Here is a 112464-nt window from a genome sequence, read left to right on the forward strand (position 1 = left end):
GAATGCGGGCGTCGGTATCGGTCATTGGCGTCTCATTCGGCAATCGACAAGCAGCCTACTATAACTCGATGCCTGTCGCACGGGTGAAACGTCTGATTCCGGTGATCATCGTCCGGTCATGATTCGACCATCGTCGTCCCGGCGGACAGGACATCCACTGCTCGTGGTCGACCGTTTCGCCGATGCTGGCTCAGTGAAACGTTTTTCGTCCGCCTCGATCAGGACCTTGAGCCAGGTCTCCGTCGTGGCAGCGGATGCTCGTACTGGTCCGAGTAGGCGCACGTCGGGTTGGACGCCTTGTTAACTCGAGAATCCAGTTTCCGTCGTCCGTCCAGTCGTCGTCCTCGAGAGTGAGGTAGCGGCCGGCCACGGCGCCAACGGGAACGCTGAGAGTGATCGGTCTGCGGTAGTGCAGTTGTCGTCGTCCAAAGCGTGATTTTCCTATGTACGAGACTATTTCCGGCACGATAGGTGCCAACTATTCACAAGGTGCCCCGGACCACTCGGCCTATGGTAGAACAGGAGATACCGCTGTCACGGCGTGGGTTTCTGGAAGGTGTCGGGGCCGGGAGTGCCATTGCGGGGTTGCTCGCCCTGACGAGTGCACAGGCGGCCGCCGAGTCATCGGTCACGGAAAACCCGCCGGTTGAAGAGGTCACCGTCCAGTCGGACGTAATGGTCGAGATGCGCGACGGGACGGCACTCGCGACGGACATCTATCTCCCCGCCGGGGCTGGCCCCAGTGATACTGCACGAGGCCCGTATCCGACGCTCGTCTGTCGGACGCCGTACAACAAGGCGTACTTCGGCGCCCAGGCGAAGGCCTTTGCCCGCCACGAGTACGCCGTCATCGTCCAGGACGTCCGCGGGCGGTTCGCTTCGAACGGCGAGTTCACGCCCCATCGCAACGAGATCGAAGACGGGTATGACACGGTCGAGTGGGCGGCCACCCAGGCGTGGTCGAACGGGAAAGTCGGGACATACGGCGTCTCGTACATGGGGAGTACACAGTGGGGTCTCGCCCATAACGAAACGCTCCCGCCGCATCTGGAGACGATGGCGCCAGGGTTCGCCCATGCGAACTACTACGCCGATAGCGCGTTCGTGGGTGGTGCGTTCCTCCTTTCACACACGCTGGCGTACAACCACGGGCTCGCCCTCGATCTTGAGGGCCTCGCTGATGAGACCCGGACAGCCCTCGAACGGGCCCACGAAACGCTCCAGCAGTTGTACTGGGACCTGCCCGTGGATCCCTACGAGCCGCTCCAGGAGGCGGACATCCCGTGGCTCCAAGAACGGTTCGCGAACGAAGCTTACAGTCGAGAGTACTGGGGGCCGCTCGATCACACCCACCGATACGACGCGGTGGACGTGCCCGTCCTGAACTACGGCGGCTGGTACGACATTTACACGCAAGGGACCGTCCAGAACTATCAGGGCCTTCGGGACGCAGGCGGGGCAGACGCCGACACGATGCTCGTCATGGGTCCGTACACGCACGCCGCCGAAGCGACCCAGGCCCAGGGGATGGTGACCGGGTCGGTGTACGAGTTCCCAGCGAATTCCACCCTAGACGAGATGGCGCTCCAACTGGCCTGGTTCAACCGCACCCTCAAAGGGAAACGTGACACGGTCGGGAACCCGCCCGTGCGGGTGTACGTCCCCGGGCTCGACGAGTGGATCGGGGCCGACGACTATCCACCAACAGCGAGTGAGCCGACGAAATACTATCTTCACAGTGCAGGCGATGCGAACATCGATACCATCGGCGGCGGCAGCTACGAGTACGGCGGCACCTTGTCGACCGAGCCGCCGGGAGAAGAGCCGCCGGATAAGTATACGTACGATCCGAGCGACCCTGTCGAATCCGTTGGGGGCTACAACCTCTATTGGCGCGCCGGCATTGCCGACCGGGCGACGGCGTACGGCAACCGGGACGACATTCTCGTCTATCAGACCGACATCCTCGAGGAGGATATCGCCGTTGTCGGGCCGATCACGGCCACCCTGTACGCATCCACGTCGGCGGTCGACACGGATTTCGTCGTTACACTCTCAGACGTCGAGCCGACGGAGACCGCGGGTGGCCTTCTCGTCGCCGAAGGCGCCCGCCGTGGCCGGATCGGCGATGTGAGCGCTGATCCGCGTGACGCGGCGACATATACGGAGGTGACCGAACTCGAGCCGGGCGAGGTCTACGAATGGCAGATCGGCATCTGGCCGACCGCCCGCGTCTTCGAGGCCGGCCATCGCATTCGTATTGATATCACCAGCAGTGACTTCCCCCGATACAGCCGGAACCTGAACACGGGCGAGGGACTGGCTGGGACGGAAGGCGTCACGGCCGATCAGACGATCTTCCACGACTCCGAGCGCCCCTCACACGTCGAACTGCCGGTCGTGCCAATGGCCGAACTCGAAGCAATGACCATTCCAGGTCCGGTGCCGAAACGCGACGGGAACGGGATCTCCCACTAGGTGAGCGCCCACAGCCAGACGTGGGGCCGTCCGTGCTGGTGTTACTGTGTGCGATGCGAGAGTGTGGGGAGCCAGTCACGATGATGATGGTGGTCCAGTGACCGGGGAAGGACCAGGGACAACCCCATCCAGACACGGCTCGACACCGATCTGACGTCTACAGGCCACATCGAGCACCCACCGCGGCCCTGTGTGACAACGATGTTATGGATCCGGGGAACCCGTTGCAGCGTGGGGGTCGGCTAAGGCGTGTACATGCCTCGTCGATCGCTCCGAGCGTGGCGCAGAGCTACGACGGAGGACCTAAGATGGCCGGCTGTTTACCGGGGTGCGAACCAAGGCGAACGCAACCGAACTGGCGGCCACCCTCGGACTCGCTCCGTTCCCGATCCCGACGGAGACCAGCGTTACGGACACGATCTCTGTAGGTTCGCACCTGTGATCGCCATCCACGACGCCAGCCGTGGCCGCCCTAGTACTCCAACCAACTCTCATAGCCCGAGATGCACCTGAATCGATACTACGATATCTGTTGACAGGACACATGGTCGGCGTGACGGCCCGGCTCCGGGAGGATCAAGATATCAGACTACACCTCCCGGATTTGCGGACACCGGCAGCCAGCCACACGGTCACTGGCCAACAGGGCATGGATTTATGTGTGTTTATTCACCTGTCCGAACTGATGCCTACCTGTGCCGAGTGTGACGCATACGTAACGCGTGACTTCGTTCGCGTCTTCGGAATCGACGGAGCAGTCCACGGCTGTCCCCGCTGTACGACCTACCGGGAACTCCAAGACGGCGCGGGGATCGATCCCAACGGGGACGTCACCGCCGACGAGGGGTGAGGCCCACCCACGGGCACACGCTGGCCCAGCCGCGGAACCCATCACGCCGTGCGCGATCGGTAGCTCGTGTAAGCAGTGTAACTTGATGTGATAGTCGCTAACCCGGCTGTCGAGTCGCCTCGCTCATCGCCGGTCTCCACAGTGACGAAGACGCCTATCTGAGACCGCACCTGTCCCCTGGGAGCCAGGGGTGTCTGTCGCGGTGGCTTACACTGCCGCCGATGCGCTGTAAGGGGGCGCCGCGGGGCTGCGATCGACTCACGCTGTCATCCGCCGGTGTCCATTCCTGCCACGTTGAGCCTGTAACCGCCATCGTGCCAGTCATCCGATGGCTGCTATCTGGCCCTAGTACTAGGACCATCGAGGGGTACCACAGCCTAGTGCGAAGAGAGCCCCACTCCGTGACCGCGACTGCACCGCGAGCGACGTCGATCGGTCGAACAGCGCCACGACTGGTGAGATGCTGACGCAATCATAAATTATAACTGATAAAAGCTACGGGTACCCGTCTGGGGAATAGATACTTTCGCCAACCCACCCGCCCTGCGACGGCCACTACGACCGGCAGCAATGAGCGACAGCCCAGCACGCGAGACGCTACGGAGGCTATCAGTGGTACGACTGGCAACCCGACTCTGTTGTGTACCGCTATCAATCGATCGTATACTCGACGATCTCGGCGCCCCCACACTGCGGACATCGGTCGGCCGGCGCCGTCACTCCGGTCCCACACTGCCGGCACTCCCGAATGACGGTCGCCGTCGGTTTCCCAAAGAGCAGTGATTTGGCGAGTTCTTTCATTGGCGCTTGTAACAGATCGTAACGTCAGACACACATAAACACTCTAATCACTTTCTCAGGATCGGACAATTCCACCTCGAGGCCACCAGACGGCGACTGGCGGGCCACGGAATGCGGGTGATCGACACCTCACACGCCCAGCTACCGGGCTCATCACGCTATTCGACGGTGACGCTTTTCGCCAGGTTGCGCGGTTTGTCAATCGACCGCCCGAGTCGGTTGGCCACCCAGTACGCAACGAGTTGCAACTGGACGTTTGCGAGGACCGGCGTCAGCCGCGGCCCCGCTGAGGGGACCTCGAGCACGTGATCCGCATACTGCCCGACGACGGCGGGCGAATCGGTCACGGCGACCACAGGCGCGTCGCGTGCTTCGACTTCTTTTATGTTCCCCAGCGTCTTCGACGCGCTCGCATCGCCGGTCACCATCGCGAACACCGGTGTCTGTTCACCGACCAGCGCGAGCGGACCGTGTTTGAGCTCGCCAGCCGCAAATCCCTCGGCGTGTTTGTACGTAATCTCCTTCATCTTCAGTGCCCCCTCGAGCGCGACCGGCGCGTTGTACCCCCGGCCGATGAAGAAGTAGGCGTCGCTCGCCTCGTAGGCCTCCGCGACCGCGCGCGCGTTAGACATATCCAACACCTGCTGGACCTGATCGGGCAGGGCGCGCAGGCGTTCGCACAACGCCGTGGGCGTCTCACCCGCCAATGTCGCCGCAAGCATTGCCAGCGCGACCTGCTGACTCGCGAACGTCTTCGTCGCGGCGACGCTGATCTCCGGCCCGGCCCGGATATACATGACGTGATCGCACTCCCGGGCGGCCGAGCTGCCGACCGTGTTGGTCAGCGCCAGCGTCGTCGCCCCGACGCGGTTGGCGGCCCGGAGCGCGCTCATCGTATCCGCCGTCTCCCCGCTTTGTGTCACGCCGACGACGAGCGTCTCCTCGCCGACCGGGAGCTGGTCAACGGTGTACTCGCTGGCGAGAAAACACTGCGCGGGCACTCCCTGGGCGCGCAGGAATCGCGCGCCGTAGAGCGCGGCGTGATACGATGTCCCGCAGGCCACGAACTGCACCGGACCCGTCGGCTCGAGCGCCGCCAACTCGTCGATCGTCACCGTCCCGTCAAGTTCGGAGACGCGCTCGCGCAGACACTGCCGGAGCGCCTGGGGCTGTTCGTTGATCTCTTTGAGCATGTAGTGGTCGTACCCGGCTTTCCCCGCATCCTCGGGGTCCCACGCGATCTGCTCGACGGCCGTCTCGACGACGGCCCCCTGGGCGTCGGTGACAACGATTCCAGAGGGGTTCACCCGTGCGAACTGACCGTCCTCGAGATACACGACGCGATCGGTATACTCGATGAACGCGGGCACGTCGCTCGCCAGATAGTGGCCGTCGTCGCCGATCCCAAGCACGAGCGGCGACTCGTGGCGGGCGGCGTACACCGTCTCGCTGCCGGGGAACACCGCCGCGACGGCGTAGCTCCCCTCGAGCTGGCTGACCGCCTCTCGGAACGCGGCCTCGGGGCTGGCCCCCGTCGCGAGCGCGGTCTCGATCAGGTGGGGGATCACCTCCGTATCCGTCTCGCTGGTGAACTCGTGGCCGCCGGCCTCGAGATCGGCGCGCAGTGTCTGGTAGTTCTCGATGATCCCGTTGTGGACGACGGCGACCGACTCGGCACAGTCCGTATGCGGGTGGGCGTTCGCGTCGGTCGGCGGCCCGTGCGTGCTCCACCGCGTATGCCCGATGCCGGCGGTGCCGCCAAGGCCGGTGTCGGGGAGGGCCGCTTCCAGGGCGGCCACCTCGCCTTCGCGTTTGTGGACCGCCAGCGACTCGTCCGCGATCGCCACGCCGGCGGAGTCATACCCACGGTACTCGAGGCCCTCGAGCCCGGTCAACAATACATCACCGACAGCGCCGTCGGTGCCGGTGTAGCCGATGATTCCACACATTAGGACCGCACCTCCGTGCCCGCGTCGAGCGTCCCGCGGACGGTCGCCCCGGCCTCGACGACGGCATCCGGCCCGACGATCGCCCCCGGAACGTACGTGCTACCGCCCTGATCCACGACCCGATCGGCCAACAGTGCGCCGAGCTGTTCGTCCTCGAAGACGCGATCGCCGACGCGGACGTCGCCCGGCCCGCCGGGGATCGTCGTCCCGTTGCCGATCGTCACGCCGATGCCGGTGACGCAGTCAGTGACGGTCGCACCAGCGCCGACACGGGTATCCGCGTCAATGATGCTCTGTTCGACAACCGCGTTCGAGCCGACCGTCGCGTTGTCGCCCAGACAGACGTACGGGCCGACGACGGCCCCGGCGCCGATCTCACAATCGGGGGCGACGACGACCGGCTCGCGGACGACCGCCGACTCGTGGACCGTCGCCGACGGGGCAATGGCCGCCGCGTGGTCGTCGGCAACGAGACCGGCCTCGAACAGCTCGAACGAGACGTCGAGCAGGTCCCACGGATAGGTTGCGTCGACCCAGAGCCCCTCCGAGACGACGCCCCGCACCGTGGCGGACGACGCACAGAGCTCGCGAATGCCGTCGATCAGCGACTGCTCGCCGGGCTGTGTGTCGGTTTCGCGGAGTGCCTCGAAAATGCGGGGCTCGAACGCATAGACGCCGGCGTTGAGCTGATAGCCGCGGTCGTCGGTGGGCTGTTCGACCAGCTCTGTGACGGTCCCCTCCTCACAGAGCACCCCGCCGTACTCACTGACCTCGGCACGATTGAGCAGCCCCAGCGTCGCGGTGGCCTCGGTTGCCGCGTGAGCTTTCCGGACGTCACTGATAATCTGACTGTCGACCAGCTGATCCCCGTTGACGACGAGGAACGAGCCATCGATAGCGGTCTCGGCAGCGCACAGCGCGTGGCCGCTCCCCAACTGGCGCTCCTGGGTCACATACGTCAACGGGACGTTCTCGTAGGTCGGCCCGAAGTGGGCCTGCACACGGGTGCGGCCGTAGCCGACGACGACGGTGATTTCGGTCACCCCGGCCGCGAGGAGTTGGTCGAAGACATGTTCGAGAATCGGTGTCGTCGCGGCTGGGAGCATCGGCTTGGGCCGATGCTGGGTCAGCGGCCGCAGCCGCGTCCCCTCTCCCCCTGCGAGGACGACAGCGGAGGTCGAATTCATTGCAAAGTCGATACGTGAGGGGCGCCTTATTCCTATCGGCCTACGTGAATAGTCATGGGCTGGGACTTACATGGGTACTAGGACGCAGTCCGCGGGACGTGCCTGGGTACTAGGACCCAGCCCGAGAGAGGATCGATGCGGTGGCCCGCGGTCGGCCACGTGCGCGAGCACGGTCACAATCTCAAGGCACGGTCCAGCAAGACGGCCGCTACCCCGTCTGCCGGCCCCGCTGCTGTCTCTGGCCGTGCTTCGGTGTGCTACCGGGCTCGGTCTGACAGCTTCTGTCTTGGTGCAGCGAGACATTCCTTGCGTTGGGGCAAGCATCGGGGACCAGCCGCTTTCCGCCTGTCACCACACTCCCGCCGAACGGTGTACCGAAATATGTCTGAATCGCTGTCCTTCCGGAGCCACGAAGTATATACCACGCCTGTGAGACGGCCTAGGAAGGAATGCAATCGATCGATTCTAGTATGGAGCACGAGCTCCGCGAGCACCTGGCGGGCCAGCCGTGTGCGTTTTGTGACGATGGGCGGCTCACGGCGGGGACGTACAAGGGGAACACGGCGATGCTCTGTACGAACTGCGGGACGCCTACCGTGCAGCTCTGGTAGCTGCGTGTGGACCGGCGACGACGGTGACGACGCGAGCGAGACGTCGGGACAGCGATCGACGCCTCGCACACAGATGACAGACTCTGCAGCCCAATCGAAGTCAGACTGGCTGCCGGTGTTGCCAGGGGACACAACCAGGCACCACCCGAACTGCTAACGGGTGGCGAACGTGGTAGCTGACAGGGAACGTCACCAGCAGGCGGCATACCGAGGGTCGAGATCGGCACGAGGTGGCTATTGACGTCACGGCGGGCCGATCTCGGGGCGGCGGGGGCCGGTGTCTCGGGTTGGTCGGATGTTGGGTTTCCAACAGAGCCTCCCCCACCACCTACTCATCGGATTCGTGTCGACAAAACATTGCTGGCCAAGTGAAAGTCACGGAAATATATATAGTCGGCCATCGGTCTCCTGCTCGGGCGACAGTGCGTCGGGCAAGGGGGGACGGCCGCGCCCGACGCGACGGGCAGGCTCCGACGGTGAACGGGATGCCGGGCACCGCAACTGGTGCGTCAGGCGGCCCACCCCTTCTGAGCGGTGGATAGTACAGTGGGTCGCAGAGACAAGGCACGCCATCGGCGGTGGCTGACCGGAATGGGACGGCCACCGACCTGTTCTGCTCAGTGATAATTAGCTGCTTGGGGCCCAGACGGCAGCCGGAATCGCCCGGCGCAAGCGGACCACCGAGGCGAGAGATGAGACGGGCGTCGGCCCCGAAGCAGCCGGAATCGTGTGCCCGCTATCGGGGGCGACCACGGCCGCATCTTGTAGCAGGCGTCGTGGGACGAGGGCCGAACCGCTGGCCAGTAGCTTTAGATAGCAGTTTTTAGTACTACCAAGTGGGCAGGATATGGGGGCTCACCCAATCACGCACAGTCCGACGCCGATCTGACGATCACCTGCGTCGGGATCCTGTCCACGCCTTCATTCGATTAGTACCCTGTACTGCAGCTTGCACGGAGAGCCCACAGAGCGACGGTCAACGGGAGGTACACGAGTGGCCAGAACGCATAAGAAGCACGGGATGGGGACGACCGGACACCGATGGGGAGCTCCTCGCGTGACACCGACGCCGACACCGAGTGTGAGCGATGCCCGGCGGCCGCGGTGCGCCGCGTCGTCAGTGCAGCCGGGCCCGCACACGCGACGTCAGGGGCGACTCGAAGCACGGCGGCGATCGATCTCGAGACCGAGTCCAGCAAGCTCTGTCACGCCTGTAGCGAGCGCAAGCGGTTCGCCGGCTTGATCTGCGACGCCTATCGCCAGCGCCATGGCGTATAAAAAGCTAGTGTAGCCATACAGCCGTTCCGCCAACAGTGGTGAGGTCTCCGCCATTGGCCCTGTCTTTCGCCGATCTGAGATACCTCAGCGGTGCTTCTGATTACTATTCGACGGGGTTCAGGGGGCTGCCGGCTGTCTCTCCGACGGTCCGGTTGGCGAGAGGACAACCTATGTGCCTCTGGCCGACACCACACAGGAGCGCAGACTGATCTTGGGTGAGCGCGCCGCCAACGTCTGCGGACTATATTGAGGTCGAAACCGCCAAGGCCCGGTTGCCCAAGTCCGCTATCTACCGACGAGGGTAAGATGGCGATCGTGGTGAGACTATCCGAACTCGCTACACCAGTAGCAAGTTAGGAACTAGCACGAGCAGGCGCGTATCGCGGGGCCAAGCCCGTGTTCCCGCCCGATGACTCGGAGACGTTCACCCAGAGATGGACGGAGTACTCCGTATCCGCCATGGAGGGCTCGGTGGGCACGTTGCTGCCGGGGAACAGCAAGAAGACGATACGCTGGTTTTGCCCAACCATCGTCGGCGTGAGGGTGTAGTCGTGGTGCCAGCTCTCGTTGGCCGCGACCGTCGTCTGCAGCCGGTCGAGTTCCCGCTGGTCGCGGACGATCGTCTCGGTGACCGTCGTGTTGCCACTCGACGCCGTCTCGTTTCGCACCACCTCGACGTCTTGTTCGAGGACCACCACTGTGTACGCGGTCCGTTCGCCCTCGTGATTGTCGATGCCGACGATCACGTCCTTGGACTCACCCCGGACGAACTCGGCGGGATAGCCGTCGGCCACGAGCTCGCCGTCGTCGTCTTCGGTCAGCAGGTAGATCGCCGAGAACTGTTCGCCATCGGGCGGAACCATCACTGCATAGCCGACGCTCCCGACCGCAAGCACGACCGACAACGCGAGCACCACGTTGAGCGCGGCGTCGGCTCGAGTATCTGGCTCGAGCATCTCTGCCCGACCGGCAGCGATCCACGCCCGGTACGGCACCCGAAACCGCTCGTCAGGTGGCAACGCCCGCCGTCGCTCAGCCGCGACGGTAGTCGCGATGAGCGTAAAGGCGCTGACCGCGAGCAGAATCGGTACCAATCGGATCCCCCACGGCGTGAAATTCAACACGAGCCCGATCAGGGGGACGATGGCGATACTCAGCCCGAAGGAGAGCGCGACCCGCTCGAGGCCGTCGATCCCGTCCCGGGCGGTGAGGGATGTCCCCCAGCCGGTCTCCGGCTCATCACTGCTTGCCTCCCCATCAACCGCCGGCGACGCACCAGCTTCGGGAAACAGCGCCGCGATGAACGCGTAGCCGGGAACGAACAGCACGAACGCGAGCCCGAGCGGCACCCGAAGCGGCGTCTCTCGGAGCACGGGAGCCAATGCGGCGACGTTCGTGGCGACGACCAACACAAGTACGGCAGCGAGATCGGCCGGCAGCCGTCTGACCGGCCGCGGGAGGAGCAGCCACAGCGAACGGAACGCGACCATTCACTCACTCCTCTCGGCGGCGGTATGAAAAACGATCCGATTGGGCTCTCCGCACCGATCGCGAGCCACGAGTACCGGCAGCGGCTCGCGGCCACCGCGACCCGTCGAGGCCACTCGCCCGCACTAGTCCGCGCTCGAGGGCTCTGTGTCCGACGTCTCGACTGGTCGACTCACTGCGGCATTGTCCGCGGCAAGGATGCCGTCTACGAGTTCGATCTCCTCGTCGGTCGAGATATCGTCGGCCCGGAAACAAGCCCGAAGCACCTTGTGAGCGAGCGCGGGATCGACCGTATGGTCGCGGCCGCGGCCACCCTGCTCTTCGAGCGTCTCGAGGCGGGCCGTGAGCTCGGCGACGCGGTCGGTGAGCGCCGCGACTGAGGTGGCACGTGCTGCTTCCGTCGGAGCGGTGCTGGCGTGGTTGGGGCCCCGGTCGTGGTTGTCCGCGTGTGCGTTGGGTGTTGCCGCTCGTTCCGCAGACGGCGTTCTATCCGACTCCTCCCGCGGCGTTGCGTCCCGGTCGGCAGGCTCGGCGGAGACGTCCCCGCCGTCGCTACGCACCGCCGAGCCGCTGGCTCGGCCAACGGCATCGCATGCCTTAGCCGTCTTATCAGTCGTGTCCGTCTCGGTCGCCTCGGCGGCAGCGTCGTCGGCCGCCGCGTCGCCTTCGTCTGCCCCGGATGACGTGGCCGCAGCCTGCTCGTCGACCGTTGCTGCCTCGGAGGATCGGATTCCGTCTTGGGCGAAGAATCGCTCGACGAACGCCCGTCGCGTCGCCCAGTCGAAGCCGTCGATCCCGTTGACGCGCTGGCTGATCGTCGCGCTGGCCACACCGAGTTGGTCGGCGAGCGCCGCCTGCGTCGCGGTCGGCCGCTCGCGGATCGCGCGCAGCGTCTCGAGCTGTTTCTCGGTGACCGTGTCCGGCTCGGGAAGCGGCGCAACTTCGGTCGACTCGTCCGTCCTACTCCAGTGGTCACCCACCGCTGATTCGTCCGGCGATCCATGACTCTCATCTGGCTCGGACGCCTGGCCGCTCGTGGCTGCCTCGTCGGTCATCGATTCGGCGTCTACCGCTTCATCGGCCGGTGTCGCCTCGCCGGTAGCAGTCGTCGATACGGTGTCTTCGGCGTCGTCACCCGGATCGCCGTACTCCTCGAGGACCTGGTCGACCAGCATGGGTGTCGCCGCGCTGACTTCTGCAGCGATTTCGTCCATCGATGCCTCGGGTTGTGCCTCCGCGACCTCGAGGATGCGCTTGTGGATGATCGCTCGTGGATACGTCGAATCGCGCTCAGTACCCTGTGCTTGCTCGGTTGCTCCACTCTTACTCATGTTCCCCCGTTCGTTCTCCGAAACCACATTACGTGAAACCGATTAGTCTGAATAGTTATACCGTTTCGCCGTGACTGATACAGCCATTTATGTCGCTGTCTGATACTGGATCGCGCGACCACCACTGATCGGCCGCATAGCGTTTCGGTTGACGAAACTCACGCTCCGACAGCGATGGCCCTCGCCCAGCCGGTCAGGGCATCAGTCGTCGGCGATGCCATCGGCCGCTGGCTCCTCGAGGTCACAGAGGTGGCGGGCGCGCTCGAGAACGTGTGCCGCCTCGTCGGCGGAGACGCCGTCGCGGTCGAAGGCGGCGCGCTCATACGCCTCGGTAACGTCGCGGAGCAGGGCCGCATCGTCTGCCGTGTCGGACCGATACGTCCGGTAGAACTCCCAGTGGGTCAGCGCGGAACGGGCGTCAACATGCGACGCCAGCGCCCGCCGCACGGCGGCGTAGCCGGTCCGGGCCGCGCCGTTCGGCCGGCCGGCCGCGAGCTGGTCGCGCGCTTGGTCAAGCAGCGACGCGACGGCCTCTCCATCGGCCAACCGTGCCGCAGCCGCCGGTTCGCCCGCCGGATTGTCCGTCTCAGGCGAATCAGTCGGGGTCGGTTCGTTTCCACCAGAGCGGCGGGCCAACCAGACACCGATGCTGACCGCGATCAGGGCGATGAACCCGGCCCCAAGCCAGACCGTATTCGACGGGCCGGGTTGGGCCTCACCTATCGCCACGACTGCGTGGGCCGTCGCCCCCTTGAGATTAGAACGACTCGCTTCATAGGCCGCTGTCACGGTCACCTCACCACCCTGGACGGAGTCCGGAAGGGTGACGGTCTCCTCGAACGTCCCGTTCGCGCCGGTCGTGGCAGTCGCGACGGTCGAGCCGTCGACTCGCAACATGACGGATTCGCCGCGAACGCCATCGCCCGCAACCGTCTCGAGCGTGCCGTCGACCGTCAGTGACCGATCGCCGGCCGGCACTGCATCGATCGAGAGGGTGGTTTTCGTCTGACGGACGGCCACCGTCGTCGTGGTGGCCGCCGCGGCGAGAGCTCGGTCTTCGAACGGCAGCCGAACGGTCAGGTTCCGCCGACCGTCGTCGACGGATGCCGGCAGCGAGACAGCGGTTTGGAACGTCCCGTTTCGAGCCGTCGCCGTGCCGACGCGCTGGCCGTCGACGGTCACTGGCAGAGCGACGTTGTCGACGGCGACCCCGTCGACGCGAAGCTCACCCGTGACGGCACCGCCCTCACCATACGAGAGTTCGCTCGGCGTCTCGGTCAGCGACACGGTCGGCTCGACCTGCTCGATCGAGACGCTGACGTTCGCATCAGCCCCCAGATACACCGACTGCGGGTCGGGGACGTACTCGATCGTGAGGTTGGCGGTCGACAGCGACTCCTCTCTCGGCCGATACTCGAGGGTGAACGCGCCCGTCGCATCCGTCGTGACGCGCTCGGTTCGGGCGCCGATAGTGAGCCGGATCTCTTCGTTCGCGATCGGGGCACCGTCCGCGGTCCGCAGTTCGCCCGTCGCGACCAGTGGCTCGAGGAACGAGATCCCTTCACGGTCGGCGGTCAGCGTCAGTTCCGTCTCCACGAATTCCTGTGCGCGAACGACCGCCTGTTCGGACCGGATGTCGGTCGTCACGTTCTCGACCGCGGCGTCGGACTCGGAAAGATTGCCACCTGTTGCCGATTCGATCTCGTTGTAGTGCTCGCGAACTTCCCCGCCGAGAGACTCGATCTCGGTTGCGAGGGACTCGAGTTTCCGCGCGAGTTCGCGCGCCCGGTCTTCGTTGCCGTTTTCGCGGGCAGTCTCGTACTGTGCTTTCGTCTGCCGGTATTCCTGGACGGCTTCTGACAGCCGTGCCTGTTTCTCGCCGGCTCGCTCGAACTCATCCGCGAGACCCTCGCCCTCGGTCTCGCCCGCCACATCGACGTACTGGCCCAGTCGCTCGCGGTACTCCTCGCCGACGTACTCGCTCGCGAGGTCGTACTCGCCTTCGCTCAGCTGGATCGCCCCCTCCCCGAGCTGAGAAGTCAGCCGCTCCGTCAGCCACCCCTCGACGGCCGCGAGGTCACCGTTCTCGGCGTAGTCGTCGGGGTTCCGATGAGCAGGGATCTCGCTTCGGTTCTCGGTAGCGTTTTGTTGGGCCGCGATGCGCTGGACGGCGTCACCGTCCGCCGCAACGGTCGCACTCGAGGCGGCGAGTCCAACGGGACTCGCCAGTGCCATGACGAGGAGCGCGACGACAACTGTGCGACCGACGACGGGAGTCACGGCGAGACGGTTTAGAGTGCACACAAATAAGATATTCTTTCGACCGACGGCTCGCACCTCGAGTTCTGATGCCGAAGGCTGTCGACGCGTCCTATAGTTGCTGACCGCACCGCCGGCCGATCGACGGGTAATCAATACTTTGAACATCAGACACTGAAATCAGTCCATACATGTATCCCACGCGCCGGGGATGGACGGTCGTCGGACTCACCGTCGTACTCGCCGTGTTCGCAGTGATCATTGCAGATCCGCTGCCCCTGATCGGTGCAGCGTTGGTCGGCGCGTGGCTACTGGCCCACCAGTATCGTTTCCTCCGCGACCTCGAACAGACAGTGGCGTCACTCTCGGTCACCCAGACCCCCGCTCGGACCGCCGTGCAAACCGGTGCCGCCGAGGCAGTAACACTCACGGCGACGCGGGATACCGAGACAGCACTGACCCTCGAGATCAGCGGCGGGCTGCCAATCGCGGCTACTGCGCCCGAGTCGTTCGAGGTCACACTGACGCCGGCCGCCGAACGGGCGGCACAAACGCTGTCTGTCACCTGGCCCGTCGCTGGTCGCCACGCGTTCGACACCGCGACCGTGACGGCGACGGACGGGCTGTTCCGCGAAACGCTTCCCGTCGGCTCGTCACCGGTTGTCACGGTTGAACCGCCCACCCCGCGATCGATCCACGTCGGCGAGGGCGGCGACCGCGTCGCCACGGCGTACGGCGCACACGGTGCCGGGCGAACGGGAACGGGGATCGACCCTCTTGCGGTGCGTAAGTATGTGCCGGGTGACGCGGGAAACCGGATCGACTGGAAGGCGATGGCACGGCATATGAGGCCATATGTCCGCGAATACGAGGCCGAGACCGACCGCCGGACGCTGCTGGTCGTCGACCATCGCGCCGCGCTGGCGACCGGGCCGCAAGGCGGGGCGAAACTCGACTACCTCCGCGACGTAGCGCTCGCGCTCGCGGCGACTGCGCGGCGGCACAATGATCCGCTCAAGCTCGTGACGGTCGGCGACGAGGGCGTTACTGACCGTCTCGACATGACCACCGCGTCGACCATGTCTGACCCAGTGCGCCGGCGACTACTCGAGCTCGAGCCGACGATGACGGCAGACCCACTGCGTCCGCCGGGCGCCGCTGACGCAGGTGGGGTCGGAGCGAGCGGGCAGGGCAGCCCAGCCTCGGCAGCGACGACCCGCTCGGGCACGCCTCGGAGCCAGGGCCGACACCGCCAACCTACGCCGGCGGACGTTCGGCAAGCACTCGCCGATCTTACGGATTCGGACGACGCGTTCGCCCGGACGCTCCGCCCGTTCTATGACGAGCAGCAGGTCTACCGCACGCGGATCGCTGAGGAGCCGCTGTACGGCGCCATCACCACCGAGATGGCGAACACTCGTGACCGTGGGTGGACCGTCATCTTCACCGATGACTCACGGCCGGCGGAGCTTCGTGAGACCGTCATGCGGGCGCGACGCGGGGGAACGGGCGTAACGGTCTTTCTCGCCCCATCCGTCCTCTATGAGCCGGGGGGCTTGGCAGACGTCGATCGGGCCTACGAACGCTACGTCGAATTCGAGGAGTTCCGGCGAGACCTCGCCCGATTGGACGACGTGACGGCCCTCGAAGTCGGTCCGGCCGATCGACTGTCGACTGTCCTCGAGGCGGGCCGGATGAGAGGTGGGCGGGCGTGAGCGGGCGAATCGAGTCGGTCCCGGCCGCGCCCGGCCGCGACTGGCCGACGATCATCGCCCTCGGCCTGCTCGTCGCGGCGTTCGGCGCCGGTGCCGGCCCGATCGGCGTCCTCGGCGGGCTTGCGACTGCACTCATCGGCGTCGTCCTCGGACCGCCGTACGTGCTGGCAGTCGGCCATGTGGCGCTCGTCGCCTGCTTCCCCGACGGGATCGATCTAGTGCCGGTCGCGGGTATCGAAGCGGCGTTCGGAGCCGTCGTGCTCGCGTCCCTGCGTCGGAGCACACGTCCCGGGCGCGTTGGGACCGTCGCGATCGTGAGCGCATTCTCGCTGGCGGCCGCCGCATGGTACGTCACCCGGCCACAGGCGACCTGGCTGGCCGCCGTGGCCGTGCTTGGGCTTTTCGCGGGCGCCACGTACGGCTGTCACCGGCTCGCGCTCGTCCGACTCGGACTGGTTTCGACCAGCGACGATGCATCCACGGCCGACACCGAACCGACCTATGAACACGAGACATGAACATGAGTGATAGCGACGTGACCGACCGAACCGTGACGACCGACCAGCCGACCGAGGCGACCGACGACCGCCTCGCCCTCGCGGCGAGAGCGGAGCTCCTCGAGGAGGAGAATCGGCGGCTGCGTGCCGAATACGCCCGCACCCGACAGTCACAGTACCGTCGCACTGCGGCGGGGCTCGCGCTCGTCGGTGGGCTCGCTGCCCTCGGTGGGTTGGTCTTCCCCAATGGGCGGACAGTGTTGTTCGCGCTGGCCGCGACGGGGCTGTTCGGCGGCGTGTTGACCTACTACCTGACACCCGGGACGTTCGTCGCAGCGGACGTCAGCGCGCGGGTGTACGCCGCGCTGGCCGCGAACGAGGCCGCGATCACCGATGCACTCGGCCTCGGGGATGATCGCATCTATCTGCCCGGGACAGATGTACGCCTGTACGTCCCCCAGCGGGCGACCGACGACCTCCCCACGGCCGACGATCTCGAGGGACCGATCCAGACCGATCCCGCCCACCGCGGGCTCGTTCTCGAGCCGACGGGGGCGACACTGTTCGAGGAGTTCGAACGTGCGTTGACCGCTGACCTCGCGACTGCGCCGGCACCGCTTGCGACCCAGCTCGCAGACGGGCTCGTCGAGCAGTTCGAGCTCGCGGGCAGCGCTGAGTCGAACATTGATGTCGACTCGGGCCGCGTCACTGTCGCGGTCGATAACAGCGTGTTCGGCGATGTCGATCGCTTCGACCATCCGATCGCGTCGTTTCTCGCGGTCGGGTTCGCCACAGGCCTCGAGCGGCCGATCCGGCTCGAGGTCACACCGGGTGACGAGCGGGCCGAGTGGCTCGTCACGTGTCGGTGGGACGCCGACGGCTCGACTGAAACGACTCTCGAAGAGAGTCTGGACGAAGAGATCGCGACGGTCTAGCTCCACTGTAACAGGGTACTGCCAGTCCCCGAGGACAGAGATGTGTCCTACTCTGTCGGGGTACTGCCGCCGTCGCTTGCGGCACGCGGCTCGTCTGGGCCGGGGACGTCGGCGCCCGGCGGCTCGATGGCGTCGACGATCTCCGCGACGACATCGGTCGGCTCGATGGCGCTCAATTCGGCGTCGGTATTCAGCACAAGGCGATGGCGCAACACTGGCTCAGCCAGCGCCTTCACGTCGTCGGGAATCACGTAGTCGCGGCCGTGGATCGCAGCCCGCGCCTTCGAGCCGTTGAGAAACGCGAGCGACGCACGTGGCGAGGCGCCGTAGGAGACGCTCGCGTGCTCGCGCGTCGCGGTGACGAGGTCGAGTGCGTACTCCTTGACGGGCGGTGCGACGTGGACATGCTGGACGGTTCGGCGTGCGTCGGCGATGCTCTGTGGCTCAATGACTTGGCTGACGTCGTCAGCGCCGAGGTTCGGCGCATCGTCAAACCGATCGAGGAGTTCCCGCTCGGCCGTCCGCTCGGGGAGATCAATGACGAGTTTGAAATGAAAGCGGTCGCGCTGCGCTTCGGGCAGCGGCGACACGCCCTCGGCCTCGATCGGGTTCTGCGTCGCGACAACCATGAAGGGGTCGGGTAACGGCAGGGTTTCACCTTCGATAGTCACACGGCGCTCCTCCATCGCTTCGAGCAAGGCGCTCTGTGTCTTCGGCGTCGCCCGGTTGATTTCGTCGGCGACGACAAGATTGGCAAAGACGGGGCCACGCTGGAGGTCGAACGTGCCCCTGTTCTGCCGGTAGATGCGCGTCCCCGTGATGTCGGCCGGCAGCGTATCGGGGGTCATCTGGATTCGGTTGTGGTCGAGTCCGGTCGTCCGCGCGAAGAGGTTCGCGAGCGTCGTCTTGGCGACCCCCGGGACCCCCTCGAGCAGGAGGTGGCCGCGAATCAAGAGGGCGACCGTCAGGTATTCGACCGCGTCGTCGTTGCCGACGAGCACACGGTCGATTTCCGTCGCTAACCGCTCGTAGACAGCTTCGGGGTCGCTGCTTGCCCCGTCGGCCGGGTCGGTGGTGCCGCTCATTCGTCGGCCTCCTCTTCCGACTGGGGATGGTTAAGCGCTGTTATCACGCGCTGGATCCGCTCCTCGTCCCAGTCGGGATGCCGGTTCCGGAGATACGCGGCGCGTTCGGCGTCGGCGAGCCCGGGCCCGGAAGCGCCCGTCTCGGTGGACTGACTGCCAGCGGGTCTGAACCGAGCCGGCAGCCGCGACCGGATGGTCTCGACGGCGGAGCGGCCGCGGACGTACGAGCCGAGTGTCACGATGCCAATCCCGATGGACCCGACGAGTACCTGCAAGAGCGGTGACGCGCGGATCGCCAGCAGCAAGCCGGTCAGTGGCGGCACGCCGGCGGCGTGTGAGTGGTCGAAGACGACATGGTCCGCATCCGCGTACAAGCCACGGACGAACGCGGCGTTGTCCGGTTCGTCGTACATCGTGTTGATCGTGAGACTCGGATCGCCAACAACAACGACGTGCCCGTCGCTGACGTTCTCGATCGTCGCAACCGGATACGACCGGAGCTCGTCCTGGTCGTCCAACTCCTCGTCTTCGGGACCGAGATACGCGAACTCGCTAGTGGCAACGAGCACGGTCGCGTTGCCGGGGTCGATGGCGGTCGCGTAGTTGAGCGTCAGCCGATCGACACCGGCCGTCCGCGTGTGATTCTTGACCATCGGTGCGACCGGCATTGCCGGCCCGCGGAAGTGATGACGCTCATCCCGGAGCACCTGTCCGTTCGGGCGCGCTTCGGTCTCGAGGTCCGCCAAGAGCGCGGCCCCCGGCTCACCGAAGTTCTCGAGAACGACGAGCGTCCCGCCGCGCGCGACGAACTCTTGGACGTGTTCGAGGTCCTCCCCCTCGTAGGGGTCGTTTGGCGCGATAACGAACGCGACCGTCTCGTTGGCCGGGAAGTTCTCGTACCGGGTCGTATCGCGAAGCAGATGGCGTTCGACCTGTGAATGACTCTCAACGTCCTGTCGGAACTCGGACGAGCCGTCCCACGAGGGATTGTAGAGTCCGAACGCGGTCGACGACGTCGCAGCCACGGTGCCCAGCGCGAGCACGACCGTGACGACGAGTCCGAGTAACAGCACTCGCGGCCAGTCGATCCGGCCACCGTCGTCGACTAGAGCGCGAAGCGACCTCATACCGGACTCACCCCCGGCGGCAGGATCCCGAGGATCCGCCGGACGACGATAACCGAAAACCCGACGAGGCCGAGTAGGATCAGCCACCGAAGCCGGCGGCGCCACGTCGGTGTAACGTTGAACGGGGCGGTCAGCTCCGTGACGACGAGAAAGCCGATTAGCGAGCAGACGAAAAACAGCTCGTAGGTGGCGGCATCCAGCAGCGCGAGCGCCAGCACCGTCGCGACCATCCACGCGACTTGCCCGCGGACGAACCGCATCCGACGCTGGGTTGGCATCTGTCCGGACAAGTGGCGTCGGGATACCTAAACATAGCGCACTCTCCTCGCGACGAGGGGGTGGACTCCGAGCAACCGGCCGCGATCCCCGACCTCCACTCCCTCGAATCGCGGACCAGCGGGCTACTACGAATCTAGTCTGTCCTACGGCTGACCGAAAAGGGATGGCCCCACTGGTTGATGTGCTTACCGCTCTATGGACAGCCGAGCGACGGGCTCAGTTGCAACGGGAACTCACTACACGGTCCCCCTCGATGAGCCCGACATCGCCATACAGGCCACAGGCCCCGTCTCCTGATCCAGATCCAGAGCGGCGTATTTGTGAGCAGAGAACACGGGGGTGCTCGAATCGGGCAGACACGCAAGCGGTCCGACCGCAGAGATTGCTTACAGATGGGGACCTGTAGCTTTCCGACCACCACTCCACCGGCCCGCCACACGACCAGCATGCCACGCCGAACCGACGACTCTCATACAGAACGTCGGCCCTAAGAGGGCCATCCGTGGACGAAGAAGTTTATTAGCCACCGCTCACAATCCCTCGCGCATGAATATGCTTGCCATAGCAGCCGTCGTGCTTTTTGTGGTGACGGCGACGCCCTATGTCTGCTATCTCCTACTGTATGCATGGCTTCGACCGGTAGGATCGCCAGCGGACAAGGAACCTGCCGAACCCACCGTCAGTATCGTGCTCCCGACATACAACGAGGCACAGATCGTCGAGACGAAACTCGACGACCTACTCGCACTCGACTATCCGATGGAGAAGGTCGAACTCGTTGTCGTTGATTCCTCGACTGACGAGACGCGGGCGATTATCCGGGACTACTTCGCGGATCGTGACGCGCCAGAGCTCGTGCTGTTAGAAGAAGACGAACGGCGTGGGCTCGCCCCGGCGCTCAACGACGCTTACGCCGCGGCGTCGAACGAGATGGTCGTGAAAACCGACTGTGACTCGAAACTCGCGCCAGATGTTCTCCGCGAAGCCGCCGCGAACCTGGCGGACGACGAGGTCGCGGCCGTTACGGGACAACACGTTGAGGTGCTCGGCGGAAGCGAGGTTGAAGCCGGCTACCGCGGCATCCAGAGCCACATCCAGCAGTTGGAGTCCCACCTCGACTCGACGCTCATCTTTCACGGCCCGTTTTCCGCATTTGAGACGGACGCACTGCTGCCGATCGACCCGAACTCACTGGCCGATGACACGGAGCTCGCACTGAAGATTCGGCGGCAGGGCGACCGTGTGATCTTCGACCCTGCCGTGGAGTATATGGAAGCCTCCCACTCCGCGTTCGGCAAGCGCCGCCTCCAAAAGGACCGCAGGGGAATGGGGCTAATTCGGCTACTCGTCCAGCACCACGACGCCCTTGGGAAGTACGGCAGGTACGGACGGGTCGTCTTACCATTTAATTGGTGGTTCATGGTGATCTCGCCCTGGCTGGTTGCGCTCAACGTACTGGCGATGACCGCGGCTGCCGTATCGATTGCTGGCCTGGCCGGATTCAGTGTGCCGGTCGCCCTTGCTGGCGTCATCTGGCTCGGCCAACAAGACCTGCTCGGCCCCCTGCAGGCGGTCTATGCCGTCTTCGATTCACAGGTGTCGCTCCTCCACGCCGCAATCGAACTCCTGCGCGGCGAGGGGGACGGGACGTGGGAGGTTGATGAGGAGCTGCGAGAGGTGTTCGAATGAATCGCAGTAAAATACTGTCAGCAAAAGCGAAACGGGGGAGCGGAGTATGAGTGATCGCTCGATCGCCATTGCCCATGGCAACTATCTCGAACGTGGGGGCGCGGAGTCGCTCTCGGACGAACTCGCCCGGACGTTCGATGCGCCGCTGTACTTCGGGTTCGGCGACACTGAACACGTCTCTGATGATGTCGACGCTCGAAGCCTCTATGAGAGCTCCCTGTTCTCGGGGATCAAACGGTCGGTGTTTCTCCGCGACCTCTATTACGCGTGGAACGCCCAGCAGATCCCGGAACTGACCGAGTATGACGTCGTCATTCTGTCGAAAAACGAGTTGAGTTGGTACGTCCCGGAAGACGAACAGGTGGTCATCCACTACACCCATAGCACGCCGCGGGTCCCCTATGACTTGTTCCAGCAGCGGGCGAATTCACTCTCCTCTCGACTGTACGCGTTCGTCGCCCGAACGATGTTCTTGCCTAACACGAAGTTCCCTGATCGGTTTGTGGCGAACAGCGAACTCGTCGCACGACGACTGCAGCGGTACTGGGGGGTCCCCGAGGAGAAGGTCGAGGTCGTCTACCCGCCCGTGAACGTCGAGCAGTACGAGCCCCGCGAAACAGAGGACTACTATCTCACTTACTCGCGGCTCATTCCCGAGAAGCGCATCGACATGATCGTTCGCGCGTTCGACGGACTTGACGCTAGGCTCGTCGTCGGCGGAGCGGGCGACCAGCGCAAGAAACTCGAACGGCTCGCACCTGACAACGTTGAGTTCGTTGGCTATATGTCCGAATCAGAGAAGCGCCGGCGGCTCGGTGAGGCGAAGGCCGTCCTCTTCAACGCGATGAACGAGGACTTCGGCATCATCCCGGTTGAGGCGTTCGCCAGCGGGACGCCCGTGCTCGGCGTCGAAGAGGGTTACACCAAGTACCAGATCCTTGACGGCGAGAACGGACTGCTCCATGACCCGGACCCCACGAACATTCGCGCGTCAGTCGAACGCTTCGAGCGTGAGGGCGTCGACTGGTCCACCGACGAGATCGCGACGTTCGCCGAGCGATTTAGCGCCGATCAGTTCAGAACGAGGATGCGGGCGATCGTCGAGGAGGCGGTCGCTGAAGCCGAAATCGCCCCGCACGAGGAAACCGACACACAGAAGACAGCTCTGGCCTCGAATAGGGGTGTGACTCAGCGATGAGCCTCCAGCAGTGGGCCGAGAACGCCAGGGATCGGTTCGAGCGCGACGGCCCGGCGATGGGTGTCTATGGCGCAGTGCAGGAACTCTGGCAGGGCGGCCTCGGCGTCCTCGGTCGGCACGTCTACAACTACGGCACGCACGTCTTCGAAGAAGAATGGGATATCCTGCTGGTCCTCGATACCTGTCGGCCCGACGTACTCGCAGAGGTTGCCGATGAGTACGAGTTTCTGGCCGACTACGACCCTGAGCGAGACGCACTCAACTCCGTCGGCTCTCGATCACCGGAATGGATCGGGAAGACGTTCGACCCCGACTCGATCGCCGGTCCCGAACTCGCCGATACGGCGTATGTCAGTGCGAACCCCCACACTCGGGATATTCCGGACCCCGACGCGCTCGCGGTCGTCGACGAGCTTTGGAAGTACGGCTGGAGCTACGATCATGGGACGGTCCGGCCAGAGACGGTCGTAGATCGGGCCATCGACGTGCATCGGTCGGGGGATCACGATCGCCTCATCGTCCACTTCATGCAACCGCACTCTCCGTACCGGTCGTTGGTGGAAGAACACCCCGACTGGTTCAGCCTCTCGGTCGGGATGGACAACCCCGAAGATACGCCGGAGTTCGTCCTCTGGGAGCGCCTCCGGACTGGGCGGGTCTCCCGCGAGGAACTGTGGGAGGCCTACCGCGACAATCTTCGGTGGGTACTTGACAGTCTCGAGCTTTTGCTCGACAACGTTGAGGCCGACGATGTCGTCATCACCAGCGACCACGGCGAGGCGTTCGGCGAGTGGTGGTACTACGGCCACAGTAGCACGGCCCCGATTCCCGTCCTCAAGCGCGTCCCATGGGCGACCACCACCGCCACTGACCGCGAGACCTACGAACCAGAGCTAACGCCCGACGAGAACGAGAACAGGGATCCGACATCGGATGAAGTAAACGAGCGACTGCGGACACTCGGCTATATATAAACCATGACACTGCAAGACTGGGTCGACGAATCGAAGGACCGTATTGATGAACACGGCCTCCTCAATGGGGGGCAAGGCGCCGCCAAGGCGTTCTGGGAGGGTGCGCTATGTCGCGTCGGCCGCCGCTGGAACTACGGAACCTCTGTCTTCGAGTATGACTGGGACGTCCTGATCGTCCTCGATACCTGTCGGCCTGATGTGCTTGAAGAGGTTGCTGACGAGTACGACTACCTGCCTCGAGACGTTCCCTCCCAGACGTCTATCGGGTCGGCCTCCATCGAATGGGTCAAGAAGAACTTCACGAACGACGAGTACGCAGCCGAGCACGCCGAGACGGCGTACGTGACTGCAAACCTCTTCTCCGAGCATATCGATCCTGACGACCTCGCACTGCTTGATGAAGTGTGGCGCTACGGGTGGAACGATGACGATTGTACGACGCCGCCGGAAGTCGTCGCGGACCGCGCCATTGATGTCATGCGCGAGCATGACCCCGAGAGGCTGGTCGTCCACTTGATGCAACCACACGCGCCGTATCGCTCGATGCTCGAACAGTTCCCTGAGTGGCGCGTCCAACCAGGACCCGGCGAGGACGATCCCTCACACCCAGCCAAAGCGATGTGGGAAGACCTCAGACATGGCGTTATCTCACGAGAGGAAATCTGGCAGGCCTACCGCGACAACCTCTGCTGGGTGCTCGACGACGGTGTCGATTTGATGCTGAACAACATGGACGCCGACGACGTAATCCTCACCGCTGACCACGGCGAGGCGTTCGGCGAATGGGGCGTTTACGCCCACCCACCGTACTGTCCAGTGCCGATCCTCAAGGAGGTCCCGTGGGTCCACACGAGCGCAAGCGACAGCGGCGAGTACGTACCGGAGGTCGAACCCAACGACACCGCGCTTGCTAACGACGAGGTCGAAGACCGACTCGAGGCCCTCGGCTACAGATGACGTTCCGCGACTGGGTCGTGGAGTCGAAGGGCAAGGTCGAGGCGTACGGCCTCCGTAAGGGGACTCGCACGGCCGCGTTTGACTTCTGGGGCGGGGCGGCTCGCCGGTTCTGTCACACCCTTAGTCTCGATGATAGTGGCACGCCAATCTATGAGCGCGACTGGGACGTGCTGGTTCTGCTCGATACGTGTCGCGTGGACGCGCTCGAAAGCGTGAGCGCTGAGTACGAGTTCCTGCCGAGTTCGGTCCCGGCGTTCACCTCGCTGGGGTCGACATCGTGGGAGTGGATGCACGACAACTTTACTGCCGAGTACCGCGACGAAATGGCCCAGACGGCGTACGTGACGGCCAACCCCCATACGCGGCGCTTCGGCGATGAGTTTCCGATGCCACCTGACGCGTTCGGCCTCCTTGACGAGGTCTGGAAATACGAGTGGGACGACGAATTCAGCGGAAATCCGCCACGGCCGGTGACCGACCGGGCAATAGATGTGATGCGCAAGCGCGACCCCGAGCGACTCATCGTCCACTACATGCAACCCCACGCGCCGTACCCCGCCCTCGGAGAGTACGCGCCGGAGGCGGCCCGCCTACTGGCGGGTGACGATGACAGGGCGGTCTGGGACCTGCTCCAGTCTGGTGACCTCTCTCGGGCGGACGCATGGAGTGCTTATGTAGAGAATCTCCGATGGGTGCTCAACGAGATCAACCTCTTGCTCGCGAACATGGACGCCGATACGCTCGTGGTATCGAGCGACCACGGCGAGGCGTTCGGTGAGTGGGGGCTGTATGGTCACTATCGGCACGTCCCAATCCCCGTTCTCAAGCAGGTGCCGTGGGTCGAACTGTCGGCCACTGATTTGGGTGAGTACGACCCCACAGTCGAGCCACAGGATGTCCATGTAACTGAAGATGACGTTGAACAGCGCTTAAGCGCGCTTGGCTACAAATAATCCCAATGACTGATACAACGCTTCTGGTGACGGTCGATTCGCTGCGGTACGACCACTACCAGTATATGACTGCTACGCGGGAGTTCCTTGGCGACACACATCCCGCGACGTTTGCAACGAACACAGCGACGCCCTCCTGTTTCCAGTCGATCATCGGTGGGATCTACCCTGGCGAGGCCGGCGTCGACGCAGACTCGCATGTCGCGGTCGAACACGACGCGCCGTACAAGTACGGCATCTCGACCAACCGCTTCCTCTCGCCGCGGTACGGCTACGACCGTGGGTTCGACGGATTCACCGCGCCCGGCCGTGAGGATAAAGGACTGAAGGACAGGGTTGCCGAGCACATGACGCCCCAAAGCACGTTGTTCGGCATCGCCTCACGCGTCTGGAACGTGGTTCAGTCGGTCCAACAGCGAGTGGCGTCAGTCGACCGAGACTACCGGCCTGCGGCCGACGTGATCGATGAGTTCCTTGACGCCACCGAGGATCGCGATGCGTGGTTCGGCTGGCTCCACTTCATGGAACCCCACCACCCGTACAATCCAGACGACGGCCCTGTCTCACGCGGCGAGGCCCAGCAGATCACACGCCGCGTGCTCAACGGGCGTGCGAGCGAGCGCGACACCAAACTCGCCCGCGAACTCTACCGTGGCGAGGTTGAGGAACTCGACGACCGACTCACACGACTTTGGGACGCAATCCCCGACGAGACGCGGGTGCTGTTCGTGGCTGATCACGGCGAACTCCTCGGTGAGTACGACGAATGGGGCCACCACGCCACTATGTGTCCGGAACTCCTCCGCCTTCCGCTGGCGACCCGGAACATACCGGTCGACAGTGACGTGATCAGCCTTGTGGACGTCCCGACGCTGTTACTCGGCGAAGAGTACAACCGCGGCTCGGTCGGACGGGCGACGGCCTATGCAGCCTCAAACGGGAACCACGCCGCGATGAACCGCGCCCATATGGCGACCGACGCCGGCGTGGTGACTCTCGACGGGGATCCGGCCGAAGACGACGACCTCATGGCAGCCAAGGCGGAATTCGAGCAGGGAGCAGCCAGACCAGTGACGAAAGACGAACTCCCCCACGACGACCTCGAGGCACTCGGCTATCTCTGAGCGATGAGCACGGCTGACCTCGACATCGGCAGGGAGGCGCTCGTCTCAGTCGCCGCGAAGTTTACCATGTCGGCGTTCGGCTTCGTCGGCGTGATCATCTTTGCGCGAGTGCTGGGCAACGCCGGCGTCGGCCGGTACTATACTGCACTCGCCATCGCACTGATGCTCGTCCGGGTCTCGGCGGGCCTCGGAAAAGCCATCAAAAAGCGTGTCAGTGAGGTCGATACTGACCCTGCAGAGTATATCGGGCTCGGGCTTGCCGCCCACATCACCTACGTCGGCATCGTCACGACCGTCTTCGTCGCGTTCGCCCCACTGCTGCCTGTTCGAGGGATCACGGCTGACGATGTGCTCGGCATCGTCCTCGTGTTCAGCACGGTTGGCTCGTTCCAGATCCTTAACCGCTTCCACGCCGGTATTGGCTTCCCTGGCCGGTCGTTCTGGCTTGACACAGTGCGGAGCGTAGTGACCCTCCTCTTCCAAGTCGGGCTGCTCATAATCGGGTTGGAGGCGTTTGGCATCCTGCTCGGACTCGCGCTGGCAAGTGCCGTCACGGCCATCGTGGTGGCCGTCGTCAGCGGTGTTCGGCCCGCGCTTCCGTCTCGAGAAACCGTTGCCGACACCGGAAAATTCGCCCGCTGGAGTATCCCCACGTCGGTGGTCAACGACCTCTACAAGCGGTTGGATCCGATCCTTATCTGGCTGTTTGTCGGTACCGGTGCAGTCGGGTTCTACGAGACTGCCCTTCGACTGGTCCTCCCCGCCTCCCAGTTAACCGCCAGTATCAGTAACCCACTTCAGGTCAAGGTAAGTGGTCGGTCGTCGCTCGGGGAAGATGTGCGTGAGGACGTGGCCAACGCTATGTCTTATGCTGGGCTGCTCGCCATTCCGATGTTCTTCGGTGCACTTGCACTTCCGGACGTGCTGATGCGCACCTTCTTCGGGGCGGAGTTCGGTGCTGGTGGGCACGCGCTCGTCGGTATCGCGTTGTTTCACGTAGTCTACGTCTACGAGATTCCACTCGAATCGGCAATTAGCGGGACTGATCGACCGGAACTCACGTTCCGGGTGACCATCCTTGGACTGGCAGTCTACGTCCCGCTGGCGCTCGTCCTCGGCCAGCAGTATGGCTTGCTCGGCGTCATCGGAGCGACACTGCTCGCGGAAGTCGTCATGTTCTTGGCCTACCAATACCTCTGCCGGTCCGTGTTTGGCGGCGTTATCCTCCCAACGCCGGTGATATCTCAGACCGTCAGCGGGCTGGCGATGTTCGGTGTTATTTTACAAGCCAGAGATGCCGTGGTGCTCAGCCACTGGGCACCGGTGGTCGGGCTGATCACGCTGGGAGCCGCGGTCTACTTCGTGGTCCTCACGGCCGCGAGTTCTCACTTCCGGCTTACAGTGGGACATGTGCTGGGGCCAGTGTATGAGCAAGTACTCGCACAGGGAAAGCGGTCCGACGGCTAGCCCGATGCTTTCTGCCGCCTTAGTCGACGAGTTCGTGTTTGAACAGGTCGATGACCGGTCAAGGACTGGTGTTCTGACCCTGCGTTGATAGCAAGTTGTCCCTTCTCCCGCTGAAAAATACGTTCCGCCGGAAGGAGAGGGTCGGTCCGTGGGTGGTGCGCAACTCCCCCATATGCTCGCCTATGCCGCGTTCGTTACAGCCGACGAACACCGATCGGTGGCTCGCCTCGAGGGAGATGATCACCAGTGGCGATCCGAGATCGCTCGACGAAAGAGGACTCCGCACACCGAAGTACCCGTGACAGCATGGGGAAGCGTGCTGCCAGTAATGGAAGAGAAGCTTAGCCCGGTCACGCGGTGGAACCCTTGTCGACACGGCGAGGCAGGAAGTCAAAAGGCTTATTCTTGGGTTGGGGTTGGTATTTGCTAATGAGTACTGACACCGAACACGTCGAGGAGGGAACATCAACGTCCGTCCTCGCGTCGGTCCGCGACTGGTATCACCTCCCTGTCCTCGGGGCGGTGATGCTGTTCATGGTCTGGGTACGCACCCAGTCGTATAGCCGGTTCGTGACAGAGGACGGCGCGCCTGCGCTGGCGGGCATCGACTCGTGGTATCACTGGCGGACGATCAACTGGACGGCCGAAAACTATCCCCATACGATGCCCTACGAGGTCTGGACGGGGTTCCCGACGGGCACCTACGTCGGCCAGTTCGGCACCCTCTACGACCAACTGATCGTCACGGCGGCCATGATCGTCGGCCTCGGCGATCCGTCGCAACAGACCCTGTACGCGGTCGCCCTCCTCTCGATTCCCGTGATGGCCGCGCTCACCGCGGTCCCCGTCTTCTACGCGGGCCGCCGCCTCGGCGGCACGCTCGGTGGCCTCGTTGCCGTCGTCGTTCTCGCGCTCGCGAAGGGGCAGTTCCTCGCGCGCTCGACGGTCGGCCAACTCGACCACCACACCGGCGAGGTGCTCTTCATGGCGGTCGCCGTCCTCGCGATGATGGTCGCCGTCACCGTCGGCGAACGCGAGAAGCCGATCTACGAACTCGTCGCCGCGAAGGATTGGCCCGCGCTCCGCACGCCGGCGATCTACAGCGCCCTCGCGGGCGTCGCACTCACGCTTTATCTCTGGATCTGGCCGGCCGGCGTGCTTCTGGTCGGCATCTTCGGCGTCTACTTCGCCATCCAGCTCACTCTCGATTATGTCCGCGGCGTCTCGCCGGACCACATCGCCTTCGTCGGCGCAGTCAGCATGGGCGTCACCGCGCTCCTGACGGCGCTGCTGATCGAACAGACCGGGATCCGCGTCACGAGCTTCAGTTTCCTCCAGCCGCTGACCGCCCTCCTCGTCGGCGTCGGCTGTGTGTTCATGGCCTGGCTCGCCCGCGCGTGGAACGACCGTGACCTCGAGCGCCGCTACTACCCCGCCGCGATCGTCGGCATCGCAGCCGCCGGCCTGCTCGTCATGTGGGTCGCGCTGCCCAGCCTCTACAGTACGTTCGTCGGGAACCTCACGAGCCGCCTCATTCCGCTCAACCCAAGCACGGGGACGCTCACCATCGTCGAGGCCCAGCCGCCCGACGACTTCTTCAACCGTGTCTTCCAGGAGTTCGGCAGCGCGTTCTACGCGATGCTCGCCGGGCTCGCCTTCCTCGCGATCCGCCCGCTGTTCGGCCGGAAATTCCGTGCCGAGCACACCCTCGTGATCGTCTGGGCGCTGTTCCTCATCAGCATGGCCGCGACGCAGGTGCGGTTCATGTACTACCTGCTGCTGGCGGTCGCGATCGTCAGCGCGGCGTTCGTCGCCGAACTCGTCCAGTTGTTCAATCTTGACCTCGAGCGCAGCCTCACCTCGCTCCGCGAGCTCGAGACCTACCAGGTGATCGTCATCGTGCTCGTGGTGTTGCTCATCTTCGCGCCGCTGCTGCCGCCGCTCGCCTCCGCCACCGCCTGGCAGCAGGGCAAAGCCACAGGGCCCCAGAGTGATTCGATCACGTGGGAGGGGTCGAACGCGTGGCTCGCGGCGAACACGCCCGCACCGGGCAACTACGGCGGCGCGGACAACGCCGACCAGCTCGATTACTACGGCACCTACACGCCCGGTGACGGCGACTACGACTACCCCGAGGGGGCCTACGGCGTCATGTCGTGGTGGGACTACGGCCACCTGATAACGACCCAGGCCGAGCGGATCCCGCACTCGAACCCGTTCCAGCAGAACGCGCGGTCCTCGGCGGCCTTTTTCACCGCCGAATCCGAGGAGCGCGGCGAACTGATCATGGAGGGGATCGCCGCGGGCCAGCCCGTCGCGGGCCGTTCGACGGACGAACTCCGGCAGGCGGTCTCCGACAATGAGTCCGACGAGCCGATCAAGTACGTGATGATCGACTACGCGATGGCCGGCGGGAAGTTCGGCGCGATCACGCAGTGGACCGGGCCCGGTTACGGCCACTACGTGACGCCAGAGGACTACACCGGCGGGCCGATCAACGCCAGCGAGCTCGGTCAGGTCTACGGCGACCTGCCGTACGACGACACGATGCTCTCGAAGCTGTACTTCCAGGATACCAGCAACATGGAACACTACCGGCTCGTCCACGAGGGCGCCGACGCCGGGACGGCCACCTACGTCAGCTACGCGCAGGTCGACAACAACGGGCAGGTCGTCCACCTGGGTCCGGACAACCAGCCCGTCCCGGCCGGCCAGGGCCGTCCCGCCGTGGCCGTCAACCAGCGGATGAACCCCCAGCGGGTCGCACAGATCCAGAATCATCCGAACTACCAGGTCTTCGACGTCAAGCAAGCCGCCGCCGTGAAGACGTTCGAACGCGTCGCGGGCGCGACGCTCACCGGCAGCGCCGACGACGTCTCTGATACGGAGAACGCCACGGTCGCGGCTCGGGTCGAACTCGAGACGGCATCGGGTCGTACCTTCAACTACACCCAGCGGACGGATCTCGCCGACGACGGGAGCTTCGAGCTGACGGTCCCGTACGCGACCAACGACGAGCTTACCGTCGACGACGGCTACACCAACAGCAGCGTCGAGGCGACCGGCAACTACACGGTCAACGTCATCGCGCCCGCGGATGGCAGTCTCAGCCAGTACCGCGGTGAGACGGCCGTGCCAGAGCCCGCGGTGATGAACGGTGAGACGGTGGACGTCTCGCTCTCCGAAGTCGAGAACCCGTCGGGCAACGAGTCGGCCGGCAACGAAAGCAGCGGTGAGACGAGCGAGGGGAACTCGACTGATAGCGGCACCGGCGACGGGACCACGGCGAACGCCGTCACACCCGTCGCGGCCGAGCCGGCGCGCTAACCCCACGTCGCTCCAGGTCCGGTTCGATCAGAGCGCATTTCCCGTTCTCGAGTCGGCCAGCATCTCTCTGTGTTCGCGCCCGCCGCCTCGCGTCTATCCCCTCCCGTTCGGTCCAGTCGGTGAGCGGCGAATCAGTAACCGTGATCCAGCTCGATACCAGTGTGTGCATTCTCGCACTCACGATTAGCGGACGGAGCCGAGACTGCGGGCGGCGTCGGCCGAAACGCGGATATCCCGCTCCCGGAGTCGGACCCCACCGTCGGCGACGTCGTCGATCAGGTCGGCCAGCGCTTCGAGAGAGGCGCGATTGCGCTCCTCGCGCACGGCCAGCGTCGCTGTCCCCTCGTGGTCGACGGCGCGGTTCTCGAGATAGGCGTAGACGAAGGTCTCCCGAACGATGTCCGGTGCATCCGCGAGAGAGGCCGGCAACACGAGTCGTCGCTCGGTCTTCGGCCTGACCGGCGCGCCCACCACTGCGAGCACGCGCCCCAGGTCGTCCCGTCCTCCGTCGGCCATGCCTCGGCGGCCCGGCCGTTGCGGTTGCCGACCACGTCGTACTCAACGCCGGCCAACTCAAGTGCGGCGGCGGGTTCGCCTGCCTCACCCTCGGCCGCGGGGCCGCGCTCGCCCGCTCTGTGCCGGAGCTCGAGCGCGGTACGCGGTGCTGTCTTGCCCGTTTGTCGCATTGCCCCACCGCCGGCGACGGCGGCTCACGCACCACCGGAGCCGTCATGTCACACAGCCTGCCGGTGTGTAGCTTTATCGTCGCCCGTGTCCTATGCTACCACATGGCGAGCGACACGCTCGTGTACAGCGCCCTGGTGCTCAGCATGGCGGTCGGAGCCGTCATCGTCGTGGGCGGCATCTTCGCCCAGAACGGGATCGGGACGATCGCGGCGGTCGGCAGCGTGTTCATCCTCGTGAGCGTCGGCGGGCTGGCGTATCTCGCGGCGGAGACCGAGCCCGACGCCGAGCCCGAGCCCGTCTCCACCACCGCGACGGAGCCGTCAACTGACGACGCGGGACCCGGCCACGGCGGCAAAATCAGCTGAGCGGCCGGTCGCGCCGGGGCCGAGCGCGGCCGGCAGCCACGCGCAGGCGCACCGCCGGCCACGGCGGCGAGCCGTGCGGCCAGCGCCCCGCGGGACGCCCGATTCCGTCCGTGTGTACGGCTAGCGTCGTGTTCCCTCGTGGTCGCCGTTGCAGTGACCACAGAGCGGTCGCTGTTTAGACATCGAGATCCGAGGCCGCGAGGAATTCCTGCCCCCACTCGCGGAGCGCGTCCCGCCGCAGGGCGACCCAGCCACCGAAACAGAGCCAGAGGAGGCCCAGATACAGCCACAGGCCGGGATCCGTGAGGTCGCTTCCGACGGGCGTGAGCCGGAGGGAACTGAGCGACGGCACGGCGACAGTGTCCGTCTCGTTCAGCGCGAGCGCGGGCCACCACTGGGCCAGCCACGGGAGGACGACGTTGGTGATCAGGAGGTGCGGGCCGACGACGGCGAGGGCGGTTTCGACCGTCAGTCGGCGGTCGGACGACATCAGTAGGCGGATTTCTCCTAATCACTTTAATTCTGTCGGCCAGTGTGACTGTGATCAATCGAAACTAATTGGCTCGGGACGTCGTCCCGCTGCGCGGGGTCGATCCGCACGCTCTCGTGCACGTCTGGGACCACCTCTCCCAACGGCTGCCAGAATTGGCGTGTTGGACCCAGAGGTGGGAGTAACATGCGCTCCGGTATACGCAGAATGAGTAGAGCGGGGAGCTTCAGAAGCCTGGGTGTGATGTCTCTCCCCGATAATTATAGTGGTCCATACTATTCACCCGGCTATGAGTCAACAAGAGGGGCCAGACTGGCGGGACGACTTTTTAGATGCCGCCGAGCACCGCCGCCTGATGAACGAGCTGCTGGTTGCTATCTTCCTCCCCGCCGCGGTCAGCTTTGTCGCATGCTGGGTCGTCGTTCGGCTCTATCTCGACGCGTTCCTTCGCTCGCTTGGCTTGCCGCAGCTGGAGGCCCACCCGCTGCCGTTTGTCGCCCTCGAGAGTGGCGGCGGCCGCTATCTCCTCCTCGTCGTCGCGGGAACGGTCGTCGTCTGTGGCTATCTCGGCCTCTATCTCCGCTACCTCCGGCCCTCGCTGAAAGCACGCGGGGTCGTCTAACCCCGCCTGGATTTCGTGGGTCGTCGTCGTGGCTGCTGCACGTTCTGTCTTCAGTACGGCACACCCACCAGCACTGGCAGTTGATTGACGAACTGTGTTCGGTTCGTCCACGGAGTTCTCGCAGGCGATCGGGTTCCATCTCACACGCCGAAAAAGCGGTCCGCCGCCTATCACGGGGAGCGCCGACGATCGCCCCTCGCATCACCGCGCGACCGTGGCCCGGACCGCGCAGACCGGCCCGCCGGTGGCGCCGGACGCGCCCGTGTGACACGTCGGCGTGACCTTACTCGTCGAGTACGAGGTCGGACGCGGTGAGGTGGGCGTGCCTCACGCGTGGGCCGGCGCCGGGGATCACGTCAACGCTCGCTAGGCTCCCGTCGTGTCGAATCTTCGGACGACGTCTTCCTGCACTCCGCGGCGGCGATCGCGAACAACGAGCACGCCACCGCAGAGGGCGACGTCGCGGAACGCGAGGAGGTCGAAGTCGAGCCCCGCGCCGCATCGTCGTGACCCGCTTTCTGGTCGACGCCGCCGCGCGAGAGCGCCAGGGTCGCGGCCGAGTACGGTCGATCGGGTGGCAGTCGCCCGTCATCGATCAGCCGCTGGCTGGCCGCAGTTCCTCGCTCCCAAAGACGGTCTGTGCATCGAGGACCCGTAGGCTGGACTCCTCGCAGTCACAGCCGGTATTGGGACTGATCGAAACGGCGTCCGCTCCGGGCGCTATCCACGCGGTACAGATCGTCGCACACTCATCACAGACCGCCACCGCCTTTTCCCGTTCGTCACTGGTCATAGTTGGTGATCTCTCCCCAACGCCGGTGATCGGCTTCGGGGTGTTTCTCTACGGGCCGGATGAATATTGAAACCGCGAGACTGTGCGCTCAGGCTAGAAAGAATCAAGCGGAGTTTTCGTGACTTTTCGCCGTGTTCAGCCGGCCATACAGTCTTACGGATCGCCTAAGCGGTGTGCTCGAATCCACAAAGTCGTGTTATGCGTGGCTCTGGTCGCCTGTTCGAGGGGGTTCCTGCCATCTGAACAGGGACGGTCTCTCCCGCTCTCATTCGACCTCCGAACGGGAGCTCGATGATCGCCAGGGTTGTCGCATTCGTCATACGGAAGCGGAGGTTCGCGCCGGCTGCTGTGTTTTCTCCCGCCGAATCGAAGCCGAGAGGGCGCGCGACGGGGAACCGCTCGAGAATCAGTCAGCGCTCGCGCTGAACTGCTCGGGGCTCACCGCTCGATCGTGCACGCCCCGAGCGTCGACCTGCCGCTGCTCTCTGTCGGCTACGGATACCGGTCACTGACAGCCAGCACCTGTCTCTGAGGGGTGAAGCGATCCACCTGGTGAGAGTCACAGTGTCAGTACCGTTCTCGACTACGGTGTCTGAGCGCTGGCTGCAGCTGCCTCTCCGTCGTCCGACTGGCGACAGACAGAGACGCCACGCCGACTCCTGCAGCGACGACCGTCTCGTCTGACGATGCAAGTCCGACTATCGACGGCGACGGCCTCACCAGCGCCTCAAGTGGCCCGTTGCAAACCACCGCAAACGCGGACCGTCCGCCAGCTGCATCCGTCGCGTCACGGACGGAGTTCGAGCATCGACCAGCTACGACGCCACTCGACTCGCGTGCTGTCCGTAGTGCCCGCGCTGCGGGCGAACCCGCGACTAGGCCTGCGCTCTCCACCCGTGGGTTGAGGCGGGCGCCCTCCGCCTGACCCCGACCGAACTACGCACCGCGTCACGGAAGAGGGCGATGATGAGCATGACATCAGGAAGTAGGGACCATCGACCGATCATCACGACTCCTAGTATAAATGCCACGGCGTGTCGCAGCCCGTGAATCCGGGCAGGGCAGTTACCAGACCCCGATACGTCTGTCCGGCAAACGGCGGTCAGTGATCGTGACGCGACCGCCTCGAGCAGGCAGATCGCCACCGACTCCAACCGCAGCTGCGGCCGCGACCCCGACGCTCGTTCATTCATATTTATTCGTATATGTAAGTATACGATAATTTTATTACCATCGGCGACAACCGTTGGAATGTCATGGACGCGAAAGACAGCATGAAGGATTACCTCGCACAGCACCCCCGAATGATCGGCGCCCTGTTCACCCTGTTCGTCCTGCTCAGTCAGGCCGGCTCGGTGGCCGCGGGCACCACGTCGCAGATCGGTCCGTAACGTCGCTTCGAAGAACCAGTTGAGCACGCCCGTTCGTCTTCTTCGCCGTCGAGTACACAGCCGGCACCGCCGAGTCAGCGCATCGATCGGGACGGTGTCAGTCGAGAGACATCGAGCCGATGCCGTCGTTCCAGCGCAGGTCGCCGTCGACGAGCACCGGCAGCTCGGTCCACGTGAGATACTCCCGGAGCGAGTCGCGGTCGACTTCCGAAAACGGCGTCGTACCGGGACTGAGATGGCGATCGTCGACCGTCTCGAGCGTGGAGGCCGTCGCCGTCCCGAGTCTGAACTCCTTGGTCGAGTACGACCGGATGGCGAACTCGAGGTCGTCGCCGGCGCGGTCGAGGTCGATGATCGCCGGCGCGCCGCCGTCGGACTGGGCGATGTCCGCCGAGCCGTCGCCGACGACGAGGTACTGCTCGCCGAGGCCCGCGTTCGTCCGGGCGATCTCGAGCGCGCCCCGGAGCGGGAAGCCGCGGTTGAGGAGTCGGGCCATGGTCTCGCCGGCCGTGACGGCGTGATCGTTAATGACGTCGGCGTAGGTGCTGACGCCGCCGAACGCGCCGCGGCGGGTGAGCGCGAGCCCCTGTTCGTAGGACCGACAGGCGTTGAGGAAGAAGACGCCCACGTCGACCGACTCGAGGGTGCGAACGTCGAGCTCGCCGTCGGGACACTGGAGGCCGTCCGCGGTCGCGTGGCCGATGTAGTGGACGAAGTCGTAGCCGCCGTCGGCCAGCAGGTCGGCGAGGCGCTCCGTGCTGACGCCGAACTCCGAGCGGATCTCGAAGGGCAGCAGTTCTCGGTTGCCGTAGGTCTCGTCGAGGAGGTCGTGTTCGTCGATCATGCGCACGTCGTTGCAGACGAGCAGGATCTCGATCGACTCCCCCGGCTCCCGATGGGCGAGCTGGTTGCGGTACGCCTCGACCGTCGCCTTGGAGGCCTGCTGGGGGATGCCATCGCCGAACCAGGCGTGTTCGACGGCCTCGTCGGTGACCGCCGGCACGACGAACCGCGACTCGTCCGGGCTCGACGACATCGACCGGGTCGTGGTCGCCGCCCGAACTAGCCCCGCGCTGGCCGTCTCCGGCTGGGGGACGGCGTCCGGCGACCGCCCGCGGGCGGCGCGGACGATCCCGAGTTCGTTGACGATGAACGGCAGCAGTTCGACGGTCGCCGGCTCGGCCGGCACGTGGGCGGTCAGCGGCCACCGCGGGACGTACGGCTCGAGCGTCTCGTAGGGGACGTCGAGATACCGCTCGAGGCGCTGGGCCAGCGGCCGGTCGTACGTCGCCGCGAGGTCGAACGGCAGGTCGCTCTCTAGCGAGGTCCGCTCGAGGAGGTCGTACTGGAAGACGCCCTCCGTGCGCGTCAGACAGTCCAGGAGGAACACCCGTTTCAGGAGGGTGGCGACGGCGTCTTCGAACGTGCGATCGGTCGCGAGCGGGCGGTCGAACCGCGGCGTCTCCAGTCTCGGCTCGTCTCCGAGCCGGATCGCGGCGCCCAGAAAAAACGCGAGCGGGGCGGCCTGGAACAGCGCCGCGTGCTCTCGCGGGACGGTGAGCGTGATGTCACCCTCCGGCGGCGCGACGGCGTCGGGAATCTCGAGGCGGTCGCCGAGTTCGATCAGCGGCGGGTGGCCGCGCAGCGTCGGCCACGTCCGCTCGGGTGAGGTCGTTTTGAGGGCCGAGGGGAGCGCGGCGACGGCGGCCGCCAGCGACTCGAGGTCCGGCGGCGTGGTGATCGTCCCCGCCGGCCGGTCGTGGGGCGACCGCGCGCCGAGGTCGATCGTCGTCGCCTGCTCGGTCGTGATCCGGATCGACGTCATTCCGATATCGATCGTCCCCGGCGCGTCGATTCGGCAGTAGAGCTTGATCGGGCCGCTCAGGCCGACGAACTGGGGGCGGTCGGCGAGCCGCGTCGTCTCGCCCGCGTCGAAGTTCGCCTCCGTGCGCCCGGTCTCGTCGTGGACGGTGACGGAGTACAGCTGATTGAACGCGAGGCTATCGGTCTCGAGCCGGCAGGTCCGATCGACCGGGAACCCGAACGCCTCCGGCTCGACGGCGTCGACCGACGCCGACCCCGGCGTCTCGATGTGGAGGCGACGCTGCTCGATCGAGTCGGACACCTCGAGCCCGGCCGGGGCGGTCGTCTCCGTGAACGAAATCGTCATGGCTCGTTCCGTTGCTACCCCACCTATTCGGGCGCACGATCAAAAAGGATTGTATCGGCCGCAATGGATCGATGTCGTCGAAAATCGGGCTATACAGGCCGATGAGAGGGGCGGACTCACTGCGCTGTCGCTGCAAGCTGTGGCGACGCCGTAGTAAGCCTCCGCGACCACCGGAGTCGGCAACCACTGCATCTCGCCCGCTTTAACGAGTGCAGCGCCCTTCGAGAACGCATCCGGCTCCTCCGCCATCAGGTCGAAGAGATACGAGGAATCGATAATCATTCACGCGCCCCTTCGCTTTCGAAGGCGCTGCGGGCGGTATCGAGACGGTCGCGGTCACCCCCGCGCAGACGGTTCACCGCCTCCTTTGCGTCCTCGGTTTCCTCCTCGGTCAGTAGACCGGCGACGTCGCTCGGGTGCGGGCCGCGCGTCATCCGACACAGCGTCTCCTCCATCGTCTCGTCGCTCTTCTTGTGGGCGGTGAGCCATTCGAGGTACTCCTCCGAGACTCGAATGGTTTTGACCATGCGATATATTGGGATATATGGGAAGAAGGGTCTCACGGGCCACTTTGATCTCTTTTTCACGTGCCCCGGAGTGGCCCTGATCGTGGCGGCGGGCCGCTCGCTTCACGAGCGGCCGCCGAGTTCGACCGTCGGCATGACGGTCCGGCGAGAGATGCTATTCGACCGACTCGCCGTCCTCACGCGCCGTCGAGAGCGAGCGGAACGCGAGCGTCGGAAACCGCGGCTCGACCGCGCTCGGCTGCCGACCGCTAGTATCGCCGGACCGCAACGGGATCCGTTCGAGGACGCCGTCGTCGGCCAACTCGTACAGGAACCGCTCGACCGTCCCGGCGGTCAGCGACGATCGGTCGGCGATGGCGGTCGCCGTCTCGCTGATGGAGCGATCCGCCGCATCGAGCTCGACGAGCGCGAGCAGTGCCTGCTGGCGGGTCGCCGAGAGCGCGAGCGGCCGGCCGACGTGGACGCCGTCCTCGGGAACGTCGGCCCGCGCCACTTCGAGATGGCGGTGCTCGACCCGATCGGCGTCGTCCTCGGTCGCGAGGACCGCGGCGCCGAACAGGGCCGCGAGCGCGTCGTGAGCGTTGCCGTCCGCCCACCCGGCCAGATCGCGGACGGCATCGTGATCGATCGCGCCCGCCGCGAGCCCGCTGGAGGCACGCTCGGTGATCACGTCGACGAGTTCGTGGTCGCGATAGGACGGCACGGTGACGGTCGGTCCCCGGTGACCGTCGGGTTCGCGTTGCCCGACGGCGACGGTGGCGACGCTGTCCGCGACCGGGGCCAGCAGCTCGCGGACGCGATCGGCACCGAGCGTACCGGGCTCGTCGTGGTGATCGATGGCGACGATCGCGCGCCGGTCTGCGGGCGCGAGTCGCTCGCGGACCCGCTCGCGCAGTTCGTCGGTCCCGACGCCGCCGTTTGGAACCCGCTCGGTCGAGAGCCCCGAGAGGACGGCTCGATAGAAGGCGAACGCGCTCTCGACGCGGCGGCCGTCGACGGCGACGAACCAGGTCGCCGGCTCGGACCGGCCCCCGCGGGTCGTGGTGGCGATCGCCCGGTTCGAGCCGCTCAGCTGCTCGTTCAACGCGTCGAACGCCGCGGTCACGACGGCCGACGTGCCGGAGCCCGGCGGGCCGACGACCGCGACCGGCGGCGGCAACTCGTCGTCGAACACCGCCTCGAGCGCGTCGAGTAGCCGTTCGAGGACGGGGACGCGACCGACGGGTTCGGCGAGATGGACGACCGGGCTGAGCTGCTCCCGGTCGACGATGACGCCCCCGTGTTGCCGTCCCGACCGCCGCCGAGCGATGCGCTCCTGGAGGTCCATTACTGCGTTCGGGCCTCCGTGTCGGTTCCGGAAAGCGCTGCGTCGAGCACCTCGAGCGTGTGGGTGATCTCGTAGCCGGTCCCGTGTTCCATCTGCATCGAACAGGTGGGACACTCGGTGAGCCCTCGTTGTGCGTCCGCGTCGTCCATGTGATCGAACATCTCAGACCCGATCTTCATGGAGGTTTCGTAGTTCTCCGCCTTCCAGCCGTAGGTGCCGGAGATACCCGAACAGGAGTCGCCGACGTCGTGTGCGTCGACGCCGTCGATGCGGTCGAGCAGTTCGACCGTCTGGCCGTCGAGCCCCTGATTGCGGGCGTGACACGGCGCGTGGTAGGCGAACTCTTCGAACTCGTCGTCGATCGAGGCTCTCTCGAGTGCGCGCTCGAGATCCTCGTGGACGCGGAGGTACTCGACGGCGTCCCAGGTGTTCGCCGCGACGTCCTCGACCCCGGCGATGTCGAACAGTTCGGGGTACTCCTGGCGGAGCGACATCGAACACGAACTGCAGGAGGCGACGATGTCCGCGCCGTCTTCGATGGCCGCGCCGAGTTCGCGGACGTTCGTCTCGGCCGAGCGGCGCGCGTCCGCGAGCATCCCGTTGGCGAACATCGGCGTCCCCGAACAGTGCTGGTCGGGGACCATAATCTCGTAGCCGAAGCGTTCGTAGACCCGCACGAGTGCCTTCGCGACCTCTGGGGTGTTGTAGTTCGAGTAGCAGCCGTGGAAGTAGGCGACGCGCTTGTCCGGGTTCTCGACCTGCGCGCCACCACGGGCGGTCCACCACTCGCGGAAGGTTTCGGTCGCGAATTCGGGGAATTCTCGCTCGCTCGTGATTCCGAGCAGTTTCTCGCCCAGCCACTGCGTCGCCGACAGTCCCATCACGAAGTTCGTCGTCCGCGGGAACATCGATCCCAGCGGCGCGAGCCGTCGGTAGTTCGCGAGAATACGGTTCCGGACGTACTCCCGCGAGAGCGTATTCATTTGCTCGTCGACGTACTCGCCGCGAGCGGTGTTGTGCATCTGCGAGAGTGGGACACTGGAGGGGCAGGCGCTGTCACAGCGCATGCAGTTCGAGCACTTCATCACCGAGTCGTCGATGTCGTGGTCGTCCTGGCGCTTGAGCCGCCACTGCTCGGGCCCCTGGAACTTCGGGCCGGGGAACTCGTCGTCGACCTCGGCGACGGGACAGTTCGTGTCGCAGGTCGAGCACTTGTAGCAGTCGTCCGCGCCCGGTCGGAGGTCCGTCTCCCCGCTCTCCGGAAAGACCTGAATCGGCTCGAACCCGTCGTCCTGGTCGTCGTCGATCGATACGTCGTCCGTCGGTCGCTCCGCGTCGCTCATCGAATCACCTGTCTAGATCGGTCGCTGTCGGTCGGCGTGGTCGTTCGTCGGTGCTCGAGGTCGTCGTCGGCGGCGGTCGTGCGATCGCTCACTGGCCTCACTGGCATCCCTCCGCGGCGCGCTGGCCCGCCACGTAGCCCGTCGCGAGCGAGACGCCGCTGCCGGATTTCTCCGCCGCGAAGTCGTAGCCGCCGAGTACCGCGCCCGCCGCGCGGAGGTTCCCAAATTCCGGGGCGTCGGCCGCGTCGAGCGGGCGGAGGTCGCGGTCGATGGCGAGCCCGAACCGCGCGTAAGGGTGGTCGCCGAAGACGTCGTCGTCGAACCAGTCGTAGCGGTCCGCGGGGTGTGAGACGTGGCAGTCGAAGATCGGTTCGAACACCCGTTCGCGCTCCGATCGCACGCCTTTGCCGACCAGCCCGCCCGTCGCGAGGACGTACTGGTCGGCGCGGTGGGGAATCTCGCTCCCGTTGCGGTCGACGACGACGCGGTCGATCCGATCGGGACCGGCGTTCTCCGTCGCGCCCGCGTCGGTCTCGCAGTCGACTACCGGGACACCCGTCGTCACCCGGACCCCCGCGTCCTCGAGCGCGTCGTAGAGCAGGTCCTCGAGTCGCATCCCGGGGAGACTCGGCGGCCCCATCGGGACCTCGAAGACGTCGACGCCGAGTCGGTCCGCGAGGTCGCGTCGCACCTCGTCGGCGCAGTCGTCCCCGAGGATCGCCGGAAAGCCGACGCGGGCCTCGTCTTCGAGGTGGGGACGGACGGTCTCGACCAGCGCCGCTCGAGCGCCGGTCTCGCTCGCCCCTGTCGCCACGGCTTCGTCGCGGTCGAGGAGGTGGGCGTATCGGGTGAGCTTCGCGTCGTCCCGGCCGATCCCCGGGAACCGGACCGTGACGCCGCGGGCATCGAAAGGGACGCCGGCGGCCTCGAGATGGGCGGTCGCTAACGGGGCGTCGAAATCCGGCAGCGTTTCGAAGCCGACGAGCAGCGCGTCCCGATCGTCGCTCGCGAGTCCGGCGGCGGCCGCGGTCGGATACCGCGCGGTCGGTTTGACGGTGCCGCCGTGGGTCGGGACGAGCGCGTTCGCGGTCGTGTGCGCGCCTTCGTAGGCCTCGCCCGCGACGTCGTCGAAAAACGCGAGGGCCTCGCGGACCGCCTCGAGCCCGACGCGCTCGTAGGGGTGGCCCGCCGGCAGGTCCGGGATGGCCGAAAACGGGTCGACGAGGGGGCCGTCGCCAGTCGGCGCGTACCCCAGCACGTCGATCAGCCCGCTGGCGTGGCGGAGCGTGCTCTGTCTGTGCGAGACGAGCCGGACTCGGACGTCCCGCTGTGCTGCGGCCAGCGCGGCGGTGGCTCCGGCGATTCCACCGCCCACGACGAGGACGTCGTCTTCGATGGCCATTCAGCGGTCCCCCCTCGAGCCGTCGGCTCGCTCCGCCGCCCCGCCGCCGTCGAAGGCCGCGAACTCGATCTCGGACGGCTCGCTCGCCGGGTCGCGGTCGCGGTTCATCGTCGTCGCGTGCAGGGCGTAGTTGAGCATCGCCTGCGAGAGCTGTTCGCCCCACAGCGCGTGGCGCTGCCCCTTCCAGCGTTCCTGAAAGAGTTCGTCGAGCGCCTCGCGGACCGTCGCCTCGTCGTATTCCGGGTGGAGTTCGGTGGCCATCGGCTGACAGCAGAAGCCGCCCTGACAGTTCCCCATCGAGGCGCGCGTCCGGATCCGGACCGCGTTCAGGTCCGCGCCCGACTGCGAGACCGCGTCGCAGACCTCCGCCCGGGTGACGCCCTCGCACTCGCAGAGCACCGGGTTCGGCGCGTCGGTCTCGAGCACCTCGCGCGCCCGGCTTCCCAGCCGCTGTTTGCTCCGGCGCGCGATCGGCGACCGGAGGCCGAAGTCGTCCATGCCGGCCTCGAGCGTCTCGATACGCTCGCTGCCGGGCAACGGTTCGTCGGCCGTGACACACGAGGCGGTCACCCCCAACTTCGCGCAGACGTGGTCGGCGATCTCCTCGGCCATCGCCCGGTAGGTGGTGAACTTGCCGCCGACGATGCTCGACAGCCCGTCGACACCGTCGCGATCGGCGTGATCGAGCAGGAAGAAATCGCGCGTGATGTCGGTCGGATCCCGCGTGCCGGTCCCCGGGGGCTCGTAGAGGGGGCGCACGCCCCAGAACGAGCGGATCGTTCGCGCCTCGGCGAGGATCGGTACCAGTTCCGAGAGAGTGTCGATCATCTGCTCGACCTCCCACCCCTCCTCGGGGTAGTCGTCCGGATCCGACACCTCCTCGTCGGTCGTCCCGAGGATGGCCGTCGTCTCGTGGGGAACGACGATGTCGGCGTCGCCTTTCGGCCGACAGCGGTTGATGACGGTGTCGACCTGCCGGACGTTCATGATCGTCATCACGCCCTTGGAGGGCCGGACCTCGATCTCGAGGTCGGCCATCGCACCGATCTGACCGGCCCACGCGCCGGTCGCGTTGACGACGTACTCGGCGGTGATCTCCTCGGTCGTGCCGGCCGCGGCCTGGGTTCGCTTTCCGGGGCCCGAGCCGTGGCGGACCTCGACCCCGTAGATGTCGTCGCCGTCGCGCAGGAGGTCCACTACCTCGGCGTGGGTCTCGATGCGCGCGCCGTGAGCCTCGGCGTCGATCGCGTTCGCGACGCAAAGCCGGAACGGGTCGACCGCACCGTCGGGGACTTCGATCGCCCGTTCGACGTCGTCGGCGAGGTAGGGCTCGATCTCGCGCGCTTCGCGGCCCGAGAGCACGCGGGCCGGGATCCCGCAGTCGCGACAGCCCTCGAGTTTCTCGCGGAAGTAGTCGTCCGAGTCCTCGGGGCGCTGGACGAACAGGCCACCGGTCTCCTCGACGCAGTGGCCCGCGATCTCCCGGAGGATCTCGTTCTCTTCGATACACTCGCGGGCGCTGGCCCGGTCGGAGACCGCGTACCGGCCGCCGCTGTGGAGCAGGCCGTGCATCCGCCCGGTCGTGCCGTCCGTGAGGGTGCCCCGCTCGACGAGCGTGACTTCGAGGCCGCGCAGCGCCAGATCGCGGGCGATGCCGCAGCCGGTGGAGCCACCGCCGAGAACGAGGACCTCGGTGTCCGTTGCCATTCGTCATCGGATCTACGGGCACTCGCCCCTTCATTTTATCGGCGATCGACCAACGGCGATAATTCAGCGCGCCTCAATTTCGTCGATGGGTGGGAGCGGCCGAGAGAGGCCGCTACTTGCGGCTAAAACGCCGATATTCGCCCTCTTTTACCTTACATTTGTGAGACGATGGCTAACGTTTATAATGATCGTCAATATTGTTTACTGGTATCATGCGATCGTCAGTAGACGAGTCGTATGGGCGAGGTGACTACCAGTGACAGACACAACGTACGTCGGTGCGGTAGACCAGGGAACGACCGGAACCCGCTTCATCGTGTTCGATCACGGGGGCCAGGTCGTTGCGAACGCCTACGAGAAACACGAACAGATCTACCCCGAGCCGGGCTGGGTCGAGCACGACCCGATGGAGATCTGGGAGAATACTAAGGACGTCATCAGGCAGGCGCTGGGACAGGCGGGGATCGCGCCCGACCAGCTCGAGGCCATCGGCGTGACCAACCAGCGGGAGACGACGCTGCTCTGGGACGCCGACACCGGCAACCCGGTCCACAACGCCATCGTCTGGCAGGACCGCCGGACCACCGACCGCGTCGAGGAACTCGAGGAGGAGGGGCTGGTCGAGACCATCCGCGAGAAGACCGGTCTCGAGGCCGACGCCTACTTCTCGGCGACGAAGGCCGAGTGGCTGCTCGACAACGCCGATCCGATCAAGCTCGAGCGCTCGCGGCCACAGGACATCCGCGACCGCGCCGAGGACGGCGAGATCCTGTTCGGGACGATCGACTCGTGGCTCGTCTACAACCTCACGGGCGAGCATCTCACCGAGGTCACGAACGCGTCCCGGACGATGCTGTACAACATCCACGACCTCGAGTGGGACGACGAGCTCCTCGCGGAGTTCTCCGTGCCCGAAGCGATGTTGCCCGAGGTCCGCCCGTCGAGCGACGACGCCACTTACGGCTCGACCGATCCGGAGGGGTTCCTCGAGGCCGAGATCCCGGTCGCGGGGGCGCTGGGCGACCAGCAGGCGGCGCTGTTCGGCCAGACCTGTTTCGACGCCGGCGACGCGAAGAACACCTACGGGACCGGGTCGTTCTTCCTGATGAACACCGGCAGCGAGGCGGTCGCGTCCGATCACGGCCTGCTGACGACGATCGGCTTCCAGCGCTCGGGCGAGGACGTCCAGTACGCTCTCGAGGGTTCGATCTTCGTCACCGGCGCGGCCATCGAGTGGCTCGAGGACATGACGCTGATCGACGATCCGGCCGAGACGGCGGAACTGGCCCGCAGCGTCGACACGACCGACGGCGTCTACGTCGTCCCCGCCTTCACCGGACTGGGCGCACCGCACTGGGATCAACGCGCTCGCGGCACCATCGTCGGGATGACCCGCGGGACCCGCAAGGAGCACGTCGTCCGCGCGACGCTGGAGTCGATCGCGTACCAGACCCGCGACGTGGCGGAAGCGATGGAGGCCGACTCGGGGATCGAGATGACCTCGCTGAAAGTCGACGGCGGCGCTGTCAAGAACAACTTCCTCTGTCAGCTCCAGTCGGACATCATCGGCTCGGAGATCGTTCGGCCGGTCGTCGACGAGACGACGGCGCTGGGATCGGCCTACGCGGCCGGGCTCGCGGTCGGCTACTGGGACGACCCCGACGAGCTCCGGAGCAACTGGCAGGTCGACGCGGAGTTCGACCCCGACATGGACCCCGACGAGGCCGACCGCCGGTACGACCGCTGGTCGGACGCCGTCGAGCGATCGCGCGACTGGGCGCGGGATGCGGAGGAGTGACCCATGCTGCTGCCGCTATTCCAGATCCCCGTCATCGGGATGGAGCTCGAGGCGTTCGCCGTCCTGCTGATCGCCGCCCTCGCCGGCGGCGCGTTCGGCGCGGCGCTCGGCGCACTGCCCGCGTTCGTCTTCACCGGCTTCGTCGTCTTCCTCGGCGAGGGGCTGGCCGTCCTCGAGGGCGAACTCGGCGGGCTCGATGCCGTCGGCGCCGGTGATATCGCCACCGGCATCACAGGGACGATCGGTTTCGGTGCGGTGACCGGCCCGCACATCGCCTTCGCCGGCGGCGTCGCGGCGACGGCCTACGCCGGCCGGCGGTATCCGGAGATGGAGCCCGACGACTGGGACTACCACTTCGGGAAGGACATCCTGTACGCGTTCGGGACGAAACCCGACATCCTCGCAGTCGGGGCAATCTTCGGCGCGCTCGGGATGCTCATCACCCAGGTGATGACCGGACTCGGCTTCCCGACGGACAACATCGCGCTCTCGGTCGTAGCGACGGCCTTCCTGGCGCGACTCGTCTTCGGCTACCCGCTGGTCGGCCGGGTCGGCGGCTCGAACATCCTCGACATGTCGCCGTTCGAGCGCGAGGAGAAACGATTCGCGGCCGACGGCGGCACCGAGGCCGACCGGCTGGCGACCGAGCCCTGGCTGCCCCACCAGTACGAGTGGTCCGGCGTCACCGCCATCGGAATCGTCGGCGGCGTCCTCGGCGGCTTCATCTGGCTCGAGACGGGGAGCATCTTCATGGGGTACGCGATTTCGGCGATGAGCCTGCTCTTTCTCAACCTCGGCGTCGAGAAGATCCCGGTCACTCACCACATCACGCTGCTGGGTGCCGTGGGCGGGGTCATCGCGATGCCCGTCGTCGGGAGCGATCCGATCGTGCTACTCGTCGCCGGCGCGTTCGGGGCGATCAGCGCGCTCCTCGGCGAAGTGAGCCAGCGCGTGTTCTACTCCCACTCGGGGACGCACGTCGACCCGCCGGCGATGGCCATCGCGGAATTCATGTTCGTCCTCGGACTCCTCTATCTGGCCGGTCTGCTCCCCAACGCGGGCTATCTCGCCCTCTGAGAGCGGTGCGAACCGCGATCGGCCGCCCCGGCCGGCCGACGGCGAGCGGCGATCGATCGCGCTTCCCCATCAGGAGTCCAGCGGCAGGGGGCTCCACGTCGGGAATCCGTCGGCGTAGTAGCCACTAATGTAACAATTCAAGTTATTCGTTATACCATATATGATCTCGTCCCGACGGGCTACTCTCGCGCTCTACCGGGCATAAAACTACGGAACGAATTCACCTCGTGTAGCCGAGGTTCGTGTTTATATTTCACTTTATCTACTATTAATATGGCATACCACGATGGTTGGTGATGATTCGCATTCGCACGACGATTCGAGCATCGATCGGCGAAACTTCGTGCGGGGGTGTGGAGCGGTCGCGGCGATGGCCGCGGCCGGGCTGAGCGTCGACTCCGTCGCGGCGACGGCGGCGGACCTCGACGCGCTCCTCGAGGACCTGCCGGACAACTGGGGTCGGTGGGGAGAGGACGACGAACTTGGCGCGCTCAATCTGCTGGGCAGCGAGGAGGCCTACGCGGGAATGGAGGCGGCGATGCAACGCGGTCCGAACGGGATCGAGCGGTTCACCCTCCAGATGCCGATGACCGGCGAGGCGATCGACGTCCTCGTCGAAGAGGGCGCCGAGGGTCCGACGACGGATACGGGGGATCCGATGTTCCCCGGCCGGACGCCGGCCCGCCGCGACAACGTCGCGGACGCGCGGACCGCCGAACCGTACCCGGGCGGCATGCAGTTCTCCGACGATCGGTTCGTCACGGAATTTTTCCTCCAGGGGACGACCCACATGGACTCCCTCGGCCACGGCTGGTACGGCGACGAGGTGTACAACGGCTACGACGAGTCAGTCACGGCGGCGCCGAAGGAGTTCGAGCACGCGATCCCCGGCTGCACGGACGGAGACGACGGCGACGGGAAAGAGGCGAAGGGCCACTCGGAAGGCGGAGTGAAAGAGACACACGGCCACTCGGCCGTCGATATCTCCCCCCTGGCGGACGCCGGCGTCGCGGGCCGCGGCGTCCTGCTCGACGTCGGCCGTGAGTGCGGCGACGACCGCGGCTGGCTCGAGCTCGGCGCGGAGGTGACCCTCGAGGACCTGAAGGCAACCGCCGAGGCGCAGGGGGTCGACCTCCGACAGCGGGACATCGTCCTGTTCCGGACCGGCTCGCTCGAACGCGTCACCGATCCCGACGCGGAGTGGAACCCGCTGAACGAGCCCGGGCTGGTTTTCAGCGATGACCTCATCCGCTGGATACACGACATGGAGATCCCGATGATCGGCGCGGACACCGTCGCCGTCGAGAAGGTGACCCAGACCGTCGGCGACCACACGTTCGTCCTCCCGTTACACGGCGCGCTCCTGCGGGACCTGGGCGTGTCGCTCAACGAGATCCTGTGGCTCGAGGAACTCGCGACGCAGTGTGCCGACGACGGCGTTTACGACTTCCTCCTGACCTCGGCACCACTGCACGTCGAGCGGGCGACGGGCGGGCCGGTCAACCCCGTCGTGCTCAAGGCGACGAAACCGAAAAAGAAGCGATCCTGACCGCTGGATCGGCCTCCCGTCGCCGTCTCGCTGACGGCGGCAATGGCGGGTCACCGACCCGACCGTTTTAGAGGACGGCTCGCTCATCTCCGATATGACCGCCGATCCGCCGCTCGTCCTCGATGTCGACGGCGCGTTCGGCGCGATCAGCGCGCTCCTCGGCGAAGTGAGCCAGCGCGTGTTCTACTCGCACTCGGGTACGCACGTCGACCCGCCGGCGATGGCGATCGCGGCCTTCATGTTCGTTCTCGGTCTCCTCTATCTGGCCGGTCTGCTCCCCAACGCGGGCTATCTCGGGCTCTGACGGAATTCGAAATTCGACTGCGTTCCGTCTCTTTCGGCTCCCGTTGGAAATTTCTGGTTCCGGCACTCGTCACGCTCAGCGAGAGCGAATCTCGTCTCTGAGCGGTGCGCGTGGAACGACGAGGTGCGGAGCCGACACGAGTGCTGATCGGCCCCCTCTGTGGGCGACTCGGGTGACTAATTCGACGGTTTCACAGGCGGCACGAGGCGATGCCACGGGGCTTGACTCCGAGGCAATTACCCGGGCGGTCTCCGTTCACAGGATAGCTTTATCGTGGTGCTCGATGGCATTTGACATGGTGTTTGACAATGACACGGGAGTGGACTATCGAGGGGGACTACGTCGAAGCCTGCAACTGCGACGTTGCATGCCAGTGCGTATGGATGGAACCGCCTGACGACGACGTCTGTACCGTCTCGCTGGCGTGGCACATCGAGGAGGGACGCTACGGCGACGTCGACCTGAGCGGGGTGGATGTCGGGATGCTCATTTCGACCGACGAGGGAGTCATGTTCGCCCCCGAAACGGAGTGGGACGTTGTGTTACTCGTCGACGAGACGGCCGACGACGACCAGCGCGAGGCCATCGAGGACATCTATTCCGGCCGCGCCGGCGGGATCTGGGCACCCGTCGCTGATACGCACGTCCGATCCGTCGACGTCGCAACCGTGCCGATCAGCTTCTCGCGGGATGGGACGGACTTCTCCGTCGAACTCGGGGACGCCGTCGAAATGGACGCGAGCGGCGCGGCCGGGTTCAACGAGGACGTCGGTACGGTCACACCGCATCCGCTGACGGAGAGTCTCGAGGTGCAGACCGGCAAGTCCACCACGGCCACCGTCTCCTACGACGACCAGTTCGCGTGGGACGTTTCGGGGAACAACGCCTACCTCGGGGACTTCGAACTGGCGAACTCCTGAGGACGGGCGCACAGCGACAGACGATCGATCATGGGGATACACGACTCGGTTCGAGAGCGGATCACCCATCGGGACATCCCGATCGTCGCGCTCGTCACGTACGTGATCGCGTTGCTCGCGTGGGTGGCGATCGTGGGTCGCTGGCTCCCGATGCCCGGCGGCCAGGCGGACATGCAGATGTCCGACCCGGGAGCACCGGAGGCGATGGCGCTCTCGAACGGGCTGTCCGGGATCGGCCTGTACCTGCTCATGTGGGGGGCGATGATGATCGCCATGATGTACCCCTCGTCGGTTCCGCTCTTCCGGCTATACGCCGAGACGCTCGAGGGGACGACGACCGCGGGTAAAGTGACGCGAGTCGGGGCGTTCATCGGCACGTACGCGCTCGTGTGGACGCTGACGGGGCTCGTGCCGCTCGTGGTCAATGCGCTGGTGCCGATCGTCACCCTCGCGAACGCCCACGGTGGCCTCCTGCTGGGCGGGTCGCTACTGCTCTTATCGGGATACCAGCTCTCGCCGTACAAATTCAGCTGCCTGCGGCAGTGTCGGTCACCGCTCGGATTCCTGCTGACCCATCACCGGCCGGGGGTGCGCGGTGCCATTCGGACGAGCTGGCAGTTCAGCGTCTTCTGCGTCGGGTGTTGTTGGGCGCTGTTCGCGTTCATGGTGATCGTGGGCTCGATGAACATCGTCTGGATGGCGCTCATCGCCGTCGTGCTCTCGCTCGAGCGGACGGTCGCGTGGGGTGAACAACTGGCTCGCGCGGTCGGTGTTCTCGCCGGCGTAGCCGGGAGTGCCGTCGTCGTGATCGCGACCGTCTAGAGCGTGTGAGCACGCACGTCGTTTAGCATAGGGCAAGGAGTCGCCGTTGCGGGCGAGTAACAAGTGTTGCATCCGCGAGCGACCTTTTTCATCGAAGTTTTTGCGCGAGCGGTTCGCCGCAGGCGAACCCGATGCGGAAAAAGTTCGCGCGTATTCCGCGACGAACCGATCAAGACATCGCATTTCGACAGGGCCTGCGAAACAGCTTTCCAATCAGGTGTCAGAGGGACACCACCGAGCTGGCGGTCTCGAGCACGCCCGATCCGACTCCTTTAGGCCGTCCGACCCTCGAGTGACGGGTATGACCGCCGATCCGCCGCTCGTCCTCGACGTCGACGGCACCCTGACCCGCCCCGAGGGCTGGGGCATCGATCCCCGCGTCTTCGACCCGCTCCGCGAGTGGGATGCGCCCGTCGTGATCGCCACGGGGAAGGCGTTCCCCTACCCCGTCGCCCTCTGTCACTTCGTCGGCATTCCCGAGCTCGTCGTCGCCGAAAACGGCGGCGTCGTCTACACGGGCGACGACGTGTTCTTCACCGCCGACCGCGAGGCCGCACAGGCCGTCGCCGAGGCGTACCGCGCCGCCGGCTACGATCTGGGCTGGGGCGACGAGGACACCGTCAACCGGTGGCGCGAGACCGAGATCGCGGTGAATCTCGAGCAGCCGATCGAACCGCTGCGCGAGATCGCCGCCGAGCACGGTCTCGAGGTGATCGACACCGGCTACGCCTATCACGTCAAGGACGCGGCTCCGAACAAGGGCGACGGCGTCGCGCGGATCGCCGAGCACGTCGGCGTCGACCTCGCGGACTGCGTCGCCGTCGGCGATTCGATCAACGACGCGCCGACGTTCGACGTCGTCGGTCGTAGTTTCGCCGTCGGCAACGCCGACGAGGCCGCGAAGGACGCGGCCGACGAGGTCCTCGAGGCCGTTCACGCCGACGGGACGCTGGGCGTCCTGGAGCGAGTCCGCGGCTCGCAGTAACGGCCGCGGGCTACCCCGTCGAGGGCCGTCACCGGACCTGCCACCGTATTCGCGGTCGTAGCTCCGTCGACCGGTTCACTTCGCGGCGACGGGCGTCTCGAGCCATCGATCCGGTAACTCGTCGCCGTGGTCGTAGAGCAGCCTGAGTAACGGCTCGATGTCGTCGAACCGGGAGCCTTTCGCGACCCAATTGTCCTCCTGATGCCACTCGATTAGGTCGCCGCTGGCTAGCATCGGGAGATGGCAGTGGCGCAGCTCGGCCACTTGCTCGTCGCGTTTCGCACCGCTAATCGCGACATCGTCGGGCAGCCGAACGTCTCTCTCGCGGTTTCGATCGCGCTCGAGCAGCGTGAGTAGCAGGCAGCGGCGGTAATCGTTCGCGACGATAGTGAGGAGGTCATTGAACATTGGTTCGATCTACTGGCCCTGTACCGTTGTGCGTGCGCCATTGTGTAGCAAGTCTTCTATTCGGTACATTCTCCGATGAATATCCTGTGGAATGCGATACAATAAATAATATTGTTATCCGGATTATCACACGATCAGTCCGCCGAGGTTCGTTACTGGCTGTCCTCGAGCACGTCGTCGAGCCACTGCTCGGGGACGAGCCGTATCTGGCCCTCCGCCTGCAGCGAGTCCGCGGTGACGAACGCGATGTCGGTACCGGAAGCGACGGCGAGCCCGCCCCCGGCGACGGTGTCCCAGTGGTTCAGGACGGTGTCGGGAACCGATAGCATCCGATCGCCGTCGATCTCGCTGCTCGCGACGTAGCGGATCCCCTCGCCGTCCTGAATCGGATCGAAGCGCTCCGACACGACGACGGCGTCGTCCTCGTCGCGGATCCCCCAGAACGCCTCGGCGCTCAGCGACAGCACGTTCCGGTTGAACGCCTCCTGCGGAACCGGAATCTCACTGCTGTGTTCGTCGAACGCCGCTGCTCCCAGCCGCTCGTACGCCTCGGGTTCGGGGACTGCGGGCCCGGTTCCAGATTCGACGTCGGCCCCCGCCTCGTCGTCGGGCTCCGTACCGGCGGTCACGTCCTCGAGGTCGACCGAGGAATCGACGACCCGCTGGGCATCGGCACCGCCGGCGTGCCGGTCCTCGTCTGCTGCACCGCCCTCGAGGCCGCCGATATCGGGCGCGGTGCTGACGACGTCCGTCTGGTCGACGGCGCCCTCGGCTCCGGTGTGCTCGTCGGTCGGTCGCCGCAACTCGAGTGCGATGGCGACGAGCACGCCGCCGAGGGCGAACCGACCGAACGCGCGCTCGCGGTCGCCGCGCTGGAGCGCACGGACGCCGCCGAGGATGCTCGCCCCGCCGCCGATCCCCGCCGCGATTTCCAGTCCGCTCCCCTCTCGGACGCCCCGGATCGCTCTCGAGACGTATTCGCGTCCGATACTCGCGTCTCCCCCGCTGGCGCTGCCGACGGGTTCGTCGACGATCTCAGTACTGGTCTCTGTGTCGCTCATAGATTCGGAATCGGTGTCGCGGCCGGATCTTTCCGATTCGGGTCGGTGTTCAGTTCCCGTCGCTCGGCTCGTCCCCGCCCGACTCGTCGGCCATCGCGTCGGCCTCCGACTCGGCCGAGGACTGCACGGCGTCCATGTCGAGCGCGGAGCCGACCTCCTCCTGGTCGATCGCGCGCTCGAGGGTCTCGGGCTCGGTGACCGCGCCCAAACCCTTCTGCTCGACAGCGGACTTGACTTCGCCGGCGTCGATCGCCGACTCGACGCCGGTGGTGTCGGCGTTCGTGGACCGTTTGAGCGCGCGCCGAACGACGAGATACCCTGCCAGCGCCGCGCCGCCGGAGGCGACTGCGCCGGGAATCCCGTAGCGCTTGTAGCCGAACGTGACCGCTTTCTTGCCGATCGTGTAAGCTCCGATCATGCCCGAAAGCTGGACCGGAACGGGGAAGAGCGCGTGGCTTTCGTAGGGAAGGACGCTGGTCCGTCGCTGCCTCGGGGCGATCTGTTGGGCGCCACGGCCGTGGGAACGGGTCTCAGAACCCTTTTCCCGTCGTTCGCGTAACTCCCGATATGGTCACGCTGCAGGGGGTCGCCGTCGCGCTCCTCGGGGGCATCGTCGCCCTCGGCTGTGCGGGCGCCGTCTACCGCGACGCGACGGACGTGGGGATCTCGAGGCCACGCCTCTGGGCCGGATTCGTCTTTCTCGCGGTTGGCGGTGGGCTGGCACTCTTTCTCTCGCCGCTGGACGTGCCGATCCCGGGACTGCTCGTGATCGTCCTCGCGGGGCCCGCCCTGTACCTGTTCGAGCGCGACGACGCACAACACGGCGACGAGCCCGCCGATCCGCACGCGCTCCCGAACGCGCCCGACTCGGGCGAGTCGGGGCGCGATCGGCGCGGCGACGAGTAGCCGACTGCCGATCCCGACGCAGCCAACGGTGTGCTCCCCACGGATCGGCACCCGCGACCACCGGCCGACTCGCTTCGGATCGACAATCAGTAGGAGAGCGTCTCGAGCCCGTCGACGGCCTCGAAGTCACCGTCGCGAGTGACCAGGTCCGCGCCGTGATGTCGACAGACGCCGGCGATCATGATGTCGGCGACGTTGATCCGCGTCCCAGACGCGAGCAATTCGGCGTGAATCGCCGCTGCTTCGCGAGTCGCGCCGGCATCGAACGCCTCTTGCAGACTGTCACGGTACGTTTCGAGCAGGTCGTTCAGTTTCGACTGCTTGTGCGCGGTGGGCGGGGCAAACGTCGCTTGAAGCGTCTTAGTTATCGTCATCACTGACGTCTAATCCTTTTTCGATTAGTTCAGCGTAGGCACGGGGATGTCGGATACCATTGTCACGAGCGTAGTTTTTCACTCGCTCATGGAGTTTACTTCCTCGCTCTATATCGATTTCAGTTCGCACAATTCCTTGTACGTTATTTGGAACTAATAGATTCCGTTTGGTAGTCGGACTGCCGTAGACGGTGGGTTGTTTAGTCAAGTGACGCGATTCACGCCCGTCGTAAACGGCGGGATTCTCTCGCTGTTTAAGTAGTCGATCAGAAACGACGAATCCAGTGCGATCACGACTGATTTCGGTCACGGCGCTTCCGCCGCTCCGCAAAGGCGTCCTCGAGATCGTCTCGCGTGCGGCCCGCGGTCTCGGCGAACCCCTCGTCGTCAGCGAACATGCCGAACCCCCGCATCACGTCCTGGTCCGCCTCGGTCAGTCGGAGGACCGTCTCCGTGAAGCTCTCGTCGTCGCGTTTGTGCGCTTTCAGGCGCTCGTACGCTTCTTCCGTGATCGTTACCGTCTTCGTCGCCATACGTGTACACGTAAACGTACGTTCGGGTACAATAAACGTTCGCCGGGGCCTCGAGCGGGCGTTCACTGATCGGTAGACCGTCTCCGACCGGATGACGGTCGGGAATCCTCGTTCGCATGCATCGTCGAGAACTGCGTCGGCCGCCCCTGTTGCAGGCCGAGACACCACACGGCTTTTGCCCGCGCCCGCCCAACCCCGGCATCATGAGCGACTCCGCGAACTCCGGGGGCGACGGCGCGAACGCCGCTGACGGCGACGGCAGGCCGGCACAGGTCTCGAGCCCGGACTACCACAGCGAGAACCACACGGCCGCCCAGACCTGCGGCTGGACGGCCAACGCCTTGCGCGGCGAGGGGAAGTGTTACAAGAACATCTTCTACGGCATCGAGTCCCATCGCTGCATTCAGATGACGCCGGTCGTCCGGTGTAACGAGCGCTGCGTCTTCTGCTGGCGGGATCACAACGGCCACGCCTACGAGATGGACGACGTCGAGTGGGACGATCCCGAGGCCGTCGTCGACGCGTCGATCGACCTCCAGAAGAAGCTGCTGTCGGGCTTCGGCGGCAACGACGAGGTCCCCCGCGAGGTGTTCGATCAGGCGATGGAGCCCCGCCACGTCGCCATCTCGCTGGACGGCGAACCGACGCTCTACCCCTACCTGCCGGAACTCATCGAGGCCTTCCACGACCGCGATATCACCACCTTCCTCGTTTCCAACGGCACCCGTCCCGAGGTCCTGCGGGAGTGCGATCCCACGCAACTGTACGTCAGCGTCGACGCCCCCGAGCGCCACACCTTCGATCAGGTCGTCGGCGCGATGGAGGACGACGCCTGGGAGAAGCTGCTCGAGACGATGGCCGTCCTCGCGGAGAAAGACGAGACTCGCACCGTGCTCCGGACGACGCTCGTCGACGGAGAGAACATGCACCACCCCGACTGGTACGCCGGCTTCTACCAGCAGGCCGATCCCGACTTCATCGAGCTGAAGGCGTACATGCACGTCGGTCACTCGCAGGGCCGACTCGACCGCTCGGCGATGCCCGACCACGAGGACGTCGTCGACTTCGCGGAGTCGGTGGCCGAACACATGCCCGCGTTCTCCGAGGTCAAGGGCGTGCCGGCCTCCCGCGTCGCCTTGCTCTCCAAAACGGCAGATACGTGGGTCCCGAAATTGAAGAAGGACAGCGAGTTCTGGGAACGCGATCCCGTCACAGGCACGTAGATGGCCCCATCAGGCTCGGTCGCGGCGTCCCGTTCGCGTCGATCACGGTAGGGCTCTTGCGCGGGCTTCGTATCGGCTGCCGCTCGAGGAGATTGGCCGGAACGGGCGGACCAACACCAGATTACTTTTCGGTTCCGTTCGAGGCGGCGATGTCTTTATACGTGTGTTCGGAATGTAGCCACGCATGACTCTCGGTACCACGGTCTCCGAGCGAGGGACGCGTGGACGGGCTACCGTCTTCTTCATCGTCGTCGTCCTGCTCTTGCCGACCGGGATGAGCGCCGCGTTTCACGGTCCGCGACCACAGTCGGTGAGCGACGACGTAGCCACTGGTGAGATCGCAGAGAATCTGACGGTCGTCGCGGCACAGGGTGACAGAGTAGCCGCCGGTGGCGACTCGCGTCTCGTCGTTCTGGAGACGGAGACCAAGCGGGCGGTTTGGGAGACGACCACGTACACGTCGTACTTCGACGTAGACCCGCTGAACGATTCGACGTTGCTCTATACGGGCACTGTTTCGAACGGAACGACGTACGCCGTCGTCCATAATTGGCGGACTGACGAGGTGTACGATCGCTTCGAGGTGGCCGAAGGAACGCACGACATCGACTATCTGGGCAACGGAACGTACGTCTACACCGACGGGAGGGAACACCGAGTCGTCGTGTACAACCGAACTAGCGATCGAAACGAGTGGGTGTACGATCTGACCGAACGGTTCCCGCCGGACGTCGGCGGGGGCGCTCCATCAGATTACAGCGGTGACTTCTCTCACATCAACGACGTCGATAGCGTACACAACGGATCGGCGTTTCTCATCAGTCCACGGAACTTCGACCGCGTGTTACTCATCAATCGTTCGACGAAGGAAGTCGAGTGGACGCTCGGAGAAGAAGACAACTACGACGTTCTCTACGAACAGCACAATCCAGTGTTGCTCGAGTCGAGCCCACCGACCGTCCTCGTCGCCGACAGCGAGAACGACCGGATCGTCGAGTATCGACGGACCGGTGAGGAGTGGACGATGGTTTGGGAGTTCGCGACAGGGCTGTCGTGGCCGCGTGACGCCGACCGGCTGCCAAACGGAAACACGATTCTCGTAGATAGCGGGTACGCGATGGAGGTGACGCCGTCGCGCGACATCGTCTGGCGCGTACAGGTGCCGAAGTACCTATACGACATCGAGCGGATCCACCTCGGGGACGAGCCGCAGGGGCCGTCGATGGTCGAGTTTCGAGACGAGTTCCAGAGCGCATCGGCACCGACGGATCGGTCAGGTATCGTATCGTACCCCGCACACCTATTTGAGAACCTCTACAGCACTGCGCAGTGGGTGCTTCCGTGGTGGCTCTCAGCGTTCGACTTCGCGACGGTGGGGCTGGCGTTCGTCGTGCTATTCGTCTGGGGAAACGCAGAGATTGGCCGATGGCTACACCGAAGTAGGGGATCTCTGTGGCGGCGAGAGCGGATTCCGGAGGCGTTCTGGAGCGTTCTGATCGGTGTGGCGCTCCTCACCGGTGCTGCGACGCTCTATCGGAGCGTCGCTCCGAGCATCGAATTGGGCAACTCCATCGCTGTCAAGTGGTGGCGGTGGGATCCCTTCTATATCGCCGCCGTCACCGTCGTCGCCCTCGAGGCAGTGACGTTTACGTTGCGCCGCGACCGCCTCTCTCGACGCGTACGAACGGTCACACGGTGGGCCCGAACCGGATTCGCGGTCGCTCTGCTGGTTCTCGCCGTCGGCATGTCGGCGCTCGTCGCGGGACTCGGTTCGAACAACGTTCACATCTCCAACCCGGAGCAGTTGGTTGCTATCGGCTTGGCTGCCACAGTCCTCGGTGTGCGCCGGCTTGGAGCGACCGATCCCGGCGAGTACGTTCATAAACGTCTCACGCCGTCGATACGGACCGTAATCGGTCTCGTGGCCGCTGCCATGGGACTGGCGGTGCTGGGACTCGGGATGTCGGCGCTCGATCAGCCGGGTGGATTTCTCGGACTGGGATTACTGCTGCTGATCGTCGGTGATGAGACCAGTCGGAACGGCGTCCGAGAAACAGCGGCCGTGCGGGGCGAGTACGGGTCGGTGCCCTTCGATGTCGCTCGGTACGTGCTCCGCCTTATCGGCCTGCTTCTGGCCGGTGGTCTATTCCTTCGGACGCTCGGCTTGGGGACCATCACTGGCCTCTCGATCGGCCCCGAACTGCTAAACCCGATGTACGTAACGCTCCTCGTTCTCCTTCCACTGGAGGCCTTCGGACCGTTGCGCCCGGGTGCGGAGGACAGCGAGCGAGCGTAAGAGACATCCGAGCGTGCGAGGTGTCGTCGACCGCAGTACGTCGACACGACTCTCCACGGACCGGGTTCGTCGATTGCGACCACAGTCAGTATAATCGGTGACGTCGAGACCATCGAGGGCAGCCGTCACGGCAGGCTCGAACCGAGAACCGGAAAACAGTGTCTGACCGTCGCCGACGGTCACCAGCGCTGAGCGGACAGATGAGGTGTCCGTGGCGGAGTCCGTCACCGGGTTTCGTGCCGTCATATCGGCGAGGAGTAAACAGACGTCGCCGACTGCGGTCGTCGGACCGCTCGCCGTCGCCTGCCAGCGGCGAGAACACTTACGTCCGCGTCCCGAGAACGTGCGCAAGTGACCCTTCGATCGTTCATCGACGACGCCGGTCCCCCGACGCAGACGATCGCGGTCGTCAGCGAGGACGCGTCCGGCTCCGGGCCGCTCGAGGAGATGCTCGCCGAGACGTTCGAAGACCAGCCGATCGCCGTCGAGGCCGACGTGACGCTGGACGGCGACACCGACGCGCCGCCCGCCGTCGCCGACGCGCTCGCGGCCGACGGCGACACGGCCGTCCTGCTCGAGGACGGCGAGCCCGTTGCGGCCTCGCCGATGCTGAAGCTGTACGACTCGCTGCTGGCGATCAACTCCGATCTGTTCGTCACCGGGGCCCGCGGCGTCGGCGAGATCGAGTTCCCCGACGTGCTGGCTGGACTCGAGGGGACGCGGCTGCGCCTGCGCGGCTACCCGCTCGCGCACAAGGAGAAGCTGCTGTTGATCCTCGTCTCCCGACACATCGAACAGCGGGCCTGGGCGGCGGGCAGCGGCACGCTCCACAGCGCCTTTCAGGACCTATCGCGCATCGACGACGAGATCGGCACGTACGAGACCTACGACGCGCTCGCCGACACGGACGTCGACGTTCACGTCTACGGGGCCGAATCCGGTGGCGATGGCGCGACGACCGATCTCGACGTGACCGAACACACCGGAACCGACGCGGCGTACCGGGACGGCTGGTTCGTCGTCTTCGAGCCCGACGACCGCGCGCCGGCCGACGCCGAGGGCTGTGCGCTCGTCTGCCTCGAGACCGAGCCGCGGATCTGGCACGGCTTCTGGACGACCGATCCCCAGCGCGTCACGCGGATCGAGTCCTACGTAGCGCGCGAGCTGTGAGCTGGGTGCGCTGTGGCGAGCGGGCGGGCGCGGTCGGTGCCGGCGGCTGCGTCCACAGACGGGACGCGACGGCCGCTCCCGTGCGGTTTCAAGTGGGTGTAACTCGAGAGTCGAACGGATGACGGCCGAGAGACCATCGGTGTTTTCCGATCTGATCGACCTGGAGTTCGTCGACGTCGACCCGGGATACAGCCGCGGGGTGATCGAAACGGCTGACGAACTGCTGAACCCGAACGGGGTCCTGCACGGGGGCGTCCTGTACACGATGGCTGACACCGGGATGGGAGCGGCGCTCGCGGCGATGCTAGAAGAGGACGAGCAGTGCGCGACGATCGAGATCAAGATCAACTATCTGGAGCCGGTCCGGACCGGTCGCGTGACCTGCGACACGAACGTCCTGCGGAAGGGCGGGTCCGTCGCGTATCTCGAGTCGGACATCTCCCACGACGGGGAGACAGTCGCGCGAGCGACCGGCACGTTCTCGGTGTTTTCCCCCTGACGGCTCGCTATAGCTCGAGTCGCGAACTCCGAACGACGCCCTCGATCGTCACCCGGAGCTTGCGGCTGATCGCCGTCAGCGTGAGGCCGTAGACGGCCGCGCCCAGCGCGACGATCGCGAGGAGGTGATACCACTGCTCGACGGCGACGGCGCCTTCGACGGGAACGATCACGGCGAACATCACGAGACCGGCGACGAGTTGTTCGGCCAGCGTCCGGGGGAGCAAGACGACCGCCGAGAGCTCCCGCTTGATGACGATCGCGGAGAGGCAATAGCGAAGCGTTTCCGCGACGACCGTGGCGGCGACGACCCCGATCGCACCGTAGGACAGCGTCAGTGCGACGCCAAGGACGACGTTGATCGCCAGCGTCACGGCCGAGATCCGCGTGTTGATGTCGGGCCGATCGATCCCGTAGAGCACGCTCGTGAGCACGCCGGCCTGGGTCTTCGCGATCTGGTACAGCGCGAGGCCGACGAGGAGCAATGCGGCCTCGGCGTAGTCTGGGCCGAAGAACGTTACGACGAGTTGTTCGGGCATCGCCACGGCCCCGAAGAACATCGGGATCGCGATGATGCTCGTAAACGCCAGCGTGTTCGAGACGTCGGCCTCGAGTTCCTCCCCCTCGCTATGCTGGTGGCTCACCCGAGCCATCAGGCCGCTCGAGGCGGCCATCGTGACGAACGTCGCCGGGACCGTGAGCTTGAGCGCGACCTCGTAGTGGCCCGCGGCGGCGGGCGCCAGCAGGTAGCCCAGCAGGATGATGTCGAACCGATCGTAGGCCTGGCCGAGAAACGAGTTCGGAATGCTGTACTTGGCGTACGACCAGAGGTTCGCGACCGTCTCCCGTGACGGAGCGACCGGCCGCGCCCGGACGTAGTACGCGAGGATCGGCACCGTCAGGAAGGTCGCGCCGGCCAGCCCGTAGGCCATGCCGGCGGCGCCGAGGCCGAGCAAGATCAGCCCCAACTGGAGCGGGAAGGTCAGCAGCGACCGGAGCGTGTCGGTCCACATCGAGGCGCCGACGCGGCCCCGCGCCTGCACTATCAGATCGAGCGGCTCGAAGAGCGTGACGGCGAGCAGCAGAACGACGAACAGCACCGGCGCCTCGGCGAGACCCGTGTAGGAGACGAGCCAGCGCGACGTGACGAGCGCGACTGCGACGGCTAGCCCCATCCAGACCAGCGTGAACAGCGCCTGGCTGCCGACCAGTTCGCCCGTCGGGGCGTCGGGCTCCGAGAACCGTTTTTTGACCGCCGTTCCCCACCCGTTGACCGCCCGATCCGCGATCTTCACCAGCGAGAAGAGGAGGTAGTAGCCGCCGAACCCGGACGGGCCGAGCACCCGCGCGAAGACGATCGTCCCGAGGAACCCGATCGCGGCCATGGCGAACTTCGCGGCCGTCGCCTTGACGGTCTCGCCGCCGAGGCTGACCGAGGTCGCGTCACTCATGGAACAGGGTACCAGCGCTCACAGCTGAAAGCGATACCACCGTCACAGGTATCCCAGATCCTCGAGCTGTGATTCCAGACCGGACAGATCCGCCTCGGCGAGGCCGTCCCGCGTCTCGAGGTCGGCGAGCAGCCCCTCGAGTTCGGACTCGAGGGCCGCCGGGTCGCAGTCGCCGAGCAGTTCGGTCCCGGAGAGGCCCTCGAAGTAGTAACAGTCGGCCGTCGCGATGCCGTGTCGTTCGCGATCGACGGGTCCGACGTCGTAGCCGTCCTCCTGGAGCGCGAGCGCCCGCCGCTTCGAGACGCCGTGGAACTCCAGCAGCGCGCTCGATCGCGGCTCCGACGCGAGCGGATCGCTCGAGAGCAGCGGGCGGAACGACTTCCCGCGACGGTGGTCCGACTCGATGCCGGCGAGGTCGAGCACCGTCGCGTAGACGTCCAGCAGGTTCACGAGGGCGTCCCGCGTCGGTCGCTCCGCGCCGTCCGCGCGAGGGGATCGGTCGTCGGCGTTCGGCCCGGGAGCGGAGACGACGAGGGGAATCCGCGTCACTGGCGGGTGGAGCCCGCCGCCGTGTTGCCACGCGCCGTACTCCCCGAGCGCCTCGCCGTGGTCGGCGAGCGTCACGACGTAGTCGAACTCCGCCGCGAGTTCGCCGTAGATGTCGCGGTAGATGTCCGACAGGTACCGGACGGCGTCGTCGTACGCGGTCCTGATCCGGTCCGGATCGGCCGACGGCTCCCCAAGTGTGGCCTTCACGCTGTCGAAATGGGGCGACTCCTCGTCCGGGTGGGTCCGATACTCGTCGGGCGGGTCGTACGGGAGGTGCGCCTCCATGAGGTTTGCGAAGAGGAATTCCCGATCCCGGCTCCACGACTGGTCCCGAACGTACTCGAGGAACTCCGCCGCGCCGTCGTCGGGGTGGCGCCCCTTGAGCCCCATATCGCGGAGCTTCATAAGGGCACCCTGCTTCAGCGACTGGGTCGTATCGCAGTCGCCGTCGACGCAGCGCCAGAGCGCCCGGAGGTAGCGCTCGGGGCCGTCGGACCGGTGTTCGGCGATGAACTCGTCCCAGTCGAAGACGTCCTCGCCGAGGCCGCGGAGTCGCCAGCTCCCGCCGAACTCGTCGAACCCGTGGTGCCAGCCCAACTGTTCCGAGATGTTGACGTTGCAGCTGAACGCCCGCGTTCGATACCCCTCGTCCCGTAGCAGTTCGGGGAGGCGAGTCGTCTGCCGGTCGAAGTCCTGGGACTTGATCGTCACGCCGGCTTCGACCGCGTAGCGGCCGGTGAACAGCGAAGCGTGGGCGGGGGCCGTCCAGTGGGTCGTGCTCCACGCGTTCGTGAACTGCACGCCCGGCAACCAGTCGAAGTGCTCGTCGAACGAGTCGGCTCGAAGTGTATCGAGCACGACGAGGGCGATGGATGGATCGTCTCCCATGATCGCGGTTTCGCTCATCGTACCATACCGCCGGTAAAGAACCTACTCCCGGCAATGGAACCGGCAGCCGGCGGCCGTCGAGTTCCCGTCGCAGCTCCGCTCACAGGACCGTCCCGACCCCCTCCTCGAGGGCCTCGACCTGCGCGTCCTTCTCGCGCTCGAGTTCGTCCATGTCGAACCGGACCGGTTCGCTCGTGACGTCGCCGTCGATCGGCACCCGGTCGAACAGGTTCGCTCGCGGGGTGTCGAAGTAGAACTGGGCCCGGTTGCCGTAGGTCAGCGCGGGGAGGCAGGCGTGGATCCGGTCGGACCGCACGACGTCCGCGTTGGCGTAGAGGAAGAGGTAGTCGGTCACCAGATCGGAGACGAAGACGTTCTCGTCCTCGAACAGCGGCGTCTCGAGGCCGACCAGTTCCCGCGCTCGCTCGCCGACCGGGAAATGGTACGGTTCGTCGAAGGGGGCGTGATCGGGCCGGATGATCGTCGACGACGCGCCGTCGATATCGGGCTCCTCGCCCTTGTCGAACGTGTGGACGTCGAACTCGCGGTTCGCCTCCGGCGGCTGGTGGCTGTCGCCGAGGAACAGCGAACAGTCGATGCCGTCGTACAGGTACTCGACGAGGTCGCCGTACTCCTCGTAGGCGGTCCGATCTCGCGTGAGCAGGACCTCGATGTCGAGCGCGTCGAAGACGGCCTCGACGTCCTTCCGCTCGGCCTCGTCGTACTCCTCGCCGCCCCCGCCGATGATGACGATCGGAATATCTCGCTCCCTGAGCTTCCGGAGCGTGTCGAAGTACTTCCGGAACGTCGGCCGGGAGAGCACGCAGCCCGGCAGGACGGCCAGGTCGGCGTCGATCAGCTCGCTGACGTTCATCGTATTCTGCCGAATGCGGTGGGTCGGCGACTCGTAGTCGGACTTGCCGTACCCCGTCATCCGGGCGAGCTTCCGGGTGCCGCCCCACAGCGCTGCGGTGTCCGCCGCGTGGTTGGGATAGCCGCCGGTCTCGACGATCTCCGCGTCAGGAAACGCCCGCTCGAGCATCGCCCTCGCCCCGTAGTCGATGAATCCGTTTCCGATGTTCGTCGTCCACGTTCGCAGAAGCAGGATTTGCATTGCGGTCCCCTCCACCGGACTCGGTGATAATTATGGAGGGGCTACGCCTCGTGAACGTTCGCTTAGCCACGGTCGGTCGGTTCGAACCCGATCCGCACGGTCCGAGATCGAGGGAGGGCGCCGGTAACACACCGGGGGAGGATAGTGTCAGTCGAGGTGCGTCGTGTCAGCCAAGGCGGATAGCGTCAGTCGAGGTAGCCGAGTTCCCGCAACCGATCGGTCGGCATGTCGATGTCCTCGTCGACGCCGGTGCTGGCAGGGCCCGCCGCCGCCGCCGCTCGTTCCTCCACCCACCGTCGCACGTCGTAGACCGACTCCGGATGGGTGTCGTCCGTGGAACTCGCGTACGCGCGCCAAGAGTGACTCGCCGGCTTCTCGCCCGCGTCGGGGGGGTAGAACTCGGTTCGCATGCCGTGGTCGCTGACGACGAGGAGGTCGTCGTCCTCGCCGAGGGCGTCGACGACTTCCTCGACGAACTCGCCGACGCGTTCGTAGGCGCGACCCAACGCATCCTCGTCGTCGGCGTAGGCGTGGCCGGCCGCGTCCAGCGTGTGGACGTGGACGCCGGCGATCGAGACCGGGTGTTCGAGCATCTCTCGCGCCCAGCCGAACTGCTGGGCGCAGAGTCCGAACAGTTCCCGCTCGAACTCGCTGCGGGGCATCCCCTCCGCGACGGCGTTCATCAGGTCCCACGCTCGCTGGAGGGGCTGTCCGTCGTGGACGCCCGGCCAGTTGTGGACGACCGCGTCGTCGGCGTCGAACATCGACTCGCGGTCCGTCTCGCCGATTTGCTCGCGCGTGCCGGTCCGCGACCGAACGAGTTTGCCCAGCGTCCCCCGCGTCGACTCGTCGAGGTGGCCCGTGACCGTCGACGCGAGGTTGAGGGCGGGATTCTCCCACTCGCTCGTTCCGCCGCCGGTGATCCCGTGCTCGGCTGGCTCGAGCCCGGTCGCGACGGTCGCCCAGACTTCCGGCGTGTACGGGACGTTCTGGGTGTTCGCGAACGTCTCGATCTCGCCGCCCGACTCGAGGCGGTAGGCGTCGAGATCGAAGTGATCGATCAATCCCGCGTCGAGCGCGTCGAGCGCCAGTACGACGACCGTCATGCGTATCCAAGATCCTCCAGATCTTCCTGCAGCGCGTCTTCCTTGACGACGTAGGCGGGATCGAACCGCTCGCGTTCCCGCTCGAGGGCGGGATCTTCCACCCGCTCGCCGTCGTCGAGACGATACGTGCCGGCTTCCGTCGCGATGCGTTCGGCGGTCATCGCGGCTTTTCGGTCCCCGTAGGCGGCGAACGCGATCTCGCGATCGAGCGTCCCCTGGCGGTGTTCGGCGCCGGTCAGGACCGTCGGGACGTCGATCAGCGAGACGACCTCGCCGACGTCCGGGGCGTTCCGCGTGCCGAACGGGACGTTCAGCAGTTCGGGGCGCATCTCGCCGGGGTGGCCCCACAGCCCGTCCTCGCCGAGCAGTTCGCCGTGGTCGCCGCAGAAGACGACGCGCGTCCCGTCGGGGATCGCGTCCCAGAGGGACTCGAGGGCCGCGTCGAGTTCGGCGACCTCCCGCCGGTAGAGGTCCCGGACGAGGGCCTCGTCCTCCTCGGAGCCGCGATCCGAGAGGACGCGGCGGGTGACCCGCTGTGCCGTCGCCCGGTCGACGTCCGCGCCGTCGGGGTCGTACGGGTGGTGGGGTTCCATGAAGTGGAGCCAGCCGAACCACTCGTCGCGGCCGGAGACCTCGCCGAGAAACTGGCCGATGACGTCGTCCGCGGGGCGGAACGACTTCTCAGTCTCCTCGACGTAGCTCCGCAACTGCTGGTACCGGTTGTACCCCCAGCTGGCGACCTTGTACGGGAGCGAGCCGCGCTCGAGGAAGATCGCGCCCTTGTCCTTCAGCGACTCACCGCCCCCCTTCGGCGACGTGAACGAGTCGAAGCCGGTCGCGTAGTCGTACTCCTGGGAGAGCAGGTGGTTCGTCGTGATCCCGACGGAGTGGGCGTCGAACCCGTGGGCGACGCTCGCCGTCGGCTCGAGGCCGCTCCCGGCCGGGTACTCTCCGCCGATAATCGCCGGAAAGCTGCCGGGCGTCGCGGTGCTCGTGGCGAACGCGGCGTCGTGAGTGTCGTCCAGGAATTCCAGGGTTCGCGGCATGTACTGGACGTGATCGGTCCTGAGGGAATCGACCGTGACTAGCAGGGTGGTGTCCGTCATGGGTTCGTATCCGTGTTCATCGTTCGAATCGAGTTCGTGCTCACAGGTATCCCAGATCCTCCAGTCGGGCGCGACTCGCCGCGTCGACCTCCTCGGCGTGGGCCCGTCCGTCGCGCCCGTGGTCGGAAACCCAGTCGCCGAACACCGACTCGAAGAGCCCGTTCGGCACCGTCTCATCGGGCAGTTCGACCTGCTTCGACGGCGGTCCGGAGACGTCGTACACCGCCTCGGTGCCGAGCCGATCGCGGTAGTACTTCCGCTCGTCCTCGTAGACGACCCGCTGGCTCCGATCCCAGTACGATTCGTCTCCGCCCTCCGGGATGCCGGACCCGGAGCCGACGATTTCTGCGCGGGCGCGCTCGCGCTCGAGGGCGAACGGATCGAACGGGTCGTCGCTCGCGAGCGATCGGACCACCTCGCCGAGGTCGGCGTGGGAACTGAGCCCGTTCACGTCGACGGGACGGACGGTGTCGTCGGCGAGTTCGAGGGCGCGGCCGCTCGTGGGGACGACGTCGAACGGCACGTGCAACAACCCCTCCGAGAGGCTGCTCATGTGGTTCATGAGGTAGCCGTCGGACTCGTAGCCGAGGTTCTCGCCGTGGTCGGCCGTCACGAGCAGGATCGACTCGCGGTCGTCGCCGGCCGCCAGCGCGGACAGGAGGTCGTCGACGACCCGATCGAGGTAGTCGACCGTCGCGGCGTAGAGTCGACGGACGCGCTCGACGTCGGATTCGTACTCGCCGAGGCCGTCCGCGACGTTGACGTCCGAATCGCGGAAGGAACTCGAGTGGAAGTCGGCCGAGACGCCGTGGATCGAGTCGTCCAGCCCGCGAAACGCGGTGTGGGGCCCGTGGGCGTCCATGAGGTTGGCGAAGGCGACCACCGGTCCGTCGGGTTCGGTGACCTCGCGCTCGAGCGTCCGAGCGATCGCCCGACCCCCGAAGTCGGTCGGCTTCTCGATCGGCAGCTTCCGACTCACGTCGTCGAGCTTGAGGAGGACGCCGTTCGCCAGCGAGCGCAGCGGGTGGTCGTGGGCGAGCGCCTCGCGCACGAAATCGGCGTAGGCCTCCACGCCGTCGGTCGACCGTTCGGAGATGTGCTGTTGGACGTCCATCCCCGCGGGCAGCCTGCGACTCGGCGAGATGGGGATCGTCCGATCGAAGAACCGGTCGAACCCGAAGACGGGGCTGGCGTAGATGTTCGACGTGACGCAGACCGACTCGTACCCCCGCCGCGCGAGGGGCGCGATCCACGTGTCTCCGACGTCGATCGGGTCGAACCGCCGCTGGTGGGCGTGAACGCCCGTCTCAGAGGGGACCGAGCCGGTCAGCATCCCGGCGTGGCTCGGGACGCTCCAGCCGCCGAGCGCACGCATCCCTTCGAAGCGGACGGCGGCCCGCTCCCGGAGCCGGGTCGCGTACCGGTCGTAGACGTCCTTCCTGACGGTGTCCAGACAGAGGACGACGATATTCGGACGGTCCGTCCCGGTCATGCGAGTGCCTCCAGCGCGGCGCCGAAGCGGTTGCCCTGATTCGATTCGGTCAGATCGGAGACGAGGTCTCGCTGGTCGCTCGCGGCGGCCTCCCGTTCCGCCGGCGACCGCTCGAAGACGTCCCGTAGTCCCTCGAGCAGCCCCCGTTCAGTCGGCGGGACGACCTGTCGAGCGGGGAGGAGTTCCCGGACGCCGGTCGCCTCGGTGACCACCGTCGGCGTCCCCGAGAGGATCGCCTCGAGCGCGGCGACGGGGAAGGCGTCGCCGCGGGACGACTGGACGTAGACGCTCGCGCGCTCGAACCAGGCGGCGAACGTATCCAGGTCGACGAACCCGGGCGTGACGACGTGCGGGCGATCCGCGTACGCCCGCTCGCCATGTCCTTCACCGAGTATCACCAGCCGAACGTCGCTGTCGACCGCGTCGGCGAATCCATCGACCGCTCGAGCCAGTCGATCGTAGCCGTTCGCGGGTTTGGCCTCGCCTGCCGAGAGGATCGTGAACGGATCTTGCGGCGAGTTCGGCGAGAGCGACGCGAGCCGTTCGTACTTCGCGTCGCCGATCGGCGGCCTGACGTACGCGACCGGGACGTCGCCGAGGTACGGCCGCCCCCAGCGGTAGGCGTCCCTGCCGACGGCGATCACGCCGTCCAGCAGCCGATTCGAGAGGGGGCGCAGCCCGCGCCAGAGGTAGCGCGTCGGTCGCTCGGACAGGGTGTAGAAGGTCTCGTCGGCGGCGAGGTAGACGAGGGTCGTTCCCGGGTGTCGCAGTTTGTACGCGAGCCCGGTCTGGAGCGGCGCGCTCCCCTCTGCGATGACGGTGTCGTACGCCGGGAGGGTCCCGGCGGTTCGGAGCCGATCGGCGATTCGCTCGGTGTTCCCGCCGGATTCGGGCGGTCGTCCGGTCTCGAAGTGGCGCCGATCGGCGCCGATGGCGTCGGCGAACACCCGGTGTGCGGGGTGTGCGTCGCTGTTCTGGTAGAGGAGACACCGATCGCCCGGTTCCCGGAGCTGTGAGGAGGCGACGCCCGTCCGAGGACTCGAGTCGCCGCTCTCGCCGTGAGCAGTCGTGCGCGCCGTCACCGATCGGCCACCCCCTCGGCGCGCTCGTCTTCGCGCCGCCGCTCGGCGCGTCGGCCCTCGTCTGCGCGGTCCGATTCCGCCGTCGAGCGCGACGACGGCTCCGGTTCCGTCGCTGGCGCGGGTTCCGACGCGCCGACGTCGGCGGCCGCCGTCTCCGCGACGACCGCGCGGAGGTTCTCCGCGAAGCGGTCGTACTCGTAACGTCTGGCGGCCTGCCGGATCTCGACCGGGTCGAAGTCGGCGGGGTCGAACCGCCGCACCGTGTCCCGGATCGATTCGATGGTCGGCTCGAAGAGCAGCCCCGTCCGGCCGCCCTGGACCTGATACCGGGTGAACCCCTCGTCGACGCCGAGCAGGGGTTTGCCGGCCATCATGGTTTCCGCGCCGACGAGGCCGAAGTCCTCCTGCTTGGGCGCGTAGACGACCGCGGTGGCCCGCGCGACGAGCGACTCGATATCCTCGACGTAGCCTCGCACCTCGATATTGTCGTAGCGGGCGGCGAACTGCTCGAGCTGCTCGCGCTGTTGCCCGTCGCCGGCGATCACGAGCCGTTCGTCGAGGCCCGCGAAGGCCTTCGCGATCAGGTCGATCCGCTTCTCGGGGGCGAGCCGCGACCAGGTGACGAAGTAGCCGTCGTCGCCCTCGTTGCGCCAGTCGCCGGTGACCGGCGGGTAGACGATCGTCGCGTCCCGATCGTAGAACCGCCGAATCCGGTCGCGGACGAGTTCGCTGTTCGCGACGAACTGATCGACGTAGTCGTTGGCCTCCTTGTCCAGCGCCCGCCACCCCTTCGCGTAGGCCTTGACGCCGGCCTCGACGAACGGCTTCCGAAACGAGGAGAGCCGATCGCGATAGAGGTCGTAGAGCCATCGCGGCGGGCTGTGGGGGTAGTGGACGATCCGCTGATCGACCTCGGGGACGTAGTACTTCGACAGCGGCGCGCTCTCCAAGACCACGTCGTAGTGGGCCAGATCCGGGTGCGCGGCGGTCATGTCCAGCGCCACGTTGAGCGTCTCGAGCGGGTTCATCCCCTCGTTTTTCCACTCGAGGAAGGGCCGCCACGGCAGCGAGGTGTACTTCTCCTGTTTGAAGGGGAAGACGTGCACGTCGTCGGGGATCTCGGTCCCCTCGGCGACGTAGGTGGTGTAGATCGGCGCGTCGAGGACCCGGGCGGCCTCGATGGCGAACTCCTCGCCGCCGCCGATGCCGGGGAAGCGGTCGTGGAGGATCGCGACGTCGGTCACTGTAACACCTCCCGGAGCTCCCGGTCGGGCGACCAGGTGCCGTCGTGGGTTTCCTCGTCGCCCTCGGCGCGGGCGCGGAGCAGCGAGACGCTGGCACGGAACAGCGAGATCTGCGTGTCGAACAGCGAGTAGAGCGGCTGGAGCGGTCCGAGCATGTCACGCGAGCCGAGCGCCGTGAAGGCGAGGACGCCGGCCGGCGTCGCCAGGCCGAACGGCCCCAGCACGGCCAGCGACCCGAGCGTCGCCAGCGCGACGCCGGTCGCGACCAGCCACGGCGAGACGATCATGAACCACCAGTTGAAGGGGAGGACGACGCGGCCGTAAGCCCCGTGACTACCGAGCGCGTCGCGCTGTCGCCACAGCAGCCGTAGCAGTCCCATCGCGCGCCGGTCTTTCTGCTCGCGGCGCTTGCCGAACGCCGAGTGGGCGGCCTCCTTGTAGTGGATGTCCGGGTCGAAGATCACGCGGCCGCCGTTGCGCCGGATCTTGAGCGCGAGTTCGGTGTCGTCGGCGATCGAATCCTCGTCGATCGGGACGATCGCGTCGCGCTCGAACGCCGAGAACGGGCCGTGGAAGATCAGCGTCGAGTCGATGTGGGACTCGAGGATCTGGATCATCGTCTGGAGGTCGCGGTAGCCCCGCTCGACCTCGCTGTCGCCGATGACCTCCGCGTTGCGGCCGGTCACCCCGGACACGTTGGGATCGGCGAGGTTCGCGACCGCCTTCCGAACGGCGTCGGGTGCGAGCCGCGAGTCACAGTCGGTCTTGACCACGACCTCGTTGTCGGCGGCGGCGTAGGCCTCGTTCAGCGCGGTCGCGAGCCCCCGCCGTTCGTCCTCGCGGATGAGCGTCAGTTCCGGTTCCGGCCGGCCCGCGAAGAAGGTCTCGACCAGATCGGCCGTCCCGTCGTCGCTCGAGTCGACGACGACGATCTCGACCTTTTCCATCGGATAGTCGAGTTCAGTCAGTTCCTCGAGTTTCGATTCGACTATCGAGCTCTCGTTGTACGTCGGGAGGACGACGCTCACCGAGGGCTCGTCCGGCCACGTGTCGGCGGGCGTGCCGGACGGCCGTCGGAGGTAGTACACCCCGAGGTAGATCAGATACGGGAGGCCCGTCAGTGCAACTAACCCGAACAGGGCCTCGACGAGACGCTTCATGCAAGTACGCCCGAACGCTCAACGGATCGGATCAAAGTCCGATGGCTTGCGATGGAAAGGTATGCAAAGTACCTGTCTGTGACTCCCGACCGGTCCGTCGGACCGGTGTCTTTTTGCCTCCCGCTCGGAATTGCCGAATACGCGATAAACGCTCGACAACACCATCACAGTTTTGTTACGCATGCCATATTCGGTATGCTTTTACGGAGGCGCGCTATATCTCCACACATGTCAGTGATAGCCGAGTCTGCCGTCGGGCACGACGAACTCGCCGTGCTCAAGCTCCTCGCGCTCGAGGGCGGGCTCGAGGGCGACGTCAAGATCTCCTGTTCTCACCTCGCCGACCGCCTCGACGCGTCGAACCAGACCGCCTCGCGACGGCTACAGCGCCTCGAGAGCGCCGACCTGCTCGAGCGCGATACCGTCAGCGACGGCCAGTGGGTGGCGGTCACCGACAAGGGCGAGCGCGCACTCCACGCCGAGTACGAGGACTACCGGCGCATCTTCGAGACGGACTCGACGATCGAACTCGAGGGCACCGTCACCAGCGGGATGGGCGAGGGCAAACACTACATCTCCCTGTCGGGCTACCAGCGCCAGTTCGAGGAACGACTGGGCTACGAGCCGTTCCCCGGTACGCTGAACGTCGATCTCCGCGAGGACAGCGTCCGTCGGCGCAGCGCCATGGCCTCGCTCGAGCCGGTCCCGATCGACGGCTGGGAGACCGACGAGCGGACCTACGGTCCCGCGGTCTGCTACGCCGCGACGATCGAGACCGCCGACGGCGAGGTCTACGAGGGCGCACACACCATCGCCCCCGAGCGCACCCACCACGACGACGACCAGCTCGAGGTCATCGCCCCCGACAAGCTCCGCGAGGAACTCGACCTCGAGGACGGAGATCACCTCACCGTCTCCGTGGGTGATCGCGAATGACGGGCCACCACGCCGGGCCGCAGTCGAACGCCGACGGCGGGACGGCCGGCTCGGGCTCGAGTCCGAACGCGTCGGCGAACGCGTTCGACCGCGCGCTCGAGTCGCTGCGCGCGGGCGAGCCGATCCTCGTCCACGACGCGGCCGACCGCGAGGGCGAGACGGACCTGATCTACCACGCCGACGCCGTCACACCCGAGGCCGTCGCCCGACTGCGCAACGACGCGGGCGGGCTGGTCTGTGTGGCGCTCGGCCACGATATCGCGGAGGCGTTCGACCTCCCGTTCTACTCGGAGGTCGTCGACCACCCCGCGACGGCCGACCACGAACTCGGCTACGACGACCGGTCGTCGTTCTCGCTGACGGTCAACCACCGCGACACCTACACGGGGATCACCGACGAGGACCGCTCGACGACCATCCGCGCACTGGGGGAGGCCGCCGCCGCTCCAGACGGGACCGACTTCGCCGACGAGTTCCGGGTCCCCGGCCACGTTCACCTGCTCAAGGCCGCGCCCGACCTGCTCGCCCAGCGCGAGGGCCACACCGAACTCGGCCTCGCGCTCGCCGACGCGGCCGACCTCACGCCCGCCGTCGTCGTCTGTGAGATGCTCGACGACGAGACCGGCGAGGCGCTCACTCCCGCCGACGCCCGCGCCTACGCCGACCGCCACGGGTTCGCGTATCTCGAGGGGCGCGACGTGCTCGAGCGGCTCGCGTAACGGTCCGCGTCTCGCCGAATCGCCGAGCGATCGACCCTTCGTCGGTCGAACTCGCCGTCCGTCGTTCGGGGCTCCGGTCCGCACGCTTTTATCGGATACCGCGGCAGACCGTCTCGTGTCGCCGAATCGGCGATCGTTCGTCGATCCGCTGCTCGAGTGGTACGAGAACCGCGGTCGGCACCGCCTCCCCTGGCGCGAGCCGGGGCGGTCCGCCTTCGAGATACTGATCGCCGAGATCCTGCTTCAGCGGACGACCGCGAGCGCGGTGGCCGGTGCGTACGCGCCCTTCGTCGCGCGGCACCCGACGCCCGAGGCCGTCGTCGCCGCGCGGTCGGACGAACTCGAGGAGCGGATCGCACCGCTCGGGCTCTCGAAGCGCGCCGCGTTTCTCGAACGCTGCTCGGGACGGCTGCTCGCTCGCCACTCCGGGACCGTGCCGCGACGGCGCTCCGAGCTTCTGGCCCTTCACGGCGTCGGGGAGTACACCGCGCGCTCGGTGCAGATACACGCGTTCGGCGACGGTATCGCGGCGGTGGACACCAACGTTCGGCGGTTGGTCGCTCGGTTCGTCGGCCTCGAACCCGACTCGAGCGAGGTCGCGGCCCGCGCGGACGGGCTCGTTCCGCCGAGGCGGAGCAGCGACTTCCAGCACGCGATGCTGGACTTCGCGGCCGCCGTCTGTACCCCTCGCGATCCCGACTGCGACGGCTGTCCGCTCGCGGGCGGATGCGACAGCGCCGAAACCGCCGCGGACGGGTGAGTTCTTGACCGATGGACCGTTCGAGGACGGGTCTGACGGACGCTCGCACCGATGCTCGACGGGGAACCGCGAATACTTAGTACGGGGGCTTGCAACACACTCGACAATGGGATTCGACGAGATGGACGTCGACACGATCTGGATGGACGGCGAGTTCGTCGACTGGGACGACGCGCAGGTCCACGTTCTGACGCACGGACTCCACTACGGCAGCGGCGTCTTCGAGGGCGCGCGCTGTTACGACACCGACTCGGGCCCCGCGCTCTTCCGCTGGGAGGAGCACTTAGAGCGCCTGTTCCAGTCCGCGAAGCCGTACGAGATGGACATCGAGTACACGAAAGACGAGCTCACCGAGGCGACGAAAGAGCTCATTACGCGACAGGAACTCCCCTCCTGTTACGTGCGACCGATCGCCTTCTACGGCTACAACTCGCTGGGCGTCAGCCCCAAGGACTGCCCGACTCGAACCGCGGTCGCCGTCTGGCCGTGGGGCGCCTACCTCGGCGAAGAGGCCCTCGAGAACGGCATCGACGTGATGATCTCCTCGTGGCGGAAACACGCCTCGAGTCAGATCCCGACCAACGCCAAGACGACCGGGCTCTACGTCAACAGCATGCTCGCCGGCGAGGAAGCCCGCCGGAACGGCTACGCCGAAGCGATCGTCCTCAACAAGGAGGGCAACGTCGCGGAAGGCCCCGGCGAGAACATCTTCCTCGTTCGCGACGACGAACTCTACACGCCCGGGCTCTCGGAATCGATCCTCGACGGCATCACTCGCGATTCCGTGATCCAGATCGCGGAGGAACTGGGCTACACCGTCCACGACAACGTCTCCATCTCGCGAGGCGAACTCAACACGGCCGACGAGCTGTTCTTCACCGGCTCCGCGGCCGAAGTCACGCCCATCCGGAAGGTCGACAACGTCGTCATCGGCGACGGCTCTCGCGGCCCCGTCACCGAGGAAATCCAGCAGCAGTTCTTCGAAATCGTCGAGGAAGCCCCCGCAGAATACGACGAGTGGTTCGAGTACGTCGACGTCTGAGGGCGACTGCTCGGTCCAAACGCATCTAATCGGTCTCGAGATAGCGACTGAACGCTGACGCGAATCGTTCGTTTTCTAGGCGGTTCGTCCTCTAGAGTGATTTACGTGGCCGGGAGCGCGCCTCGAGCACCGCGAGAGGCGCGTGACTCGGGGGAGGGCAGGCGATCGCCCGTAACTCGCCGCGAGCGAGGCCATACGCGGCGCGTAGCGCCGCGATGAGTCGAACGGCCGAAGGCCGTGAGACCGGCCGAGCGAGCGGGCCGACGACTGATGTGAGCGAGGACTGAAAGGACGAGCGAGCGGAAGGAGGAGCGCTTTTGATCGAAATTTTGCCGAGGGCCGCTTCGCGGCCCGCAGCGCAAAATTTCGTTAGTCGTCGTCCGCCCGCTCGACCTGATCTGGTCGGTCGTCCCGGTCCGTCGACCCGTCCCCGTCGGAGCGGTCAGTTCGAGCCTCGTCGATGACGTCGATGGAGATGCCGGCGTCCATGCCGCGTTTGTTGGCGTCGCCGAAGCCGGCGCTCAGAACGCGAGTCAGCGCGTCCTCGACGTCTTCCTCGAGTTCGGTAATCTCGTCGGGTTCGACTTCGACGACGTAGCCGGTCGTGATGTTCGGCGAGGTCGGCAGGAAAAGCACCTCGCGGCCGTCGCTGGTCACTTTGCCGGTCTTGAACGCCGTCATTCGAAGCCCCTCCCAGGTCTCGATCTTGACGGGTTTCTGGAGGGATTCCTGCTCGCCGAAGGCGGTCTCGGCGGCCATCTTCGAGGCGTTGTAGACGACGCGGATCACCGGGACGCGGTTCGCGATGTTGTCGACGAGCCGTTCGACGAGGCTGCCGACCGTGGTTCGCATGAGGTAGCCGACGGAAAAGGTGAGAATGATGAAAACGGTCAACGCGACGATCACGCGGAGGAACTGGGCGACTTGCTGGCGTGTCTGCTCGGCCTGCGCGCTCGTGCCGGGGATGAGGGGCTCGAGCGCCGCCGAATCGAGAATGAGACCGGGCGTCAGCCCGGAGACAAGTCCGTAGAGCCAGTAGATCGCGTAGAGCGTGATGAGGATGGGGCCGAGGACGATGAGCCCGCTCGCGAAATCCCGCTTCCACGAAGCCATGTCCATCACCTCACACTACTGGCTAATGAGCCCTTCCCTTTGTCGTATCCGTCGGCGGACGGGCCGGCGATTAGTGCGGTATTCGGTGACGGTACTCGTGGCGGCGAACGTGGACAGTGTGCAGTCAGTCAAGCGCCAGCTACACTCAGCGTGCAAACGACCGGCGAACCAAATTTCAAGCCCGTTCGGTGAGCACCGATACGTATGAGCCTCGAGCAGGAACCGGCCGACGAGGAAGCCGATCCGCTGGACGCCTTCCGGCAGTTCTTCGCGCTCGAGCGGGACGTGCTCGTCCTCTCGGCGGCGATGTTCGCGTTCAGCCTCGGCTTCCAGATGACCAGCCGATACATGGCAGAGTACATGTCGGCGCTGGGCGCGTCGGTGTTCGTCATCGGTCTGTTCGGGACGGTCGGCAACGTCGTCAGCGCGGTCTATCCGTATCCGGGCGGCGCGATTTCCGACTGGATCGGCTCGCGGTACGCCCTAACTGCCTTCGGGCTCTGTTCGACGCTCGGCTTCGGCGTCTGGCTCGTCGCTCCCGCGCTTGCGGGCGTCTCGATCGGATCGGTGTCGCTGTCGATCGTCGCGATCTTCGTCGGCCTGCTGCTGGCCCAGGCCTGGAAATCGTTCGGGCTCGGGGCGACGTTCGCCATCGTCAAGCAGTCGGTCTCTCCATCGCACCTGGCCGCCGGCTTCGCGAGCACCGAGACGTTCCGTCGCACCGCCTTTCTCGTGGGGCCGCTGTTCGCCGCCGCACTGTTCTACCCGTTCGGCTCGAGCAGTGGCGAGATCGTCACCGCCTTCCAGGTGATCTTGCTCGTCGCCGTCGTCTTCGGCGTTCTCGGAACGGTCGCCCAGCACGTCCTCTACAGAGCCGACGAGGACGACATCGGGAAGCAGTTCGAGGGGGTCCCCCAGTTACTCGCCGATCTGCGGGCGATGCCCGACGAACTCCGGCCGCTGCTGGTGGGCGATACCCTGGTGAGGTTCGCAAACGGCATGGTGTACGTCTTCTTCGTGATCGTCGTGACTCGGTTCCTCGAGGTCGGTCTCACGCTGTCGCTGCCGGCCGTGGGGACGGTCGCGCTCTCCCCGCAGTCGTACTTCGGCATCCTGCTGGGAATCGAGATGGTGGTCGCCCTCTTGACCATGGTGCCGGTCGCCAAAGCCGCCGAACGCGTCGGACTCAAACCCGTCGTTGGGCTCGGATTCGCGGTCTACGCGATCTTCCCGATTCTGCTGATCAACGCGCCCGCGGATCCGACCGTCCTCGCGGTTCTCTTCGCCTTCTCCGGACTTCGGTTCGCGGGGCTGCCCGCTCACAAGGCGCTGATCGTCGGCCCGGCCGAGCGCGGCGCTGGCGGTCGCGTGACCGGTGCGTACTATCTCCTCCGGAACGTGATCGTCATCCCGAGCGCGGCCCTCGGGGGGCTGCTGTGGGGTGGGTTCTCGAATCCGCTGACCGGTGCGCAGGCGTTCGCGGGCGATCCGACGGTCGCGTTCGGCATCGCGACGGCGATCGGGCTGCTCGGAACGGCCTATTTCCTGCTGTTCGGCCAGGAGTTCGAGGCGTATCGGTAGCGGCTCGCGAGCGAGGGGCGGCCGTTAGAGGAACAGTTGGTAGTAGTACGGGCTGACGAACCCTTCGATGACCGCCGCAATCGCGAGCACGATTCCGAGCCCGACCAGCACCCAGAACGTCCGCTCGAGTGCGTCGGCGAGGTCGGTCCGGACCGCACTGCCGCGCCACGTTCGCCAGGCGGTACCGCCCACGGAGATGCCGAGTGCGCTGGCGACGAGGATCGCCGGGATCTCGAAGATTCCGTGAGGAACGACGAAGGCCGCGAGTTCGAGCGGATCGACCTCGAGGCGGGCGTAGATCCCCAGAAAGACACCGTTGAACAGCAACGAGACGATCGCCGGGATCGCGAACGCCACGCCGGCGTAGGCCGTCGTCAGCGCGACCAGCCAGTTGTTACCGAACAGGTTGGCCGCCATCGCCGGCGGCAGCCACCCGTCGAGACGGGCCGTGATCGACGCCTGGAACGTCCCTGCGAAGGGATCGGCGGCCGCCCAGCCCGCCCCGAAGCCGACGAGTGCGAGGACGACGACGAGCGCGTGGATACCCGGCGTCGACCGGACGAACGACAGCATGTCGTCCCAGCCCCGGCGGAGCCCGCCTCGCAGTTGTTCGCGGACCGTGTTCGTCGGCGGCTCCGGTGGCGCGAGCCGATCCCGGTAACCGCAGTAAACGGCCGTCTTCAGCAGATCGAGCGCCGGAAACACGACCAGCGCGGAGAGTAGCGAGCCGACAGTGACAACGTCGACGAGCGAGAGCAATCCGGTGACGGTCGAGAGAGCGACGACCGTTACGAGCGCGACGAGATAGTAAAACAGCGCGCCGCCCGGCCGTGCGCGGACGAACCCGAGCGTGTTCCGTAGCGAACCGAAGACGCCGGCATCGTCGACGACGACTGCGACGGGCGCGAACGCGAACACTGCTCGGACAGCGAGCAAAACGACGAGTGCGACGACGGCGGCCAGCAGAACGACGGGGAGGGTCGCTGCGGCCGAACCGCTCGCGAGCGAGGCGGCGCCGGCGACCAGTGCCGTCACGATCCCGACGGCTGTGAGCACCACGGCCCAGCAGACGAACTCGAGGACGAACAGCCCGAGAAACCGGAGCCAGTAGCGGCGCGCACCGTCGATCCCGGCGAGGAGCCCGCGGTTGTCGCGCAGGCGGCTGTAACAGGTCGCGAGCTGTCCCGCGGCGACGACCGCCGTCAGACCGACGAACAACAGGAAGCTGACGATGGCAGCCACCGCGGCCAGGGCGAGAAGCGGCGGCGCGACGAACTGTTCGACGACCGGCTCGAGGCCGCTGGCCCACGTTTCGAGCGCCTCGGGGTCGGTGTTGGCGCTCGGTGGCGGTTCCAGCGCGGCGAGATCGGCGCGAATCGTCGCGAGTCCCCCGGTCGTTGCAAGAAACGCGTAGGCGACGGCGATCGCGAAGAACGGAACGACGCGCACGATCGCGGGGATCGCGGAACCGAGCAGGTACATCGGGAGGATATCGCCTGGCCGACGGCGGAGAACGGTAACGGCGGCGGCGACGTAGTCGGAGAGAGCCATACCGCCCCTTCGAACGGCTTTCAGTTAAATGAACCCTCTCGACGAACGTGAGATAACCCGGCTCTCCGACACTCATCGTCCGCTTCGGCCGTCGGCCTTGGTATTGACACGTCGGCGTTTACAACGCTTGCGACACTACAGACGTGTATGGTTACCACAATCTCGCCCAGTCGACTCGCCGAACTGCAGGACGAGGACGCGGACTACGTTCTCGTCGATACCCGCCCCGACGACAGCTACGAGGCCTGGCACATCGCGGGCGCGATCCATTTTCCGTTCGGTCCCGAGGAGGAACTCGACGGCCGACTCGAGGACCTCGAGGAGACCGTCGGCGACGCCGACCGCGTGATCGCCGTCTGCGCGAAGGGAATCTCCTCGAGCAATCTGGCGACGCGCCTCGAGTCGGCGACCGACGAGTTCGACGTGGCAGCGGTCGACGGGGGGATGAAGGGGTGGAGCGGCGTCTACGATCGCGCCGAGGTCGACGTCGGCGACGATCTGACGGTCGTCCAGATCCAGCGGCGCGCGAAGGGCTGTCTCGGCTACGTCGTCGGCTGCGACGAGACGGGTGAGGCCGCCGTCGTCGACCCGACTGCGGACACCGACGAGTACGAGGTCGCCGCCGAGGAGGCCGACCTCTCGATCACGGCCGTGATCGATACCCACGTGCACGCCGACCACATTTCCGGCGGTCGCCAGCTCGCCGACGACCTCGATGTCCCCTACTACCTCGGCGAGCGGGCGAGCGAGCGCGACGTGGAACGCGAGTACACGCCACTCGAGCGCAACGAGGTTCTGACGGTGGGTGAGCGCGAGCTGAAGGCGGTGTTCGCACCCGGCCACACCAGCGAGATGATCAACCTGCTGGTCGACGACGCGGCGCTGCTGACCGCCGACACGCTGCACGTCGACTCGACGGGCCGGACGGAACTCGAATTCAGCGAGGACGAGGGCGAGCGAGGGGCGACGCTGCTCTACGAGACGCTCCATCGGACGATCCTGGCCGAGCCCGAGAGCGTCGCCGTCCTCCCGGGACACGTGACGGTCACCGCGGACGGCGAGTTCGAGCACGGCGCGCCCGACGAGCCGATCCAGACGACGATCCGCGACGCGCGGACGGGGATCGACCTGCTCGACCTCGAGGAAGACGCGTTCGTCGACCGCATGGCCGACGCCGGCGAGAAGCCGTCGAACTACGAGGAGATCATCGAGTACAACCGCGGCGCGGCCGAGATTCCACCCGAGGAGCGGGTGGAACTCGAGTTAGGGCCGAACAACTGTTCTGCCTGAGCCGGCAGACGGCGCGAGAGCCGTGAGCGGCACCTTACGCCTTCGCGCCGGCGACGCCGCTGCCGATCGCCGCGCCGCACTTGTTACAGGCGACGAGATAGAACCGTTTCGAGGCCGCGAAGAAACCGGTGGTGGCGTCCATCTCGACGAATTCCACGTCGGTCTTTTCGGAGAGGGTCGCGTCGCATTCGGGGCAGTGGACCATACAGTTCGTAATGATAGCGGTCCTATAATTCTTGTCCTCGTGAACAACTCCTCCCTGCTCGCGTGGCGCCTGGGGTGAGCTAAACCGCACCGCCGCCACCGCCGGCTTTCGCCCCGGCGACGCCGCTGCCGATCGTCGCGCCGCAAGCCGCGCAGTTGGCCACGTAGAACCGTTTCGAGGCCGCGAGGAAGCCGGTCGTCGAATCCATTTCGACGAAATCGATATCGGATTCCGCCGAGAGGGTCGTCTCGCAGTCGGGACAGTGGACCATGCGGTCGAAATGGTCGCTCGTCCTGAAAGTCTTTGCGTCGATCGGTCGCGTCTCGACGCGGGCCGAATACCACCGGCCGTCCTCACCGCGAATACGTCTCGAGGCGGTGGATCCGCCCGTCCGCGAGTTCGAAGAAGTCCGCGAACTCGAAGAGCGTCGTCCCGTCCTCGGTCACGCGACCCCGGACCGCGACTCGTCCGTCCGCGGCGACGACCGACTCGAGTTCGTGGTCGGTGTCCGGGTTCGGTCGCTTCTCGCGCATGAACTCGACGAAGGCGTCGCGGTCCTCGAACGTGCGATCGGGGCGGCGCTGTGAGAACGTGGGCGCGAGGACCGCCTCGAGCGCGTCGTAGTCGTGATCGTCGAGCGCGTCGTAGTATCGCCGGACGAGCGCGGCCGAATCCATACGTGGCGTTTCGCGGCGAGCGTCAAAAGCGTGCCACTCTCCCGACTGTTCGCGTCGCCGAATCGAGGGCTGAGTCTGGCGAACCCTTACACGTGTGGGTGACACTACCAACCATATGGTAGCGACGGACGACTACCGGGAAGCCGTCTCGCTGGAGGATCTCGAGGAAGCAGACGGCGAACTGGTGACGATCGACGGGACGGCGATCGCGCTGTTCCATCACGAAGGCGATGTGAGGGCGGTCGACAACCGCTGTCCGCACATGGGGTTTCCACTATCGAAGGGGAGCGTCGACGACGGCGTCCTCACCTGCCATTGGCACCACGCACGGTTCGAACTCTCCTGTGGCGACACGTTCGATCCCTGGGCCGATGACGTCCAGACGTATCCGACCGACGTCCGGGACGGGACCGTGTACGTGAACCCGAACCCGTCCCACGAGTTACCGCCTGCCGAACGCTGGGCGGACCGCCTCGAGACCGGCCTCGAAGAGAACCTCCGACTCGTCGTCGCGAAATCGGTGATCGGCCTCTCGGACGCTGGGGTCGACTATCGCGAGCCGATGGCGACGGCCCTCACGTTCGGTACCAGATATAGGGAGTCGGGATGGGGAGCGGGACTGACCGTTCTGGGATGTATGGCGAATCTGATCGACGACCTCGCTCCCGTGGACCGAAAGCGAGCGCTGTACACCGGCGTTCGCCACGTCGCGGACGATTGTGCCGACCAGCCGCCGAACTTCGATCAACCGTCGTTTTCGACCGACGAAGTCCCGTTCGACCGGTTGAAGTCCTGGTTCCGGAACTGCGTCGAGGTCCGCGATGCCGACGGTGCCGAACGCTGCCTCCGGACGGCCGTCGCGACGGGACACACCGAGGCAGAGGTCGCCGAACTCCTCGTCGCCGCCGCGACCGACCACCCGTACCTCTCGAGCGGCCACGTCCTCGATTTCGCCAACACGGCCTTCGAAAGCCTCGAGCACGTCGGCTGGGACGCGGCCGGCGAGGCGTTAGCGAGTCTGGTCGATCCTCTCACGAGCGCCGACCGAAGCGACGAGCAGTCCGCATGGCGACAGCCGGTCGACCTCGTCGGGTTGCTCGAGGACGTCTACGGTGGTGACGTGACAGCAACCAGCGGTCTCGAGAGACTCGCGAACGAGGGAGCGGAGAAGGTCTGGTCGCCGCCGTCGACGTTTCAGGAGACGTTACGATCGGACGATCCCGAAGCGATCGTGGACACCCTCGCGACCGCCGTCCGGGAGGGGGCGACGACCGAGGCCCTCGCGGCGGAAGTCGCCCACGCTGCCGCGGTCCGCGTGGCCCAGTTCGGGACCGCGAACGAGTTCGCCGACTGGAACACCGTCCACCATACGTTCACATACGCGAACGCGGTCCACGGGAGCGCTCGACGGACGGACGCGATCGAACCCTACCGCGGCGTCTTCGACGGCGCCCTCAACGTCTATCTCGATCGGTTTCTCAATACGCCGCCGACGCCGATCCCCGACCCCGGCGCGAACGACACCGGGCGGAACGCCGATCCGATCCTTGCGGACCTCCTCGAGACCTTCGACACCGACGGCGAGGTGAACGAAGCGGGACGGCTCGTTGCCGAGTTCTTCGACTGCGACGGCGACCCCGTCGAACTGAAGCGCACCCTCGGCCACGGGTTGCTGCGCGAGGACGCAGGCTTCCACGCACTCCAGAACCTCGAGGCGGCGTTCCGACAGTTCGATCTAGCGAAGATGCGAGCGGCCGAAGGCGAGGGAAACTCCGCCGCCGATCTCGAACGACGACGGTACGTCCCGATGATCGCGACCGCACGCTATCTGGCCGCCCACTTCCCAACCCGTCGGCAGGCGGAACAGACGTTCACAACCGCCGCGCGACTCAACCGCGGCGAGACGATCCACGACGACTAGCCGCAGTCGGTCCGCTCGCGTTCCACATTCCTTTTCTCTCGGCTTCACCTATCGTCTCGCGTGGAGTGCCACGTCTACTACGAGGGCGACGACGACCCCGAGAAGTGCACCGCGCGTCGCCTCGAGAAGTTCGACAAGGCGACCCTCTACCGCTCGATGGGGCAGGTGCCGTACGGGGTCGTGCTCAACCCCCACGCCGAGCGGGCGCTCTCGCCCGCTGACGCGGAGGAGGGGCTGGGGACGCTGGTCGCCCTCGACTGCTCGTGGGAGTCCGCCGAGGCCGCGTCGTTCGAGATGAACGGCGTTCATCGGGCGCTCCCCTTCCTCGTCGCCGCGAACCCGGTCAACTACGGTCGGCCGTTCCGGCTGACCACCGTCGAGGCGCTGGCCGGCGCGGCCTGCATCTTCGACGACTGGGAACTGGCCGCGGACCTGCTCGAACCGTTCCGCTGGGGCGAGACCTTCCTGACGCTCAACGAGGAGCCGTTGCGCCGGTACAGCGAGTGCGCGGACTCGAGCGACGTAGTTGCGGTTCAAGAGGACTATCTGGCCGACGAGGAGTGACGGCTCGAGCGGTCGAATCGGGAATCGCCCGCGCCGGTCGGTACGGCAACCATAGCGGTTAAATGCACCACGGCTAAAGGGTGGGTATGGCCAGTTTCGACGCCGCCGAGAAACGGACGCTCGAGAAGATGATCTGCATGCGCTGTAACGCTCGCAACTCCAAGCGGGCGAACCGCTGTCGCAAGTGCGGCTACGAGAAGCTTCGCCCCAAGGCGAAAGAGCCCCGCGCCGCATAATCGACCGCTCCGTTCTCAATCGTCTTTCCATCCGTAGTCGCAACACCTGTCCGTTCGCGCACCTCGAGTCATCTGTCTCGGACGCGATACGCGCGACAGGGATACGAGTCGTGACGGACGGCGTCAGTCCACGAACTCGACGCCGGTGATCACGAATCGCGCCCCACCGGAGCGGCTCTCCTCGACTCCGATCTCCCAGCCGTGCGCGTCGACGATTTTTTCGACTATCCGCAGCCCGAGTCCGATTCCGTCCGCGCTCGTCGAGTACTCCTCGTCGAAGAGGTCGGACTCGTTCGCGGCAACGCCGCGGCCGTCGTCAGCGACGTAAAACCCGTTCGCGACCGCACCGACGGTAATTCGAACGTCCCGACCACCGTGCTCGACCGCGTTCCGAAAGAGGTTCTCGAGCACCTGTGCGAGGCGGCTCCGATCCGCCTCGACGACGCGATCGGTATCGACTTCGAGCGTCGCGTCCGCCGTGGCGACGTTAGTCCAGCAGTCCCGGACGGTCTCCGCAAGATCGACCGGTTCCGTCTCGCCGATCACCGCCCCTTCGCGGGCGAGTACGAGCAGGTCCTCGAGCAACAGCTCCGTCCGATCCAGCGCGTCCATGGCCGCGTCGACGTACTCGCTGTCGGAATTGGCGGCGGCCGACTCGAGGTTGGCGGTCGCGACGTTCAACGGATTGCGCAGGTCGTGGGACACCGCGCCGACGAACTCCTCGAGGAGTTCGTTCTTCCGCTCGAGTTCCTGCCGTCGGGCGTTCCGTTCGGTGACGTCCCGATAGAGCCACAGGTTTGCCTCACCGTCCGGGAGCGTGTACGGCACGTACGTCCGCTCGAGCGTACGGCCGTCCGCGAGCCGTACCTCCTCGTCGCGCACGGGATCCCGCTGGGCGAGCACCGTCTCGATGCGAGCGACCGCCCTGTCGGCATCGGCGAAGTGGGATTTCAGTTCCTCGGCCATTCGGTCGCAGTTTCGACCGATCAGGTCCGCTGGCTCCACCCCCACGCCCAGAATCTCGCACAGCGCCGGGTTCGCCGCGACGATCGTGCGGTCCGAATCCTCGACGAGAACGCCGACCGGGAGGTGTTCCAATAGCGCCGCGAGGGCAGTCTTCGTTTCGTAGAGTTCGACAGTGCTGGTCGGTGCTGAATTACCGTGTGTCATTGATTTCCGTTCCTCGGTCCATCGGCGCTCATTCGGACTCCATCGGGGCCGACTCGAGCTCCGAGCATACGTCGAGTACGGTCGTCAGGGACTGTGTCGGCTGTCTGTACCGAATCGTCCCGCTTCGGCGATCGTACTCGATACAGCCCGCTGCCTGCAATCGAGGCAGTACAGTGTGAATCAGCGCTCCCCTCGCTCGGTTCAGTTGTTCGGTACTCGGTGACTCCGAGACGGTCTCCCGGTTCGTGGCGAGTTGCTCCGCCAGTTCGTCGACAGTGGCGGCCTCGTTTTTCCGGAGATAGTAGAGCGCGTACCGCCGTCGGTGACTCGAGACGAGATCCAACAGCCTGTCCAACCCGCCTCCCCCGCCATCCGTCCGCACGGCCGTTCTGGATTCACCGACTGTTCTCCCTGAACCGACAGTCGCCCCCTCGCCGTTCATACGTCTGAACAGTCGTTCCTGCGAGTTATTCTTTATGGCTGATTGACAAGTATTATTCGGAGAACGGAACGCAAATACTGACCGTCTCGAGAACGGATTTATTCCCCTGCAGTAGCTATCACCGCTGGAGACAGTTTCGGTCGGAACCCCTGGACGGAGTTCCTACTCGTCGGGATACTTCGGTTCCCGCTTCTCGGCTCGCTCGAGCGACGTCTCCACCACGTCGCGAACGTCGCCGTGGAAGACGCCGCCGTGGCCGGCGTACATGTGTTCGACACCCTCGGGCATGCGCTCGAGCAGGTTCCGAATGCTCTCGATGAGCCGCTCGCGGGACTGGCCGGCCATGTCAGTGCGTCCGAAGCTGCCGTAGTCGAAGGCGCCGTCGTCGTGGACGACCACGTCGCCGGAGAACAGCGACGACTCGGAGACCAGCGAGACGTGGTCGTCGGCGTGGCCCGGCGTGAAGACCACGTCGAACGTCTCGTCGCCGATCTCGACGGTATCGCCGTCGTCGATCTCGTGGGTGCGCGCCGGGTGGTCGGCGTAGGCGTACACGTCCGGGTCGAACGCCTCGACGACCGCCTCGAGCTGGGCAACGTGATCGCCGTGCTGGTGGGTCAGGACGATCGCCTCGAGGTCGTCGGTGTGGGAACGAATTTCGTCGACGACGCCGTCCATCGCGCCGGCGTCGACCAGCGCGGTCCGGTCGCCGACAGCGAGGTAGGCGTTACAGGTGAACGTCTCCGCGTTCTCGGTGACGTGGTGGACTTCCATACCCCGACACTTGTGGGCCGACGGCAAAAACGGTGGCATCGATTTCCGTCGGAGCCAGGACTGTTTACAGTCGTTCGATCCCTGTACGGTATGATGGATTTCTTATACGGATCGGATGTATCACCCGAGACGAGGGCGCTCCCATAGCTGTGAACGAGTTGAATAACCCTAATAAACTGGTGACCATGGAATTTTTCAATCGGTATCCCGTAGACGACACTGTATGGGATTCGGGAGCTACGACGAATCCGAACAGCAGGAAGTCGACGCTGATTTTGACGACGACGACGCAGTCAAATCGGGAGAGAACAGCCACGAAGGAACCATCGAGTTCGAAAACGGTGCGTCCAGCGACGAGTTACTCGATCGGCTCAAAGAGATCAAAGGCGAAGACGAGGCCTGATGAAAGCCGGGGTGCGGGCGCTGGGCATCGCCGAATCGTACCGCAGCGACCGTGACGACGGCCGAAATCGCAGCACGCTGGCCGGTGCCGTCGTCCGCGCCGACCGCGTCTGTGACGGACTCGCGTACGCCGACTGCACCGTCGGCGGCACCGACGCGACCGACGCCGTCGTCGGCCTGCTCGAGGACCTCGGCCGGCCGGACGTCCGGTACGTCCTGCTCGGCGCTGTCGCCCCCGCGTGGTACAACCTTCTCGATCTTTCGCGCGTTCACCAGGCCGCCGACCGACCGGTACTCGCCGTTACGTTCGAGGCGAGCGACGGTCTCGAGGGCGGCCTCCGAGACGCTTTTTCGGGCACCGAACTCGAGCAGCGACTCGAGACCTATCGGTCGCTCCCGGACCGCCGCGAACTGACGGTCAACGGCGAGACGGTCTACGTCAGGTGCCTCGGTCTCGAGCCCGCCGACGCCGACGATATCGTCCGGGCGTTCACGCCGGCCGGCGGTCGTCCGGAGCCGATCCGGGTGGCGAAGCTGGCGGCTCGAGCGGCCGATTCCTACCTCCGGCCGGACGACTGGGGGAGGTGAGCGTCGCCCGGCGAAGCCGGCAGTGGCGAGCCGAAAGAGGTAGGTAGCGGCCGCCTGAGCCACCGGTATGGGTGAGATGGAGGATCTCTGCGTCACCGAGTGTACCCGCTGTCCGGCGCTGGTCGACTCCCGCAGTCGGATCGTCAACGGCACCGGCCCCGAGGACGCCGACCTGCTGTTCGTTGGCGAGGGACCCGGAGCCAACGAGGACGAGCAGGGCGAGCCGTTCGTCGGGCGTAGCGGCTCCGTGCTGGACGACGGACTCCGGGACGTCGGCCTCGCGCGCGAGGACGTTCGCATCACCAACTGCGTGCGCTGTCGGCCGCCCGAGAACCGCGACCCCACGAAAGAGGAGCTCGGGAACTGCCGGGGCTACCTCGAGCGCGAGATCGACCGACTCGACCCCGAGGTGATCGTCACGCTGGGAAAGGTCCCGAGCGAACACCTCCTGGGGCGCTCGGTCGCGGTCACCAAGGAGGCCGGCGATCTCGAGGAGGTCCGCATCGAGGACGCGCCGCGTCGCGTCCTGCTCTGCGTTCACCCGGCGGCGACGCTGTACGATCGCAGTCAGCGGGAGACGTTCGAGGCTGCACTCGAGCGCGCGGCAGAGCTTTCGGGACTCGACGATAGCGAGGGCGGACAGACGCGACTCGACGGCTTCTGAACGCCGCCTCTCCTTACTCCCGCGAGCGCTATCAAGGACTTTCGAGCGACGGATAAAGCTAAGAAATTATATCTGTGCGTGCTATCAATAACGGGTTACGCATGTCTCGGTCCTCGACCTCCGCAACTGCTTCGCCCTCAAACCCATCGTGGCGATACGGTGTGTACCTGTTTCCGGTTGCACCGCTACTGTATCTCGTGACGTACGCCGCGATCAGCCTCTTCACGCTCGCTGCCGCGAACGAATCGGGCGTCGTCACGGTCGCCACCTTCGTGGTAACCGTTCTCACTGGATGGTTGTCGTACCTCTTCGCTATCGTCGTCGCGGTCGCGCTAGTGACGCACGGGCGCTCCGCGATCACCCCGGGTGGAACCCGAATCCGTGGCTCGCGGCCGGCGTCGCGATCGTCCATCTCACTGGCGCAGTATTGGCAGCGCCGTATCTCCTTTCGGTCCCCGCGATCGCGTACTACGTGTACCAGCGGCGACGGCGCGTCGGCGACGACGGTAGCGACAGCGGGCGGAGCCCAGCGGACGCGTCGGTCGAGCGATCGACGCTCGAGTAGCACGCGATTGCGCGAAGGGCAACGCACTTGAACGCGCTCGACCGAGTACCGGTATGAGCAGTGTCTCCGCAACACAGGAGCAGTCCCTCGCCTCGGTGGTCGTCGTCGACTACGGGCTGGGGAACCTCCGCAGCGTCACCCGCGGCCTGGAGCGTGCGGGTGCCGACGTCGAGATCACCGACGATCCCGCGGCGTTCGACGCCGCCGACGGCGTAGTGCTACCGGGCGTCGGCGCGTTCCGGGAGGGCATCGAAAACGCCGATCCGCTCCGCGAGGATCTCCTCGCGGTCGCCGACCGCGGCCAGCCCCTCTTTGGCATCTGTCTCGGGATGCAGATGCTGCTGACCTCGAGCGAGGAGGGCGAAACCGACGGCGACGCCGCCGTCGAGGGACTGGATCTCGTTCCGGGTACCAACGTCCGATTTGCGGAGGGCCAGAAGGTGCCCCACATGGGCTGGAACGAACTCGACGTCCAGCGTGACCACCCGCTGGTCGAAGGCATCGACGGGAACTACGCCTACTTCGTCCACTCCTACTACGCGGTCCCCGACGACGAGCGCGCGACGGTCGCGACGACCGACTACGAACGCGAGTTCCCCTCGATCGTCGCCAACGAGGCGGGCAACGTCTTCGGGACGCAGTTCCACCCCGAGAAGAGCGGCGAGACGGGACTGCAGATTCTGCGGAACTTCGTCGAGATCTGCGCTTAAGCGTAGTCGGACCGACGCGAACGGTAGGGTACGACGTCCACTCTCGATCCGTGGTGGTGCCCCGACTCGACGGCTCGGTTTCGGCTGGTTGAGTTCCAGCGACGCTGATCGGGCACTCAGACGCGACGCTGATTTGGCACTCGGACAGCGTCTCGAGCAGATGGAGGGTTCGATCTCGAAGGGACACACCCCGCGGTGCCGCTGTATGGGGTCGAGAGAGGGTTTGTATCGATGGGAATCGAGGGAAGCGGGTTGAGAGCAACTGCCGAACGGTCGGTGAGCGCGATACCGAGCCCGGAAGCAATCACCACTGATAAATACTATTGCTGCTTCAACGTCCATTAGCTGAATTGGACGAAGAAGCGTTCGACCGGATTGGACGCGGCAGCGCAACTCGAGTCGAACCGACCGCCGTTCTCACCGAGTCGAACTGACCGCCGTTCTCACCCGGCCTCGAGGTTCTCTCCCCCTGAGTTCCCGCTTCGACTCAGCGTTCTCTCTCGGTCCATACTCGTCGTTCTCACCCGGTGACGACGTTCGTCGCGTGCCCGTCGCGTTCTGGAAATCCGCCGTCCGGTCCCGACCTGATCCCCCGCATCGAGTCGACCCACACCGCCACACCGATACAGCGGCACCGCGGGGTGTGTCTCGCCCATACAGCGGCACCGAGGAGTCAGATACCGGCCGACTCTCTCTTCATCCGAACTCTTTTCGTCCCATACAGCGGAACTATGGTGTCCGTCCCGATCAGGGGTCTGGCTCCGCGTCCGTCGAGAAGGACCATCTGGGGCGCCGCCAATCGACTATCTGGTCTGCTCCACCGCCGCTCAACTGGTGTTCCGACCGTCGCGCGGGGCTACCTGCCACACAGCGATATCTGAACACCTTCACTGCGCACCGCGACGAGCGCCACTATACAGCGGCACGCCGGGGCTCCGGCTATACAGCGGCACCGCGGGGTGTGTCTTCCGCTATACAGCGGCACTCTGGGGCCCGTCCGCTCGGGGATACGCCGATCCCGGCGTGGCCTTCAGCAGCCTATACAGCGGCACCGCGGGGTGTGTCTTCCGCTATACAGCGGCACTCAGGGGTGAGATTTAGTCAAATCAGCGACTCTCGCGTCGGAACTTCGTGTATACAGCGGCACTCCGGTTCCGAACGTTTAAGCCATCGCGGCGCGTCGTCACCGACGACTGAATGTCTGGCTCGATGGATTACTTCGGAAGCGAGAACGAAATCTTCCGGAACAAGGAACTCTTGCAGGTCTCGCATCTCCCGGACGGTGACCGGATCATCGGCCGCGAGGACGAACTGACGAACCTCGCGAACGCGATCAAGCCCGCTACGCGAGGAAACACGCCGAACAACGTCCTCGTCTATGGAAAGACGGGGACCGGGAAGTCGCTGTGCTCGAAGTTCATCACGAATCAAGCGATCGAACGCGCCGAGGGCAACGACGTTTCGATCGGCGTGGCGTACGTCGACTGTCTCCAGGAATCGACGGAGACGCAGGCAGTACAGTCGGCGGGCCATCAGCTCAACGATCCCGCGGCGACGGACGTCTCGATCCCCCACTCGGGGCTGAGCACGGCCGAGTACTATCGGCGGCTCTGGCACATCGTCGACACCCGCTACGACGTCGCGCTGATCATCCTCGACGAAGTCGACAAGATCGAGGACGACGACATCCTGATGCAGCTCTCGAGGGCCGTCGAGTCCGGGAAACTCACGTCGAGCACGGTCGGCGTCATCGGCATCTCGAACAAGGTCCGCTACAAGGACTCGTTAGACGAGCGAATCAAGTCCAGCCTCTGCGAACGGGAGTACGTCTTCTCGCCTTACGACGCGACCCAGATCCGAGAAATACTGCGCTCGCGGTCGGACGCGTTCCACGAGGGCGTCCTCGAGGACGGCGTCGTTCCTCGGGTCGCGGCGCTGGCCGCCCGCGAACACGGCGACGCGCGCAAGGCGATCGACATCTTGCGGTTCGCCGGCGAGATCGCCGAAGAGAACGGTCTCGAGATGGTCACCGAGGGCTGCGTCGATCAGGCCCACGAGCGCGAGGAGACCAGTCGGCTGGCCGAACTGATCTCCAAAAGCCCCAGTCACGCAAAACTCGTCCTCGAGGCGATGGCGCTGTTGACCCAGCAGAAGGGAAGCGACACCGCACCGGTGACGACCAACGAGGCCTACGATCTCTACAAGCGCCTCTGCGAACGGGACGGTTCGGAGCACCTGAAGCTGCGCCGCGTTCGGGACATCCTCTCGGAACTCGAGTTCCTCTCCATCATCGACCAGGAGCGGAAGTGGGCCGGCAAGGGAAAAGGCAACTATATGGAGAATCGGCTGATCGACGATCCCGAGGTCATCATCGCGGCCTGTAACGAGTCCGACTAGCGGCGTCCTCAGTCAATCCGGTTCTGCGCTCCCGTCTCGCACCCGTTCAGCGCAGTTCGGCGCGCGATCGCACGATGGCGAGCCGAGCGCTGATTGATCGTTCGATGAGCTCGACCCCGGCGAGCGGAAATCGAACCGCGCACCGATCTCAGATCAGTTCTCGGACGTCCGAATACCACATGTCGTGATAGTCGACGTGGCCGACCCGGCGGGCGATCGCGACGGCCAGCGAGTGCCAGCAGCGCTCGGTCGGATCGTCGGCATCGAGATTGTACTCGCTGTCCTTGCAGGTACAGCCGCCGTCCTCGACGATGTACTCGTCGTCGTAGCCGACGACGATCGTGAAATCGCGGTAGGCCTTCACCCGGTTTTCGCCGACCGCCTCGATGGCGCGGACCCCGCGGTCGCCGTGGATCCGCGAGATGTCGCCGACGATCTCGGGCGTGAGTTCGCCGGCTTCCTCGAGGGCGGCCTGCCATCGCTCGACTGGGTTGGCCTCCGACACGATCGGAACTGTGTACCGAACTGTAAAATCGGTTTGGTTGTCGCGCGGAACGTCGCCGCCGACGCGAGCGTCGAGCCCGGCCGAGATCACGACGTTTTTCGACCGGGGGCGTCCAGAACACGTATGCGCGTCACCGAGGGCGGGGTCGAACTCGAGGTCCCCGGCGAGCAGACCGAGGGAGTCGAGGAGGCGGTCTTCTACAACCCGCGACAGGAACTGAACCGGGATCTGACGATCGCGACGCTGCGGGCCTACCGCGAGCGCGAGGACCGCGCCGAGTCGTATCTGGACGCGATGACCGCAAGCGGCGTCCGCGGGGTTCGAGCGGCCGCCGACGGCTGGGACGTGACCTGCTGTGACGTCGACGAGGAAGCGGTTGCCCTCGCCCGGGACAACCTCGAGCGAAACGACTGCGAGGGGCGGGTCGAACACCGCAACGTCAACGCCCTCATGCATGAGGAGCCGTTCGACGTGATCGACCTCGATCCCTACGGGACGCCGATGCCGTTCGCCGACGCCGCGTTCGCGAACTGCCGGGACCTGGTCTGTGTCACCGCGACCGACACCGCGCCGATGTGCGGCGCGCACTTCAACAGCGGCGTGCGCTCGTACTCCGCCGTCCCGCGGAACACGGACTACCACGCCGAGATGGGCGTGCGGACCCTCGTTTCGGCGCTGGCCCGCAGCGCGGCCCGGTTCGACGTCGGCATCGAACCGCTGCTTACCCACGCGACCAGCCATTACGTGCGGACCTATCTCGAGCTGACCCACAAGGCCACGTCGGCCGACGCCGCGATCGACGCGTTAGGCCACCTCTATCACTGTGAAGACTGCCTCTACCGCGAGGCCGATCCGGGGCTGATCGCCGACCCGCTCGAGCGCTGTCCCCACTGTGACGGAAACCGCGTCCTTGCGGCCGGCCCGGTCTGGCTCGGCCCCGTGCAGGACCCGTCGTTCATCGGGGCGGTCCGCGACGAAATCCCGTACACGTTTGATACTGCGCCCGAGGCCCGCGACCTCTGTGACACGCTCGCGGCCGAACTCGACACGCCGACCCACTACGATCAGCACAAACTCTGTCGGAACTGGGGGCTGCCCGCGAACGCGATGGACGAGTTCCTCGCCGACCTGCGCGAGGCGGGCCATGCGGCGTCTCGAGCCCACTACGGCGGGACGACGTTCAAGACGGACGCGAGCGTCGAGGAGATCCGTGCGGCGACCGAGGAGAACCTCGACTGACCCCGCTGCCCCGTCGGTCGGGCGCTACTCGAGGTCGGCGTACAGCCGGACGAGTCCGCACTCCGGACAGCAAACCCCCTGTAGCTTCGTCGTGTTTCGCACGCCGATCTTCCCCAGGAGCCCGTCGCGCTTGCCAGTCGCGATCGACGGTTTCATTCCCTCGCCATCGCGGACGGAGGCCTGTTCCATCGTCACGCCGCAGTCGGGACAGCGTCGCTGCTCCATACGGTCCGGTTGACGCGCTGATAGAAAAACGAGGCGGGTTCGACGTGACCACCGACCGATCTCGAGTCGCCACCCCGATCGACGGACCCGTCGACCGCGAACACAGTGCCGACAGCCGTGACGAATTTCCGCCGTACAGTTTCTACGGAAGCCGTACGTGGCTGAGATCGGTCGGGCTGGGAAACGAAACCGGTGCCGACTCGAGCGGCCGCGAACGGCAGTGCCGACGTAACGAGCCGTTGGGGTGGCGTGCCATGCGATTACATATTGCGGCCGGACACGTAGGTATCGACGTGATCGATCACCGTCGGGGACGCGAGCTGACGACGCGGGCTCTCCGGCTCGCGAAGGACGAACAGCTGACGCTGCTGGCGGCCGGGGTCGCGTTCTACGGCTTCATCTCGATCGTCCCATTGACGTTGCTCGCGCTGGGAATTGCCGCGTCGATCGGAGGAGAGGCGCTCGCGACTCGGCTGTCGGTCGCGGCCGAGGACATCCTCACGGCGCAGGCCCAGGAGTTGCTCGCCGAGACGATCGTCGATGAGACCAATCGGCAGGGAGCGACCGTCGTCGGTATCCTCGGATTGCTCTGGGGCTCGAGCCGGGTGCTGCGCGGCCTCGATCGGGCCTTCTCCGAGGTGTACGGCACCGCGGGGTCGAAATCGCTGCTCGATACGATCTGGGACGCGACGATCGTCTCCCTCGTCATCGCCGGCGGCCTCGTCCTCGTCGGGATCCTCGAGTACGCGATCCAGTTCCTTCCGGGATCCGGACTGGCTATCGTCGGGCAGTTTTTCGTCGTGGTCGGACTGGCAGTGACGTTCCTGCCGCTGTACGTCATCTTCCCCGACGCGAACGTAGGGATCCGCGAGGCCGTCCCGGGAACGATCGTCGCCGCGGTCGGCTGGTTCGTGCTCAGCCGGACGTTCGCGGTGTACACCACCATCGCCGTCGGTTACACGGTGTACGGCGCGCTCGGGGCCGTCTTCCTCGTGCTCATCTGGCTGTATCTCGGCGCGATCGTCCTCGTCTTCGCGGCGGTCCTCAACGCGGTCCTCGCCGACCGTGAAGTGGATCGGCAGCTACAAAGTCCCGGCGGACGACAGGTCTCGACAGAAGCGATGACCGACGACGCCACGGGTGCCGACGAGGGGGCCGCCGAGGACCGCGAGAGCGAGCGCACCGCGACGAGCCGTGTGAGCGCCCGGACGCACGACCGGGCGGACGATCCGGAAGTCCTGCGCGAGGAGATCGAGCGCCTGCGCGACCGCGTCGACGACTTCGAGGACGACGTCGAGGACCGAACCGTCAGGAAAGAGTCCCTCGAGGGCGACCTCAAGCGCTACGTTCGCCGCCGGATCCGCCGCGGCCACGCCCGCGACTGGGGGCCGTACCTCGTCTTGCTGTACGGGACCGCGATGTCCATCGGGGCGTTTTACTTCCTCGAGGGCGGCTGGGCGATCCTCGCGCTGTTCGTCGTCTGGACCTCGACGCTCGGCCTCTACGTCCTGATGGTCCTGTTCGGCTTCGGAATCTCCCTGCTCGACGTCCCCGGTCGCCTGCGCGATGCGATCGGCGAGCGACGTTCCTGACGCCTTACTGTTCCGTCGGAACGGAGCGGCGGACGAACCGTCGGACTCGATCCGTGTACGTCGCCGGTCGGTGGAGGTTGCAGATGTGGCCGGCGTCCGCGAGCACCTCGACGCGCCCGTCTCTCGCCGCGGCGGCGTGGGCCTGCTCGCCGCGGCGCATCAGCTTGTCGTTCTCGCCGTTGAGGATCAGCGTCGAGGCGGGGACGGTCGAGAGTTTCGCCCGGAAGTCCTCGCCGGCGATCTCCGGCCCCGCGTCGCCGAACGGTTTCGGGTAGAAGCCGGCGTCGATGATCTCCCGTTTGACGTCCCGCGGAAGGTCCCGATTCCGCACCCAGCGCGTCGCCAGTTTCTCGACGGCGCGCTTCCCGAGGTCGGGTTTGGTCAGGAGCCGCGCCAGCCCGCCGGTCAGTCGGGTGCCGAGCTCTATCCCCCTCGTCGGGTTCACGCTGCTGCCCGACAGCACTAGCCCGTCGACCGCGTCGGGATGCCGATAGGCGTACTCGGTCGCCGCGTAGCCGCCCAGCGAGAGCCCGACGAGGACCGCCGAGCCGTCGGTGTGCGTCTCGAGGGCGTCCTCGAGGACGTCGATCGCCGGCTCCATTCGGAACGGCTCGTCGGCGCGAGCGCCGTGGCCGGGGAGGTCCGGGGCGACGACGCGGAACCGGTCCTCGAGTTCGCGTCGCTGGGGCAGCCACATCCGTCGCGTGAATATCGCGCCGTGAACGAATACGATCGACTGCGCGTCCGCGGGGCCGGCGACGTCGGTTCCCTTGTCACCGCCTCGTTCGTCTCTGCGGGCCATAGTCGTCGGACGTATCACGAGCAGGGACTTAGTAGACCGGCCGGAAACGCGCAGCGAGAGAACGTCGGCTCGTGGGCGAGAGACGGCCAGCGTCGCAGTCGAGCAGTGACGGACGCGAGTGCCCACGCGACGGCTATCGATCCTCGGTGGCGTCGTCGTCGGTCTCGTCCTCCAAGCCGGCGTCGGCGAGTCGTTTCTCCTCTGGATCGTCGTCGACTCCCCGCGCGCCGTCCTCGGTCGTCGGCCCACGATCGGCCGCGTCGGATTCGCGAACCGCGTCCGGATCGACCGCCGCGTCGGTTCGGTCGGCGTCCTCGGTGGGCTCGACGGCCGCGTCCGTCCGCTGGGCGCCCTCGTCTGGCCGGGCCGAGAGCCCCGTATCTCGGTCCGTCAACTCGGCCGGGTCGACCTCCGCACCGCGGCCCCGGTCCTCGACGGCGTCCAGATCGTCGGCCGAGTCTCGCCGGTCGGCTTCCATCTCGTCGTCGATTTCGGTCTCGTCGAGCCCGCTCATCCCTCCCGCCGGCTCCGTCTCCGGATCGCGCTCGGCCCCGCGTTCGACGTCGGGAGCTCCGTGGACGGGCAGTTCTCCCTCGAGCCGAACGGCGTCGGCGGTGATCTCTCGGACCGACGCGCGGTCGAGCGTGATGCGTTGCTCGGCGACGCCGTCCCAGCCGAGCGAGGACTTGATCGATTCCACGGCCGACGGGTCGGGTCTGACGTGGGCGATGTCGCCTTCGACCGCGGCGATGACGCCCACCTCGTCCCCGTTGGCGTTCCTGACGGGTTTGTCGATATCGTCGTCCGAAAAGGTGGCACGCATGTGGTTTGCTACCTCGACTCGAGGCAAGCCGGTACTGCCTGCAACGGCCGGTCGCTGGTAATGGGGGACCGGTCGACCGACGCGGCCGTCAATCGATCGGAAACCGGAGCAGCGCACCGACGCCGTCGAACGCCTCGTGGAACCGCTCGCCGTCGGCGAAGTCGTCCGGTACCACGACCGTCTCGCCGCCCTGCTCGAGCGTTCGGTCGCCGAACTCCTGTAACTGCGGCCCCTCGAGCGCCGTCGAGAGCAGGAGCGTCTCGACTGCGTCGTACTCGAGGGCGTCGTCGACCGCCTCGCGGCCGTAAGCCACGGGAATCTCATCGTCCTGAATGCCCTCGAAGAAGATCTCGAGCGTCTCGCGCGTGTCGGTCCGGTCGCGCTCGTCGACGGCGTCTTCGCCGCGCTCGGCGAGCTGGCGGAGGCCCTGTTCGGTGGCGTACTCGACGGCGAACTCGCCGATCAGCTCGTCCGCGAGGCGGTGATCGAGCTCGGCTTCGTCGCGGAACTCCTCGACGGTGCCCGTGGTGCCGCCGAGCAACACGCCGTCGACCGGTTCGCCCTCGACGAACTCGAGACGGGCGCGCTCGGCGACCTCGTCGAAGAAGTCGCGCTTCTGCCGTTCGCGGTCGCGCTCGAAGCGCTCGGCCGACTGCCCGCCCGCGCTCGACTTCCCGGGCACGTCGCTGTCGAACGTCTCGATGGGGTCGACGCCGTCGCCGTTCAGCCGGCCCAGCGCGGCCCCGCCGCGCTCGACGACCAGCAGCCCGTAGGTCGCGTCGGAGCCCGTCACGTCCTCGAACGGCTCGAGATCGAACTCGTTTGCGTGCTCGTAGGTTCTCTCGTCGATGGCGACGGGCAGATCGTCGAAGGTGGCGGTGACGAGGTCGCCGTCGACGACGCCGGCGTAGAGCACGAGCCCATCCTCCGGGATCTCGTCGTACTCGTTCAGTCGGCTCCGGACGTCATCGAGGGCCGTCTCGAGCGGTTTGGGGACGGGTCGGTCGTCGCGCTGAGTCGCCTCGGCGTAGTCGGTTTCGACGGGCTGGCGCGCTTCGCCGATCGACTGGTCGGGCGGGACGGCCAGGGTAACGAGTACGTCGCGATCCGCCGATGCGGCCGAGAGCCGATCGAGTCGCTCGTGGAGTTCGTAGTTCACGCGGGACATGCGTGTCAGGGTGTCGTCGCCACACCGTTACCCGTGCCGTGGGCCGCGGGCTTGTCGAACCAGCGTCCCAGCCACGAGATCACAGCGCGGCGTCTATGATCCGGTACGACCGACTCGAGGGTGAATCCCCTGCCGGCAGCCGACGGTGATCGACTGTCAGCGGGTGGCCGCGAACCGTCGGGTATCGCGGTCAGTCGTCGCGCTCGAGTTGGTCGCCGCCGAACTCGTCGTCGCTCTGGATGCGCGAGGCCTGCGGGCCGTCCTGATCCTGATACTTCGAGCCGCGCTCGCTGCCGTAGGGGCGTTCGGCTTCCGTCTTGAGCTCCGTGAAGGTGAGCTGCGAGATGCGCATCCCGGGCGTGAGCGCGACGGGCGCGCTGCCGAGATTGGAGAGCTCGAGGGTGATCTGGCCCCGGTAGCCGGGATCACAGAGGCCGGCTGTCGCGTGGACGACGATGGCGAGCCGACCCAGCGAGGATCGCCCCTCGACGTGGGCGATCAGGTCCGCGGGAATCTCGACGCGCTCGTAGGTCGTGCCGAGCACGAAGTCGCCGGGGTGAAGGATGAAGTCGTCGCCCTCGTCGACGATCGTCTCGGTGACGTACTCGCCGACTTCCTGTTCGGAATTGGGGTGGATACACGGGATGTTCGTCCGCTGGAACTCGAGGAACTCCCGTCCCAGTCGGAGGTCGATGCTGGCGGGCTGGACTTGCAGCTCCGGGTCGTCGAGCGGCTCGACGACGAGGTCGCCGGTCTCGAGGCGCTCTAAGATGTCCGCGTCGGAGAGGATCATACCGAGTAGGAGCCAGCACTGGGCCATAAATTCCGTCATTCCGAATGAGCAGTCGGCCGACGGACCGCCCCGACTTCGACGTCCGATCCGTCGACACGCCCGGCGGTCACGGAGCCGGCGGCTCCTCGAAGATCGTGACCGGCAGAACATGTGAACGATCTGAAAACCTCTCTCGGACGGCCTAATCGATTATAACGGTGTCTGGTGAAAGCCGACGCATGGACGGGAGGCAGGACCGGTTTACGGGGGACACGGAGGTTCTACACCAGCGAGCGGTCAGGATTCCGCTTCCGGACGCGGAGGCCGAACGTGTCTTCCACGAAAACATGATGACCGTAGCGGACGCTCGAGAGCGGAAGGCGGACCTGCTGGCCGATCCCGATAGCCCGGTGTTGTCCGCGTACGAGGCGGAACGGGACCGCATCGCCGAGACCTTCGAACGACGCCTCAGGCGGATCGCCGGGGACGACTATCGGGAGGTCGCGATGGCGTACAACCGCGGGGAGCGAGACGACCGGATCGGCGCGCTCGCCGCGTACTACTTCGAGGGAGCGTGGCGAGCCCAACAGCGGACCACTATCACCGAAATGGTGTTCGCCCCGCTCATCCTCCGATATCCCGACTGTTTCACGATGAACATGCGGTTCGCGAGCGGCTACACGACACCGCGATCGATCCGCTACGAGTCGCCGGAACACTCCTCGGAGGAGTTAGACGACGAGCACGCCGAGCGGTACTACAAAGAGAGCCGCTACTCGCAGCAGCAGGCAGCGACGTATCTCCAGGAGACGGCCGAGATCATCCGCGAGGAGTTCCCCGATCCCGACGAGACGTCGTTCGAGGAGCGCAAGTACGGCGGCATCGTCTCGGCCAGCGGCCGGCGCGGGTCGACCTTCTCGGCGCTGCTCGAGCGCGTCGAGCCCGACCCCGACCGGTTTTCGGACCCGGTCGACGAACCGACGCTCGTCGAGGCGGGACCGGAGGCGAAACGGACGGAACGGGAACTGCTCTGCGAGAGCGAAGTCGTCTACTGACACGGACTCGGATCGCCGGGGTTGCCGCGAGCGTATCGCTGTGAAGTAGTGATCGCGCAGTACGGACGGTGCAGGAAACGGTGCTCGTGGGGGCTCAGACCGATGGGAGGCTGATGGCGAATTCGCGCTCGAGGACGGCGTCCCACTCTTCCGGGTCGACCGCAGTGGCTGACTCTTCGGTTCCCGTTCGGCGCGTGAGGGTGTCGGCGTCGAGACCGACCCATCCGTTCCGAGTGGAGCGTTTGACGATAGGACCCGTAGTGAAGGTGCCGTTCGGCCGGTTGGCGAGAAACTCGCAGGTGGCTTCGAAGTAACTGAGCGTCCGAGGCTCGGTCTGGAACCGATAGCGGAGCTCCCAGCCGTCGGCACCGGGGTCGCGTTTCTGAAGGACGTAGTCCGACAGCGGCGCATCGCTGGGGACGACCCGCCAGGAGATGCCGACGGCGTCTTCGACGGGAGTCCCATCGAACGGGATCGGCTCGCGTATCTGTGGGGTCCCGGTGCCCACGTCGACGAGATACGCTCGGTCCAGGTGAACGACGTTCGTATGGTGGTTCGCGGGCGGATGACCGAGGCTGTCGTCATCGCCGCCGATGCGAGCGGCACAGCGATCTGCGTCGAACCCGAGCGCGGTGAGCAGCCGATTGAACAGCCCGTTGATCTCGAAGCAGAAGCCACCACGGCGGCGAGTAACGACCTTCTCGTAGAGGTCGGCGAGAGAAAGCGAGACACCGTCGCCCGCGTAGTCACCGTGCGGGTGGCCGACGATGTCGAGGTTCTCGAACGGGACGCTGGTGGCGTGTGCGGGGACGATGGTATGGAGCGTGTCGAGGTCGGCAGGTAGGTCCGCTGGACCGGGGTCCGTGAGACCGATTCGGTCGAGATAGCGGTCCACGTTCATCCTTCGGTCGAACACTTCGTCCCGAGTACATATCAAATCCCCGTACAGCACGCAGCTTCGACGGATAACGGGGAGCCGCTTCCGCTCGGTACCCCTTCGGTCGTACTGACGACGCACCGCTTTTTGACTCGCACGCGACGAGTACCGACTCGCGTCGATCCCGTCGTATAGTCACGGCTAAAGGGCTCCCCCTCCTCGAGTCGGCCATGAAACAGGCCATCGTCGCCCGCACGGATATCGGGATGGGACAGGGGAAACTCGCCGCACAGGTCGCCCACGCGTCGCTGTCGGCCTACGAGAAGGCGGACAACCAACTGCAATCGCAGTGGAAGCAGGGCGGCCAGAAGAAGGTCGTTCTGAAAGGCGAGAGCGAGCGCCAACTGCACGAACTCTCGGAAATCGCCGACCAGGCGGGGATTCCGAACGCGATCGTCCGCGACGCCGGCCACACGCAACTCGAACCCGGCACCGTCACCGCACTGGCCGTCGGACCGGCCGCCGACGACCGCGTGGATAGCGTGACCGGCGAGCTCTCGCTCTTCTAATCGGAGCGGTAGCCCCGCGGCTCCTCCCTGATCGTCGAATCGTCGTCGGTTCGCGGCGCGTCGGCAAGAACGCTCGGGAGCCGTGAACCGAGGTCGATCGACTCGCTACCCAGCACCGCGAACCCGGCGAAGATCGTCAGAAAGCCGGCGACCGCGAGCGCTTCGACGGTCTCGCCGAGCAGCGCCCACCCGCCGAGCGTCGAGACGACCGGGACGACGTAGAAGATCAGGTTCGCGCGGATTGCACCGGCCGCGTCGATGAGGCCGAAGTAGGCGATGTAGGCGAGGACGCCCGCAAAGAGGCTGACGTAGCCGAGCGTGAGGACTGCTTCCGGGGTCCACTCGATCGCCGCCGCCGACTCGCCGCCGGACCAGGCCAGCAGGTGACACAGCGCCGCGGCGAAGGGGAGCCCCCAGGCGACGCGGACCGTACTCGAGAGGTTGCTGTCGGCCCGCCGGATGAGAACGGCCCCGAGCGCGGCGCTGACCGCGCCGGCAAACAGGATCCCCTTGCCGCCGGCCCCGCCCAGCAGGTTCGCGGGATCGGGGCTGACTACGAGACCGACGCCGAACAGCCCCATCCCCATCCCGGTCGCGCCGCGGGCGGAGAGACGCTCGTCGGCGAGCAGTACCGCGGCGAAGACGGGAGTCAGAACGGGACTGAGGCTGAAGACGATCGAGGAGACGGCGCTCGAGACGGACCCCTGTCCGACGAACAGCAGGGCGTTCGCCAGCCCGATGGAGAGAACGCCGGTGGCGAGGATGCCGATGGCGTCGTCGCGGGTCCGCGGGAGCAGTTCCGTCCGCGACGAGGTCCAGCCCACGTAGGTCAGCATGATGACGGCGGCGATGTCGAACCGGAACGCGACGAATAGCAGCGGCGGGAAATAGGCGAGTCCGGCCTTCGCGGCGACGAACGTGCCGCCGAAGAACAGACTCGAGAGGGCGAAGAACGCGAGCGTTCGCCGGGAGACCATTTACGCCGTCACCCCCAATCGAATCGTGTCCGTCGCCCCGTAGACGAGCGACGCGTAGATACCGGGAATCATCGTAGTATACCGTACGAACGCCGGGTTTATAGTTTCGTTCAGAAATAATTTCGAGGTAAGAAAACGATGCGTGCCGGGAAACGATCGGCCGTCGCGATACCCCCGCACGTCGTGAAAGCGTTTCACACCGCGAAAACGGTTTACCACAGCGGGAACGAGGAGAGGGTATGGAATCGGCGCTCGAGGAGATCGAGTTTCTCGCGCTCTCGGCGAACCGCGTCGAGGTGCTGCGGTTGCTTTCGGCCGGGCGGCGGACGCGAACCGAGTTAGCGGCCGAGACCGGTGCCTCGCAGGCGACGCTCGGCCGGATTCTGGGTGACTTCGAGGACCGGTCGTGGATCAGACGAGACGGCGACGGGTACGTCGCGACCGCCACGGGACGGCTCGTCGCGGAGGGCTTTACCGACCTGCAAGAGATCCTCGAGACGGAGGGGAAGCTGCGCGACATCGTGGACTACCTGCCGACCCACGCGATGGACGTCGACCTTCGGCGGCTCGCGGACGCGACGATCACCGCTCCCAGCGCCACGCGGCCGAACGCGCCGCTGGGGCGGCTACTCGACGTTCTCGAGGACGGCGTCGACGTCCGGACGTTCTCGCATACGTTTAACGAACAAGCGTTGGGCGTCGTTCGAGAGCGCGTGACTGACGGCGAGCAGCGGTTTCGAGGCGTGTTCGGCCGCAGTGCGATCGACGCGCTGACCGACGATACGGCGCTCCGGGGACAACTCGAGGCCCTGCTCGCGGCCGACGGCGCCGAGATCAGGGTCCGCGAAGAGGGAGTCCCGATCGCAGTGATGCTCGTCGACGATCTGGTCTATCTGCTCTTGCGCGACGAGAACGGCATCCTGCGAGCGTCCGTCGACACCGACGACGACGCCGTGCGCGCGTGGGCCGTGGACGCGCTGGACCACTACTGGCGGACGGCGACGCCGCTCGAGCCCGAATCGTTGTCGGACTGACGACCGAAACCGGGCGTGAACCTACGGCGCGGCCGGCGCGAGTCCCGGCGAACGCGGCGACTCGAGGGTCGGTGCGGGCCGTGCGAGCGTCGCCGGCTGTGGCCCGGTCGCGAGCGACGACGCGGGTTCCGTCTGGCGCTCGCCGTCAGTTTGCTCGATGACGTACGTCTGGTCGACCGTCGACGCCTGGAGTTTACCGACCGGTGCGTAGTCCTCGGTCAGTATCGGAACGTCGTCAGTCTGGGGCGGCGCCATGTATCCGCTGAGCTCGCCGCTCAGATCGATCCCGATCTCGCGGTTCCGGTTTCGTTTCTCGAGCTCGTCCACGGTGAAGTCGGTGTTGGCTTTCGTCGCGACGACTTCGATGTTCTGGACCGAGTCCCAACTCGAGGTGCGGAAGCTGTAAGTCGAGGCGAACGCCTCGTCGATGGTCTTGTACTGTGCCCGGTAGAACGCCGAGCCGCTGCCGCTGGGTGCGGCGATGATGTTCGCCATGAAGACGCCGTCCTCGTCGAGGTGATTCTCGGCCAGTTCCATGAAGTCGAGCTGTGTCATGTGGACCGGGACCTGGTCTTTCTGGTAGGCGTCGAGGACGATCAGGTCGTACTTCTTATCGGTGTTCTGCAGGAACACCCGTCCGTCTTCGGTGTGTGCGGTCAGATTCTCGCTCTCCTCGAGGCGGAAGTACTCCTTGGCGGCCCGGGTCACCGCGGGATCGAGTTCGACGACGTCGACGTCGACGTCGTACGAACGCTCGAAGTCCTTCGGACCGGTATACCCGCCCCCGCCGATGAACAACACGTCCTCGACCTCCTGTGGATCGTCGACCATCAGCATGGGGGCGTGGAAGTAGCGCGTGTACTCGAAGACGTGTCGATCGGGATCGTCGAGGTCCATCGCGCTGTGGCGGGCACCGTCGAGATACAGCGTCCGAACGCCGTCGCTGTCCACGACTTCGAGTTCCTGATAGGCCGTCTGCGTCTGGTAGACCACGTCGCCGCGGTGGTCGAACGCCACCGGACCGATGCCGGCCGCGACGACGAGCACCACTGCGATGCCGATGCTGGCCCCAGCCGGGCGCGGTGAAAGCGTGGGTAGCGTGAGCGTGAACGCGGTGGCGACGAGGATGAGCCCGAACAGAAAGCCGATCGCGTCGATGCCGAGCGACGGGATGAGGACGTACGTCGTCGCGCCTGCGCCGACGATGCTGCCGATGGTGCCGAGCGCGTAGACGTGGCCCGACGCTTCGCCGATCCCCTCTTTCTGGGAGAGCTCGGCCGCGTACGGGCTGATGAATCCCAGCAGGTAGGTCGGCGGGCCGAAGAGGACGAGCACCGCCGGCAGCGAGGCGTACCGGGCCGGCAACGGCAGCATCGACGCCGAGAGTAGCAGCTGGTCGCTCCCGTAGACGACGATCGCGACGTAGCCCGCGGTTCCGAGCAGGAGCCAGGTCATCCGCCGGTTCGACGCCGTTTCGGCGTGTTTGCCACCCTGCCAGTAGCCCAGGCTCAGCGCGGCGAGAAAGACGGTAATGATGCTCCCCCAGGTGTAGATACTGTTCCCGAACTGGGGCGCGATGATCCGCCCTGCGAGAATCTCGAGGCCCATGCTGGTGACGCCGGAGACGAACACCGCGAGCTCGGGTTTCGTCGGCCGATACGCGGCAGTCTGCCCCAGACTCATTGTCGGCACAAAGGGGCCCCGTGACGAGTACCTGTCGCCTCGTCCCACGGCCGTCGGTCGAACCTCGGCCGCCGACTCCCGTGAGCCGGGGACCGGTCTCCGGCTCGCCGCTCGATCACTGTCGATTCGGCCCGTCAGTTCGTCGTGATGACTTCGATCACGTCCCGAGATTCGACCTCGTACTCCTTGCCGAGCTGGCGGTTCGTCCGGCAGTCGATCGCGTGCAGGAAGCCGTCGCCGATGTCGGAGTGGAGACTGTAGGCGAAGTCCTCGGCGGTCGAGTCCGGCGGGATCAGATAACAGTCCGGCAGCACCTCGCCGCGTTCGTTCCCCAGTCCGTTCGCACCGCCGGGGAACACCGGCGTCACGCCGAGCACGTCGAACAGCGCCGTCTCGAGGGCCGCCTGGACTCCCGTCGCGCCGTACTCGGTGAGGAAGTCCCGGATCTGCTCGAGTCCCTGTTCTTGCTCGCCGGAGATGTCGCCGGTGAGTTCGAAGTCAGCGTCTCCCGGTCGGTAGTCGACGACGCCGGCCTGATCGGCCGATTTCAGCGCCTTCTCGGCGTGGGCGCTGCAGGGGACGATCGTCAGGTGGTCGTAGTCGGGATCGTTCGCGATCTCCTCGTAGTTTTCCTGCGCTTCGGGAGTGTCCATCTTGTTCGCCGCGATCACCATCGGCTTGGTCTCTTTGCGGATCTCGCGGGCGAGTTCGAGCCTGTCTTCCGCCTCCCACTCGTCAGGATCGAAGCCGATATCGACGCGCCGGATCAGGCGTTTGATCTCGTCCTCGCTGGTCTTGAACGCGCTCATCTGCTCGGCGAGCTCCTCCTCGATGGCGTCGTCCTCGGTCGTGTAGCCCGTCTCGTAGCGTTCGATCCCCTTCTTCAGGACGCCGAGATACCACTGGTCGAGTTCCTCCTCGAGGAAGGCGATGTCATCGCGTGGGTCGTGACCGTCGGTGGGCTCGCCCTCGGCGTCGGTCGTCCCGGAGAAGTCGACGACGTGGACGAGCACGTCGGTCTCGTTCAGGTCCGAGAGGAACTGGTTGCCGAGCCCGTTGCCCTCGTGGGCGCCGGGGATCAGCCCGGCCACGTCGACGAGTTTCGTCGGAACGAACCGCGTGCCGTGCTCGCAGAAGCCGACGTTCGGGGTGCACTCCTCGTCGAACTCCGGCGCGGCGCAGTCGACGCGGACGTAGGCCTCGCCCACGCTGGGGTCGATCGTCGTGAACGGGTAGGCCCCCTCGGGCACGTCGTTCATCGTCGCTGCGTTGAAGAAGGAAGATTTGCCGACGGACGGTTTGCCGACCAGTCCGATCCGGTAACTCGTACTCATTACCCGTTCTGGTCGTGGGGTGCCTAAACGGGTTTCTGTCCGTCGGCAGCGTGGTATGACCGGACGTGGCAAGCTCGTGCGGCCGGCTCGAGCTAGACGTGCGTCGGCGGCTCGACGGCCGTCTCGATGTCGAGTTCGGCGGCCACGTCGTCGAGCAGGTCGCCTTTGACCTCCGAACTCCGCCAGCCGATCTCGGCGACCAGCGGCGGCTCGAACTCCGAGCGGATCGTCTCGAGGCGCGCCGTTTCGGTCTCGACGCGCTCGCGGAGGTAGCGCGCGCCGCGGCCGTTCTCGTCGGAATCGGGCGACGGCGTCAGCTTGTTTGCGACGAGCCCGCGGACCGCGAGGTCTTGCTCCCGGAGGCCGTCGATCGCGCGTCGGGTCTCGTTGAGCGACAGTTCGTCGGGATTCATGACGAGGAAGAACGCGGCGTCGTCGTGTAGCGCCGCGCCCGCGAACTCGAAGAACTCCTTGCGCTCCTGCAGTCGCGCGAGCACGGGATCGCCCTCCATCACGCGCCGGGGCTCGTTGCTGCCGACCGCGGCCTTCTCGAAGAGGTCGATGCTCGTCCGGCGCTTGTGCATCAGCCGGTCGATCCACCCCTCGAGCAGGTCCGGAAGGCCGAGTAAGCGAAGCGTGCTCCCCGTCGGCGAGGTGTCGAAGACGACCCGGTCGTAGGCCTCGGCGTTTCGCATCACGTCGACGAACCGGTCGAACAGCGCCGACTCGTAGGCCCCGGGGGTCCCGTGGGCCATCTCGAGCTGGCGGTTGATCTCGTTGACCATCGACGCCGACACCTGCTCCGAGAGGTCCTGGCGGATCTCGTCTAGGTGACGCGTCACCTCGTCCTCGGGGTCGATCTGCATCGCGTCGAGGCCGTCGATCCCCTCGACGGACTGTGGCGAATCGTCGAACGGCTGGTCGAACACGTCAGTGACGGAGTGGGCCGGGTCGGTCGAGACGACGAGCGTTCGGTTCCCGTCGCGCGCACTGCGCAACGCGTAGGCACACGAGACGGTCGTTTTTCCGACGCCGCCCTTGCCGCCGAAGAAGACGAACGGCTCCATTAGAAGTGGTACTGCTGTCCCTTGCGTTCGATGTACGAGTCTCGATCCCACAGCCGCCGTTCCCACGATTCGAACTCGTCCTCGAGGTAGGGCAGCAGCTCCGACGTGTAGTACGAGACCGGCGACGGAATGCCGAAGGCGTCCGGGAAACACGCCAGAATGAACGCGTCTTCGGTGTCCTCGGCTTCCTTCTCGATCTTCTCGTAGGCGGGGTGCGAGATCATCCCGTGGTAGAGCCCTCGCAGCCACTCCTCGAGCGTCTCACGAAACGTTTCGATCCGGTCTGCCAGCTCCATGCCCGTATCTGGGGTGTGAATGCTAAAAACCCTCATGATCGGTTTCAAGTCAGTTCGCCCCCACCGTTCGGGTATGGAAACGGGTACGGACGAGCCGATTCCGGTGACGATACTCTCCGGGAGCCTGGGTGCCGGAAAGACGACGCTACTCAACCACCTGCTGTCGACCGCCGGCGACCGGACGCTAGCGGTGCTTGTCAACGACATGGGCGAGGTCAACGTCGACGCCGAACTCGTCGCCGAGGGCTCGGAACTCGAGCTCGACGACGGCGTCGCGGAGCTCTCGAACGGCTGTATCTGCTGTGAGCTCCAGGACGACCTCGAGACCGCCGTGGTCAGGCTGGCCCGCGATCGCTCGTTCGACCACCTGATCGTCGAGTCGTCGGGCATCTCCGAGCCCGCGCCCGTGGCGCGGCTGTTCACCACCGAGTCCCGCGTCGCGGCGCTGTACGACGTGGACACGCTCGTGACCGTGCTGGACACGCCCGCGTTCCTCGCGGCCTTCGGCGGCGAGGAGACGCCCGAACGCCGCGGCGACGAGGACGATCGGCCGCTGTCGGACCTGCTCGTCGAACAGGTCGAGGTCTCGAATCTCGTCCTGCTCAACAAGGCCGATCTCTGTTCCGACGCGGAACTCGCCGAGGCCGAGGAACTCGTCGGCGCGCTCCAGCCGGACGCGGAGACGATCCGCACGGAGTTCTCGGCGGTCGATCCCGACCGGCTGCTCGGCGCGGGGCTGTTCGATCCGAACCGAGTCAACGATCTGCCGGGCTGGAAGCGGGCGCTCGAGTCGGCCGAAGACGATCACGGGCACGACGGCGACGCGCACGACCACGCCGGGAGCGGGGGTCACCACGACGACCACCACGGCCACCACCATCCCGACGAGGTCTACGGCGTCTCCTCGTTCGTCTACCGCCGCCGCCGGCCGTTCCACCCCGATCGATTCACCGCGTTCCTCGAGGACCTTCCCGCGGAAATCGTCCGCGCGAAGGGAACCGCCTGGCTCGCCGGCAACGAGATGCGGGTGTCGATCGCCCAGGCCGGCCCGTCGATCAGGGCCACCGCACAGGGCCCCTGGATCGCGAGCCTCCCCGAGGTCGAGCGCGATATGTATCGATCGAACCGGCCGAACCTCGAGTGGGACGACGAGCACGGCGACCGCCGGACCGAACTCGTCTTCATCGGCACGGAGTACGACGAGGCGGAACTGCGCGCGGGCCTCGAGGACGCGCTCGTCCCTGACGAGGAGTGGGCGAGCGACGACGCTCTCGAGGGTTCGTTCCCCGACGAGCAGGGCGACGAACTGGTCGTCCGCGAGCCCTGAGCCGCTACTACTGTCTCAGCACGCGCAGTCGCGGCCGGTCGCGCGTTCGAATCGCATCTCCGCGCCGCAGTCCGGGCAGACCGGTTCCCCCTCGAGGTCGACGTCCCTGATCCGAACGTCACAGTCGTCACACCAGTAGGCTCCCTTCGAACCGTCGTCCGGACGGCTCCGCGGTTCGGGCGACGCGAGCGCCGCTTTCATCGAGTCGATGAATCCCATGGGCGACCGTACGTGGGCCAACCTCATAATCCATGCGACGGTATGGCACGATTATCACCGATTCGACGCTGACTCCGGCGTGCGGACCCGAACGCGGTGACTTCAGCCGACGAGCAGAGGGACGGCGAGCGCGACGATGAGCGCCGTCAGGATCGGGATGAGATAGAACAGTCGCTCCGCGCGGAGCGCCGCAGGGACGAGCGCCTCCGGGTCCGCGTTCCACACCTGGCGGTGGAAGGCGACGGTGAGCGCGACGAGGAACAGCGCGACCGAGGCCGCGATTCCCGCCTCGAGCGACAGGCCGAGCGCCTGGCCGTACAGCGGACCGAACGACAGCAAGATCATGAACGCGAGCCCGACTACCACGACGAACGGGACCGGATCGACGGGGACCCCGTGACGGTTTCGAAGGGGCATACGAGTCGTTTCGCCCTCGAGAGACAAAGAGCTATAGTAACAACTGAACCGATTTACACACCGATCGCACGAGGGCTGTGCGATCGGGTGTGCATTGACTTTCAGTGGCTACTATATACCGCCCTCGCGACGCCGTCGATCGACCCATCGGGTTCGCGTGCTCCGCCAGCGAACAGTTAAGTGACGCTACCGTCGTCTCCCTGTATGAGCAACGGTGACTCGGAACAGGAGGGGTTCGAGGCGGGCGTCTCGTCCTCGCGGGGCGATCCACGCGTGCTGCTCGCGATGAACGCCGTGCTGTCCACGCTGTTCGCCTGGACGATCGTCTGGGGACTGGCGTTTCTGGACTTCATCGAGTTCGGTCTCGTCAACGTGGCCACGGCCGCGATCGTGCTGTTCGCGATGACGTATCTCGTGACGCATTCGTGACGGCCGCTCGAGGGCCCCGGACTACCGTCCGTAGATGAGGCGGCGACCGAGATCGTCGATCCGGTCGGTCACGTGGCCGGCCCAGGCGGCCGGCGAAACGCGTCGGAGCGTCTCGTCGTCGATTTCGATCGCGCCCTCGTCGAACGGATCGCGGCGCTCTTCGCCGTTGTCATCGTCGCCGGACGAGGCGACGTCGACGACGGTCGACATCGAGCACCGGCCGCAGGATTCGGTCTGTTTTCCACCCATGTGAGGCTCTTGCACGCTAGTACGGTTTCGACGGCTAAAAGCTATCGACCGACTCGAGACGCGCGACGCCAGTTCGAGGGGGACCCACGTCCACCGACGGATATTTGATAGGCCGACGGCAACCAGTGGTATGAGTGAACAGGTCATGGGACCGAACGAAATCGGATCGGCGCGGGAGCACGACGGGACGGCATCGAACCTCACAGCACGATGAGCGAGAAAGCAGCGCCCGCGGAGTTGCCGGCCGAGATCCGCGAGGCGGTCCCCGACTGGGACGACGAGTATTTCGATCGCGTCTCCGACCGGCTGATGTACAACTACGACCTCGAGAAGGATCGCCGCGTCGGCGGCGAGCGGTGGGACCTCTACGGGGAGATGCGGGTGCTCAGCCAGAAGCAGTTCTTCCATCCGGCGCTTTCCTACGCCGATCACGAGGCCGAGGAGTATCTCCTCGCCCGGCGTGACTCCCGGCCGACCGTGGCGGAACTCGAGCGGCTCGTCGACCTCGGGCACGAGCTCGCGGACGAACACGTTATCGCGGACGAAGAACACTTCGGGACTGACTTCACGTTCGTCCTCGTCGCCGAGGAGCTGCCCGAGGACGTTCGGGAGTTCGTCTCGGGCTTCCGTGACCGGACGCTCCTGAAGTTCGGCTACCACGGCCACTACGAGGTCAACCTGATCGTCGTCGTTCCCGACACCGAAGACCACGTCGCCAGCGAGGCCGCCGATGCCGTCGAGGCGTTCACCCTCTGGGAGAACGTGACCACGCCCGACGAGGGGTTCTTTTCGCGGCTCGCGAAGCGCTTCTGGCGATAGCCGGCCCTAACCGTCGTAGTTCGGCCGATAAAAATACGCGACGCGGTGTGTCAGTCGTCGCCCGGTTCGGCCGCAGGTGTGCTGGGTTCACGACGGACACGACTGATGTTCCGGTACCCGAGCCTGACGAGCGCGAGTGCCAGGCCGATGAGGACGAGCCCGAGGATCATCTGGACGCCCGCCGAGAGCTGGCCCTCGAGGGACCCCGCCCCGCCCTGAAGCAGGTTCAGGTAGAGGTTCTCGTAGAACACCAGGATCAGCAGCCCGAGGACGGTGATCGTGACCATGATCGCCATCGGAACGCCGGTCGAGATGAGCTGCTTGTTGTCGTCCCAGTTGGCCAGCCAGACGGTCGCGGTCAGCAAGGCGAGCGCGGCGAGCAGCTGGTTCGCGCCGCCGAACAGCTGCCAGAGGACGACCCACTGGCCGGAGACGACGAGCAGGTACGCCGGGATGATCTGCACGAGCGGGTTCGTGTACCGTCCGCGTGCGATCGACGCGGGATCGGCGTTCAGCCCCGTATCGGTCCGCCCTGCGGGCGTACCGACGATCTCCTCCATCATGTACCGGCCGAGTCGAACGGCCGTGTCGGTCGACGTGAGCAGGAAGCTCACGAGGACGAGCGCCATGAACACGGCGCCGACCGTCTCTGGAATACCGAGGCTCGTGAGAATGAGCCCGCCGCCGGACGCGAAGTTCGGAAGCGCCTGACCGATGCCGCCGGCATCGGTGAAGCCCCACACCGCGAGTGTCGAGAGGGCGACTGCGGCGAGCAGCCCTTCGCCGAGCATGCCGCCGTAGCCGATCAGGCGGGCGTCGGTCTCGTTATCGAGCTGTTTCGCGGTCGTCCCGGAGGAGACCAGCGAGTGGAATCCGCTGATCGTTCCGCAAGCGATGGTGATGAACAGCAGCGGGAACAGCGGCGCGTAGCCGGCCGCCTCGACGCCCCAGAAGCCTTCGAACGCACCGATCGAGCTGTCGATGACGAGCGGCTCGGACGACGTTCCGAGAAGCGTGCCAACGATGATGGCGACGATCGCCCCGCCGACGCCCGCGTACAGCAGGAACGACGACAGATAATCGCGCGGCTGGAGCAACACCCACACCGGAAGTGCGCTCGCAATTCCAGCGTAGACCATCACGATCGGAATCCAGCCCGCGATGTTTCCGCCCAGCGCAC

110 protein-coding genes and 2 pseudogenes (2 of these 112 running past the window's edge) are annotated in these 112464 nt (G+C 66.0%); 54 read left to right on the top strand and 58 right to left on the bottom strand.

Annotation, left to right across the window (positions count from 1 at the left end; translation table 11 throughout):
• A protein-coding gene (locus NDO75_RS12175) for a cobalamin-independent methionine synthase II family protein (RefSeq protein ID WP_310906572.1) crosses the window boundary here: on the bottom strand, positions 1-25 show its start. It extends 1133 nt beyond the left edge of the window; the window shows 25 of its 1158 coding nt (coding positions 1-25); it begins with the start codon at positions 23-25; its stop codon lies beyond the left edge, outside the window.
• Positions 26-510: 485 nt separating this feature from the next.
• Between NDO75_RS12175 and NDO75_RS12180 the strand changes: the two genes are divergently transcribed.
• Positions 511-2478: a CocE/NonD family hydrolase gene (locus NDO75_RS12180; protein WP_310906573.1), complete on the top strand. Its 1968-nt coding sequence runs from the start codon at positions 511-513 to the stop codon at positions 2476-2478.
• 685 nt (positions 2479-3163) lie between these two features.
• A complete protein-coding gene (locus NDO75_RS12185) occupies positions 3164-3328 on the top strand; it encodes a hypothetical protein (protein WP_310906574.1) in 165 nt (54 codons plus the stop codon).
• A 959-nt stretch (positions 3329-4287) separates the two neighbouring features.
• On the opposite strand, the gene glmS is transcribed toward NDO75_RS12185, so the two are convergent.
• Both glmS and NDO75_RS12195 read right to left on the bottom strand, forming a co-directional pair.
• Positions 4288-6078, bottom strand: a complete 1791-nt coding sequence (gene glmS / locus NDO75_RS12190) for a glutamine--fructose-6-phosphate transaminase (isomerizing) (RefSeq protein ID WP_310906575.1) — start codon at positions 6076-6078, stop codon at positions 4288-4290.
• On the bottom strand, positions 6078-7265 hold the full coding sequence (locus tag NDO75_RS12195; RefSeq protein ID WP_310906576.1) for a sugar phosphate nucleotidyltransferase: 1188 nt from the start codon (positions 7263-7265) through the stop codon (positions 6078-6080). Before NDO75_RS12195 ends, glmS begins: the two co-directional genes overlap by 1 nt.
• Before the next feature lie 449 nt (positions 7266-7714).
• Between NDO75_RS12195 and NDO75_RS12200 the strand changes: the two genes are divergently transcribed.
• Both NDO75_RS12200 and NDO75_RS12205 read left to right on the top strand, forming a co-directional pair.
• Complete coding sequence (locus tag NDO75_RS12200) at positions 7715-7876, top strand: HVO_A0556 family zinc finger protein (protein WP_310906577.1); 162 nt, start codon at positions 7715-7717, stop codon at positions 7874-7876.
• Positions 7877-8917: 1041 nt separating this feature from the next.
• A complete protein-coding gene (locus NDO75_RS12205; protein ID WP_310906580.1) occupies positions 8918-9154 on the top strand; it encodes a hypothetical protein in 237 nt (78 codons plus the stop codon).
• Between the two features lie 353 nt (positions 9155-9507).
• On the opposite strand, the gene NDO75_RS12210 is transcribed toward NDO75_RS12205, so the two are convergent.
• The 3 genes from NDO75_RS12210 to NDO75_RS12220 all read right to left on the bottom strand — a co-directional run bounded on the left by NDO75_RS12210 (position 9508) and on the right by NDO75_RS12220 (position 14253).
• Positions 9508-10644: a DUF1616 domain-containing protein gene (locus tag NDO75_RS12210; RefSeq protein WP_310906581.1), complete on the bottom strand. Its 1137-nt coding sequence runs from the start codon at positions 10642-10644 to the stop codon at positions 9508-9510.
• A 123-nt stretch (positions 10645-10767) separates the two neighbouring features.
• The gene (locus NDO75_RS12215) at positions 10768-11973 is read right to left on the bottom strand and encodes a winged helix-turn-helix domain-containing protein (RefSeq protein ID WP_310906582.1); all 1206 of its coding nucleotides are present in this window, start codon (positions 11971-11973) and stop codon (positions 10768-10770) included.
• A gap of 201 nt (positions 11974-12174) precedes the next feature.
• Positions 12175-14253: a DUF4129 domain-containing protein gene (locus NDO75_RS12220; protein WP_310906583.1), complete on the bottom strand. Its 2079-nt coding sequence runs from the start codon at positions 14251-14253 to the stop codon at positions 12175-12177.
• Positions 14254-14423: 170 nt separating this feature from the next.
• Between NDO75_RS12220 and NDO75_RS12225 the strand changes: the two genes are divergently transcribed.
• The 3 genes from NDO75_RS12225 to NDO75_RS12235 are packed head-to-tail and all read left to right on the top strand — an operon-like array spanning position 14424 to position 17379.
• Complete coding sequence (locus NDO75_RS12225; protein WP_310906584.1) at positions 14424-15947, top strand: DUF58 domain-containing protein; 1524 nt, start codon at positions 14424-14426, stop codon at positions 15945-15947.
• Entirely contained in the window at positions 15944-16465 is a 522-nt protein-coding gene (locus tag NDO75_RS12230) for a hypothetical protein (protein ID WP_310906586.1), read from the top strand. The genes NDO75_RS12225 and NDO75_RS12230 overlap by 4 nt, the downstream gene beginning before the upstream one ends.
• The gene (locus NDO75_RS12235) at positions 16462-17379 is read left to right on the top strand and encodes a hypothetical protein (protein WP_310906588.1); all 918 of its coding nucleotides are present in this window, start codon (positions 16462-16464) and stop codon (positions 17377-17379) included. The genes NDO75_RS12230 and NDO75_RS12235 overlap by 4 nt, the downstream gene beginning before the upstream one ends.
• Before the next feature lie 47 nt (positions 17380-17426).
• On the opposite strand, the gene NDO75_RS12240 is transcribed toward NDO75_RS12235, so the two are convergent.
• The 3 genes from NDO75_RS12240 to NDO75_RS12250 are packed head-to-tail and all read right to left on the bottom strand — an operon-like array spanning position 17427 to position 19869.
• Positions 17427-18464, bottom strand: a complete 1038-nt coding sequence (locus tag NDO75_RS12240; protein ID WP_310906589.1) for a MoxR family ATPase — start codon at positions 18462-18464, stop codon at positions 17427-17429.
• Complete coding sequence (locus NDO75_RS12245; protein ID WP_310906590.1) at positions 18461-19591, bottom strand: DUF4350 domain-containing protein; 1131 nt, start codon at positions 19589-19591, stop codon at positions 18461-18463. The genes NDO75_RS12240 and NDO75_RS12245 overlap by 4 nt, the downstream gene beginning before the upstream one ends.
• Entirely contained in the window at positions 19588-19869 is a 282-nt protein-coding gene (locus NDO75_RS12250) for a hypothetical protein (RefSeq protein WP_345784901.1), read from the bottom strand. Before NDO75_RS12250 ends, NDO75_RS12245 begins: the two co-directional genes overlap by 4 nt.
• 547 nt (positions 19870-20416) lie before the next feature.
• Here NDO75_RS12250 and NDO75_RS12255 point away from each other — a divergent pair.
• The 7 genes from NDO75_RS12255 to NDO75_RS12285 are packed head-to-tail and all read left to right on the top strand — an operon-like array spanning position 20417 to position 28232.
• Complete coding sequence (locus NDO75_RS12255; protein WP_310906593.1) at positions 20417-21559, top strand: glycosyltransferase; 1143 nt, start codon at positions 20417-20419, stop codon at positions 21557-21559.
• Between the two features lie 46 nt (positions 21560-21605).
• Positions 21606-22757, top strand: a complete 1152-nt coding sequence (locus NDO75_RS12260; protein ID WP_310906595.1) for a glycosyltransferase — start codon at positions 21606-21608, stop codon at positions 22755-22757.
• Complete coding sequence (locus NDO75_RS12265; RefSeq protein ID WP_310906597.1) at positions 22754-23731, top strand: hypothetical protein; 978 nt, start codon at positions 22754-22756, stop codon at positions 23729-23731. Before NDO75_RS12260 ends, NDO75_RS12265 begins: the two co-directional genes overlap by 4 nt.
• 3 nt (positions 23732-23734) lie before the next feature.
• On the top strand, positions 23735-24688 hold the full coding sequence (locus NDO75_RS12270; RefSeq protein WP_310906598.1) for a hydrolase: 954 nt from the start codon (positions 23735-23737) through the stop codon (positions 24686-24688).
• The gene (locus tag NDO75_RS12275; protein ID WP_310906599.1) at positions 24685-25641 is read left to right on the top strand and encodes a sulfatase-like hydrolase/transferase; all 957 of its coding nucleotides are present in this window, start codon (positions 24685-24687) and stop codon (positions 25639-25641) included. Before NDO75_RS12270 ends, NDO75_RS12275 begins: the two co-directional genes overlap by 4 nt.
• A gap of 5 nt (positions 25642-25646) precedes the next feature.
• Positions 25647-26765, top strand: a complete 1119-nt coding sequence (locus NDO75_RS12280; protein WP_310906600.1) for a sulfatase-like hydrolase/transferase — start codon at positions 25647-25649, stop codon at positions 26763-26765.
• A 3-nt stretch (positions 26766-26768) separates the two neighbouring features.
• The gene (locus tag NDO75_RS12285; RefSeq protein WP_310906602.1) at positions 26769-28232 is read left to right on the top strand and encodes a lipopolysaccharide biosynthesis protein; all 1464 of its coding nucleotides are present in this window, start codon (positions 26769-26771) and stop codon (positions 28230-28232) included.
• A gap of 109 nt (positions 28233-28341) precedes the next feature.
• On the opposite strand, the pseudogene NDO75_RS12290 reads toward NDO75_RS12285, so the two are convergent.
• Positions 28342-28437: pseudogene (locus tag NDO75_RS12290) on the bottom strand (glycosyltransferase family 2 protein); the annotation flags it as partial.
• Between the two features lie 224 nt (positions 28438-28661).
• Between NDO75_RS12290 and NDO75_RS12295 the strand changes: the two are divergent.
• Positions 28662-31559, top strand: a complete 2898-nt coding sequence (locus tag NDO75_RS12295; RefSeq protein WP_310906604.1) for an oligosaccharyl transferase, archaeosortase A system-associated — start codon at positions 28662-28664, stop codon at positions 31557-31559.
• A 183-nt stretch (positions 31560-31742) separates the two neighbouring features.
• On the opposite strand, the pseudogene NDO75_RS12300 reads toward NDO75_RS12295, so the two are convergent.
• Positions 31743-32140 (bottom strand): annotated as a pseudogene (locus NDO75_RS12300) (hypothetical protein); the annotation flags it as partial.
• 207 nt (positions 32141-32347) lie between these two features.
• On the opposite strand from NDO75_RS12300, the gene NDO75_RS12305 reads away from it, so the two are divergent.
• Complete coding sequence (locus tag NDO75_RS12305) at positions 32348-32611, top strand: hypothetical protein (protein WP_310906606.1); 264 nt, start codon at positions 32348-32350, stop codon at positions 32609-32611.
• Between the two features lie 175 nt (positions 32612-32786).
• On the opposite strand, the gene NDO75_RS12310 is transcribed toward NDO75_RS12305, so the two are convergent.
• Entirely contained in the window at positions 32787-33101 is a 315-nt protein-coding gene (locus tag NDO75_RS12310) for a hypothetical protein (RefSeq protein WP_310906607.1), read from the bottom strand.
• Positions 33102-33390: 289 nt separating this feature from the next.
• Between NDO75_RS12310 and NDO75_RS12315 the strand changes: the two genes are divergently transcribed.
• Both NDO75_RS12315 and NDO75_RS12320 read left to right on the top strand, forming a co-directional pair.
• The gene (locus tag NDO75_RS12315; RefSeq protein WP_310906608.1) at positions 33391-33723 is read left to right on the top strand and encodes a hypothetical protein; all 333 of its coding nucleotides are present in this window, start codon (positions 33391-33393) and stop codon (positions 33721-33723) included.
• 333 nt (positions 33724-34056) lie between these two features.
• Complete coding sequence (locus NDO75_RS12320; RefSeq protein WP_310906610.1) at positions 34057-34233, top strand: hypothetical protein; 177 nt, start codon at positions 34057-34059, stop codon at positions 34231-34233.
• A gap of 85 nt (positions 34234-34318) precedes the next feature.
• On the opposite strand, the gene NDO75_RS12325 is transcribed toward NDO75_RS12320, so the two are convergent.
• Complete coding sequence (locus tag NDO75_RS12325; protein ID WP_310906611.1) at positions 34319-34516, bottom strand: hypothetical protein; 198 nt, start codon at positions 34514-34516, stop codon at positions 34319-34321.
• A gap of 1256 nt (positions 34517-35772) precedes the next feature.
• Between NDO75_RS12325 and NDO75_RS12330 the strand changes: the two genes are divergently transcribed.
• Positions 35773-35907, top strand: a complete 135-nt coding sequence (locus NDO75_RS12330; RefSeq protein ID WP_310906612.1) for a hypothetical protein — start codon at positions 35773-35775, stop codon at positions 35905-35907.
• A gap of 97 nt (positions 35908-36004) precedes the next feature.
• Here NDO75_RS12330 and NDO75_RS12335 read toward each other — a convergent pair whose 3' ends face one another.
• From NDO75_RS12335 to glpA, 6 genes are all read right to left on the bottom strand, one after another.
• Positions 36005-38077 (bottom strand): hypothetical protein, encoded by a 2073-nt coding sequence (locus NDO75_RS12335; protein WP_310906613.1) that lies wholly within the window; start codon positions 38075-38077, stop codon positions 36005-36007.
• Between the two features lie 278 nt (positions 38078-38355).
• Positions 38356-38604, bottom strand: a complete 249-nt coding sequence (locus NDO75_RS12340; RefSeq protein ID WP_310906615.1) for a hypothetical protein — start codon at positions 38602-38604, stop codon at positions 38356-38358.
• A 154-nt stretch (positions 38605-38758) separates the two neighbouring features.
• Entirely contained in the window at positions 38759-39931 is a 1173-nt protein-coding gene (locus NDO75_RS12345) for an AAA family ATPase (RefSeq protein WP_310906616.1), read from the bottom strand.
• Complete coding sequence (locus tag NDO75_RS12350) at positions 39931-41274, bottom strand: anaerobic glycerol-3-phosphate dehydrogenase subunit C (protein ID WP_310906617.1); 1344 nt, start codon at positions 41272-41274, stop codon at positions 39931-39933. Before NDO75_RS12350 ends, NDO75_RS12345 begins: the two co-directional genes overlap by 1 nt.
• 97 nt (positions 41275-41371) lie before the next feature.
• Positions 41372-42676 carry a glycerol-3-phosphate dehydrogenase subunit GlpB gene (gene glpB, locus NDO75_RS12355; protein WP_310906618.1) on the bottom strand — a complete coding sequence of 435 codons (1305 nt, stop codon included), beginning with the start codon at positions 42674-42676 and terminating at the stop codon, positions 41372-41374.
• Positions 42677-44383 carry an anaerobic glycerol-3-phosphate dehydrogenase subunit GlpA gene (gene glpA, locus NDO75_RS12360; protein ID WP_310906620.1) on the bottom strand — a complete coding sequence of 569 codons (1707 nt, stop codon included), beginning with the start codon at positions 44381-44383 and terminating at the stop codon, positions 42677-42679.
• Positions 44384-44639: 256 nt separating this feature from the next.
• Between glpA and glpK the strand changes: the two genes are divergently transcribed.
• The 7 genes from glpK to NDO75_RS12395 all read left to right on the top strand — a co-directional run bounded on the left by glpK (position 44640) and on the right by NDO75_RS12395 (position 51838).
• Complete coding sequence (gene glpK / locus NDO75_RS12365) at positions 44640-46181, top strand: glycerol kinase GlpK (protein ID WP_310906622.1); 1542 nt, start codon at positions 44640-44642, stop codon at positions 46179-46181.
• 3 nt (positions 46182-46184) lie between these two features.
• A complete protein-coding gene (locus NDO75_RS12370) occupies positions 46185-47258 on the top strand; it encodes a hypothetical protein (protein ID WP_310906624.1) in 1074 nt (357 codons plus the stop codon).
• A gap of 286 nt (positions 47259-47544) precedes the next feature.
• On the top strand, positions 47545-48807 hold the full coding sequence (locus NDO75_RS12375; RefSeq protein ID WP_310906625.1) for a cyclase family protein: 1263 nt from the start codon (positions 47545-47547) through the stop codon (positions 48805-48807).
• Positions 48808-48901: 94 nt separating this feature from the next.
• Positions 48902-49111: a hypothetical protein gene (locus NDO75_RS12380; RefSeq protein WP_310906791.1), complete on the top strand. Its 210-nt coding sequence runs from the start codon at positions 48902-48904 to the stop codon at positions 49109-49111.
• Positions 49112-49419: 308 nt separating this feature from the next.
• A complete protein-coding gene (locus NDO75_RS12385) occupies positions 49420-50031 on the top strand; it encodes a DUF1326 domain-containing protein (RefSeq protein ID WP_310906627.1) in 612 nt (203 codons plus the stop codon).
• 30 nt (positions 50032-50061) lie between these two features.
• A complete protein-coding gene (locus NDO75_RS12390; RefSeq protein ID WP_310906628.1) occupies positions 50062-50853 on the top strand; it encodes a DUF2182 domain-containing protein in 792 nt (263 codons plus the stop codon).
• Positions 50854-51154: 301 nt separating this feature from the next.
• Positions 51155-51838, top strand: coding sequence for an HAD-IIB family hydrolase (locus tag NDO75_RS12395; RefSeq protein WP_310906629.1), 684 nt, complete (start codon positions 51155-51157; stop codon positions 51836-51838).
• Between the two features lie 75 nt (positions 51839-51913).
• Here NDO75_RS12395 and NDO75_RS12400 read toward each other — a convergent pair whose 3' ends face one another.
• From NDO75_RS12400 to NDO75_RS12410, 3 genes are all read right to left on the bottom strand, one after another.
• Entirely contained in the window at positions 51914-52246 is a 333-nt protein-coding gene (locus NDO75_RS12400) for an ArsR family transcriptional regulator (protein ID WP_310906630.1), read from the bottom strand.
• Between the two features lie 152 nt (positions 52247-52398).
• The gene (locus tag NDO75_RS12405; protein WP_310906631.1) at positions 52399-53307 is read right to left on the bottom strand and encodes a hypothetical protein; all 909 of its coding nucleotides are present in this window, start codon (positions 53305-53307) and stop codon (positions 52399-52401) included.
• Positions 53308-53356: 49 nt separating this feature from the next.
• Positions 53357-53725, bottom strand: coding sequence for a hypothetical protein (locus tag NDO75_RS12410; RefSeq protein WP_310906632.1), 369 nt, complete (start codon positions 53723-53725; stop codon positions 53357-53359).
• Between the two features lie 149 nt (positions 53726-53874).
• On the opposite strand from NDO75_RS12410, the gene NDO75_RS12415 reads away from it, so the two are divergent.
• Entirely contained in the window at positions 53875-54213 is a 339-nt protein-coding gene (locus NDO75_RS12415) for a hypothetical protein (RefSeq protein WP_310906633.1), read from the top strand.
• Positions 54214-54299: 86 nt separating this feature from the next.
• On the opposite strand, the gene NDO75_RS12420 is transcribed toward NDO75_RS12415, so the two are convergent.
• Positions 54300-54587 carry a PIN domain-containing protein gene (locus NDO75_RS12420; protein WP_310906635.1) on the bottom strand — a complete coding sequence of 96 codons (288 nt, stop codon included), beginning with the start codon at positions 54585-54587 and terminating at the stop codon, positions 54300-54302.
• A 290-nt stretch (positions 54588-54877) separates the two neighbouring features.
• Positions 54878-55120: an antitoxin VapB family protein gene (locus tag NDO75_RS12425; protein ID WP_310906637.1), complete on the bottom strand. Its 243-nt coding sequence runs from the start codon at positions 55118-55120 to the stop codon at positions 54878-54880.
• A 203-nt stretch (positions 55121-55323) separates the two neighbouring features.
• Between NDO75_RS12425 and twy1 the strand changes: the two genes are divergently transcribed.
• The 4 genes from twy1 to NDO75_RS12445 all read left to right on the top strand — a co-directional run bounded on the left by twy1 (position 55324) and on the right by NDO75_RS12445 (position 60308).
• Positions 55324-56343, top strand: a complete 1020-nt coding sequence (gene twy1, locus NDO75_RS12430) for a 4-demethylwyosine synthase TYW1 (protein WP_310906638.1) — start codon at positions 55324-55326, stop codon at positions 56341-56343.
• A 184-nt stretch (positions 56344-56527) separates the two neighbouring features.
• Positions 56528-58639 carry a hypothetical protein gene (locus NDO75_RS12435; RefSeq protein ID WP_310906639.1) on the top strand — a complete coding sequence of 704 codons (2112 nt, stop codon included), beginning with the start codon at positions 56528-56530 and terminating at the stop codon, positions 58637-58639.
• A gap of 351 nt (positions 58640-58990) precedes the next feature.
• Positions 58991-59809 (top strand): DICT sensory domain-containing protein, encoded by an 819-nt coding sequence (locus NDO75_RS12440; protein WP_310906641.1) that lies wholly within the window; start codon positions 58991-58993, stop codon positions 59807-59809.
• A 118-nt stretch (positions 59810-59927) separates the two neighbouring features.
• Positions 59928-60308, top strand: a complete 381-nt coding sequence (locus NDO75_RS12445; protein ID WP_310906643.1) for a PaaI family thioesterase — start codon at positions 59928-59930, stop codon at positions 60306-60308.
• A gap of 7 nt (positions 60309-60315) precedes the next feature.
• On the opposite strand, the gene NDO75_RS12450 is transcribed toward NDO75_RS12445, so the two are convergent.
• The 9 genes from NDO75_RS12450 to NDO75_RS12490 all read right to left on the bottom strand — a co-directional run bounded on the left by NDO75_RS12450 (position 60316) and on the right by NDO75_RS12490 (position 71499).
• Positions 60316-61758, bottom strand: a complete 1443-nt coding sequence (locus tag NDO75_RS12450; protein WP_310906645.1) for an oligosaccharide flippase family protein — start codon at positions 61756-61758, stop codon at positions 60316-60318.
• A 42-nt stretch (positions 61759-61800) separates the two neighbouring features.
• Positions 61801-63213, bottom strand: coding sequence for a sulfatase-like hydrolase/transferase (locus NDO75_RS12455; protein ID WP_310906646.1), 1413 nt, complete (start codon positions 63211-63213; stop codon positions 61801-61803).
• An 82-nt stretch (positions 63214-63295) separates the two neighbouring features.
• Positions 63296-64309, bottom strand: coding sequence for a polysaccharide pyruvyl transferase family protein (locus NDO75_RS12460; protein ID WP_310906648.1), 1014 nt, complete (start codon positions 64307-64309; stop codon positions 63296-63298).
• A 185-nt stretch (positions 64310-64494) separates the two neighbouring features.
• Positions 64495-65415: an alkaline phosphatase family protein gene (locus NDO75_RS12465; RefSeq protein WP_310906649.1), complete on the bottom strand. Its 921-nt coding sequence runs from the start codon at positions 65413-65415 to the stop codon at positions 64495-64497.
• Positions 65412-66521, bottom strand: coding sequence for a sulfatase-like hydrolase/transferase (locus tag NDO75_RS12470; RefSeq protein ID WP_310906650.1), 1110 nt, complete (start codon positions 66519-66521; stop codon positions 65412-65414). The genes NDO75_RS12465 and NDO75_RS12470 overlap by 4 nt, the downstream gene beginning before the upstream one ends.
• Before the next feature lie 40 nt (positions 66522-66561).
• Complete coding sequence (locus NDO75_RS12475; RefSeq protein WP_310906652.1) at positions 66562-68013, bottom strand: sulfatase-like hydrolase/transferase; 1452 nt, start codon at positions 68011-68013, stop codon at positions 66562-66564.
• The gene (locus NDO75_RS12480) at positions 68010-69095 is read right to left on the bottom strand and encodes a glycosyltransferase family 4 protein (protein WP_310906653.1); all 1086 of its coding nucleotides are present in this window, start codon (positions 69093-69095) and stop codon (positions 68010-68012) included. Before NDO75_RS12480 ends, NDO75_RS12475 begins: the two co-directional genes overlap by 4 nt.
• Positions 69092-70339, bottom strand: a complete 1248-nt coding sequence (locus NDO75_RS12485) for a glycosyltransferase (RefSeq protein ID WP_310906655.1) — start codon at positions 70337-70339, stop codon at positions 69092-69094. Before NDO75_RS12485 ends, NDO75_RS12480 begins: the two co-directional genes overlap by 4 nt.
• Positions 70336-71499, bottom strand: coding sequence for a glycosyltransferase (locus NDO75_RS12490; RefSeq protein WP_310906657.1), 1164 nt, complete (start codon positions 71497-71499; stop codon positions 70336-70338). The genes NDO75_RS12485 and NDO75_RS12490 overlap by 4 nt, the downstream gene beginning before the upstream one ends.
• A 228-nt stretch (positions 71500-71727) precedes the next feature.
• On the opposite strand from NDO75_RS12490, the gene NDO75_RS12495 reads away from it, so the two are divergent.
• From NDO75_RS12495 to NDO75_RS12510, 4 genes are all read left to right on the top strand, one after another.
• Positions 71728-72435, top strand: a complete 708-nt coding sequence (locus NDO75_RS12495; protein ID WP_310906658.1) for a DUF120 domain-containing protein — start codon at positions 71728-71730, stop codon at positions 72433-72435.
• A complete protein-coding gene (gene ribB / locus NDO75_RS12500; RefSeq protein ID WP_310906660.1) occupies positions 72432-73154 on the top strand; it encodes a 3,4-dihydroxy-2-butanone-4-phosphate synthase in 723 nt (240 codons plus the stop codon). The genes NDO75_RS12495 and ribB overlap by 4 nt, the downstream gene beginning before the upstream one ends.
• A gap of 115 nt (positions 73155-73269) precedes the next feature.
• Complete coding sequence (locus NDO75_RS12505; protein WP_310906661.1) at positions 73270-73914, top strand: hypothetical protein; 645 nt, start codon at positions 73270-73272, stop codon at positions 73912-73914.
• Positions 73915-74020: 106 nt separating this feature from the next.
• The gene (locus tag NDO75_RS12510; RefSeq protein WP_310906662.1) at positions 74021-74956 is read left to right on the top strand and encodes a branched-chain amino acid transaminase; all 936 of its coding nucleotides are present in this window, start codon (positions 74021-74023) and stop codon (positions 74954-74956) included.
• A gap of 369 nt (positions 74957-75325) precedes the next feature.
• Here NDO75_RS12510 and NDO75_RS12515 read toward each other — a convergent pair whose 3' ends face one another.
• Positions 75326-76069, bottom strand: a complete 744-nt coding sequence (locus NDO75_RS12515; RefSeq protein WP_310906663.1) for a DUF502 domain-containing protein — start codon at positions 76067-76069, stop codon at positions 75326-75328.
• A 204-nt stretch (positions 76070-76273) separates the two neighbouring features.
• Between NDO75_RS12515 and NDO75_RS12520 the strand changes: the two genes are divergently transcribed.
• Positions 76274-77650 carry an MFS transporter gene (locus NDO75_RS12520; protein ID WP_310906664.1) on the top strand — a complete coding sequence of 459 codons (1377 nt, stop codon included), beginning with the start codon at positions 76274-76276 and terminating at the stop codon, positions 77648-77650.
• A 24-nt stretch (positions 77651-77674) separates the two neighbouring features.
• On the opposite strand, the gene NDO75_RS12525 is transcribed toward NDO75_RS12520, so the two are convergent.
• Positions 77675-79201, bottom strand: coding sequence for a stage II sporulation protein M (locus NDO75_RS12525; RefSeq protein WP_310906666.1), 1527 nt, complete (start codon positions 79199-79201; stop codon positions 77675-77677).
• Positions 79202-79348: 147 nt separating this feature from the next.
• Here NDO75_RS12525 and NDO75_RS12530 point away from each other — a divergent pair, with 147 nt between their 5' ends.
• Positions 79349-80491 (top strand): rhodanese-like domain-containing protein, encoded by a 1143-nt coding sequence (locus NDO75_RS12530; RefSeq protein WP_310906668.1) that lies wholly within the window; start codon positions 79349-79351, stop codon positions 80489-80491.
• Positions 80492-80525: 34 nt separating this feature from the next.
• On the opposite strand, the gene NDO75_RS12535 is transcribed toward NDO75_RS12530, so the two are convergent.
• The 3 genes from NDO75_RS12535 to NDO75_RS12545 form a co-directional block, all read right to left on the bottom strand.
• The gene (locus NDO75_RS12535; protein ID WP_310906669.1) at positions 80526-80696 is read right to left on the bottom strand and encodes a hypothetical protein; all 171 of its coding nucleotides are present in this window, start codon (positions 80694-80696) and stop codon (positions 80526-80528) included.
• A gap of 79 nt (positions 80697-80775) precedes the next feature.
• Positions 80776-80967: a hypothetical protein gene (locus NDO75_RS12540; RefSeq protein WP_310906670.1), complete on the bottom strand. Its 192-nt coding sequence runs from the start codon at positions 80965-80967 to the stop codon at positions 80776-80778.
• A gap of 82 nt (positions 80968-81049) precedes the next feature.
• Positions 81050-81373, bottom strand: a complete 324-nt coding sequence (locus NDO75_RS12545; RefSeq protein WP_310906672.1) for a nuclear transport factor 2 family protein — start codon at positions 81371-81373, stop codon at positions 81050-81052.
• A gap of 115 nt (positions 81374-81488) precedes the next feature.
• On the opposite strand from NDO75_RS12545, the gene NDO75_RS12550 reads away from it, so the two are divergent.
• The 3 genes from NDO75_RS12550 (at position 81489) to NDO75_RS12560 (ending at position 84094) form a co-directional block, all read left to right on the top strand.
• Positions 81489-83294 (top strand): Rieske (2Fe-2S) protein, encoded by a 1806-nt coding sequence (locus tag NDO75_RS12550; RefSeq protein WP_310906673.1) that lies wholly within the window; start codon positions 81489-81491, stop codon positions 83292-83294.
• 60 nt (positions 83295-83354) lie between these two features.
• On the top strand, positions 83355-83858 hold the full coding sequence (locus NDO75_RS12555) for a DUF367 family protein (RefSeq protein WP_310906674.1): 504 nt from the start codon (positions 83355-83357) through the stop codon (positions 83856-83858).
• 86 nt (positions 83859-83944) lie between these two features.
• On the top strand, positions 83945-84094 hold the full coding sequence (locus tag NDO75_RS12560; RefSeq protein WP_310906675.1) for a 50S ribosomal protein L40e: 150 nt from the start codon (positions 83945-83947) through the stop codon (positions 84092-84094).
• 123 nt (positions 84095-84217) lie between these two features.
• On the opposite strand, the gene NDO75_RS12565 is transcribed toward NDO75_RS12560, so the two are convergent.
• The 3 genes from NDO75_RS12565 to NDO75_RS12575 form a co-directional block, all read right to left on the bottom strand.
• On the bottom strand, positions 84218-85264 hold the full coding sequence (locus tag NDO75_RS12565) for a PAS domain-containing sensor histidine kinase (RefSeq protein ID WP_310906676.1): 1047 nt from the start codon (positions 85262-85264) through the stop codon (positions 84218-84220).
• 28 nt (positions 85265-85292) lie between these two features.
• Positions 85293-85706 (bottom strand): hypothetical protein, encoded by a 414-nt coding sequence (locus tag NDO75_RS12570; RefSeq protein WP_310906677.1) that lies wholly within the window; start codon positions 85704-85706, stop codon positions 85293-85295.
• A 162-nt stretch (positions 85707-85868) separates the two neighbouring features.
• On the bottom strand, positions 85869-86480 hold the full coding sequence (locus NDO75_RS12575; RefSeq protein WP_310906678.1) for an MBL fold metallo-hydrolase: 612 nt from the start codon (positions 86478-86480) through the stop codon (positions 85869-85871).
• 223 nt (positions 86481-86703) lie between these two features.
• On the opposite strand from NDO75_RS12575, the gene NDO75_RS12580 reads away from it, so the two are divergent.
• The 3 genes from NDO75_RS12580 (at position 86704) to NDO75_RS12590 (ending at position 88134) form a co-directional block, all read left to right on the top strand.
• Positions 86704-86883, top strand: a complete 180-nt coding sequence (locus tag NDO75_RS12580; protein WP_310906679.1) for a DUF5786 family protein — start codon at positions 86704-86706, stop codon at positions 86881-86883.
• The gene (locus NDO75_RS12585; RefSeq protein WP_310906680.1) at positions 86883-87470 is read left to right on the top strand and encodes a DUF99 family protein; all 588 of its coding nucleotides are present in this window, start codon (positions 86883-86885) and stop codon (positions 87468-87470) included. Before NDO75_RS12580 ends, NDO75_RS12585 begins: the two co-directional genes overlap by 1 nt.
• A gap of 67 nt (positions 87471-87537) precedes the next feature.
• Complete coding sequence (locus NDO75_RS12590) at positions 87538-88134, top strand: uracil-DNA glycosylase (protein WP_310906682.1); 597 nt, start codon at positions 87538-87540, stop codon at positions 88132-88134.
• 58 nt (positions 88135-88192) lie between these two features.
• Here NDO75_RS12590 and NDO75_RS12595 read toward each other — a convergent pair whose 3' ends face one another.
• Positions 88193-88546, bottom strand: coding sequence for a hypothetical protein (locus NDO75_RS12595; protein ID WP_310906683.1), 354 nt, complete (start codon positions 88544-88546; stop codon positions 88193-88195).
• A gap of 15 nt (positions 88547-88561) precedes the next feature.
• Between NDO75_RS12595 and NDO75_RS12600 the strand changes: the two genes are divergently transcribed.
• From NDO75_RS12600 to NDO75_RS12610, 3 genes are all read left to right on the top strand, one after another.
• A complete protein-coding gene (locus NDO75_RS12600) occupies positions 88562-88699 on the top strand; it encodes a hypothetical protein (RefSeq protein WP_310906684.1) in 138 nt (45 codons plus the stop codon).
• A gap of 53 nt (positions 88700-88752) precedes the next feature.
• Positions 88753-89409 carry an imidazole glycerol phosphate synthase subunit HisH gene (hisH, locus tag NDO75_RS12605; RefSeq protein WP_310906685.1) on the top strand — a complete coding sequence of 219 codons (657 nt, stop codon included), beginning with the start codon at positions 88753-88755 and terminating at the stop codon, positions 89407-89409.
• A gap of 1197 nt (positions 89410-90606) precedes the next feature.
• A complete protein-coding gene (locus tag NDO75_RS12610; RefSeq protein WP_310906686.1) occupies positions 90607-91806 on the top strand; it encodes an orc1/cdc6 family replication initiation protein in 1200 nt (399 codons plus the stop codon).
• Positions 91807-91954: 148 nt separating this feature from the next.
• On the opposite strand, the gene NDO75_RS12615 is transcribed toward NDO75_RS12610, so the two are convergent.
• Positions 91955-92311 carry a hypothetical protein gene (locus tag NDO75_RS12615; RefSeq protein WP_310906687.1) on the bottom strand — a complete coding sequence of 119 codons (357 nt, stop codon included), beginning with the start codon at positions 92309-92311 and terminating at the stop codon, positions 91955-91957.
• A gap of 123 nt (positions 92312-92434) precedes the next feature.
• On the opposite strand from NDO75_RS12615, the gene NDO75_RS12620 reads away from it, so the two are divergent.
• Positions 92435-93550: a tRNA (guanine(26)-N(2))-dimethyltransferase gene (locus tag NDO75_RS12620; protein ID WP_310906688.1), complete on the top strand. Its 1116-nt coding sequence runs from the start codon at positions 92435-92437 to the stop codon at positions 93548-93550.
• A gap of 24 nt (positions 93551-93574) precedes the next feature.
• On the opposite strand, the gene NDO75_RS12625 is transcribed toward NDO75_RS12620, so the two are convergent.
• Positions 93575-93775 carry a hypothetical protein gene (locus tag NDO75_RS12625; protein WP_310906690.1) on the bottom strand — a complete coding sequence of 67 codons (201 nt, stop codon included), beginning with the start codon at positions 93773-93775 and terminating at the stop codon, positions 93575-93577.
• 254 nt (positions 93776-94029) lie between these two features.
• Between NDO75_RS12625 and NDO75_RS12630 the strand changes: the two genes are divergently transcribed.
• Entirely contained in the window at positions 94030-95367 is a 1338-nt protein-coding gene (locus NDO75_RS12630) for a YihY/virulence factor BrkB family protein (RefSeq protein ID WP_310906692.1), read from the top strand.
• Positions 95368-95371: 4 nt separating this feature from the next.
• On the opposite strand, the gene NDO75_RS12635 is transcribed toward NDO75_RS12630, so the two are convergent.
• The 4 genes from NDO75_RS12635 to dcd form a co-directional block, all read right to left on the bottom strand.
• Complete coding sequence (locus NDO75_RS12635) at positions 95372-96169, bottom strand: alpha/beta hydrolase (RefSeq protein WP_310906694.1); 798 nt, start codon at positions 96167-96169, stop codon at positions 95372-95374.
• A gap of 133 nt (positions 96170-96302) precedes the next feature.
• On the bottom strand, positions 96303-96992 hold the full coding sequence (locus NDO75_RS12640; protein ID WP_310906695.1) for a hypothetical protein: 690 nt from the start codon (positions 96990-96992) through the stop codon (positions 96303-96305).
• Between the two features lie 88 nt (positions 96993-97080).
• Complete coding sequence (locus NDO75_RS12645; protein ID WP_310906696.1) at positions 97081-98160, bottom strand: Vms1/Ankzf1 family peptidyl-tRNA hydrolase; 1080 nt, start codon at positions 98158-98160, stop codon at positions 97081-97083.
• 190 nt (positions 98161-98350) lie between these two features.
• Positions 98351-98953 carry a dCTP deaminase gene (gene dcd / locus NDO75_RS12650; protein ID WP_310906697.1) on the bottom strand — a complete coding sequence of 201 codons (603 nt, stop codon included), beginning with the start codon at positions 98951-98953 and terminating at the stop codon, positions 98351-98353.
• 218 nt (positions 98954-99171) lie between these two features.
• On the opposite strand from dcd, the gene NDO75_RS12655 reads away from it, so the two are divergent.
• Complete coding sequence (locus NDO75_RS12655; RefSeq protein ID WP_310906698.1) at positions 99172-99987, top strand: hypothetical protein; 816 nt, start codon at positions 99172-99174, stop codon at positions 99985-99987.
• Positions 99988-100081: 94 nt separating this feature from the next.
• Here the strand turns inward: NDO75_RS12655 and NDO75_RS12660 are convergent, their stop codons facing one another.
• Positions 100082-100888 (bottom strand): arylamine N-acetyltransferase, encoded by an 807-nt coding sequence (locus tag NDO75_RS12660; RefSeq protein WP_310906700.1) that lies wholly within the window; start codon positions 100886-100888, stop codon positions 100082-100084.
• A gap of 206 nt (positions 100889-101094) precedes the next feature.
• Here NDO75_RS12660 and pth2 point away from each other — a divergent pair, with 206 nt between their 5' ends.
• Positions 101095-101433, top strand: coding sequence for a peptidyl-tRNA hydrolase Pth2 (pth2, locus tag NDO75_RS12665; RefSeq protein WP_310906702.1), 339 nt, complete (start codon positions 101095-101097; stop codon positions 101431-101433).
• Here the strand turns inward: pth2 and NDO75_RS12670 are convergent.
• Entirely contained in the window at positions 101430-102410 is a 981-nt protein-coding gene (locus NDO75_RS12670) for a DMT family transporter (RefSeq protein WP_310906704.1), read from the bottom strand. The genes pth2 and NDO75_RS12670 overlap by 4 nt on opposite strands.
• Positions 102411-102649: 239 nt before the next feature.
• Here NDO75_RS12670 and NDO75_RS12675 point away from each other — a divergent pair, with 239 nt between their 5' ends.
• Positions 102650-103444, top strand: coding sequence for a helix-turn-helix domain-containing protein (locus NDO75_RS12675; RefSeq protein ID WP_310906706.1), 795 nt, complete (start codon positions 102650-102652; stop codon positions 103442-103444).
• Between the two features lie 21 nt (positions 103445-103465).
• Here the strand turns inward: NDO75_RS12675 and NDO75_RS12680 are convergent, their stop codons facing one another.
• The 4 genes from NDO75_RS12680 to NDO75_RS12695 form a co-directional block, all read right to left on the bottom strand.
• Entirely contained in the window at positions 103466-105127 is a 1662-nt protein-coding gene (locus NDO75_RS12680; RefSeq protein ID WP_310906708.1) for a fused MFS/spermidine synthase, read from the bottom strand.
• A gap of 134 nt (positions 105128-105261) precedes the next feature.
• On the bottom strand, positions 105262-106461 hold the full coding sequence (locus tag NDO75_RS12685; protein ID WP_310906709.1) for a redox-regulated ATPase YchF: 1200 nt from the start codon (positions 106459-106461) through the stop codon (positions 105262-105264).
• Positions 106462-106553: 92 nt separating this feature from the next.
• Positions 106554-107528, bottom strand: coding sequence for an ArsA family ATPase (locus tag NDO75_RS12690; protein ID WP_310906710.1), 975 nt, complete (start codon positions 107526-107528; stop codon positions 106554-106556).
• Positions 107528-107824 carry a hypothetical protein gene (locus NDO75_RS12695; RefSeq protein ID WP_254761426.1) on the bottom strand — a complete coding sequence of 99 codons (297 nt, stop codon included), beginning with the start codon at positions 107822-107824 and terminating at the stop codon, positions 107528-107530. Before NDO75_RS12695 ends, NDO75_RS12690 begins: the two co-directional genes overlap by 1 nt.
• A gap of 73 nt (positions 107825-107897) precedes the next feature.
• Between NDO75_RS12695 and NDO75_RS12700 the strand changes: the two genes are divergently transcribed.
• Positions 107898-109151: a GTP-binding protein gene (locus NDO75_RS12700; protein WP_310906713.1), complete on the top strand. Its 1254-nt coding sequence runs from the start codon at positions 107898-107900 to the stop codon at positions 109149-109151.
• Between the two features lie 15 nt (positions 109152-109166).
• Here the strand turns inward: NDO75_RS12700 and NDO75_RS12705 are convergent, their stop codons facing one another.
• Positions 109167-109370: a hypothetical protein gene (locus NDO75_RS12705; protein WP_310906715.1), complete on the bottom strand. Its 204-nt coding sequence runs from the start codon at positions 109368-109370 to the stop codon at positions 109167-109169.
• 102 nt (positions 109371-109472) lie between these two features.
• Entirely contained in the window at positions 109473-109787 is a 315-nt protein-coding gene (locus NDO75_RS12710; RefSeq protein ID WP_310906717.1) for a hypothetical protein, read from the bottom strand.
• 204 nt (positions 109788-109991) lie between these two features.
• Between NDO75_RS12710 and NDO75_RS12715 the strand changes: the two genes are divergently transcribed.
• Positions 109992-110216: a hypothetical protein gene (locus NDO75_RS12715; RefSeq protein ID WP_310906718.1), complete on the top strand. Its 225-nt coding sequence runs from the start codon at positions 109992-109994 to the stop codon at positions 110214-110216.
• Between the two features lie 21 nt (positions 110217-110237).
• Here NDO75_RS12715 and NDO75_RS12720 read toward each other — a convergent pair whose 3' ends face one another.
• Complete coding sequence (locus tag NDO75_RS12720) at positions 110238-110465, bottom strand: hypothetical protein (RefSeq protein ID WP_310906719.1); 228 nt, start codon at positions 110463-110465, stop codon at positions 110238-110240.
• A gap of 210 nt (positions 110466-110675) precedes the next feature.
• Here NDO75_RS12720 and NDO75_RS12725 point away from each other — a divergent pair, with 210 nt between their 5' ends.
• Positions 110676-111284, top strand: coding sequence for a hypothetical protein (locus NDO75_RS12725; RefSeq protein ID WP_310906720.1), 609 nt, complete (start codon positions 110676-110678; stop codon positions 111282-111284).
• 50 nt (positions 111285-111334) lie between these two features.
• Here the strand turns inward: NDO75_RS12725 and NDO75_RS12730 are convergent, their stop codons facing one another.
• Positions 111335-112464, bottom strand: the 3' portion of a protein-coding gene (locus NDO75_RS12730) for a carbon starvation CstA family protein (protein ID WP_310906721.1). Its footprint extends 706 nt past the window's final position; only the last 1130 of its 1836 coding nucleotides appear in the window; its start codon lies off the right edge, out of view; the stop codon is at positions 111335-111337.

The sequence above is a fragment of the Natrinema sp. 1APR25-10V2 genome (genome assembly GCF_031626495.1).
Taxonomy (GTDB): Archaea; Halobacteriota; Halobacteria; order Halobacteriales; family Natrialbaceae; genus Natrinema.

Coding starts and splice junctions, on each gene's coding strand:
- NDO75_RS12210 (WP_310906581.1), bottom strand. CDS start 10,644: ATGGTCGCGTTCCGTTCGCTGTGGCTGCTCCTCCCGCGGCCGGTCAGA.
- NDO75_RS12595 (WP_310906683.1), bottom strand. CDS start 88,546: ATGGACGATCGCGACGCCGGCCGCGAGCCACGGATTCGGGTTCCACCC.
- NDO75_RS12655 (WP_310906698.1), top strand. CDS start 99,172: ATGGACGGGAGGCAGGACCGGTTTACGGGGGACACGGAGGTTCTACAC.
- NDO75_RS12400 (WP_310906630.1), bottom strand. CDS start 52,246: ATGTTCAATGACCTCCTCACTATCGTCGCGAACGATTACCGCCGCTGC.
- NDO75_RS12280 (WP_310906600.1), top strand. CDS start 25,647: ATGACTGATACAACGCTTCTGGTGACGGTCGATTCGCTGCGGTACGAC.
- NDO75_RS12690 (WP_310906710.1), bottom strand. CDS start 107,528: ATGGAGCCGTTCGTCTTCTTCGGCGGCAAGGGCGGCGTCGGAAAAACG.
- NDO75_RS12370 (WP_310906624.1), top strand. CDS start 46,185: ATGCTGCTGCCGCTATTCCAGATCCCCGTCATCGGGATGGAGCTCGAG.
- NDO75_RS12240 (WP_310906589.1), bottom strand. CDS start 18,464: ATGAGCGGCACCACCGACCCGGCCGACGGGGCAAGCAGCGACCCCGAA.
- NDO75_RS12340 (WP_310906615.1), bottom strand. CDS start 38,604: ATGGTCAAAACCATTCGAGTCTCGGAGGAGTACCTCGAATGGCTCACC.
- NDO75_RS12425 (WP_310906637.1), bottom strand. CDS start 55,120: ATGGCGACGAAGACGGTAACGATCACGGAAGAAGCGTACGAGCGCCTG.
- twy1 (WP_310906638.1), top strand. CDS start 55,324: ATGAGCGACTCCGCGAACTCCGGGGGCGACGGCGCGAACGCCGCTGAC.
- NDO75_RS12420 (WP_310906635.1), bottom strand. CDS start 54,587: ATGACGATAACTAAGACGCTTCAAGCGACGTTTGCCCCGCCCACCGCG.
- NDO75_RS12310 (WP_310906607.1), bottom strand. CDS start 33,101: ATGTCGTCCGACCGCCGACTGACGGTCGAAACCGCCCTCGCCGTCGTC.
- NDO75_RS12700 (WP_310906713.1), top strand. CDS start 107,898: ATGGAAACGGGTACGGACGAGCCGATTCCGGTGACGATACTCTCCGGG.
- NDO75_RS12640 (WP_310906695.1), bottom strand. CDS start 96,992: ATGCGTGCCACCTTTTCGGACGACGATATCGACAAACCCGTCAGGAAC.
- NDO75_RS12675 (WP_310906706.1), top strand. CDS start 102,650: ATGGAATCGGCGCTCGAGGAGATCGAGTTTCTCGCGCTCTCGGCGAAC.
- NDO75_RS12435 (WP_310906639.1), top strand. CDS start 56,528: ATGACTCTCGGTACCACGGTCTCCGAGCGAGGGACGCGTGGACGGGCT.
- NDO75_RS12265 (WP_310906597.1), top strand. CDS start 22,754: ATGAGCCTCCAGCAGTGGGCCGAGAACGCCAGGGATCGGTTCGAGCGC.
- NDO75_RS12530 (WP_310906668.1), top strand. CDS start 79,349: ATGGTTACCACAATCTCGCCCAGTCGACTCGCCGAACTGCAGGACGAG.
- NDO75_RS12385 (WP_310906627.1), top strand. CDS start 49,420: ATGACACGGGAGTGGACTATCGAGGGGGACTACGTCGAAGCCTGCAAC.
- NDO75_RS12395 (WP_310906629.1), top strand. CDS start 51,155: ATGACCGCCGATCCGCCGCTCGTCCTCGACGTCGACGGCACCCTGACC.
- NDO75_RS12445 (WP_310906643.1), top strand. CDS start 59,928: ATGACGGCCGAGAGACCATCGGTGTTTTCCGATCTGATCGACCTGGAG.
- NDO75_RS12495 (WP_310906658.1), top strand. CDS start 71,728: ATGTCAGTGATAGCCGAGTCTGCCGTCGGGCACGACGAACTCGCCGTG.
- NDO75_RS12525 (WP_310906666.1), bottom strand. CDS start 79,201: ATGGCTCTCTCCGACTACGTCGCCGCCGCCGTTACCGTTCTCCGCCGT.
- NDO75_RS12200 (WP_310906577.1), top strand. CDS start 7,715: ATGCAATCGATCGATTCTAGTATGGAGCACGAGCTCCGCGAGCACCTG.
- NDO75_RS12620 (WP_310906688.1), top strand. CDS start 92,435: ATGCGCGTCACCGAGGGCGGGGTCGAACTCGAGGTCCCCGGCGAGCAG.
- NDO75_RS12305 (WP_310906606.1), top strand. CDS start 32,348: ATGGCGAGCGACACGCTCGTGTACAGCGCCCTGGTGCTCAGCATGGCG.
- NDO75_RS12390 (WP_310906628.1), top strand. CDS start 50,062: ATGGGGATACACGACTCGGTTCGAGAGCGGATCACCCATCGGGACATC.
- NDO75_RS12260 (WP_310906595.1), top strand. CDS start 21,606: ATGAGTGATCGCTCGATCGCCATTGCCCATGGCAACTATCTCGAACGT.
- NDO75_RS12715 (WP_310906718.1), top strand. CDS start 109,992: ATGAGCAACGGTGACTCGGAACAGGAGGGGTTCGAGGCGGGCGTCTCG.
- NDO75_RS12695 (WP_254761426.1), bottom strand. CDS start 107,824: ATGGAGCTGGCAGACCGGATCGAAACGTTTCGTGAGACGCTCGAGGAG.
- NDO75_RS12405 (WP_310906631.1), bottom strand. CDS start 53,307: ATGAGCGACACAGAGACCAGTACTGAGATCGTCGACGAACCCGTCGGC.
- NDO75_RS12415 (WP_310906633.1), top strand. CDS start 53,875: ATGGTCACGCTGCAGGGGGTCGCCGTCGCGCTCCTCGGGGGCATCGTC.
- NDO75_RS12645 (WP_310906696.1), bottom strand. CDS start 98,160: ATGTCCCGCGTGAACTACGAACTCCACGAGCGACTCGATCGGCTCTCG.
- NDO75_RS12180 (WP_310906573.1), top strand. CDS start 511: ATGGTAGAACAGGAGATACCGCTGTCACGGCGTGGGTTTCTGGAAGGT.
- NDO75_RS12410 (WP_310906632.1), bottom strand. CDS start 53,725: ATGATCGGAGCTTACACGATCGGCAAGAAAGCGGTCACGTTCGGCTAC.
- NDO75_RS12510 (WP_310906662.1), top strand. CDS start 74,021: ATGGGATTCGACGAGATGGACGTCGACACGATCTGGATGGACGGCGAG.
- NDO75_RS12490 (WP_310906657.1), bottom strand. CDS start 71,499: ATGAAGCGTCTCGTCGAGGCCCTGTTCGGGTTAGTTGCACTGACGGGC.
- NDO75_RS12295 (WP_310906604.1), top strand. CDS start 28,662: ATGAGTACTGACACCGAACACGTCGAGGAGGGAACATCAACGTCCGTC.
- NDO75_RS12570 (WP_310906677.1), bottom strand. CDS start 85,706: ATGAACGGCGAGGGGGCGACTGTCGGTTCAGGGAGAACAGTCGGTGAA.
- NDO75_RS12375 (WP_310906625.1), top strand. CDS start 47,545: ATGGTTGGTGATGATTCGCATTCGCACGACGATTCGAGCATCGATCGG.
- NDO75_RS12635 (WP_310906694.1), bottom strand. CDS start 96,169: ATGGCCCGCAGAGACGAACGAGGCGGTGACAAGGGAACCGACGTCGCC.
- glmS (WP_310906575.1), bottom strand. CDS start 6,078: ATGTGTGGAATCATCGGCTACACCGGCACCGACGGCGCTGTCGGTGAT.
- NDO75_RS12540 (WP_310906670.1), bottom strand. CDS start 80,967: ATGGTCCACTGTCCCGACTGCGAGACGACCCTCTCGGCGGAATCCGAT.
- NDO75_RS12670 (WP_310906704.1), bottom strand. CDS start 102,410: ATGGTCTCCCGGCGAACGCTCGCGTTCTTCGCCCTCTCGAGTCTGTTC.
- NDO75_RS12720 (WP_310906719.1), bottom strand. CDS start 110,465: ATGGGTGGAAAACAGACCGAATCCTGCGGCCGGTGCTCGATGTCGACC.
- NDO75_RS12710 (WP_310906717.1), bottom strand. CDS start 109,787: ATGCCCCTTCGAAACCGTCACGGGGTCCCCGTCGATCCGGTCCCGTTC.
- NDO75_RS12660 (WP_310906700.1), bottom strand. CDS start 100,888: ATGAACGTGGACCGCTATCTCGACCGAATCGGTCTCACGGACCCCGGT.
- NDO75_RS12475 (WP_310906652.1), bottom strand. CDS start 68,013: ATGACCGGGACGGACCGTCCGAATATCGTCGTCCTCTGTCTGGACACC.
- NDO75_RS12350 (WP_310906617.1), bottom strand. CDS start 41,274: ATGAGCGACGCGGAGCGACCGACGGACGACGTATCGATCGACGACGAC.
- NDO75_RS12450 (WP_310906645.1), bottom strand. CDS start 61,758: ATGAGTGACGCGACCTCGGTCAGCCTCGGCGGCGAGACCGTCAAGGCG.
- glpA (WP_310906620.1), bottom strand. CDS start 44,383: ATGGCAACGGACACCGAGGTCCTCGTTCTCGGCGGTGGCTCCACCGGC.
- NDO75_RS12250 (WP_345784901.1), bottom strand. CDS start 19,869: ATGCCAACCCAGCGTCGGATGCGGTTCGTCCGCGGGCAAGTCGCGTGG.
- NDO75_RS12465 (WP_310906649.1), bottom strand. CDS start 65,415: ATGACGGTCGTCGTACTGGCGCTCGACGCGCTCGACGCGGGATTGATC.
- NDO75_RS12580 (WP_310906679.1), top strand. CDS start 86,704: ATGGGATTCGGGAGCTACGACGAATCCGAACAGCAGGAAGTCGACGCT.
- NDO75_RS12195 (WP_310906576.1), bottom strand. CDS start 7,265: ATGAATTCGACCTCCGCTGTCGTCCTCGCAGGGGGAGAGGGGACGCGG.
- NDO75_RS12520 (WP_310906664.1), top strand. CDS start 76,274: ATGAGCCTCGAGCAGGAACCGGCCGACGAGGAAGCCGATCCGCTGGAC.
- NDO75_RS12205 (WP_310906580.1), top strand. CDS start 8,918: ATGGGGAGCTCCTCGCGTGACACCGACGCCGACACCGAGTGTGAGCGA.
- NDO75_RS12625 (WP_310906690.1), bottom strand. CDS start 93,775: ATGGAGCAGCGACGCTGTCCCGACTGCGGCGTGACGATGGAACAGGCC.
- NDO75_RS12685 (WP_310906709.1), bottom strand. CDS start 106,461: ATGAGTACGAGTTACCGGATCGGACTGGTCGGCAAACCGTCCGTCGGC.
- NDO75_RS12380 (WP_310906791.1), top strand. CDS start 48,902: ATGACCGCCGATCCGCCGCTCGTCCTCGATGTCGACGGCGCGTTCGGC.
- NDO75_RS12725 (WP_310906720.1), top strand. CDS start 110,676: ATGAGCGAGAAAGCAGCGCCCGCGGAGTTGCCGGCCGAGATCCGCGAG.
- dcd (WP_310906697.1), bottom strand. CDS start 98,953: ATGATCCTCTCCGACGCGGACATCTTAGAGCGCCTCGAGACCGGCGAC.
- NDO75_RS12610 (WP_310906686.1), top strand. CDS start 90,607: ATGTCTGGCTCGATGGATTACTTCGGAAGCGAGAACGAAATCTTCCGG.
- NDO75_RS12455 (WP_310906646.1), bottom strand. CDS start 63,213: ATGAGCGAAACCGCGATCATGGGAGACGATCCATCCATCGCCCTCGTC.
- NDO75_RS12185 (WP_310906574.1), top strand. CDS start 3,164: ATGCCTACCTGTGCCGAGTGTGACGCATACGTAACGCGTGACTTCGTT.
- NDO75_RS12345 (WP_310906616.1), bottom strand. CDS start 39,931: ATGGACCTCCAGGAGCGCATCGCTCGGCGGCGGTCGGGACGGCAACAC.
- NDO75_RS12215 (WP_310906582.1), bottom strand. CDS start 11,973: ATGAGTAAGAGTGGAGCAACCGAGCAAGCACAGGGTACTGAGCGCGAT.
- NDO75_RS12550 (WP_310906673.1), top strand. CDS start 81,489: ATGGTAGCGACGGACGACTACCGGGAAGCCGTCTCGCTGGAGGATCTC.
- glpB (WP_310906618.1), bottom strand. CDS start 42,676: ATGGCCATCGAAGACGACGTCCTCGTCGTGGGCGGTGGAATCGCCGGA.
- NDO75_RS12275 (WP_310906599.1), top strand. CDS start 24,685: ATGACGTTCCGCGACTGGGTCGTGGAGTCGAAGGGCAAGGTCGAGGCG.
- NDO75_RS12565 (WP_310906676.1), bottom strand. CDS start 85,264: ATGACACACGGTAATTCAGCACCGACCAGCACTGTCGAACTCTACGAA.
- NDO75_RS12235 (WP_310906588.1), top strand. CDS start 16,462: ATGAACATGAGTGATAGCGACGTGACCGACCGAACCGTGACGACCGAC.
- NDO75_RS12460 (WP_310906648.1), bottom strand. CDS start 64,309: ATGCAAATCCTGCTTCTGCGAACGTGGACGACGAACATCGGAAACGGA.
- NDO75_RS12325 (WP_310906611.1), bottom strand. CDS start 34,516: ATGACCAGTGACGAACGGGAAAAGGCGGTGGCGGTCTGTGATGAGTGT.
- NDO75_RS12515 (WP_310906663.1), bottom strand. CDS start 76,069: ATGGCTTCGTGGAAGCGGGATTTCGCGAGCGGGCTCATCGTCCTCGGC.
- NDO75_RS12545 (WP_310906672.1), bottom strand. CDS start 81,373: ATGGATTCGGCCGCGCTCGTCCGGCGATACTACGACGCGCTCGACGAT.
- NDO75_RS12270 (WP_310906598.1), top strand. CDS start 23,735: ATGACACTGCAAGACTGGGTCGACGAATCGAAGGACCGTATTGATGAA.
- NDO75_RS12585 (WP_310906680.1), top strand. CDS start 86,883: ATGAAAGCCGGGGTGCGGGCGCTGGGCATCGCCGAATCGTACCGCAGC.
- NDO75_RS12225 (WP_310906584.1), top strand. CDS start 14,424: ATGTATCCCACGCGCCGGGGATGGACGGTCGTCGGACTCACCGTCGTA.
- ribB (WP_310906660.1), top strand. CDS start 72,432: ATGACGGGCCACCACGCCGGGCCGCAGTCGAACGCCGACGGCGGGACG.
- NDO75_RS12315 (WP_310906608.1), top strand. CDS start 33,391: ATGAGTCAACAAGAGGGGCCAGACTGGCGGGACGACTTTTTAGATGCC.
- NDO75_RS12470 (WP_310906650.1), bottom strand. CDS start 66,521: ATGACGGACACCACCCTGCTAGTCACGGTCGATTCCCTCAGGACCGAT.
- NDO75_RS12630 (WP_310906692.1), top strand. CDS start 94,030: ATGCGATTACATATTGCGGCCGGACACGTAGGTATCGACGTGATCGAT.
- NDO75_RS12330 (WP_310906612.1), top strand. CDS start 35,773: ATGGACGCGAAAGACAGCATGAAGGATTACCTCGCACAGCACCCCCGA.
- NDO75_RS12590 (WP_310906682.1), top strand. CDS start 87,538: ATGGGTGAGATGGAGGATCTCTGCGTCACCGAGTGTACCCGCTGTCCG.
- NDO75_RS12560 (WP_310906675.1), top strand. CDS start 83,945: ATGGCCAGTTTCGACGCCGCCGAGAAACGGACGCTCGAGAAGATGATC.
- NDO75_RS12255 (WP_310906593.1), top strand. CDS start 20,417: ATGAATATGCTTGCCATAGCAGCCGTCGTGCTTTTTGTGGTGACGGCG.
- NDO75_RS12245 (WP_310906590.1), bottom strand. CDS start 19,591: ATGAGGTCGCTTCGCGCTCTAGTCGACGACGGTGGCCGGATCGACTGG.
- NDO75_RS12285 (WP_310906602.1), top strand. CDS start 26,769: ATGAGCACGGCTGACCTCGACATCGGCAGGGAGGCGCTCGTCTCAGTC.
- NDO75_RS12535 (WP_310906669.1), bottom strand. CDS start 80,696: ATGGTCCACTGCCCCGAATGCGACGCGACCCTCTCCGAAAAGACCGAC.
- pth2 (WP_310906702.1), top strand. CDS start 101,095: ATGAAACAGGCCATCGTCGCCCGCACGGATATCGGGATGGGACAGGGG.
- NDO75_RS12680 (WP_310906708.1), bottom strand. CDS start 105,127: ATGAGTCTGGGGCAGACTGCCGCGTATCGGCCGACGAAACCCGAGCTC.
- hisH (WP_310906685.1), top strand. CDS start 88,753: ATGAGCAGTGTCTCCGCAACACAGGAGCAGTCCCTCGCCTCGGTGGTC.
- NDO75_RS12335 (WP_310906613.1), bottom strand. CDS start 38,077: ATGACGATTTCGTTCACGGAGACGACCGCCCCGGCCGGGCTCGAGGTG.
- NDO75_RS12705 (WP_310906715.1), bottom strand. CDS start 109,370: ATGGGATTCATCGACTCGATGAAAGCGGCGCTCGCGTCGCCCGAACCG.
- NDO75_RS12575 (WP_310906678.1), bottom strand. CDS start 86,480: ATGGAAGTCCACCACGTCACCGAGAACGCGGAGACGTTCACCTGTAAC.